Annotated in this window: 109 protein-coding genes, 6 tRNA genes and 1 pseudogene (2 of these 116 running past the window's edge); 44 read left to right on the top strand and 72 right to left on the bottom strand. The window is 36.2% G+C overall.

Annotated features, from left to right (window positions below):
- Both ZA07_RS14365 and mnmA read right to left on the bottom strand, forming a co-directional pair.
- Window positions 1-1,025, bottom strand: partial view of a S8 family serine peptidase gene (locus ZA07_RS14365; RefSeq protein WP_053972453.1) — the 5' portion only. 583 nt of this gene lie to the left of the window's left edge; only the first 1,025 of its 1,608 coding nucleotides appear in the window; the start codon lies at window positions 1,023-1,025; its stop codon lies beyond the left edge, outside the window.
- Window positions 1,026-1,042: 17 nt separating this feature from the next.
- On the bottom strand, window positions 1,043-2,236 hold the full coding sequence (gene mnmA / locus ZA07_RS14360) for a tRNA 2-thiouridine(34) synthase MnmA (RefSeq protein WP_053972452.1): 1,194 nt from the start codon (window positions 2,234-2,236) through the stop codon (window positions 1,043-1,045).
- A gap of 161 nt (window positions 2,237-2,397) precedes the next feature.
- On the opposite strand from mnmA, the gene ZA07_RS14355 reads away from it, so the two are divergent.
- Window positions 2,398-3,822: a fasciclin domain-containing protein gene (locus ZA07_RS14355; RefSeq protein ID WP_053972451.1), complete on the top strand. Its 1,425-nt coding sequence runs from the start codon at window positions 2,398-2,400 to the stop codon at window positions 3,820-3,822.
- Window positions 3,823-4,054: 232 nt separating this feature from the next.
- On the opposite strand, the gene ZA07_RS14350 is transcribed toward ZA07_RS14355, so the two are convergent.
- The 9 genes from ZA07_RS14350 to bshC form a co-directional block, all read right to left on the bottom strand.
- Window positions 4,055-4,762 (bottom strand): toxin-antitoxin system YwqK family antitoxin, encoded by a 708-nt coding sequence (locus ZA07_RS14350; protein ID WP_053972577.1) that lies wholly within the window; start codon window positions 4,760-4,762, stop codon window positions 4,055-4,057.
- A gap of 72 nt (window positions 4,763-4,834) precedes the next feature.
- Window positions 4,835-6,730, bottom strand: coding sequence for a membrane protein insertase YidC (yidC, locus tag ZA07_RS14345; RefSeq protein ID WP_053972450.1), 1,896 nt, complete (start codon window positions 6,728-6,730; stop codon window positions 4,835-4,837).
- 74 nt (window positions 6,731-6,804) lie between these two features.
- On the bottom strand, window positions 6,805-8,448 hold the full coding sequence (locus ZA07_RS14340) for a CTP synthase (RefSeq protein ID WP_053972449.1): 1,644 nt from the start codon (window positions 8,446-8,448) through the stop codon (window positions 6,805-6,807).
- A gap of 131 nt (window positions 8,449-8,579) precedes the next feature.
- Window positions 8,580-8,813 (bottom strand): DUF3820 family protein, encoded by a 234-nt coding sequence (locus ZA07_RS14335; RefSeq protein ID WP_053972448.1) that lies wholly within the window; start codon window positions 8,811-8,813, stop codon window positions 8,580-8,582.
- A complete protein-coding gene (locus ZA07_RS14330; protein ID WP_053972447.1) occupies window positions 8,810-9,352 on the bottom strand; it encodes a DUF922 domain-containing protein in 543 nt (180 codons plus the stop codon). Before ZA07_RS14330 ends, ZA07_RS14335 begins: the two co-directional genes overlap by 4 nt.
- Window positions 9,353-9,396: 44 nt before the next feature.
- Window positions 9,397-11,325 (bottom strand): LysM peptidoglycan-binding domain-containing protein, encoded by a 1,929-nt coding sequence (locus tag ZA07_RS14325; RefSeq protein ID WP_053972446.1) that lies wholly within the window; start codon window positions 11,323-11,325, stop codon window positions 9,397-9,399.
- 71 nt (window positions 11,326-11,396) lie between these two features.
- Window positions 11,397-12,929, bottom strand: coding sequence for a glutamine-hydrolyzing GMP synthase (gene guaA, locus ZA07_RS14320; RefSeq protein WP_053972445.1), 1,533 nt, complete (start codon window positions 12,927-12,929; stop codon window positions 11,397-11,399).
- A 47-nt stretch (window positions 12,930-12,976) separates the two neighbouring features.
- Window positions 12,977-14,347, bottom strand: a complete 1,371-nt coding sequence (locus ZA07_RS14315; RefSeq protein WP_053972444.1) for an aminotransferase class V-fold PLP-dependent enzyme — start codon at window positions 14,345-14,347, stop codon at window positions 12,977-12,979.
- Between the two features lie 2 nt (window positions 14,348-14,349).
- Window positions 14,350-15,954, bottom strand: a complete 1,605-nt coding sequence (gene bshC / locus ZA07_RS14310) for a bacillithiol biosynthesis cysteine-adding enzyme BshC (RefSeq protein ID WP_053972443.1) — start codon at window positions 15,952-15,954, stop codon at window positions 14,350-14,352.
- 212 nt (window positions 15,955-16,166) lie between these two features.
- Between bshC and ZA07_RS14305 the strand changes: the two genes are divergently transcribed.
- Window positions 16,167-17,462 carry a carboxypeptidase-like regulatory domain-containing protein gene (locus ZA07_RS14305; protein ID WP_053972442.1) on the top strand — a complete coding sequence of 432 codons (1,296 nt, stop codon included), beginning with the start codon at window positions 16,167-16,169 and terminating at the stop codon, window positions 17,460-17,462.
- A gap of 81 nt (window positions 17,463-17,543) precedes the next feature.
- Here ZA07_RS14305 and katG (ZA07_RS14300) read toward each other — a convergent pair whose 3' ends face one another.
- Complete coding sequence (katG, locus tag ZA07_RS14300) at window positions 17,544-19,769, bottom strand: catalase/peroxidase HPI (protein WP_053972576.1); 2,226 nt, start codon at window positions 19,767-19,769, stop codon at window positions 17,544-17,546.
- A gap of 318 nt (window positions 19,770-20,087) precedes the next feature.
- Between katG (ZA07_RS14300) and ZA07_RS14295 the strand changes: the two genes are divergently transcribed.
- From ZA07_RS14295 to ZA07_RS14265, 8 genes are all read left to right on the top strand, one after another.
- On the top strand, window positions 20,088-20,522 hold the full coding sequence (locus ZA07_RS14295) for a thioredoxin family protein (RefSeq protein ID WP_053972441.1): 435 nt from the start codon (window positions 20,088-20,090) through the stop codon (window positions 20,520-20,522).
- Window positions 20,519-21,496, top strand: coding sequence for an FAD:protein FMN transferase (locus ZA07_RS14290; protein ID WP_053972440.1), 978 nt, complete (start codon window positions 20,519-20,521; stop codon window positions 21,494-21,496). Before ZA07_RS14295 ends, ZA07_RS14290 begins: the two co-directional genes overlap by 4 nt.
- Window positions 21,497-21,501: 5 nt before the next feature.
- Window positions 21,502-21,711, top strand: coding sequence for a DUF4266 domain-containing protein (locus tag ZA07_RS14285; protein WP_053972439.1), 210 nt, complete (start codon window positions 21,502-21,504; stop codon window positions 21,709-21,711).
- A 17-nt stretch (window positions 21,712-21,728) separates the two neighbouring features.
- Entirely contained in the window at window positions 21,729-23,060 is a 1,332-nt protein-coding gene (locus ZA07_RS14280) for a DUF3570 domain-containing protein (RefSeq protein WP_053972438.1), read from the top strand.
- 58 nt (window positions 23,061-23,118) lie between these two features.
- Entirely contained in the window at window positions 23,119-23,274 is a 156-nt protein-coding gene (locus ZA07_RS16190) for a hypothetical protein (protein ID WP_166959558.1), read from the top strand.
- A gap of 24 nt (window positions 23,275-23,298) precedes the next feature.
- Window positions 23,299-24,231 (top strand): hypothetical protein, encoded by a 933-nt coding sequence (locus ZA07_RS14275; protein ID WP_157492161.1) that lies wholly within the window; start codon window positions 23,299-23,301, stop codon window positions 24,229-24,231.
- Between the two features lie 126 nt (window positions 24,232-24,357).
- Window positions 24,358-25,620, top strand: a complete 1,263-nt coding sequence (locus tag ZA07_RS14270; RefSeq protein ID WP_053972436.1) for a sodium:proton antiporter — start codon at window positions 24,358-24,360, stop codon at window positions 25,618-25,620.
- A 194-nt stretch (window positions 25,621-25,814) separates the two neighbouring features.
- Complete coding sequence (locus ZA07_RS14265) at window positions 25,815-26,468, top strand: hypothetical protein (RefSeq protein ID WP_157492160.1); 654 nt, start codon at window positions 25,815-25,817, stop codon at window positions 26,466-26,468.
- A 128-nt stretch (window positions 26,469-26,596) separates the two neighbouring features.
- Here the strand turns inward: ZA07_RS14265 and rimO are convergent, their stop codons facing one another.
- Window positions 26,597-27,901, bottom strand: a complete 1,305-nt coding sequence (rimO, locus tag ZA07_RS14260; protein WP_053972434.1) for a 30S ribosomal protein S12 methylthiotransferase RimO — start codon at window positions 27,899-27,901, stop codon at window positions 26,597-26,599.
- 78 nt (window positions 27,902-27,979) lie between these two features.
- Between rimO and ZA07_RS14255 the strand changes: the two genes are divergently transcribed.
- Entirely contained in the window at window positions 27,980-29,068 is a 1,089-nt protein-coding gene (locus ZA07_RS14255) for a serine hydrolase (RefSeq protein WP_053972433.1), read from the top strand.
- On the opposite strand, the gene ZA07_RS14250 is transcribed toward ZA07_RS14255, so the two are convergent.
- From ZA07_RS14250 to recR, 12 genes are all read right to left on the bottom strand, one after another.
- Window positions 29,069-29,500 (bottom strand): SRPBCC domain-containing protein, encoded by a 432-nt coding sequence (locus ZA07_RS14250; protein WP_053972432.1) that lies wholly within the window; start codon window positions 29,498-29,500, stop codon window positions 29,069-29,071.
- Between the two features lie 32 nt (window positions 29,501-29,532).
- Window positions 29,533-30,486, bottom strand: a complete 954-nt coding sequence (gene ftsY, locus ZA07_RS14245; protein ID WP_053972431.1) for a signal recognition particle-docking protein FtsY — start codon at window positions 30,484-30,486, stop codon at window positions 29,533-29,535.
- A 152-nt stretch (window positions 30,487-30,638) separates the two neighbouring features.
- Window positions 30,639-30,794, bottom strand: a complete 156-nt coding sequence (locus ZA07_RS15950) for a DUF4295 domain-containing protein (protein WP_082316619.1) — start codon at window positions 30,792-30,794, stop codon at window positions 30,639-30,641.
- A 46-nt stretch (window positions 30,795-30,840) separates the two neighbouring features.
- The gene (gene rpmG / locus ZA07_RS14240) at window positions 30,841-31,023 is read right to left on the bottom strand and encodes a 50S ribosomal protein L33 (RefSeq protein ID WP_053972430.1); all 183 of its coding nucleotides are present in this window, start codon (window positions 31,021-31,023) and stop codon (window positions 30,841-30,843) included.
- A 25-nt stretch (window positions 31,024-31,048) separates the two neighbouring features.
- Entirely contained in the window at window positions 31,049-31,285 is a 237-nt protein-coding gene (gene rpmB / locus ZA07_RS14235) for a 50S ribosomal protein L28 (RefSeq protein WP_053972429.1), read from the bottom strand.
- Between the two features lie 82 nt (window positions 31,286-31,367).
- Window positions 31,368-32,615 carry a competence/damage-inducible protein A gene (locus ZA07_RS14230; protein ID WP_053972428.1) on the bottom strand — a complete coding sequence of 416 codons (1,248 nt, stop codon included), beginning with the start codon at window positions 32,613-32,615 and terminating at the stop codon, window positions 31,368-31,370.
- Window positions 32,616-32,618: 3 nt separating this feature from the next.
- A complete protein-coding gene (locus ZA07_RS14225) occupies window positions 32,619-32,960 on the bottom strand; it encodes a hypothetical protein (RefSeq protein ID WP_053972427.1) in 342 nt (113 codons plus the stop codon).
- A gap of 2 nt (window positions 32,961-32,962) precedes the next feature.
- Window positions 32,963-33,574 carry a fumarylacetoacetate hydrolase family protein gene (locus ZA07_RS14220; RefSeq protein WP_053972426.1) on the bottom strand — a complete coding sequence of 204 codons (612 nt, stop codon included), beginning with the start codon at window positions 33,572-33,574 and terminating at the stop codon, window positions 32,963-32,965.
- 1 nt (window position 33,575) lies between these two features.
- On the bottom strand, window positions 33,576-34,352 hold the full coding sequence (locus ZA07_RS14215) for a 3'-5' exonuclease (RefSeq protein ID WP_053972425.1): 777 nt from the start codon (window positions 34,350-34,352) through the stop codon (window positions 33,576-33,578).
- 71 nt (window positions 34,353-34,423) lie between these two features.
- Complete coding sequence (locus tag ZA07_RS14210) at window positions 34,424-35,740, bottom strand: dihydrolipoamide acetyltransferase family protein (protein ID WP_053972424.1); 1,317 nt, start codon at window positions 35,738-35,740, stop codon at window positions 34,424-34,426.
- A gap of 76 nt (window positions 35,741-35,816) precedes the next feature.
- The gene (locus tag ZA07_RS14205) at window positions 35,817-36,926 is read right to left on the bottom strand and encodes a glycosyltransferase family 2 protein (RefSeq protein WP_053972423.1); all 1,110 of its coding nucleotides are present in this window, start codon (window positions 36,924-36,926) and stop codon (window positions 35,817-35,819) included.
- A 10-nt stretch (window positions 36,927-36,936) separates the two neighbouring features.
- On the bottom strand, window positions 36,937-37,554 hold the full coding sequence (gene recR, locus ZA07_RS14200; protein WP_053972422.1) for a recombination mediator RecR: 618 nt from the start codon (window positions 37,552-37,554) through the stop codon (window positions 36,937-36,939).
- A 74-nt stretch (window positions 37,555-37,628) separates the two neighbouring features.
- On the opposite strand from recR, the gene ZA07_RS14195 reads away from it, so the two are divergent.
- Window positions 37,629-39,077: a sodium:solute symporter gene (locus ZA07_RS14195; RefSeq protein ID WP_053972421.1), complete on the top strand. Its 1,449-nt coding sequence runs from the start codon at window positions 37,629-37,631 to the stop codon at window positions 39,075-39,077.
- Here ZA07_RS14195 and ZA07_RS14190 read toward each other — a convergent pair.
- On the bottom strand, window positions 39,048-39,410 hold the full coding sequence (locus ZA07_RS14190) for a CoA-binding protein (protein WP_053972420.1): 363 nt from the start codon (window positions 39,408-39,410) through the stop codon (window positions 39,048-39,050). The genes ZA07_RS14195 and ZA07_RS14190 overlap by 30 nt on opposite strands.
- A gap of 94 nt (window positions 39,411-39,504) precedes the next feature.
- On the opposite strand from ZA07_RS14190, the gene ZA07_RS14185 reads away from it, so the two are divergent.
- The gene (locus tag ZA07_RS14185) at window positions 39,505-41,967 is read left to right on the top strand and encodes a TonB-dependent receptor domain-containing protein (protein ID WP_053972419.1); all 2,463 of its coding nucleotides are present in this window, start codon (window positions 39,505-39,507) and stop codon (window positions 41,965-41,967) included.
- A gap of 332 nt (window positions 41,968-42,299) precedes the next feature.
- Here the strand turns inward: ZA07_RS14185 and ZA07_RS14180 are convergent, their stop codons facing one another.
- Complete coding sequence (locus ZA07_RS14180; RefSeq protein WP_053972418.1) at window positions 42,300-43,310, bottom strand: 3-oxoacyl-ACP synthase III family protein; 1,011 nt, start codon at window positions 43,308-43,310, stop codon at window positions 42,300-42,302.
- A 188-nt stretch (window positions 43,311-43,498) separates the two neighbouring features.
- Between ZA07_RS14180 and htpG the strand changes: the two genes are divergently transcribed.
- From htpG to ZA07_RS14165, 3 genes are all read left to right on the top strand, one after another.
- Entirely contained in the window at window positions 43,499-45,385 is a 1,887-nt protein-coding gene (htpG, locus tag ZA07_RS14175; protein ID WP_053972417.1) for a molecular chaperone HtpG, read from the top strand.
- A gap of 173 nt (window positions 45,386-45,558) precedes the next feature.
- Window positions 45,559-46,224, top strand: a complete 666-nt coding sequence (locus ZA07_RS14170) for a carboxypeptidase-like regulatory domain-containing protein (protein WP_053972416.1) — start codon at window positions 45,559-45,561, stop codon at window positions 46,222-46,224.
- 3 nt (window positions 46,225-46,227) lie between these two features.
- A complete protein-coding gene (locus tag ZA07_RS14165) occupies window positions 46,228-47,232 on the top strand; it encodes a transglutaminase domain-containing protein (protein WP_053972415.1) in 1,005 nt (334 codons plus the stop codon).
- 59 nt (window positions 47,233-47,291) lie between these two features.
- On the opposite strand, the gene ZA07_RS14160 is transcribed toward ZA07_RS14165, so the two are convergent.
- Window positions 47,292-47,936 (bottom strand): hypothetical protein, encoded by a 645-nt coding sequence (locus ZA07_RS14160; protein ID WP_053972414.1) that lies wholly within the window; start codon window positions 47,934-47,936, stop codon window positions 47,292-47,294.
- A gap of 239 nt (window positions 47,937-48,175) precedes the next feature.
- On the opposite strand from ZA07_RS14160, the gene ZA07_RS14155 reads away from it, so the two are divergent.
- The 7 genes and pseudogenes from ZA07_RS14155 (at window position 48,176) to ZA07_RS14125 (ending at window position 55,830) form a co-directional block, all read left to right on the top strand.
- Complete coding sequence (locus ZA07_RS14155) at window positions 48,176-48,547, top strand: hypothetical protein (protein ID WP_053972413.1); 372 nt, start codon at window positions 48,176-48,178, stop codon at window positions 48,545-48,547.
- Window positions 48,548-48,560: 13 nt separating this feature from the next.
- Entirely contained in the window at window positions 48,561-49,295 is a 735-nt protein-coding gene (locus ZA07_RS14150) for a LytTR family DNA-binding domain-containing protein (protein ID WP_157492159.1), read from the top strand.
- Between the two features lie 79 nt (window positions 49,296-49,374).
- Entirely contained in the window at window positions 49,375-51,537 is a 2,163-nt protein-coding gene (locus tag ZA07_RS14145) for an ATP-binding protein (RefSeq protein WP_053972411.1), read from the top strand.
- A gap of 67 nt (window positions 51,538-51,604) precedes the next feature.
- Window positions 51,605-52,510 (top strand): annotated as a pseudogene (locus ZA07_RS16315) (bestrophin family protein).
- 95 nt (window positions 52,511-52,605) lie between these two features.
- A complete protein-coding gene (locus ZA07_RS14135) occupies window positions 52,606-54,264 on the top strand; it encodes a serine hydrolase (protein ID WP_053972410.1) in 1,659 nt (552 codons plus the stop codon).
- A gap of 6 nt (window positions 54,265-54,270) precedes the next feature.
- Entirely contained in the window at window positions 54,271-54,747 is a 477-nt protein-coding gene (locus tag ZA07_RS14130) for a nucleoside deaminase (RefSeq protein WP_053972409.1), read from the top strand.
- Between the two features lie 42 nt (window positions 54,748-54,789).
- Window positions 54,790-55,830, top strand: coding sequence for a DUF481 domain-containing protein (locus ZA07_RS14125; protein ID WP_053972408.1), 1,041 nt, complete (start codon window positions 54,790-54,792; stop codon window positions 55,828-55,830).
- Window positions 55,831-55,910: 80 nt separating this feature from the next.
- Here the strand turns inward: ZA07_RS14125 and ZA07_RS14120 are convergent, their stop codons facing one another.
- Window positions 55,911-56,318, bottom strand: coding sequence for a hypothetical protein (locus tag ZA07_RS14120; protein ID WP_053972407.1), 408 nt, complete (start codon window positions 56,316-56,318; stop codon window positions 55,911-55,913).
- Entirely contained in the window at window positions 56,299-56,889 is a 591-nt protein-coding gene (locus ZA07_RS14115) for an RNA polymerase sigma factor (RefSeq protein ID WP_053972406.1), read from the bottom strand. The genes ZA07_RS14120 and ZA07_RS14115 overlap by 20 nt, the downstream gene beginning before the upstream one ends.
- Window positions 56,890-57,026: 137 nt before the next feature.
- Here ZA07_RS14115 and ZA07_RS14110 point away from each other — a divergent pair, with 137 nt between their 5' ends.
- Window positions 57,027-57,374: a DUF6249 domain-containing protein gene (locus ZA07_RS14110; RefSeq protein WP_053972405.1), complete on the top strand. Its 348-nt coding sequence runs from the start codon at window positions 57,027-57,029 to the stop codon at window positions 57,372-57,374.
- A 59-nt stretch (window positions 57,375-57,433) separates the two neighbouring features.
- Here the strand turns inward: ZA07_RS14110 and ZA07_RS14105 are convergent, their stop codons facing one another.
- A complete protein-coding gene (locus tag ZA07_RS14105; protein ID WP_053972404.1) occupies window positions 57,434-58,879 on the bottom strand; it encodes a hypothetical protein in 1,446 nt (481 codons plus the stop codon).
- 214 nt (window positions 58,880-59,093) lie between these two features.
- Here ZA07_RS14105 and ZA07_RS14100 point away from each other — a divergent pair, with 214 nt between their 5' ends.
- Both ZA07_RS14100 and ZA07_RS14095 read left to right on the top strand, forming a co-directional pair.
- Window positions 59,094-59,645, top strand: coding sequence for a hypothetical protein (locus ZA07_RS14100; RefSeq protein ID WP_053972403.1), 552 nt, complete (start codon window positions 59,094-59,096; stop codon window positions 59,643-59,645).
- 35 nt (window positions 59,646-59,680) lie between these two features.
- Entirely contained in the window at window positions 59,681-60,856 is a 1,176-nt protein-coding gene (locus tag ZA07_RS14095; RefSeq protein ID WP_053972402.1) for a porin, read from the top strand.
- A 62-nt stretch (window positions 60,857-60,918) separates the two neighbouring features.
- Here ZA07_RS14095 and ZA07_RS14090 read toward each other — a convergent pair whose 3' ends face one another.
- The 7 genes from ZA07_RS14090 to ZA07_RS14060 all read right to left on the bottom strand — a co-directional run bounded on the left by ZA07_RS14090 (window position 60,919) and on the right by ZA07_RS14060 (window position 70,714).
- The gene (locus ZA07_RS14090) at window positions 60,919-61,968 is read right to left on the bottom strand and encodes a DUF6515 family protein (RefSeq protein WP_053972401.1); all 1,050 of its coding nucleotides are present in this window, start codon (window positions 61,966-61,968) and stop codon (window positions 60,919-60,921) included.
- Between the two features lie 15 nt (window positions 61,969-61,983).
- Window positions 61,984-62,727, bottom strand: a complete 744-nt coding sequence (locus tag ZA07_RS14085) for a DUF2092 domain-containing protein (protein WP_053972400.1) — start codon at window positions 62,725-62,727, stop codon at window positions 61,984-61,986.
- Between the two features lie 239 nt (window positions 62,728-62,966).
- Window positions 62,967-63,722, bottom strand: a complete 756-nt coding sequence (locus ZA07_RS14080; RefSeq protein WP_053972399.1) for a DUF2490 domain-containing protein — start codon at window positions 63,720-63,722, stop codon at window positions 62,967-62,969.
- A 97-nt stretch (window positions 63,723-63,819) separates the two neighbouring features.
- A complete protein-coding gene (locus ZA07_RS14075) occupies window positions 63,820-65,400 on the bottom strand; it encodes an arylsulfatase (RefSeq protein ID WP_082316630.1) in 1,581 nt (526 codons plus the stop codon).
- Window positions 65,401-65,472: 72 nt separating this feature from the next.
- On the bottom strand, window positions 65,473-67,182 hold the full coding sequence (locus ZA07_RS14070) for an amidohydrolase (RefSeq protein WP_053972398.1): 1,710 nt from the start codon (window positions 67,180-67,182) through the stop codon (window positions 65,473-65,475).
- Window positions 67,183-67,367: 185 nt separating this feature from the next.
- Complete coding sequence (locus tag ZA07_RS14065) at window positions 67,368-68,924, bottom strand: arylsulfatase (protein WP_082316617.1); 1,557 nt, start codon at window positions 68,922-68,924, stop codon at window positions 67,368-67,370.
- 227 nt (window positions 68,925-69,151) lie between these two features.
- Window positions 69,152-70,714 (bottom strand): arylsulfatase, encoded by a 1,563-nt coding sequence (locus ZA07_RS14060; protein WP_157492158.1) that lies wholly within the window; start codon window positions 70,712-70,714, stop codon window positions 69,152-69,154.
- A 353-nt stretch (window positions 70,715-71,067) separates the two neighbouring features.
- Here ZA07_RS14060 and ZA07_RS14055 point away from each other — a divergent pair, with 353 nt between their 5' ends.
- The gene (locus ZA07_RS14055; RefSeq protein ID WP_053972397.1) at window positions 71,068-71,838 is read left to right on the top strand and encodes an outer membrane beta-barrel protein; all 771 of its coding nucleotides are present in this window, start codon (window positions 71,068-71,070) and stop codon (window positions 71,836-71,838) included.
- A gap of 11 nt (window positions 71,839-71,849) precedes the next feature.
- On the top strand, window positions 71,850-72,932 hold the full coding sequence (locus ZA07_RS14050; protein ID WP_053972572.1) for a PCMD domain-containing protein: 1,083 nt from the start codon (window positions 71,850-71,852) through the stop codon (window positions 72,930-72,932).
- A 7-nt stretch (window positions 72,933-72,939) separates the two neighbouring features.
- Here ZA07_RS14050 and ZA07_RS14045 read toward each other — a convergent pair whose 3' ends face one another.
- The 6 genes from ZA07_RS14045 to ZA07_RS14020 all read right to left on the bottom strand — a co-directional run bounded on the left by ZA07_RS14045 (window position 72,940) and on the right by ZA07_RS14020 (window position 79,978).
- On the bottom strand, window positions 72,940-74,010 hold the full coding sequence (locus ZA07_RS14045; protein WP_053972396.1) for a BamA/TamA family outer membrane protein: 1,071 nt from the start codon (window positions 74,008-74,010) through the stop codon (window positions 72,940-72,942).
- 163 nt (window positions 74,011-74,173) lie between these two features.
- On the bottom strand, window positions 74,174-74,599 hold the full coding sequence (locus tag ZA07_RS14040; RefSeq protein ID WP_053972395.1) for a hypothetical protein: 426 nt from the start codon (window positions 74,597-74,599) through the stop codon (window positions 74,174-74,176).
- 168 nt (window positions 74,600-74,767) lie between these two features.
- Window positions 74,768-77,059, bottom strand: coding sequence for a catalase/peroxidase HPI (gene katG, locus ZA07_RS14035; protein ID WP_053972394.1), 2,292 nt, complete (start codon window positions 77,057-77,059; stop codon window positions 74,768-74,770).
- Window positions 77,060-77,213: 154 nt separating this feature from the next.
- Window positions 77,214-78,263: an HAD family phosphatase gene (locus tag ZA07_RS14030; protein ID WP_053972393.1), complete on the bottom strand. Its 1,050-nt coding sequence runs from the start codon at window positions 78,261-78,263 to the stop codon at window positions 77,214-77,216.
- A 183-nt stretch (window positions 78,264-78,446) separates the two neighbouring features.
- Window positions 78,447-79,094 carry a hypothetical protein gene (locus ZA07_RS14025; protein ID WP_053972392.1) on the bottom strand — a complete coding sequence of 216 codons (648 nt, stop codon included), beginning with the start codon at window positions 79,092-79,094 and terminating at the stop codon, window positions 78,447-78,449.
- A gap of 59 nt (window positions 79,095-79,153) precedes the next feature.
- Entirely contained in the window at window positions 79,154-79,978 is an 825-nt protein-coding gene (locus tag ZA07_RS14020) for a transporter (RefSeq protein ID WP_157492157.1), read from the bottom strand.
- A gap of 270 nt (window positions 79,979-80,248) precedes the next feature.
- On the opposite strand from ZA07_RS14020, the gene ZA07_RS14015 reads away from it, so the two are divergent.
- Both ZA07_RS14015 and ZA07_RS14010 read left to right on the top strand, forming a co-directional pair.
- A complete protein-coding gene (locus tag ZA07_RS14015) occupies window positions 80,249-81,229 on the top strand; it encodes a carboxypeptidase-like regulatory domain-containing protein (protein WP_053972391.1) in 981 nt (326 codons plus the stop codon).
- The gene (locus tag ZA07_RS14010; RefSeq protein WP_053972390.1) at window positions 81,222-81,578 is read left to right on the top strand and encodes a MauE/DoxX family redox-associated membrane protein; all 357 of its coding nucleotides are present in this window, start codon (window positions 81,222-81,224) and stop codon (window positions 81,576-81,578) included. The genes ZA07_RS14015 and ZA07_RS14010 overlap by 8 nt, the downstream gene beginning before the upstream one ends.
- On the opposite strand, the gene ZA07_RS14005 is transcribed toward ZA07_RS14010, so the two are convergent.
- Window positions 81,579-82,247: a uracil-DNA glycosylase family protein gene (locus ZA07_RS14005; protein ID WP_053972389.1), complete on the bottom strand. Its 669-nt coding sequence runs from the start codon at window positions 82,245-82,247 to the stop codon at window positions 81,579-81,581.
- Between the two features lie 55 nt (window positions 82,248-82,302).
- On the opposite strand from ZA07_RS14005, the gene ZA07_RS15945 reads away from it, so the two are divergent.
- Window positions 82,303-82,431, top strand: coding sequence for a 30S ribosomal protein THX (locus ZA07_RS15945; RefSeq protein ID WP_082316616.1), 129 nt, complete (start codon window positions 82,303-82,305; stop codon window positions 82,429-82,431).
- A 26-nt stretch (window positions 82,432-82,457) separates the two neighbouring features.
- Here ZA07_RS15945 and yaaA read toward each other — a convergent pair whose 3' ends face one another.
- The 3 genes from yaaA to ZA07_RS13990 form a co-directional block, all read right to left on the bottom strand.
- The gene (gene yaaA, locus ZA07_RS14000) at window positions 82,458-83,216 is read right to left on the bottom strand and encodes a peroxide stress protein YaaA (protein ID WP_053972388.1); all 759 of its coding nucleotides are present in this window, start codon (window positions 83,214-83,216) and stop codon (window positions 82,458-82,460) included.
- Window positions 83,217-83,306: 90 nt separating this feature from the next.
- Complete coding sequence (locus ZA07_RS13995) at window positions 83,307-84,347, bottom strand: RluA family pseudouridine synthase (RefSeq protein ID WP_053972387.1); 1,041 nt, start codon at window positions 84,345-84,347, stop codon at window positions 83,307-83,309.
- Between the two features lie 3 nt (window positions 84,348-84,350).
- On the bottom strand, window positions 84,351-84,908 hold the full coding sequence (locus tag ZA07_RS13990) for a PASTA domain-containing protein (protein ID WP_053972386.1): 558 nt from the start codon (window positions 84,906-84,908) through the stop codon (window positions 84,351-84,353).
- 105 nt (window positions 84,909-85,013) lie between these two features.
- Here ZA07_RS13990 and ZA07_RS13985 point away from each other — a divergent pair, with 105 nt between their 5' ends.
- Window positions 85,014-85,988: a D-alanine--D-alanine ligase gene (locus ZA07_RS13985; RefSeq protein WP_053972385.1), complete on the top strand. Its 975-nt coding sequence runs from the start codon at window positions 85,014-85,016 to the stop codon at window positions 85,986-85,988.
- A gap of 67 nt (window positions 85,989-86,055) precedes the next feature.
- A complete protein-coding gene (coaD, locus tag ZA07_RS13980; protein ID WP_053972384.1) occupies window positions 86,056-86,514 on the top strand; it encodes a pantetheine-phosphate adenylyltransferase in 459 nt (152 codons plus the stop codon).
- Between the two features lie 5 nt (window positions 86,515-86,519).
- Here coaD and ZA07_RS13975 read toward each other — a convergent pair whose 3' ends face one another.
- Entirely contained in the window at window positions 86,520-88,142 is a 1,623-nt protein-coding gene (locus ZA07_RS13975; RefSeq protein ID WP_053972383.1) for a SulP family inorganic anion transporter, read from the bottom strand.
- 176 nt (window positions 88,143-88,318) lie between these two features.
- Between ZA07_RS13975 and ZA07_RS13970 the strand changes: the two genes are divergently transcribed.
- Window positions 88,319-90,055, top strand: a complete 1,737-nt coding sequence (locus tag ZA07_RS13970; RefSeq protein WP_053972382.1) for a M14 family metallopeptidase — start codon at window positions 88,319-88,321, stop codon at window positions 90,053-90,055.
- Here the strand turns inward: ZA07_RS13970 and ZA07_RS13965 are convergent.
- Window positions 90,048-90,722, bottom strand: a complete 675-nt coding sequence (locus tag ZA07_RS13965) for a M15 family metallopeptidase (RefSeq protein ID WP_053972381.1) — start codon at window positions 90,720-90,722, stop codon at window positions 90,048-90,050. The genes ZA07_RS13970 and ZA07_RS13965 overlap by 8 nt on opposite strands.
- 24 nt (window positions 90,723-90,746) lie before the next feature.
- On the opposite strand from ZA07_RS13965, the gene ZA07_RS13960 reads away from it, so the two are divergent.
- The 8 genes from ZA07_RS13960 to ZA07_RS13935 all read left to right on the top strand — a co-directional run bounded on the left by ZA07_RS13960 (window position 90,747) and on the right by ZA07_RS13935 (window position 96,658).
- On the top strand, window positions 90,747-91,346 hold the full coding sequence (locus ZA07_RS13960) for an alpha-ketoglutarate-dependent dioxygenase AlkB (RefSeq protein ID WP_053972380.1): 600 nt from the start codon (window positions 90,747-90,749) through the stop codon (window positions 91,344-91,346).
- 363 nt (window positions 91,347-91,709) lie between these two features.
- Entirely contained in the window at window positions 91,710-92,648 is a 939-nt protein-coding gene (locus tag ZA07_RS13955) for an alpha/beta hydrolase (RefSeq protein ID WP_053972379.1), read from the top strand.
- Window positions 92,649-92,877: 229 nt separating this feature from the next.
- Complete coding sequence (locus ZA07_RS13950; RefSeq protein ID WP_053972378.1) at window positions 92,878-93,738, top strand: SPFH domain-containing protein; 861 nt, start codon at window positions 92,878-92,880, stop codon at window positions 93,736-93,738.
- Window positions 93,739-93,740: 2 nt separating this feature from the next.
- Window positions 93,741-93,899, top strand: coding sequence for a DUF4177 domain-containing protein (locus tag ZA07_RS15940; RefSeq protein ID WP_082316615.1), 159 nt, complete (start codon window positions 93,741-93,743; stop codon window positions 93,897-93,899).
- A 7-nt stretch (window positions 93,900-93,906) separates the two neighbouring features.
- Window positions 93,907-94,410: a hypothetical protein gene (locus ZA07_RS13945; protein WP_053972377.1), complete on the top strand. Its 504-nt coding sequence runs from the start codon at window positions 93,907-93,909 to the stop codon at window positions 94,408-94,410.
- 10 nt (window positions 94,411-94,420) lie between these two features.
- The gene (locus tag ZA07_RS15935) at window positions 94,421-94,591 is read left to right on the top strand and encodes an Arc family DNA-binding protein (RefSeq protein WP_082316614.1); all 171 of its coding nucleotides are present in this window, start codon (window positions 94,421-94,423) and stop codon (window positions 94,589-94,591) included.
- Between the two features lie 54 nt (window positions 94,592-94,645).
- Window positions 94,646-95,911, top strand: coding sequence for a DUF819 domain-containing protein (locus ZA07_RS13940; protein WP_053972376.1), 1,266 nt, complete (start codon window positions 94,646-94,648; stop codon window positions 95,909-95,911).
- 54 nt (window positions 95,912-95,965) lie between these two features.
- Window positions 95,966-96,658, top strand: coding sequence for a DUF4369 domain-containing protein (locus ZA07_RS13935; protein WP_053972375.1), 693 nt, complete (start codon window positions 95,966-95,968; stop codon window positions 96,656-96,658).
- Window positions 96,659-96,691: 33 nt separating this feature from the next.
- Here ZA07_RS13935 and ZA07_RS13930 read toward each other — a convergent pair.
- From ZA07_RS13930 to idi, 5 genes are all read right to left on the bottom strand, one after another.
- Window positions 96,692-96,765 (bottom strand) — tRNA-Thr (locus tag ZA07_RS13930).
- Between the two features lie 57 nt (window positions 96,766-96,822).
- Window positions 96,823-97,092 (bottom strand): hypothetical protein, encoded by a 270-nt coding sequence (locus tag ZA07_RS13925; RefSeq protein WP_053972374.1) that lies wholly within the window; start codon window positions 97,090-97,092, stop codon window positions 96,823-96,825.
- Between the two features lie 28 nt (window positions 97,093-97,120).
- Window positions 97,121-98,092, bottom strand: coding sequence for a type I phosphomannose isomerase catalytic subunit (locus ZA07_RS13920; protein ID WP_053972373.1), 972 nt, complete (start codon window positions 98,090-98,092; stop codon window positions 97,121-97,123).
- 4 nt (window positions 98,093-98,096) lie between these two features.
- Window positions 98,097-98,507 (bottom strand): 6-carboxytetrahydropterin synthase, encoded by a 411-nt coding sequence (locus ZA07_RS13915; protein WP_053972372.1) that lies wholly within the window; start codon window positions 98,505-98,507, stop codon window positions 98,097-98,099.
- On the bottom strand, window positions 98,504-99,031 hold the full coding sequence (gene idi / locus ZA07_RS13910; protein ID WP_053972371.1) for an isopentenyl-diphosphate Delta-isomerase: 528 nt from the start codon (window positions 99,029-99,031) through the stop codon (window positions 98,504-98,506). Before idi ends, ZA07_RS13915 begins: the two co-directional genes overlap by 4 nt.
- A gap of 124 nt (window positions 99,032-99,155) precedes the next feature.
- Between idi and ZA07_RS13905 the strand changes: the two genes are divergently transcribed.
- On the top strand, window positions 99,156-100,745 hold the full coding sequence (locus ZA07_RS13905; RefSeq protein ID WP_053972370.1) for a peptide chain release factor 3: 1,590 nt from the start codon (window positions 99,156-99,158) through the stop codon (window positions 100,743-100,745).
- Window positions 100,746-100,897: 152 nt separating this feature from the next.
- Entirely contained in the window at window positions 100,898-101,131 is a 234-nt protein-coding gene (locus ZA07_RS13900) for a (4Fe-4S)-binding protein (RefSeq protein WP_053972369.1), read from the top strand.
- 55 nt (window positions 101,132-101,186) lie between these two features.
- On the opposite strand, the gene ZA07_RS13895 is transcribed toward ZA07_RS13900, so the two are convergent.
- From ZA07_RS13895 to ZA07_RS13815, 17 genes are all read right to left on the bottom strand, one after another.
- Window positions 101,187-101,504, bottom strand: coding sequence for a DUF3467 domain-containing protein (locus ZA07_RS13895; RefSeq protein WP_053972368.1), 318 nt, complete (start codon window positions 101,502-101,504; stop codon window positions 101,187-101,189).
- A gap of 52 nt (window positions 101,505-101,556) precedes the next feature.
- The gene (gene rpoC, locus ZA07_RS13890; protein ID WP_053972367.1) at window positions 101,557-105,858 is read right to left on the bottom strand and encodes a DNA-directed RNA polymerase subunit beta'; all 4,302 of its coding nucleotides are present in this window, start codon (window positions 105,856-105,858) and stop codon (window positions 101,557-101,559) included.
- A gap of 69 nt (window positions 105,859-105,927) precedes the next feature.
- Window positions 105,928-109,740, bottom strand: coding sequence for a DNA-directed RNA polymerase subunit beta (gene rpoB / locus ZA07_RS13885; protein WP_053972366.1), 3,813 nt, complete (start codon window positions 109,738-109,740; stop codon window positions 105,928-105,930).
- A gap of 127 nt (window positions 109,741-109,867) precedes the next feature.
- Complete coding sequence (rplL, locus tag ZA07_RS13880; RefSeq protein ID WP_053972365.1) at window positions 109,868-110,245, bottom strand: 50S ribosomal protein L7/L12; 378 nt, start codon at window positions 110,243-110,245, stop codon at window positions 109,868-109,870.
- A gap of 63 nt (window positions 110,246-110,308) precedes the next feature.
- The gene (rplJ, locus tag ZA07_RS13875; protein ID WP_053972364.1) at window positions 110,309-110,830 is read right to left on the bottom strand and encodes a 50S ribosomal protein L10; all 522 of its coding nucleotides are present in this window, start codon (window positions 110,828-110,830) and stop codon (window positions 110,309-110,311) included.
- A gap of 19 nt (window positions 110,831-110,849) precedes the next feature.
- Window positions 110,850-111,539 (bottom strand): 50S ribosomal protein L1, encoded by a 690-nt coding sequence (rplA, locus tag ZA07_RS13870; protein ID WP_053972363.1) that lies wholly within the window; start codon window positions 111,537-111,539, stop codon window positions 110,850-110,852.
- A 16-nt stretch (window positions 111,540-111,555) separates the two neighbouring features.
- Entirely contained in the window at window positions 111,556-111,996 is a 441-nt protein-coding gene (gene rplK, locus ZA07_RS13865; RefSeq protein ID WP_053972362.1) for a 50S ribosomal protein L11, read from the bottom strand.
- A gap of 80 nt (window positions 111,997-112,076) precedes the next feature.
- Window positions 112,077-112,631: a transcription termination/antitermination protein NusG gene (nusG, locus tag ZA07_RS13860; protein ID WP_053972361.1), complete on the bottom strand. Its 555-nt coding sequence runs from the start codon at window positions 112,629-112,631 to the stop codon at window positions 112,077-112,079.
- A 9-nt stretch (window positions 112,632-112,640) separates the two neighbouring features.
- Complete coding sequence (gene secE / locus ZA07_RS13855) at window positions 112,641-112,838, bottom strand: preprotein translocase subunit SecE (RefSeq protein WP_053972570.1); 198 nt, start codon at window positions 112,836-112,838, stop codon at window positions 112,641-112,643.
- A 15-nt stretch (window positions 112,839-112,853) separates the two neighbouring features.
- A tRNA-Trp gene (locus ZA07_RS13850) sits at window positions 112,854-112,926 on the bottom strand.
- A 61-nt stretch (window positions 112,927-112,987) separates the two neighbouring features.
- Window positions 112,988-114,175: an elongation factor Tu gene (gene tuf / locus ZA07_RS13845; protein ID WP_053972360.1), complete on the bottom strand. Its 1,188-nt coding sequence runs from the start codon at window positions 114,173-114,175 to the stop codon at window positions 112,988-112,990.
- A gap of 65 nt (window positions 114,176-114,240) precedes the next feature.
- Window positions 114,241-114,312, bottom strand: a tRNA-Thr gene (locus ZA07_RS13840).
- Between the two features lie 10 nt (window positions 114,313-114,322).
- Window positions 114,323-114,395 (bottom strand) — tRNA-Gly (locus tag ZA07_RS13835).
- Between the two features lie 123 nt (window positions 114,396-114,518).
- Window positions 114,519-114,601 (bottom strand) — tRNA-Tyr (locus ZA07_RS13830).
- A gap of 36 nt (window positions 114,602-114,637) precedes the next feature.
- Window positions 114,638-114,711 (bottom strand) — tRNA-Thr (locus tag ZA07_RS13825).
- Between the two features lie 100 nt (window positions 114,712-114,811).
- Window positions 114,812-115,114 (bottom strand): ribosome hibernation-promoting factor, HPF/YfiA family, encoded by a 303-nt coding sequence (hpf, locus tag ZA07_RS13820; RefSeq protein WP_053972359.1) that lies wholly within the window; start codon window positions 115,112-115,114, stop codon window positions 114,812-114,814.
- Window positions 115,115-115,152: 38 nt separating this feature from the next.
- Window positions 115,153-115,343: the 3' portion of a tyrosine-type recombinase/integrase gene (locus ZA07_RS13815; protein WP_053972358.1), read on the bottom strand. The gene runs 700 nt beyond the window's last position; 191 of the gene's 891 nt are visible here — the last part of the coding sequence; the start codon falls outside the window, past its right edge — the gene reads right to left on this strand; it ends in the stop codon at window positions 115,153-115,155.

The following is a 115,343-nucleotide window of genomic DNA, read 5'->3' as shown; positions in this document are numbered from 1 at the left end:
CCAATTGAAAACACAAATTCAGAATCTGCGGGTGCATTAACTCCATTTTCACCAGCGTTACCCGCCGAATTCACAATAAGAAGTCCTTTTTCATACCCTATGTTGGCCCCTTGTGTAATAAAAGCTGTCTCGCCATCCATCTCTTCAGAGCTATAATTATAGGCTGCATTATCATAATAATCTTTATACCCCAAAGAGGAATTTACTAAATCAACTCCTAAACTGTCGGCGCGTTCCAAAGCTTCTACCCACAAACTTTCTTCTACTGGGTTTTCATTTGGGGCATTCTCAGTTCGAAATAAATAATACTCAGCATCAGGTGCTGTCCCTACAAATTGATCTTCAACATAACCTGCCATATCGCTTAAAACCAAAGTACCATGTGAACTGGAGGTATTGGCATAAACATCTTCATTTCTATCATAAAAATCATACCCTCCTAAAATGCCATTATTGGTTCTTAACCGATCAAAACCATCCATGGTATCAACGTTGGGAAAGCCTGCATCTATAACGGCGATAACCATTCCCGCTCCCGTGAAATCCATTTCATGAAGCACATCTCCATTAAACATCTCAATTTGATTTCCTGAATTGCCATAAACAAAATCAACCATCACTTCCTCAGTTTCAAATTTGTTAGATATTTCACCTGGGCGTGCATTCAAACTACCATCGGCATAAACGATTTCATCTACAATTTCTAAACTCAGAAGTTCTGATATGGCCTCAAACTCTCCTCTTACATGAACACAGTTCATCCATTTGGATTTGGCTAAAACCGTAATACCTTCTTGATTTTTGATTTCGGATATGTAAGATTCAGTGACTGGAACATCACGGGTATCAATAAGTACGCCATGAGCAGCCTTTCTATCGATAGCTCTTTGAGTTAAAATGCTAATAGGATTTGCTAAAGACTCAGTAACATTTTCTTTATCCACAAAATAAACCCAAGCATCTTGTTGGGCAAAATTAGATATACTGAAAATACAAAAAATGAATAGTGTAATTTTTCTCATCATAAGCGTTTAAATTCAATTTAGGATATCACTCCAGATCCAATCAACTCATCACCAAGATACCATGCGGCAAACTGTCCCTCTGTTATAGCCGATTGTGGCTCAACGAACTCTATATATAATCCTGAATCCACTTGATATAATTTGGCTTCCTGAAGTTTTTGTCGATATCTTATCCTAGCCATAACTTCCATGGTACCATCAATAGGTAGCTTTAAATCTTCCCGTACCCAATGCACTTCATCATTTTTAATAAAAAGTGCTCTTTTAAACAGGCCAGGATGCGATTTCCCTTGCCCAGTAAAAATGATATTCTCTTTGACATCGGTATCGATAACGAAAAGTGGTTCAGTTGTACCACCAACGGCTAATCCTTTTCTTTGGCCTTTAGTAAAAAAGTGAGCCCCTTGATGTTTGCCAACAACCTTGCCATCGGTTAAAGCAAAATGATGCTTTCTAGATAAATAAGCCAACTTTTCTTCTTCTGAATTGAAATCTACAGACTCCTGAAGAAACTTCTCATCATTCTCAGGAATTTCAACAATAACGCCTTCTTTTGGTTTTAACTGTTGTTGGAGAAAATCGGGCAATCTAACCTTTCCTATGAAACATAACCCTTGAGAGTCCTTTTTATCTGCTGTAATGAGATCTAAACGTGATGCTATTTCCCTAACCTCTGGTTTTGTTAATTCTCCTATAGGGAATAAAGAACGTGATAGTTGCTCTTGACTTAATTGACAAAGAAAATAGGATTGATCTTTATTAGAGTCTACTCCTGCCAATAGTTGATAGATTTCTTTTCCATCTTGTACCAAAGTTCCTTTTCTACAATAGTGACCAGTTGCAACGTAGTCTGCTCCAAGTTCTAAGGCAATCTTCAAGAACACATCAAACTTAATTTCTCTATTACAAAGAACGTCCGGATTTGGCGTTCTTCCTTGTTCATACTCATTGAACATATAATCAACAATCCGTTCCTTATACTGTTCACTTAAATCCACAGTTTGAAATGGGATCCCCAATTTATCAGCCACCAACATGGCATCATTACTATCATCTAACCATGGGCATTCATTTGAAATAGTTACAGATTCATCATGCCAATTCTTCATAAATAAGCCGATAACCTCGTAACCCTGCTCTTTTAACAAGTATGCCGCTACACTGGAGTCAACACCTCCAGACAATCCAACTATGACTCTTTTTCCTTCCATATTTAAGTGCAAAGATACATTTTTTAAACATCAAATTTGGATTCCTTTAGAAATCCAAAATTCAAAACTGTTTAAGTTTTTTTACAATTTATTAAACATTTAACATCTTTTTGTTTAATCTTTTATTAGTTTTGTTAAACAACAATTTAAAATCACTGATTATGAAAACATTAAAACTATTAGCAATCTTATTTATTGCTCCTTTTCTCATAACTAATTGTAGTGACGATGATGACATGACTCCAATTAATACTCCTACTCCAACGGCAACCACTATTGTTGATTTAGCTATAGATACACCCGAACTAAGCTCTCTTGTGGCAGCTTTGCAACAAGCTGATGGAGATTTGACCACCGTATTGAGTGGTGATGGACCCTTTACTGTCCTTGCACCAACTAATGCAGCCTTTGCAACCTTTTTGAGTGCGAACGGTTTTGCTTCCTTAGACGAGGTTCCTACTGATATCCTTTCAAAAATATTATTGAATCACGTTATTTCTGGAAATGTTATGTCCACCGATTTAGTAGCCTTGGGTGAAGGATACACTTCCACCAGTACCAATGGTGCTGGAGGAATGCCCATGAGTCTTTATTTTAATACAAGCAATGGTGTTATGTTCAATGGTATATCTTCAGTAGAACAAGCGGATATAGAAGCTTCAAACGGTACCATTCATATTGTGGATGCTGTGATAGGCTTACCAAATTTAGTAGACCATGCCTTGGCCAATCCTAACTTTACTAATTTGGTAGGAGCCTTATCAGCTGCAGATGGAGATCTTGTGGATGTCGTTGGCAACAATGGTCCGTTTACCATACTCGCTCCAGGTAACAATGCCTTCGGTACATTTTTAACTAATAACGGTTTTGCTTCATTAGATGAAGTACCTACGGACATTTTGGCACAAGTATTACTAAACCATGTCTTATCCGGAAGTATATCATCTTCCAATTTAGTAGAAGCAGGGGCAGGTTACACTTCTACAAGTGCTACCGCAGCACCAGATGGAAATGCCTTAAGCCTTTACTTTAATACAAGCGATGGTGTTAGTTTTAACGGTGTTTCTAACGTTGCTACACCTGATATTGTGGCGACCAATGGTATTATCCATGCTGTTGATGGCGTTATAGGATTACCAACTGTTGTTGATTTTGCTTTGGCAGATCCAAACTTTACCACTTTAGTAAGCGCTTTAACTCGCGATGATTTGACTTTTGATTATGTAGGAGCTTTATCTACACCTAATGGAACTGCACCCGCACCTTTCACAGTATTCGCCCCTACAAATGATGCATTCGCTTCTTTATTAGACGAACTGGGAATCTCAGGCTTAAATGATATTTCTGAACCAGTTTTAAAAGCAACTTTAGATCACCATGCCGTAGCTCAAGCCAATGTATTATCCTCAGATTTAATGGATGGAATGACTATATCTACCTTAGGTGGAAATATCACCGCACAATTAGAAGGTGGTGCTGCCTTGGTGGATGCCAACGGAAGAATTTGCCATATAATAGCTGTGGATGTACAAGCTTCTAATGGTGTAATACATGTTATAGATAAGGTTGTTTTACCACCTTTATAAAAAATAACAGAATAAAAAACGCTGTTAATTAGATCGTTATATTATTTTCGATTAAAAGCCTGATTAAAAATTTGGGTGTGATGTAACAATTACATATCTTCGGAATCGTTATTTTTAGGTAACTTCCCACAAATAGATTGATTAATAGCTTATTCAAAAATGTGATAATTGATACCTAAAAAAGAAAAGCTCCTTTTTCAAGGAGCTTTTTCTTTTAATAAATTTAATATACCTACTTTTTCTTATATGGATTTTTACTAACTCTAGTGAAGTCTTTTTCCTCCTTCAATTCACCATTTTCGTAATATTTCCATATACCATCCTTTCTGTCATTTTTATATCTTCCCTCTTGCACTAACTTCCCAGAGCCATCATAAAACTTTGCCTCTCCATGCAATAATCCATCTTTGTAATGGTAGATCTTAGTCACCACCCCTTGATCTGAATACCATGTAGCCTTCCCGTCTACGTTTCCATTTTTAAACATGCGTTTTTCAGCAATGTTTCCATTGGTGAAATAAACAATGCTCTCTCCTTCTAATACACCTCGTTCATTATAATTCTCTCGGTTCATGACGGCATTTTTATCCTTATGATAATAAATCCATTCACCTGTATGAAGCTTTCCTTTCATTTTGCCCTCACTTATCTTTTTACCTTTCGATGAGTAAAAAGTCACCTTAGCCTTACCATCTGGCAAAAATTCACGAGTAGCGGCCAACACAGCCTTTCCATTGATGTTTTTATAATATTTAAAGGTTCCTACTTCTTTACCATGGTTAAATTCACCTTCATACCTTAGCACATCAGAGTCTTCAAACTTTTTCTTCCAAACTCCATGTCGTTGCCCTTTATCATCCATTTGGTTTATATCTTGGGCATTCAAAACCATCGTTCCCGTGAAGAAACATATTAATACCACAACAATTATTGATTTCATTCCTGTCATATTGTTCTCTTTTATATCCTTAAATAACAAAAAAGCTGCCAATTTATTTGACAGCTCCTTTAATTATTTTTTGCGATTCTGATTTCGTTGCTGTTGTTCCGCCTGTTCCATCATTTCCTTCATCTTCCTCTGGAACTTGCTTTCCTTTTTAGGCTGAGCCTTTTTAACTTGAATTTGTGCATGAATTTTATCTTCATCCAAAATGTAGTTTTTGATGACTATCATAATTCCAATACTAATCAAATTGGATATAAAGTAATACAAACTCAATCCCGAAGCATAGTTATTAAAGAACACCAACATTAATAAAGGAGAGAAATAAATCATCACCTTCATCATTTTCTGCATATCAGGCATCCCCTCTTGCTGTGGTTGTGACATGGCAGTCTGTTGGCCTGTTGTCATTTTCATGTAGAAGAAAATTGCAATAGCCGCCAAAATAGGGAACAAACTTACGTGCTCTCCGTAAAAAGGTATCTTAACAGGCAATTGAGCTACCACATCATAAGAAGATAAATCTTCTGCCCATAAGAAACTTTTCTGTCTCAAATCAAATGCAGATGGGAAAAACTGAAACAGTGCATAAAAAACCGGGAGCTGTATCAGAGCTGGCAAACATCCACTTAACGGACTGGCACCAACCTGAGTTTGTAAAGCCATAGTTTCTTGTTGGATCTTCATCTTATTATCCTTGTGCTTTTCTCTAATTTGATCCAATTCTGGTTTGATCACCTTTAATTTAGCTTGAGACAAGAACTGTTTGTACTGAACGAAAGACATCAAAAGTTTGATCAAAATGGTCATGACAATGATAGCTCCCCCATAAGGCAAAATAGTAATCAAGAAGTTAAATAGAGGGATAAATAAGTATCTATTGATCCAACCAAAAATTCCCCAACCTAGTGGAATGGAATCTTCTAGGTCATAATCATAATTCTTTAGAACCTTGTGATCTGTAGGTCCAAAGTACAATTTCAAATTTTCATTCAATTCTCCGGCATTTAAAGCCATAGGTATTTTAGAACCGAATGTTTTGGTAAATAGTGTATCAACATCCTCATCTTCCACCATATTTTCTGAAGTCAATTTTACAGACTTAAATGGTTTTTCAGAAATTAAAATGGAACTAAAGAAGTGCTGTCTATAAGATAACCAAGTTAAATCTTCTACACTTTCATCATCAGATCCTGTAGGTGATAATTTACTAATTTTACCATCATCATGTTGATAGGTTAATCTCGTATATCGATTTTCATAACTGATACTCTTATCATTTCTGAAACCTTTAAGACTCCAATCCAAATTTACTTCTTGGGAGCCATTGATTACTTGGCTAAGACCTTGCGATTGGATTGAAAAATCCATCATATAGTCATTGGGTTTCAGAACATATCGGTACTCCAAATACTTAGTTGCAGAAACCTTCAATTTCATTGAAACCACTGTATTCTCTCCATTTTTGGTTACAGATGGTTCAAAATATAAATCCTTAGTGTTTAAAATTCTGCTATCAGTCGTTCCAAAATTAACATTAAAGGTACTATTATTCTCTTTGATCAAGTAGATAGGAATGGAATCATAATCTACAAAAGGCTTTAAGCGGACTTCCTTTAAAAACCCACCCTTATTGCTAAATTTCAAATCCAATAACTCGGTTTCTACCTGCGTAAATTCATCCTTAGCTGATGGTAAAGTAGCTGAGTAGGCAAATGCTCCCAGTTTATTTTGTAATTCCAAAAACTTTAGTGAATCTTGTGCACTAGCGGCCGAGAAATCTTCTGAAGTTGCAACTTTAGGCTCTTGTTCCTGTTGCTTTTTTTGTTGTTCTACCTGTTCTTGCTTTTGTTTAGCCTCCAACTCCTCTTGGGTTGGTGTTTGCATGTAGAACATGTACAATAAAATTCCGAAAATAAGTACAAACCCTATTATCGAATTAATGTCTAATTTCTTTTCTTCCATTTAAGTATAATTAGTCCTATTCTCCTTGAAGAGAATTAATAACATCATTGTGCAACTCAAAAAGTTGTCCAATTTTATTTTTGTGCCATACTGACACTTTTATTTTTCTTATGCTTGAATGCAGCTTTAACGAAAGCTACAAATAAAGGGTGTGGGTTGGCCACCGTACTTTTATATTCTGGGTGGTACTGAACACCTACAAACCATGGGTGTTCTGGTACCTCAACGATCTCAACCAATCCAGTATCTGGATTCAATCCCGTAGCAATCATACCTGCTTCTTCGATACGTTGCTTGTAATCGTTATTAAATTCATAACGGTGTCTGTGACGCTCTTGAATCAGGTCTTTCTTATAAATTTGTTTAGCTAAAGACCCATCTTTAATTTCGCAATCCCAAGCTCCTAACCTCATGGTACCACCCTTATCGGTGATATGCTTTTGTTCTTCCATGATATCTATGACCGGGTCTGGGGTATCTGCTCTCATTTCGGTAGAACTGGCCTCAGACAATCCCAAAACATTTCTAGAATATTCAATAACAGCCATTTGCATTCCTAAACAAATTCCAAAGAAAGGAATGTTATTTTCACGAACATATCTTACGGCATCAATTTTACCTTCAATACCTCGTTCTCCAAATCCGGGAGCTACCAACACACCATTCAAATGAGAAAGTTTGATTTTTACATTATCCTCATTTAAATATTCTGAGTGAATAGGCTCCACGTTAACCTTTACTTCATTGGCAGCACCTGCATGAATAAAGGCCTCTAATATAGATTTATAAGAATCTTGAAGTTCTACATATTTACCAATAAGACCAATGGTAATTTCGGTAATTGGATTTTTATGTCTTTGAAGAAATTTATTCCATTGCGTTAAGTCTGGATCAGAAGCCTCCAATCCAAGTTTTTTTAAAACTACCTTATCCAAACCTTGTTTCAACATTAAGTTTGGTACATCATAAATGGTAGACGCATCGATAGATTGAATTACAGCTTCTTCCCTTACATTACAGAATAAAGCCAATTTGGTGCGAAGCTCGATTGGTAAATCGTGTTCGGTTCTACAAACCAAAACATCTGCCTGAACCCCACTTTCCATAAGGGTTTTCACACTATGTTGGGTAGGTTTAGTTTTTAATTCTCCTGCAGCAGATAAAAATGGTACTAAAGTCAAGTGAATCACAATACCATTGTTTTCTCCCAAATCCCATTTTAACTGACGAACTGCTTCAATGTAAGGCAATGATTCAATATCCCCTACAGTTCCACCAATCTCTGTGATAACGATATCCCACTCTCCAGATTTACCCAGTAATTGAATGCGTTCCTTGATTTCGTCAGTGATATGAGGAATGACCTGAACAGTTTTCCCTAAGAATTCACCTCTTCGTTCTTTCTCAATAACACTTTGGTAGATTCTACCTGTAGTCACATTGTTAGCCTGACTGGTAGGTACATTTAAAAAACGCTCATAATGACCTAAATCCAAATCAGTTTCGGCTCCATCATCGGTTACATAACACTCCCCATGCTCATAAGGATTCAAGGTACCTGGATCAACATTAATATAGGGATCCAACTTTTGAATGGTTGTTCTATATCCTTGGGCTTGAAGTAATTTGGCTAGAGAGGCAGCTATGATTCCTTTTCCTAACGAGGAAGTCACACCACCGGTTACAAAGATGTACTTGGTATTCGTATTTGTTGTCATGTTGCGCTTTTAAACGCAGGCAAATTTACAAAATTAAAACCGTTAATAAAGGAATGTAGCAGTAGAAAAATAAGATTTATTAACACTGGTCATTTTGAAACCATCCAATTAAATATCAATCGCTTAGAAACTTACTTGGGATAATTCTCACGAATGTTTCTCACCAAAATTTCCAAGCCGTTTACTTTAAGTTCGTAAACCGTTTGAAGCATCTCCCCTAACTGACCTTTTGGGAATCCTTTATTATGATACCAAACCACATAGTACTCGGGTAAATCTATTAGGTATCTATCCTTATATTTACCAAAGGGCATTTTTGTATGAGCCAACTTAATTAAAAACTCTTTGCTTGGTCCTAAATTCATTTATACGATTCCAATTGTTTTAATTGGGTTGAAATATAAGCTTGCCATTTTAATTGATTGGCTAAATCTCGAGAAAAATTGGTTTCACGATCATAGTCTTCTTGCATTTTTGCCCAATCCCTATTAATCTGTACATGCAATCTATCTATGTCCTGAACTAGTTGCCGTGAAATTTCAACAGCATCCAATTCCTTTCTAAAACGGCGGGCATGTAATTCCGTAATATCAAAATGCAACTGTTCATGATTCAATATAACCGAGGTAGTATCAGCTAGCTTTACCCAAGATTTTTCAGGATAAAAAAAGGCATTCACCTTGGGTTCAAATCCTATTATGTTATCATCTGATGTTTTTAGAGCGTATTCAAACACAATACCTGATGCGGTAAGTGCCACTGCCTTGGTATTGTTATTGGGTTTCCCCTTAAAATCGTCCCATTGCAACTTTTGAGCTCCACTCCATTTTATGGAAGGATCTGAACTTTTATCTGATATGAAAAAGGGAGACAAGCAAAGCAATATCCAAAAAACTAGTTTCATAGATAAACCATTTACTAGTTAAAACGAATAATCAACAAACTTTATTACTTGACTACAACAATCTTAAGATTATCATATTTCACTAAATAAGACGTATCATTATAGTACCCCCCAAACAATTTTTTCTTGTATGCGAATTTATTTTCCACATACTCTGTCATAGGAGCATCTATAACCGACTGATATAGATCTGGCGAAGTCACCAATCTTAAAACAACATCCATAGTTAAATCAAAACCTCTTGTCGCCACCTTGTTAGGGGTAATGTCAAAACGCTTTTCATAAGCCTTAACAAATGGATTTTGGTCATCTTCATTATATGATTTGGCAATGGATGGAAAATGGAATTGCAAATTAGACAAATGGTAATTTGAAACCTCATCATCCCTAAAAGCATCATTCATATTAGTGGTTGCAAGAATAATGGATTTATCTTCCAAATTAGTCATGGAATTCAATTTACTGGTCACGTTTGAAATAAACCCTGGATTATCCGACTCAAGGAAAACCAAGTTGACACCCTCCTTTAATCTACTCAATATATCATCATCCAAAACATAGAAAGCATCCTTACCTTCCTTATCTTTTCTTGAAAATACTTGAGAAGCATACATAAACTGACGCTTCAACTCATCTGCTGCCTTTGTATGTTTTTGGTCTGAAATTATAATGGTATTCTGAATGAGACTATCTGCTTTAAAATAGTCTAATACGGTATTGTATAACAAATCTTCGGATGGTCTTGATTGGAATACATTATCAAACAACTGAACATTTTTTGTTACCGGCGAAATAACCGGAACGTTAAATGCTTTTAATTCAGATGCTACCCTTTCAATATTTGAAGGCATCAATGGACCAATGACAGCATCAACATTTTCAAAAGAATGATCTCTTAAAATCTCATTGATGGTGCTAATTTGGTTTTTGGTATCATAGGTGTCCACTTTTAAATTAACACCTAATTTTTGAAGCGAATCAAACGCTACGACAACCCCCGAATAAAAGTCTAACGACATATTTAAAAAAGGATCAGTATGCATCTGCTCCTTGGTATCCTGAATAGAATCCATTTCAAGTTTATTCAACTTAAATGGCAGCATCACAGCAATATGCTTTAACTCTCTTGATAATGGTTTTTCATCCAAACTAACCTCAGGTGTATCAATAGCAACACCATTCGCTTCCAACGTTGGATCGTAAGGCACCTTTAAAATCATACCTTCTTTCAATCCATCTATTTTCAAATCTGGATTTAAGGCTTCTAATTGACTTTGATCCAATCCCAATTTAATTTTTAACCTATAAAAACCTTCTTTTGGATTTACCTTATAATAAGAGTATTGATTGTCTATTGGTTTTTCAATTTCTGCAGAGATATTTGGCACATTAATCACTTGCCCCACATCCAAAGTATCTGCTATACCAGGATTAAGTTCATCTAACTCTTGAACAGAAATACCATATTTATATGCGATTCGCCATTTACCTTCTTTAGGAAGAACGGTGTATTTTTTTGTTTTTGAATTATCTACGATATCAACAACTTCCTCCACCGTTTTATAGACTGGGATTTTTATTTTATCACCTTTTTTCAGGTTACTGGCATATAAATCTGGATTGTGTTTTTTAATTTCTGAAACCTCAACCTGATATTCCTTAGAAAGACTAAACAAAGTCTCTTTTTTCTTGACCCGGTGCTCTTTAAAACCAATCAATTCCTTGGTTATTTTTGGTTCTGCTTTAACCTCTGCTCCTGATTTTGGGACAATAAGAACGGTGTTTGGCTTCAACTCTTTTTTGGCATCTGGATTCAGTGCATAAAGCGTTGAAGTTGAAACATTGTAGGTCTTTGCAATACTTTGAATAGTCTCTCCATGCTTGACTTTATGGGTTCCGTAGTTTTGAGCCTGTACAGACGTCAAAATCCCCAGTCCAAGCATGAAAATAGTTACTAAAAATATTTTTTTCATGAATGAGGTTTTACACTTCTTGATAAAGTTAATGGAATATCCGGTAATTCAAAATTTAATGAATATACGTTCTATTCCCACTCTATGGTTGCCGGTGGTTTAGAACTAATATCATATACTACTCTATTCACACCTTTAACTTTATTAATGATTTCATTTGAAGTCTTTTGCAAAAACTCATAGGGTAAGTTAACCCAATCGGCTGTCATTCCATCTGTACTTTCTACAGCTCTTAAGGCCACACACTTCTCATATGTTCTTTCATCTCCCATTACACCCACACTATTTACAGGAAGTAACATGGCTCCAGCTTGCCACACAGAATCATAAAGACCCCATGATTTCAAATTACTAATAAAAATGGCATCTACCTCTTGAAGGATTCTCACTTTTTCTGCTGTGATATCTCCCAATATTCTGATTCCTAAACCTGGGCCTGGAAATGGATGTCTTCCCAATAAATTTGGACTCATTCCCATAGAAGCACCAACTCGTCTTACTTCATCTTTAAACAACAGTTTAAGAGGTTCTACAACCTTCAATTTCATGAAATCTGGCAATCCCCCAACATTGTGGTGACTTTTTATGGTAGCACTTGGACCTCCAGTGGCCGAAACACTCTCGATTACATCTGGATAAATAGTTCCTTGAGCCAACCATTTTACATCACTTATAGCATGAGCTTCATCATCAAAAACTTCAATGAACACGCGACCAATAATTTTTCTTTTACCTTCTGGGTCACTTTCACCTTTAAGAGCATCCAAAAAACGTGCCGAAGCATCAACGCCTTTTACATTTAACCCCATTCCTTTGTATTGTTCCAAAACATCTTGGAACTCATTCTTCCTTAGCAACCCGTTATTAACGAAGATACAGTATAGGTTTTCACCTATGGCCTTATTCAATAACATAGCAGCCACAGAAGAATCTACACCTCCAGACAAACCAAGGACCACTTTATCGTTTCCTAATTTCTCCTTCAGCTCTTCTACTGTTTCTTCTACAAAGGATTGTGGTGTCCAGTCTTGATTTACACCAGCTATTTGAACTAAAAAGTTTTCTAAGATTCTTTTACCATCCATGGAGTGATAAACCTCTGGATGAAATTGAATGGCATACGTTGTTTCTCCTTCAATTTTATATGCAGCATTTTCCACATCGTGAGTACTGGCAAGAAGAACGCCATTAGTTGGTAAATGTTTAATAGTATCACTATGGCTCATCCATACCTGACTTCCTTCTGATACACCTTCAAAAAATTCATCTTCTTTAATGAATGACAAGTTTGCTCTACCGTACTCCCGTGTATTTGAAGGAGCTACTTCTCCACCAGAAAAGTGTGCTAAATATTGTGCTCCGTAACAAACTCCCAATAAAGGTTTTTTTGCTCGAATGTTTGAAAGATCTGGGTGTGGAACTTCTTCTGACCTTACTGATGAAGGACTTCCTGAAAGGATTACAGCTTTATAACCATCAATATCTTCTGGAACTTTATTGAACGGGTGGATTTCACAATAAATGTTGAGTTCTCTAACTCTTCGGGCAATCAACTGCGTGTATTGGGACCCGAAATCTAAAATAAGTACCTTGTTGTGTTGCATGCGCAAAATTAAAATTTATAGCTGAAATAGCCAGCTACTTTTTAAAATTATATCATAGACTCCAATATCAACTGGATATCTTGTTCGGTTGTATCAGGATTAATAAAACAAAAACGGGAAACAGTTTCAAATCCACTTTTTGATTTCCACTTGGTTGGTGTCACCAATGCAAACCCAGATTTATGGTTTTTATAGGTCCATTCTCTATAATCTTGAGGCTCCCAGTCTTTTCTTCTGAATAAAACACAGGACAAGCTAGGTTCCCTAACCAGCTCTACATGATCCATTTCTTCAATCATTTTCCCGGCTATTTGAGCTAGCTCCAATCCACGTTCAATAGCTTCTTTGTAAGTATTTGTTCCATGCATTGCTAAAGAAAACCACAAAGGCAATCCTCTCACACGGCGTGTCAACTGAATTTGATATTCTGTAGGATTAAAACCAATAGCGCCTTCATCATTAAATATTTCCAAATAGGATCCTTCTTGATGATGCGCTAATTTAGCTAGTTCTGGTTGCTTGTAAATGACAGCTCCACAATCATAAGGAGAAAACATCCATTTATGAGGGTCAATAGTAATACTATCAGATTTCTCAATTCCTTTAAACAAATGTCTTACGGAATCAGCCGCCAGTGCTCCACCTCCGTAGGCAGCATCAACATGAAACCATAAATTTTCACGTTCACAGACATCTGCGATTTCATCAAGTTCATCAATAATTCCTGCATTGGTTGTTCCGCCTGTTGCTACTACGGCAAACAACCTTCTCCTTTCAGCCTCCGAAAGTGAATCAATCATTTCAGTTAATTCCTTACCTGAAAGCTTTTCTTCAGAATCAACCAACATAATATCAACATCTGCAACCTTGGCCATAGCTTTAATAGATGAATGCGCTCCTATAGAGGTAATGATCAATCCTTTTTCGCCTTTAAATTCTTCCTTCTGCCTCCAACTTTCTCTTGCTGTTACTATTGCCGATAAATTAGCAGCTGTACCACCACTGGTAAAAACCCCAAAGGCACCTTCAGGCAAACCTGTTAAAGAAACTATCCACCTCATGGCTTCATTTTCACAATAAATACCACCAGCTCCTTCCATCCAATAGGCTCCATGAATACAAGAGGCCGAAGTCACCAAATCAAACATAACCGCTGCTCTCGAGGGCGATGCTGGAACGAAGGCTAAATGCCTAGGATGATCGACAGGTACATTTGCTTTGGATAAATGTTCTTTCCATAGATTAAAGGCATTTTCTCCCCCAATCCCTTTTTCGGTAATGGTTTCACCCACTAAAGATTTTAGTTCCTTTTCTGATTTTGGATGACCTATGGGTTGGTCGGCGACGGTAATTCTATCAATAGCGTATTTCATGACGTCTAAGGTCATGGCAACCAAATTAAAATCTATTTTGTGCATGCTTAATCTAAGTTTAGTATTAAAAACTCACCTGACAGAGGTTGCAAATTTAACACTAACTGTTGGATTAATTGGTCTCCATACTCCAAATAAAACTCTGAAAAATTGGCTTGACGTTCTTGAAGACTTTGGCTAGGAAAAAGTTCATTTTGCAGGTTAGAAGCCCTGTCCAAAACATCGTGCCATTTTCTTTTCTGGGCTTTTAAAAGTCTTTTCTCCAAATGCTCCAGACCTTTTATTTGTTTTCTTTCCTGTGCTCCTACCGCTCCAATAAACGAAGGGTCTGTTTGCTGAGCTACTTTATAAAGCTCTTCAAATTGATTTTGAAGAAACTGCTTTTGCTCAGAAAAGTCGATGTCAACCTCGGAAAGCTGCTTGGTTAATTTTGTTTTTAATTCAGACTGTTTTAAAAATAAATCCTGAATCTTGAGATTAAGTTTATCCAACTTAAGGCGCTGCTTTTTATTGGTGATTAAAACAGAGTTCCGAAGTAAAAGAACAGGAAATACCACTTGATTTTTATCAAAATTAGACTTTAACTGAAACCAATAAGCTAATTCACCACCACCTCCAATATAACATAAATTAGGAAGGATTACTTCTTGGTACAATGGTCGTAAAATAACATTAGGACTAAATCTTTCAGGGTAGTTTTCCAGTTCATTTAATATTCCATCCTTATCCCACGACATATTGGTTTCCAAAACGGAATAGGTACCCTCCTGCTCTACAATACGTTCGCGTATTCCTCCATGAATATAGAATAAATTGATTTCACGTGGATTTACCTGAATCTTATAATTTTTGGGTAATTGATAGATGGATTCATTTGTTTTTGAAACTTCTTGAAAAGAGGACTGCTCCAATAGCTCCTTTTTCATGTAAGGAACAAACAAGTTTTTTAACTCATGACTATTGGCATCGATAATCACCAAACCGTATTCAGAGAACAACTCATTAGCCAAATACCTAGTAGCATCTGCCAAATTGCTGCTTTCCAAATAGGTATTTTGAAAAAGCTTTTTTAAATACGTTGCATTTTTACTAGCGTTCAATTGATTTGAGAATACCTCAAAAACTTGGTCTAAACCATCCAAACGCAATTCACCCACCACGCCACTAGATGCTCTATCCCACTTTATTTTTTTACCATCAAAATTGAAGTAATTGATTTCTTCAAAATCATGATCTTCTGAAGCCATCCAATAAATGGGAACAAAATTATAATTTGGGTAGGTCTCTCTTAATTCTTTACACAGATTAATCGTTGAAATGATTTTATATAAAAAATATAAGGGTCCTGTGAATAAATTTAATTGATGCCCTGTTGTAATTGTAAAAGTATTTTCATTTCCTAAGGCAGTTATATTTTGCTGGGTCTGTTCTGATATGTTCAAACCCTTATATTGCCTATTTAATGATTCAAGTAAAATCCGTCTGCTTTCAATTGGGTAGTTTAATTGCTTCTCTTCAATTTGTTTTGAAAAATTCTCTTTACTTGGGAAATGATTGTAAAAGTGTTTTAATTCTTCCTTTTGGTCTAGATAATCGTTTATTAAATCAGAAAAATAATTGCTCTCTTTAAAGGAAATACAGTCGGTTGGCATATATTAATTCAAAATTTCTGTAAATATACGGCTATTCCAATTTGAGAATTCTAAAAAATAAGTTAAGAGAATACCTTTATCCATTTGACAGGATTGCGTCTTTATATTATTGAATTGCAAACGAAAACCTAAAAACATTATCAAATTCAGAAAAATTCCGTATCTTATCAAAAGAAAATTAGGTAGACAAAACTAATAATCTATGAAGTCTCATGAAAACTTTACGCGTAACTTCACATTTCCCCAAGTCGTTGCTCCTTCTAGCTGCCTTTTTACTTTCGGCATGTTATTTTAATGTTTCTGCTTTTTCAACTGAAAACACAACCTCAATTCAACAAAATTATGACGAATACAAAGGAAGTGTTTATGATGCCAAAACTAAAGATCCGCTCACTTTTGCAGATATCACTTTGAAAGGAACCAATATAAGCACCATCACCAATACTGAAGGTGAGTTTATGTTAAAAGTTCCAAAAGATCAAAACAATGGTATCATTGAAATTTCATTCTTGGGCTATACCAAGAAAGAATTAAGCTTAACTGAATTTAAAAACAATTCTAAAATCTATTTAGAACCTTCCGTTTCAGAACTAAGTGAAGTGGTCATCAACAGACCAGAAACAGCATTAGCTCTGGTTGAGGCTACTTTGAAAAAGAAAGGTGAAAACTACATCAACCAACAAAATATTATGACTGGTTTTTATAGGGAAACCATTAAAAAACGTCGCAAAAACGCCTCCCTCTCTGAGGCCGTTGTAGAAATATACAAACAACCCTACAATTCCAATAAAAAGGACAAAGTAAAAGTCATTAAATCAAGAAAAGATGTAGACTACTCTAGGTTAGACACCTTAGCTCTTAAACTTCAAGGTGGTCCTTTTAGCACCCTGTATGTTGATATGATTAAATACAATGAGTTTATTTTTGATTTTGACACGATGAAATACTATGATTTCAGTTTTGATAATTCTACTCAAATCAATAATCAAAATGTTTTCGTGGTAAACTTCAAGCAAAAACCTGAGGTCGATTCTCCTCTTTATTATGGTAAGCTCTTTATAGACACTGAAAATTATGCCTTAGTAAGTGCCGTCTATAATTTAAATGTGGAAGATGAGAAAGAAGCGAGTAAGCTCTTTGTCAAGAAAAAACCAGCAAGGGTTGACGTTTATCCTAAGGAAGCCGCCTATCGTGTAGACTACAGAACACATAATGGAAAGTGGCATTACAGATATAGTAATGTGCAACTCATGTTTGTGGTCGATTGGAAAGGAAAATTATTTAATAGTAGGTATTCGCTTAATAGTGAAATGGCTATTACCGATTGGAAAGAAGATGCTTCTAAAAGATTGTCATCTGGCGAAAGCTTTAAACCTAGCATGATTTTAATGGAAGAAGCCTCTGGATTTTCTGATCCCGAGTTTTGGGGAGAGTACAATATTATCGAACCTGAAAAGTCTATAGAATCAGCCATTGAAAAAATCAGTAAAAAAATGGCTAAAAACTAATTTCAATACTTACCAAAAACTGAAAAGAGGCCGTCAAAATTCATGACAGCCTCTTTTTTATTTTATTAAACTAGTTTTCAATTAATACCTTCCTAAGTCAGTGACTTTCGCCCATGCTTCTACAAAATCATTTACAAATTTGTCTTTGGCATCTGCACTGGCATAAACTTCGGTCAATGCCCGCAATTCAGAATTAGATCCAAAAATTAAATCAGCTCTGGTTCCAGTCCATTTCTTTTCTCCTGTGGCTCTATCTTTTCCTTCAAACAACTCATTTTCCTCAGAAATAGCGCTCCATTTGGTACCCATATCCAAGATATTCACAAAATAGTCATTGGTTAAAGTTCCTGGACTATTTGTTAATACACCATGGCTGGATCCGTCATAATTAATATTAATGACCTTTAATCCTCCCATCAAAGCAGTAAGCTCAGGAGCTGTTAAAGTTAGAAGTTGCGCTTTATCAATCAACAATTCCTCTGAACTAACAGGAAACTTGGTCCCTCTGTAACTTCTAAATCCATCTGCAAATGGCTCTAGATAATCAAAAGCCTCAACATCAGTCTGTTCTTGAGATGCATCCATTCTACCCGGGGTAAATGGCACTGACACATTTTTACCTGCATTCTTAGCAGCTTTTTCCACCCCTGCATTACCAGCAAGAATAATCAAATCGGCCAGTGACACCTTTTTATTACCAACTTGGGAATCGTTAAAATCTTTTTGAATACCTTCTAAAACACCCAACACTTTGGATAATTGTGCCGGATTATTTACTGTCCAATCTTTCTGAGGTTCCAGTCGAACTCTAGCGCCATTAGACCCGCCACGTTTATCTGACCCTCTAAATGTTGAAGCAGAAGCCCATGCAGTACCAACCAATTCCGAAACGGACAAACCGCTTTCTAAAATTTTTGATTTAAGTGATTCTGCATCATCACTAGTGATCAAATCGTGATTAACTTCAGGCACAGGATCTTGCCAAATTAATTCTTCTTGCGGCACTTCTGGACCTAAATATCGCTCTACAGGGCCCATATCTCTATGAGTTAATTTATACCATGCTCTAGCAAAGGCATCGGCAAACTCATCTGGGTTTTCATAGAATCTTCTTGATATTTTTTCATATTCTGGGTCAAACCTTAAGGACAAATCTGTAGTCAACATGGTTGGACGGTGTTTTTTATTTGAATCAAAAGCATCTGGGATACTTTCCTCTGTACTTTTAGCTACCCATTGTTTAGCACCGGCTGGACTTTTGGTCAGCTCCCATTCATTTTCAAATAAATTCTTAAAGAAAAAATTACTCCATTGTGTAGGCGTTTGTGTCCAGGTCACTTCTGGTCCGCCGGTAATAGCATCTTTTCCACTTCCTGTTTGAAAGCTACTTTTCCATCCAAATCCCATTTCTTCTATAGCAGCGGCTTCTGGTTCAGCTCCCACATATTTACTTGGATCAGCCATTCCATGTGTTTTCCCAAAGGAATGTCCGCCTGCAATTAAAGCAACGGTTTCTTCATCATTCATGGCCATTCTTTTAAATGTTTCCCTAATATCAACTGCTGCTGAAAGCGGATCACCATTTCCATTGGGTCCTTCAGGATCTACATAAATCAATCCCATAACCACAGCTGCTAACGGGTCTTCCAAATCTCTCTCACCAGAATAACGTTTATCACCTAGCCACTCCTTTTCAGAACCCCAATACACATCTTCTTCTGGCTCCCACACATCTTCACGACCGCCACCAAAACCAAAGGTTTTGAAGCCCATGCTCTCTAACGCCACATTTCCAGCTAAAATCATTAGATCTGCCCAAGAAATCTTATTACCATACTTTTGTTTGATTGGCCACAACAATCTTCGTGCTTTATCTAGATTAGCATTGTCTGGCCAACTGTTCAGAGGTGCATAACGTTGCTGTCCAGCTCCTGCTCCACCTCTACCATCACCTATTCTATAGGTTCCGGCACTATGCCAAGCCATTCTAATAAAAAGTCCTCCGTAATGTCCAAAATCTGCTGGCCACCAATCTTGTGAATCGGTCATCAAATCATTCAAATCTTTCTTTAATGCATCATAATCCAAACTTTCAAAAGCTTCTTTATAATTATAATCTTTATCCATTGGATTGGACAGTTCAGAAAACTGACGTAGAATATTTACTCGCAATTGGTTAGGCCACCAATCTCGGTTTCGAGTTCCTCCACCAGCCGCTTTTTGAGGCGCTGCCCCAGAAAAAGGACATTTGGCACTTGACTCATTAACTTCCCAGGCATTTCCTTGATCATGCCCATTTGAATGCATATGATTTCCCATATTTAATATGTTTTAGTTTATGTTTCTTAAAATTACAATAATCAAATCTTATGAAATCTAATTTTCAATCAATAAAATTTATATCGATATAAACCTCATAAAACACCTTTAATTTACGGAATTTCAAAGAGGTATAAAAGACCTAAACGTTAATAAGGTATTAATTAAATACCGTTCTAAATAAACCTACATATTCTACATCTACTACTTATTTTTATCTGATATGATTATAAATTACCAACAAACCTATTTTTAATGTAATACATGTTACACAAGTTACGTTTGTTATTTATTAATTTCATCCTCATGAAACACATATGGATTGGTTGCTTTTTCTTTTTAGCAACCCAAATGACAATCGGTCAAAACTGGATGACCAATTTTACGCAAGCAAAGAGTTTAGCAGCTAAAGAACATAAACCAATTGTTCTTGTATTTCAAGGATCAGATTGGTGTGCTCCTTGTATCAAATTAGATAAAGAAATTTGGAGTACCGAAGAATTTAAATCGTATTCCAAAGATCATTTTGTCATGCTCAAGGCAGACTTTCCACGGAAAAAAAAGAATACCCTTTCTTCAGAATTGCAAAAACAAAATGGTGAATTGGCTGAAAGGTACAATCCCAATGGATTTTTCCCTTATGTTTTAGTATTGGATGAAAAAGGGCTGGTCAAAGGAAGTACGGGCTACCAAAAAACAACACCCAAAGAATTTATAAAAATCTTAGAATCATATCATTGAGAAAACTTATTCTCATCGGGTTCGTAATTTTATTGGCTACCTCCCTGCAAGCCCAGACACCTTTCAAAAGGGTTTTGAAATTGATGGGAAGCCGCTTTGAAATTACTGTAGTGGCCAACTCTCAAAACGAGGCAGACCAATATATAGATCTGGCTGTTGATGAAATGAGTCGGATTGAAAAGCTTATCTCCTCATGGGATCCAACATCCCAAACATCCAAAATCAATGCCATGGCGGGGATAGAACCTGTTCAAGTGGACAAAGAGTTATTTGATTTAATCAAACGGGCTATTGGAATATCAAAAATTACTGATGGCGCCTTTGATATCACCTATGCTTCCATGGATAAAATCTGGAAGTTTGATGGTAGCATGACCGAGATGCCTTCCCCGGAAGCCATTAAAAATTCGGTTTCAAAAGTGGGTTATCAGCATATCGTTTTGAATGAAAAGGAGCTTTCGGTTTACCTGGATCAAGAGGGGATGAAAATTGGCTTTGGCGCTATTGGAAAAGGCTATGCCGCAGATGTAGCCAAAAATTTATTAATGAGTAAAGGCGTTGTTTCTGGAATCATCAATGCCTCTGGCGATATGAATACTTGGGGAAAACAACCCAATGGAGAGCCATGGCAAGTGGCTATCACCAATCCTATGGACAAAGATAAAGCGTTTGGACTATTGCCAATCGAACATGGAGCTGTCGTAACTTCTGGGAATTATGAAAAATATGTCACCTTCAATGGTATCAGATATACCCATATTATTGACCCCAGAACTGGTTACCCCGCCACAGGTATTATAAGTGCTACCGTATTTGCACCCAAAGCCGAACTGGCTGATGCCTTAGCAACTTCCATTTTTGTTATGGGAAAAGAAGTTGGATTAAATCGAATCAATCAATTACCACAAATTGAATGTATTATCGTGGACGAAAACGGCCATGTTTTTACCTCAAAGAACATTAAAATTAATTAGTAGCTATGAAAAAATTAGGTCTTGCTATTGTTATTCTTTCAACTGTCACTTCTTGCATGACCGTTAAGGAATATGAAAAAATCAACATCAACGATCCAGATATGGCCCTTTCGGACAAACCTGCAGATCGTAACGTGACCACCTTCCACTCCTACAGAGAAGCCGCTTCTGGAGCCAACGGAGGAAAAACAGGAGGCGGTTGCGGATGTAATTAACCTTAATTTAAAAAAAGATGACAATTAAATCTCTCATATTTACCTCTGTAATCAGTCTGGGATTTGGAAGAGTTGTACAAGCACAAAACTCGCCCGTTTCAGATTCTACAAGAGTTTACAAAAAAAGAGTTCTTGAAAGTACTGAAGTGGATATCTTAAGCAGTTACTACAGTCAAGACGGAGACAATGCCGCCGTTTCAGGAGGTATCGGAACCGAAGAACTTACCGATGCAACGGGAACCATCATTGTGTCGATTCCACTTAATGATGATGATGTACTGACTATTGATGCCGGAATTTCAGCATATACTTCTGCTTCGTCAAGTAATATCAATCCATTTGACAGTAACGATCCGGCAGATCCTTTCACAGCAAGTTCTGGAGCTTCCTCAGGCGATATTTGGGTTAACGGGAATATTGGTTACAGTCATTCTTCAGATGATAGAAATACCATTTATTCAGGAAAAGTATCGGTAGCCTCAGAATTTGATTATTTCTCTTTGGGATTTGGTGGAAGCATCACCAAATTATTTAACGAGAAAAATACCGAACTGAGTTTACATGCTAGTGTCTATCTAGATACTTGGAAAATCCTATACCCTTATGAATTAAGGCCATTTGCTGATAACGGACCAGGTTTGAATGATGAATTTTATCAGGGTCGCATCATTACAGGTAATCCAGATTATGCCCCCTCTTTACATGAAATAGATAGCGAGGGACGAAACTCCTATTCTGGTGGATTGAACTTTTCACAGATATTGTCAAAAAATATGCAGGGGTCCATCGCTTTGGATGTGGTAAAACAACAAGGCCAATTAGGAACGCCTTTCCAAAGGGTTTACTTTGCCGATGTAGCCAATTCCTATATTGAGAATTTTCAATTGGCAGATGACATCGAACAATTACCGGATTCGCGATTCAAAATAGCCATTGGTGGCCGTTTGCACTACTACATCAATGAATTCCTGGTGCTGCGAACCTATTACCGCTATTATTCTGATGATTGGGGAATCAATTCACATACCGCCAGTTTGGAAGTGCCAGTTAAGATATCAGATAAATTTACGCTTTACCCTTCATATCGCTATTACAATCAAACCGCCGCTGATTATTTTGCACCATACGAAACCCATTTATCCACTCAACACTATTATACTTCAGATTATGACCTTTCAAAATATTCGGCCAACCAATACGGTTTTGGAGTCTCATACACCGATATTTTCACCAAGGCCCATATTTGGAAGTTTGGTTTAAAAAGCGTCGACTTAAAATACTATCATTACGACAGAAACACATCCTTTAATTCTAACATCATTACGGTGGGTATAAAGTTTGTTCAGTAGATATTCAAATTAGGTTGTATGGGTGTAATTTCTTATTATTATGAGAAATTAACATCACATGAAAAACAAATACATGGGGCTAGGTGTCGCTCTAGGAGTTGGATTAGGCACCCTTATTGGCTCTCTCTTTGATCAAACAAGTGTTGGACTAGCCATTGGAATTGCCATAGGCATTTCATTTGGTTTGATGATGGATAGGAGAAAGAAGAAATAAAGTCTAGCATTACAGTAAATGCCTATGCAATTTAAAATAATTTTCATTTTTCTTTTAATATCAACAAATCTTTGCGCTCATAAGGATAAAGTTATTGCCAAAAACTATGGCAATATCAAAATTTATATTAAAACTGGTTTTAACTATTCTGAAATAGATAAAATTCAAATAATAGGTCAATTGTCTGAAAAATTAGCTTCGAGGTTGCAATATCAGGACACCTTACTTATTGAATACATTCATGATTACATTGATAATTTCAAGGATAATTTATATTTATTGGAACCCAATAATTCTAACTATAAACTGGCATATGGCCTTAATTTAGAGGATCCTATTCCTTCTAATCACCAAGGACTTTCTGTTAGGATTTATGCAGATAGTGTTGACATAGTCAAAATTTTACATCTAGTGGAATACAGTATTCTTAATCACCAGAACCTTAGCAAACAAATCATAAAAACAACTATGGGGTATAATGTTTATGAGGATGAAGTTCTTCTAGAACCACTGGTTGTAATAGCCACAAACGAAAAATTAATTGAGGAAATCTTTAATGCTGAAAGCTCAAAAAGTATTAAAGATATTATCTCAGAAAGAATTCCTATTATCTTAAGAAAGCATTATGGAATGGAAATATATTGGAGTAACAATACTTTCTTTTTTGAGTATAAAAATTATGAGAAGCGGACACCAGTTTATGAAATTAAGGATTACTACTATCATTTATTTCCCAATCAAAACTTTGCTTTATTATTTATAGATGAACAGTCCTTTTATTACCTAGACGACTCCAACAATTCCCCAAAAAAGCTAATGACCTGTACTGTGGGAAGCAACGCTCCTATAAGAACAATGAATTTTGGGGACAAGGTATTATTACAGCACTGGAGAGATCTAAGTAGAATTAATATGCTACTCACCAAAAAAAATAAAGTCATTACTAAATTTGAGTAACCCTACTACAACTTTATTTCTCAATTAGATTTCGATTTTTTACCAGCTATTGAAAAACCTTTTTCTAAAAATATTTACTATCCCAAAAAATTATCCCTTATTTTTAGAGAGTAACTTATCACTTTTATGAATATCTATATCATCGCGGCCATTCTGGTTTCCCTGTCAGCCGTATTCGGTTATATCAATACCCGATTTATTAAATTACCCAATACCATTGGTCTCATGCTTGTGACCATCATCTTTACCTTTTTTGCCTTTTTGGTAGGCTATTTTGATGATACCATACTAGATGCAGAAACAAATTTTGTGAAACAAATTGATTTTGAAACCGTTCTAATGGACGTCATGTTGAGCTTTCTGTTGTTTGCAGGAGCTTTACATACCAATTTCGAACAACTAAAAGTACAACGCTGGCCGATATTATTATTCTCTACGTTAGGCGTTGTTACTTCCACATTTTTGATAGGTGGTTTGACCTATGGCTTACTGGCATTATTGGATTTTAATATCTCATTTATATACTGCTTACTTTTTGGCGCCCTAATTTCCCCCACCGATCCTATTGCTGTTTTGGGTATATTAAAACAAGCAGGTGCTCCAAAAAAATTGGAAACCAAAATCGTAGGTGAATCGCTGTTCAATGATGGTGTGGGTGTTGTTGTATTTCTAACCATTTTCAAAATTGCTTCTGGAGGAACCGATATTGAAGTTAGCGAAGTGTTGCTCCTATTTGTTGAAGAAGTGTTTGGTGGTATTTTATTAGGAGGTGTTTTAGGTTTTATAAGCTACCGACTCATGAAGTCTATTGATAATTATGATATAGAAGTGATTATAACATTGGCTGCAGTGATGTTGGGTACGGTTATCGCACAACAATTGCATGTATCTGCCCCTTTGGCTATGGTCACAGCTGGCTTAATTGTAGGGAATGACACTGTTAGAAAACATACCATGTCTGAAATCACCGAAACCTATGTGGATAAGTTTTGGGAGCTTATAGACGTTCTTTTAAACAATATCTTATTCGTATTAATTGGATTGGAAATCTTAATTCTATCTGTTGAAAAAAACTACGTTCTTGCGGGCGTATTAATGATTCCGATAGTGTTGGCTTCAAGATTTCTATCTCTATTGATTCCGGTAAATGCTTTAAAGAAAAAACTTGATTTTGTTCCTAACACCAATTTGGTGATGACGTGGGGCGGATTACGGGGAGGGATATCCATCGCCTTGGCTTTGTCGCTTTCTCAAGATATGCACCGTGATTTGTTTTTAGTGATTACCTATGCCGTGGTGGTATTTTCAATCGTGGTACAAGGCTTGAGTGTAGGAACCTTGATTAAAAAATTAGGAATTAATGTGGAGCCTACTGAGGGTGGACATTAAAAAAATTCAGAACTAGTAAACGAATTGTAAAAAAACTAAAAAAGTTTAAAACTTAGATACTTGAATCAATAATCAACATTGAATGAATCATAATCAGTTTTACTAACAAAAGATTTATATTTACACTTCAAAATTCCATTTTAATATAATCACAATTGTGTTGTGATTTCTATAAACAACTGATAACCGTCCCAATGAAATTAAAAACCTATCTATTAAGCATCTTATTATTTTCATTTTTAATCAATAATATGTCTGGTCAAACTGAGCAAACAAATTTTGATTATGGAGAAATCGATAATAATACTTATAAGAATTCATTTTTCAACTTTACGATTAATATACCAACTGATTGGGCCATTCAAAATAAGGAACAAATTGAAGCCATGAAAAGGCATGGAGAAGCTTTAATGGCTGGTGACAATTCACAAATGAAAGCTATCCTGAAGGCCTCCGAAATTAATTCTGCCATCCTTTTAGGGGCATTCAAATATGAGCTTGGATCAGCAGTAGAGTACAATCCAGGAATAAGTATCGTGGTAGAAAATATAAAAAATTTCCCGGGGATAAAAAGTGGAAATGAATATTTATATCAGGCTCGAAGAATCATGAAAAACTCTCAAATTAAGTATGACCATATTGATGAGGAATTTGAAAAAATTGAAATTGATGGTCTAGAATTTTACCGTATGAATGCCGAAATGAACTATATGGAACTAAACATTAAGCAAATATACTATTCAACTACTTTAAACGGATTTGGGTTTTCAATCATTGTGTCTTTTGTTAAGGAATCTAATAAGGAAGAATTGATGAATATTTTAAATACAATAAAATTTAGAGATTAAATAAAAGAAGATAGTCCAATCCTTAGGTGAATTTGATAATTTCATTATTTATTTCAAAATATTGCTAACCATATGTTATAATAAACCCATCTGAATTGATGGGTTTCATATTATATCTTAAAACAAATTTAAACAACTACTTCCCCGTACAAATCAAAATCAGCGGCATCCGTAATTTTCACCTTGGTAAATTCTCCTGTTTTCAAATAAGTTGTTGAAGCATCGATTAACACTTCGTTATCGACATCTGGTGAATCAAATTCGGTTCTTCCCACAAAATAATTCCCCTCTTTTCTGTCTATTACCACCTTAAATTCTTTACCAATTTTTTCCTGATTCAGTTCCCAAGAAATTTGTGATTGAATCTCCATAATCTCATTGGCGCGATCTTGCTTGACTTCTTCTGGCACATCATTTTCTAAATTAAAAGCATGTGTGTTTTCCTCATGAGAATAGGTAAAACAACCCAAACGCTCAAAACGCATGTCTTGAACCCATTGTTTCAATTCTTGAAAATCCTCCTCAGTTTCCCCCGGGTATCCAACAATTAAAGTCGTTCTTATGGTCATTCCTGGAACTGCCTTTCTAAATTCTTGAAGCAGTTTGGTAGTCTTCTCTTTGGTGGTACCACGTCTCATACTTTTTAAGATGTGATCAGAAATATGTTGTAAAGGAATATCAATATAATTACACACTTTCTCCTCACGGTTCATGACTTCCAATACATCCATTGGAAATCCAGTAGGGAAGGCATAATGCAAGCGAATCCATTCAATTCCTTCCACTTTTACCAAAGCTTCCAATAACTCAGCTAAATTGCGCTTTTTATAAAGATCCAGGCCATAATAGGTTAAATCCTGTGCAATCAGTATCAACTCCTTAACGCCACTTGCTGCCAATTTTTCTGCTTCAATGACCAATTCTTCAATAGGTGTGCTTTTGTGCTTTCCTCTCATAAGCGGAATCGCACAGAAACTACACGGACGGTCACAACCCTCGGCAATTTTTAAATAGGCATAGTTCTTTGGAGTGGTTGTCAAGCGCTCCCCAATCAACTCATGCTTATAATCTGCTCCAAGTGCCTTTAATAATTGAGGAAGTTCTGTGGTACCAAAATATTGGTCCACATTTGGAATTTCCTTTTGTAAGTCTGGCTTATAGCGTTCACTTAAACAACCGGTTACAAAAACCTTATCCACCTCACCAGCTTCCTTTTTCTGCATAAACTCCAAAATGGTGTTGACGCTCTCTTCCTTGGCATTATTAATAAAACCACAGGTATTTATAACGACGACATTTCCCTCTTCTTCATGAACAACTTCCTTCCCACTTGCCTTTAATTGTCCCATCAAAACCTCACTGTCGTAAACATTTTTACTACAGCCTAAGGTTACCACATTGATTTTATTCTTTTTAAGTGATTTGGTTCTCATAATAAATTTTAAGGATGCAAAGATACAACCTTAATTAAACCTTTTATATTTTTATACATCTAAATGTAAAACATTGTTATGAAGCGCCTTATCTACCTATCTTTATTTTTATTACTGTATGTATTTGGTTGTCAATCGTCTGACGACGCGCCCAATACAGACCCAGAAAACAATCTTCCCGAAACTCAAGATATTTATTTCCCTCCTTTGAATTCTGAAGAATGGGAATCTACAACTCCAACTTCATTGGGATATAATGACAGTCAAATTCAACCCTTGTTGGATTTTTTAGAAGAAAAAAACACCAAAAGCTTTATAATGCTCCACCATGGTAAAATTGTGTTGGAAGCTTACATGAATGGTCACCAAGCAGGAACACCTTGGTATTGGGCAAGTGCCGGTAAAACACTATCTGCAACGGTTGCCGGCATCGCACAAGATCAAGGCTTTTTAAATATTGAAACACCTGTTTCCAATTACTTGGGAACTGGTTGGACTAGTGCCCCTTTGGAAAAAGAAAATTTAATAATCAACAAGCACCTACTTACCATGACCTCGGGTCTAGATGACAGTTTGGGTGATGACGTCTCTTCGGAAAACTTGCAATACCTTGCAGACGCCGGTAGCCGATGGGCCTACCACAATGTTTATGTAAAAATTCAGGATGTGGTTGCAGCTGCCACAAACCAAAATTGGGACACCTATTTTGAAAATCAATTGAAAAATAAAATAGGGATGTCGGGAAGTTGGATTGATCTAGACAATTTAAATGTCTATTTCAGTAACACAAGAAGTATGGCTAGGTTTGGACTAATGATTTATTCCAATGGTAAATGGGAAGATGAACAAATCGTTTCTGAATCCTATTTACAACAAGCGACCAACACCTCACAAGACATTAATCTAGCTTACGGGTATTTATGGTGGTTAAACGGTAAGTCTAGTTTTCATCTGCCTCAATCGCAATTAGAATTTCCAGGAGAGCTTATTCCTAATGCACCAGCCGATATGTATGCTGGTTTAGGAAAAAATGACCAAAAGATTTATGTTGTTCCCAGTAAACAATTGGTCATTATAAGAATGGGAGAATCTGCCGATGACAGTAATTTTGCCCTATCTAATTTTGACAATGACTTATGGGAAAAGATAAATGCGGTGATTCAGTAGTTAGTTTCTATTTTCAAAAGGAATTATGGTGCCTTTTTCAAGGTAGTCTTTAAGTCCGTTGAGTAACATGCCCCAACAAAACGAAGAGAATTTTAGGTGATCATTCATCTCGGGCCAATTGACATGACTAAACCTGACATAGGTTCCTTGGTCGTGTTCTTGTAAATCAAATCCAAAAGTAGTAGGATCCCAATCCTTGTCACTCTTGGTCATTTTTATATGGAAAGAATTATTTGGTTCACAAACCACTACTTCACCATACCAATCATACGCATCAGTAAAATTCAAATTGTAGGTTGTCCCCAGTTTTGGTTCACCAGAACTTTTTAGTGGCCACCAATTGTCCAAATGTTGTGGTTGTGACACAGCGTCAAACACGCCTTTTTGGGGAGCTTTAATAATGAAGTTATGATATATGGAATGAGATGACATAAGCAACTATTCCTTTAAAGATACAAAATTCTTTACTTGAAAAATGAATCTACAAATTCATACTTATTGAAAACTTGAAGATCTTCAATTCCTTCACCCACGCCTATATACTTCACTGGGATTTTAAATTGATCAGAAATTCCTATCACCACACCGCCTTTAGCAGTTCCATCCAATTTGGTGACAGCTAATGAGGTAACCTCTGTAGCAGCGGTGAATTGTTTGGCCTGTTCAAAGGCATTTTGACCTGTAGAACCATCCAAAACAAGTAGAACATCATGAGGTGCATCACCCACCACTTTTTGCATCACACGCTTCACTTTGGTAAGCTCGTTCATCAAATTCACTTTATTGTGCAAACGACCTGCCGTATCTATAATAACGACATCAGCATTTTGGTTAACCGCGCTTTGTAAGGTATCAAAAGCAACAGATGCCGGATCACTTCCCATAGCTTGCTTTACAATAGGTACATCTACCCTATCTGCCCATACCTGAAGTTGATCAATAGCGGCTGCCCTAAACGTATCGGCAGCACCCAAGACCACCTTCAATCCTTTCTTCTTAAATTGGTAAGCCAATTTACCAATGGTTGTGGTTTTTCCAACACCATTGACACCTACCACCATCATAACATAAAGTTTCTTATTTTCAGGAACAACAAATTCGGTAGCATCTCCATAGTTGGTTTCACTCAACAAGGCCGCAATTTCTTCTCTAAGGATTTGATTAAGCTCATCGGTACCAAGATATTTATCTCTAGATACACGTTCTTCAATACGTTCAATGACCTTAAGCGTCGTATTTACACCCACGTCACTTGTTACCAATACTTCTTCAAGATTATCCAAAACATCATCATCTACTTTGGACTTTCCAGCTACAGCTTTGCTTAATTTATTTAAAAATGAAGTTTTGGACTTTTCAAGTCCCTTATCTAAAGTTTCCTTTTTTTCTGAAGAAAATATTTTTTTAAAAAAACTCATGGTCTGTTGATTATTGACAATAAGCAAGTCAAAATGCTTGCCTAATTTTCAAAAGTGAAAATTTGTCATTAGTTGAAGAGCAAATATAAAACAAAAGCAGCTTTCAAAATATTGAAAGCTGCTTGTATATCTTAAAAAACTTACTGCTTGGTTTAGTTTTGTTTGCTTAACCAATCGTTAACTTCTTCAGGAGTCATAATTGATTCTACAAATGTATATGCCCCACTCTTAGGAGATTTAACCATTTTGATAGCTTTAGTTAATCTCTTAGATCCTGTTTGTAATGATGCTACTGATTTCTTTGCCATGATTCAAATGTTCTTTGAAATTTTTACAAAATGTAAAAAATCCTAATTATTTAATTTCTTTATGAATTGTCATACGCTTAAGAATTGGATTAAATTTCTTAATCTCCATTCTATCTGGCGTATTCTTTTTGTTCTTAGTAGTAATGTAACGAGAAGTACCTGGCATTCCAGACTCTTTATGCTCTGTACACTCTAATATAACCTGTATTCTATTCCCTTTCTTTGCCATTGTAGGTGTTTTTTCGCGTTATCTATTATTTTAAATATCCTTTAGCTTTCGCTTGTTTGATAGCGGCAGAAATACCAATTCTGTTGATCGTTTTCAAAGCGGCTGTAGAAACCTTTAAGGTTACCCACTTATCTTCTTCAGGAATATAAAAACGTTTTTTGATCAAATTTGCATCAAATTTACGTTTTGTTTTATTCATCGCGTGAGAAACATTGTTCCCAACCATTGCTTTCTTACCAGTAAGTTCACAAACTCTAGACATCTTTTTCTGACTTTAAATTGTTCTTATTTCAAAACAGGGTGCAAATTTAGTAAAACTTATCTATATCAACAAACTAATATTATTACTTTTTTAAAATTTCTTTATGTAATAATTCCAAAGCTTTATTTGCAGCCTTATTTATGACCCGTTCCCGATGGCTCCCAAAATGAAATTCATGCGTCAAAACCCCTTGTTTAGTGGCAATAGCAATAAATACCGTCCCCACTTCTGCTTCTGAGTCTCCTTTATCTGGACCTGCATTACCCGTTGTTGCTATAGCGTAATCCGTATTAAAAAGTAGTCGAGCTCTTTCTGCCATGGCTTGAGCTACCTCGGCACTCACTACCGAATATTTTTCAATCAATTCTTCCGAAAGACCCAAAACCTTCACCTTGGTTTCAGTTGCATAAGTCACCACACTTCCCTTAAAATAGTGGGAAGCTCCCGGATGTGATGTAAACATTTCAGCAATTTTTCCACCTGTACAGCTTTCGGCAGTTGCAATGGTTTGATGGTTTGCCTCTAAAGCCCCACCTATTAGTTCCTCAATACTTCCATCGTTCTCAAATCCTACAAACACATCTTCTATTTGAGGCATCAACAAATCGATTTGTTGCTTGATCTCATTTTGGATTACGGCTTTATCCATTCCCTTTGCGGAAAGACGTAATCGAACCCTTCCCAAATTTGGCAAATAGGCCAACTTGACAAACTTAGGTAATTGGTCTTCCCATGTTTCAATTCGTTCTGCTAAAGCACTCTCCCCTATACCGTGGGTTAGAACTGTTTGATGTTCTATATATGGAAACTTAAATTTCTTACGGAGTCTTGGCAATACCTCATCAGTCATTAAAGCCTTCATCTCAAATGGCACTCCAGGCATGGAAACAAATACTTTCCCATTCCTTACCAACCACATACCGGGAGCACTCCCGTTTACATTCATTAAAGCGGTTGCTTTTGAAGGCACCAGAGCTTGATCAATATTAACCTGAATCAGCGGTTTTTTTATATAGGTATCCCAGATGCGACGAATGTTTTCAAGAACAGCTTCATCCCTAATTAAGGTATCATCAAAATACTCGGCAATGGTTTTTTTGGTAATATCATCTTTGGTGGGCCCCAGTCCACCAGTAATCAAAATAATATCGGCGTTCTCCTCAGCTTCAGCTAAAGCCTTTAGAATATGTTCCCGATCATCTTGAACGGAGGTGATTTGATATACCGAAACCCCTATTTGATTAAGGGCTTTACTAATAAACGCGGAATTGGTATCAACGATTTGGCCGATTAAAATCTCATCGCCAATGGTAATAATTTCTGCTTGCATGGGTTACAATCCAAAATCGGACTTGATTTCCTCAACAGCTTGGTCAACGGCAGTCAAAACAATGTCCAACTCATCAGATATATCCAAACCGGTTTTTTCAAACTTTCCCCAATCCTGAACTTCAATCAAGTTTGACAAAACACCCAATTCAAACAAATCTACGGTTGGTTTCATTTTATGGGCAGCCTGATAAGCCGTATAATAATCTTTTTCTGCTACTGCTTTTTTCAATCGTTCAGCATCTTCTGGAACTTCCTCCAAAAAAGCTGCAGCCAATGCAGCAACAAAATCCTCATCGCCATCAGCCATTTCCCTTACTCTATATAATTTATAATGCGCTTCCATAGTTATTTTACAGTTACGGTAAACATAGGTTGATTACCAATGTAACCTATTAATTCATCATTCGCTTCTACTTTACTCACACCGGCAGGTGTTCCTGTAAAGATAATATCTCCAATTTTTAAAGTGAAATATTTGGACACATATTCTATTATCTCATCAATTTTCCAGAGCATAAGACTCGTATTTCCCTCCTGTACCTTGTTTCCATTTTTGGTTAATGAAAACGAGACATCATTCAAGTTTTCAAATTTCTCTTTTGGCAACCAGTCTCCAATAACGGCAGCGCCATCAAATCCCTTAGCCTTTTCCCACGGCAATCCTTTGGATTTTAATTGTGCCTGCAAATCTCTAGCCGTAAAATCAATTCCCAAACCTATTTGGTCATAATATTTATGAGCAAATTTTTTATCGATATGTTTTCCTACTTTACTGATTTTTACAAGAATTTCAACTTCATGATGTACGTCATCAGAAAAATCAGGAATAAAAAATGGGTGTTTAGCTGGTAAAATAGACGTGTCTGGTTTCATAAAGATGACCGGATCTGTTGGTCTTTCATTTGCCAACTCTGCAATATGATCGGTGTAATTTCTACCAATACAAATGAGCTTCATTCTAACTCAATTTATTATTAAAGTTTCTCAATTTAATAGCTGTCAGCACTTTTTTGGTATACAAGGGAAAATCGGCATTTAACAACCAACCAAAATAGCCTGGTTCTTCTGTAAGTACGTCCTCGACTCTTTTACCCTTATGTTTACCAAAGGAAAAGCACTCCTCTCCTTTTTTATTAAAGGCAATAAAACCAGCAAAATCGGCATATTGCTTTCTGGAGCTAAACTCGGCCAAAAACTTCATGTCATTTTCCAAGGCTTCATAACGCTCTACTTGAGCCTTTAAAACCTCATAAGTTGCTTTGGTATCTGCCTCGGCACTGTGGGCATCCTCTAAGTTTTTATCACAATAGAATTTATAGGCTGCACTAAGTGTACGTTGTTCCATTTTATGAAAAATAGCCTGAACATCCACGGCCAATCTGTTTTTCATATCAAAATCTACTTCAGCCCTAAGCATCTCTTCGGCCAACAATGGAATATCAAACCTATTGGAATTAAATCCTCCCAAATCGGCATCTTTAATCATTTGACTCACCTCCTTGGCAATTTCTTTAAAGGTAGGCTTATCTGCTACATCAGCATCTGAAATGCCATGTACTTTAGTTGTTTCTGCAGGAATGGGAATCGTTGGATTGACCAACTGTGTATAAATATCCTCCTTGCCGTTTGGATGGACTTTTAGAATGGAAATCTCAACAATTCGGTCTTTTGAAATATTGATTCCTGTTGTTTCTAAATCAAAAAAGCAAATAGGTTTGTTTAATTTAAGAGACATGCTACAATTTTTGGTAAAGATAAATAAATAAAAAGGCCTTAATCAACATTAAGGCCCTATATATTCTAAATTTAAATCTCTCGATTAGGATCCCAAGCTTCCAAATAATTTTTTACTGCTTGAACAAATTGTCCTCCCAGTGCTCCATTTACCACTCGGTGATCATAAGAGTGTGATAAGAACATGCGGTATCTAATACCAATAAAATCACCTTCTGGTGTTTCTACCACAGCTGGCACTTTTCTAATGGCACCCAAGGCTAAAATACCTACCTGCGGCTGGTTGATAATGGGTGTTCCCATGACACTTCCAAAGGTTCCTACATTTGTAACTGTGTAAGTTCCCCCTTGAATCTCGTCTGGCTTTAATTGATTCAATCGAGATCTATTAGCCAGGTCATTGACTTTTTTAGTCATTCCTACCAAGTTCAATTGGTCAGCATCCTTGATCACTGGAACAATTAAGTTGCCATCTGGTAAAGCTGCCGCCATCCCTAGGTTGATATGTTTCTTTTTAATTATTTTATCATCTTGAACAGAAATGTTCATCATTGGGAAATCTCTAAGAGCCTTTGCAATAGCTTCCATGAAGATTGGTGTAAACGTCAAGTTTTCACCTTCACGCTTAGCAAAACTGTCTTTAACCTTTTTACGCCAGTTCCAAATTTTGGTTACGTCGGCTTCAATAAAACTTTGAACATGGGCAGAGGTTTGCACCGACTGAACCATATGATGTGAAATGAGTTTCCCCATTCTTGTCATTTCAATTACTTCATCATCTCCTGAAGGAATTGGAGCTGGTTTAGGAGCTTCCTTAATAGGTTCTGATTTTTGAGAAGCAGAAACAGCTTGCTGTTTTACTGGCGTCGCATCAGTTCTATTTTCCAAATAACCTAAAATATCATTTTTGGTAACGCGACCGTCTTTTCCTGTTCCAGGTAAGGCATCCAGTTCCTCTTGAGAAATATTTTCTTTTTGAGCTATATTTTTCACCAAAGGTGAGTAAAAACGATCTCCAGATGAAATTACTGGTGCTGCCGTATCTTTTGCCACCTCAACGGTTTGATTAATTTCAGCCACAACATCAGCATCAACACTTTCCTCGGCTTCAACTTGGGTCTCCTCCTTTTTAGGTGCACTTGCTTCCCCATCGGTTTCAATAATGGCGATAGTCTGCCCTACTTGGACAACCTCATCGGCTTCAAATAATTTTTCCACCAAAACTCCATCCACCTCACTAGGGACTTCACTATCTACTTTATCAGTTGCAATTTCCAATACTGCCTCATCGGCTTCAATGGTATCACCAACTTCTTTTAACCAAGATGTGATGGTTGCTTCTGCAACACTTTCACCCATTTTAGGGAGCTTTAATTCGAATTTTGCCATATCCTCAATAAAATGATGTTTTTTTATTTTTCGACTGCAAAATTACTGAAAAAATATCCAATTCACTGAAATTTTGCTAATCATTATTTTTTAAATAGATTAATTCACCTCGATTTTTTGAGCTATTACTACCTACTAAGTAATGTGATTTTTGCATTAAAAACTTAAAGGTAAGACTTTTACTTTCCCGCCACTCCAAAAGAAATCCTATAATTTCCTTAAATGTCAAAAAGTCGGTATCAAACACTACTTCATCCTCTTCCTGCAAATTTCCTATATCTTCCAACAACTTGACCGGTTTATTCAATTTCTGCCTTAAATCTGAAGGAATTTTATCAGAAAACAGCACATAACGCTCCACTTGTTTCCTTTCCTCTTTGGGTTCTCGCCTCATTAAAAAGGCCAATTTTATGCCCAACCAAACAACGGCGTTAAACAACGGGTTCTTTTTAAAATGCTTTTGATAAAAAATCTGCATTGCTCCATAGAACCTTTTGGCATAATGTAAATTCTTTAAAGTACTTTCTCCCTTAAAATGAATGACGGTAGTATCACCAAAATAATAGTTTTGATACCCTTTCTTTATCGCTTTATAAGAAATATCCACATCCTCTCCATACATAAAATAATCTTCATCAAATCCGCCTATATCTTGATACACCTCACGCTTTAAAAACATAAATGCCCCCACCAAAATAGGAACCACTCCTTGCTGGGTTTCCTCCAATTGATTGGCGTAATAGGCATTGGATTTTCCAATCATCTTTTTCAAAGCAACATAAGGTTTTGGAATATTTCTTTTGCTTTCTGGCAGAAATTTACCTTTCCCATCTATTAATCTGCAGCCTACAATACCGAGATTTTCTTTAGAATCAGAAAAGGATAATAACTTCTCAAAAGTATCTTCTGCAACAACCGTATCTGGGTTAAGAATACAGATAAACTCTCCCTGAGCCTGCGCTACTCCAATGTTATTCCCTTTTGAAAACCCTACATTTTCTTTATTTTCAATAAGCTTTACATTAGGAAATAGTTTTTTAACCATCTCGCAACTCTCATCTGAAGACCGATTGTCCACCACAATAATTTCGGCATCCAAATGTCTAATAGCTGACTCAACACTTTTTAGACATAATTCTAAAAAATAGCGAACATTATAGTTTAATATGACAACTGAAAGTTTCAAAAATGTGGTGTTACGATTTTATAGACACCTCAAAAGGAATACGGTTTATGATACTTCTTCCCAAAGTAATTTCATCTGTGTATTCCAATTCATTCCCAACTGAAATTCCTCTAGCTATTGTAGTTGTTTGAACTTCGTAGTCCTGAATTTGCTTGTAGATGTAGAAATTTGTGGTATCGCCTTCCATAGTAGATCCTAAAGCAAAAATAAGCTCTTTCACCTCACCCTGCTTTACCTTATCTACCAAAGGTTGAATATTAAGATCATTGGGGCCAATACCATCCATAGGAGAAATTTTACCTCCCAATACGTGATAAAGCCCTTTAAAGGAGCTGGTATTTTCAATGGCCATGACGTCTCGTATATCTTCCACCACACAAATAATCTCTGGATTTCTGCGGGGATTGGAACATATATCGCACAATTCCGTATCACTGATGTTATTGCAACTTTTACATAGTTTAATTTGCTGTCTCAGCGACTTTAGGGCATCTGCCAATTGTATTGTTTGCCCCTCTGGCTGTCTCAATAAATGCAAGACCAACCTAAGTGCTGTTCGCTTCCCTATGCCCGGTAATTGTGACATTTCGTCAACAGCTTTAGCCAACAATTTTGATGAAAATTCCATAAGTGCGAAGTTACAACTTTACATTAAAGAAATACTTATACATTTGTAATTTGTAACCAGGAATTCTTAGCTTCATGTCGCCCATTGTTATTGCCAGTCTTATATTAGGTTATTTTATTGTTTTAATCGCCATTTCCTATTTTACAGGAAAAGAAGACACCAACGAAGCCTTTTTTAAAGCCAACAAATCAGCCCCTTGGTATTTGGTTGCTTTTGGTATGATTGGAGCTTCCCTTTCTGGAGTCACCTTTATTTCGGTCCCTGGTGCCGTAGAAGACAAACAATTTGGTTACATGCAAGTAGTTTTTGGCTATTTGTTTGGTTACATAGCCATAGCTTATGTACTCCTACCCATTTATTACAAACTCAATCTGACTTCCATTTACACCTATTTAAGGGACCGTTTTGGAAACGTTTCTTATAAAACAGGTGCCATTGCTTTTTTGGTTTCTAGGATTGTAGGAGCTGCTTTCAGGCTCTTTTTGGTAGCCAATGTCATGCAACTATTGATTTTTGATCAGTTCAACATTCCTTTTGTGGTAACCGTATTGATTACCATAGGTCTTATTTGGCTTTATACTTTTAGAGGAGGAATAAAGACCATTATTTTCACCGATACCCTACAGACCTTATTCATGCTGGTCTCAGTTATTGTTACTATCATTTTTGTGGCTAGTAAAATGAACCTAAATGGCATTGGAGATATTTACCAAACGGTGGTTGCTAGCCCTATGAGCAAAATGTTTTTCTTTGATGACATTAACGATTCCCAATATTTTGTAAAAAGCTTTTTATCTGGAATGTTTATCACCATTACCATGACTGGTTTGGATCAGGACATGATGCAGAAAAATTTGACCTGTAAAAATCTAAAAGAAGCACAAAAGAACATGATATCATTTAGTGTGATCTTGATTTTTGTGAACCTTCTTTTTTTAACCTTGGGACTATTATTGACCCAATATGCCAGACAAAATGGCTTTGATGTCAACAAAGATGATTTATTTCCTACCATTGCCATGTTACCAGATATCGGACTGGCCATTTCCGCCTTTTTTATTCTTGGTTTGATTGCCTCGGCATACTCCAGTGCCGACTCTGCTTTAACTTCCTTGACAACCTCCTTTTGTATTGATATTATAGAATTGGATAAAAAACCGCAATCCAAACAAAAAGATATCAGAAAGATTGTTCATGTTTGCATGAGCCTTGTTTTAGTACTGGTCATTCTTATTTACGACCTCATTTTTAAAGATGTATCTGTTATCTGGGAACTTTTTAAAGCCGCTGGTTATACCTATGGGCCACTATTAGGGCTATTCGCTTTTGGTATTTTCACCAAGCAACAAATTAAAGATCACTGGGTATGGATCATAGGCATAGTAGCCCCGATTCTTTCCTATTTTATCAACCAATATTCCACCGTCATGTTTAATGGTTACCAAATAGGGTTTGAAATTTTGATCATCAACGGGTTGTTGATGTTTTTGGGCTTAGTACTGATTCGTAGAAAGCAGCACTAAAGTACAAGACGCCTCAAAAGGAATCTTTGCCTCTCTTAATATTTGATATAGCTCTGGATTTTCGGTTCCTGGATTGAAAATAACCCGCTTCGGATTTAAGGAAACGATATAATCATAGTATGCCGTTTGATTTTTAGGACCAAGATATAATGTTATTGTATGGACATCTTCATAAGGAACTAGCTCTGTTTCGATAGATATCCCAGACACTTGTCCTTCTCTTTTACCAAAAGCGACCACATCATATCCTCTATCTATTAGTCGTTCCAATGCATAATTGGAATATCTGTTAGGTTTTGTCGATGCCCCCATCACTAAAGTTTTTTTGCTCATATGTTAAAGTGTTGTTAAGGATTTTTAAAGATAGTAACATCCGTCCACAACAGACGTCTATACTTTAATCAATCAAAAAATCGATCATCAAAGAATGAAATCATTTATTTTATTTCTTGGCTTGTTCATGTGTTTTACATTTACCTATAGCCAAACTTCAGTAAACTTATTGGATAAACAAGGACTAATTACCGGAAAAGTATTAGACTCCAAACTCCAACAACCCCTTCCCTATGTAACCATTGTAGTAAAAAACAAATCAGGTATAACCATAACCGGAGGCATCACCGATGACAATGGCGACTTTAAAATCACATCCGTTCCTGATGGCGATTTGGTAGTAAGTGTGCAGTATATAGGATATAAAACCGTTTCAAGGAACATTACCATTGATAAAAACAATAAAAACATTGAGTTAGGTAATATTCTCCTAGAGGAAGAAGCAACGAGTCTCAATGAAGTGACTATCGTGGCCGAAACTTCTACAATCGAACAAAAAGTAGACAGAAAAGTGATCAATGTGGGAAAAGATTTAACTACTTCTGGGGTATCGGCTTCTGATATCATGAACAACATCCCATCGGTGAGTGTGGATCAACAAACTGGAAACATTAGTTTAAGAGGGAATGAGAATGTAAGGGTAATGGTAGATGGAAAGCTTTCTAATGTACCCGTGGCCCAACTTTTGAAACAAATCCCTTCCACATCCATTAAAAGCATTGAATTGATCACGAACCCTTCAGCTAAATACAATCCAGAGGGAATGAGCGGGATCATCAATATCATCCTTCATAAAAACACCAAACTTGGATTTAATGGAAATTTGAATTTTGGATTGACCAAAGAAATCAATGCGCGATTCAACAGTTCCATCGATATGAATTACCGAAATGGGAAATTTAATTTATATGGTAATTACGGAAACAATATTGGAAGCAACACCAATTACGGGACTATTTATAGAGCATTTAACGAGTCAGAACAGAATGTAAACTTCCTTAACAATAATAAATCCCATTTATATAAAGTTGGTTTGGATTTTTACATGAACGATAAAAACACGCTTTCGTTTTTTACCAATCAAAACCTTTATGACGGGAAAGGAAATGGAGTTACAACTATCTTTTATGACAATGCCCCTACAGAAATCCAAGATTCCAATGATGAAACAGATAATAATACCTCACAATATAACCTAGCCTACAAAAGGGAATTTAAAAAGGAAGGTGAGCAACTGGACATCGAAGTTGACTACAATGTTTTTGATCAAAACCAAACGGCCAACTTTGATTTCACCAATATTCCAACTACGGATTATACGGATCATGTGGATACCAATAGAGACCAAACAACTATTAACGTTGATTATGTCAATCCATTAAATGACAACACCAAATTGGAATTGGGAGGTGAAGTGCGTTTGTTTAATAGTGACATTTATTATGACTCCTCTGGGTTTACTTTTAATTCTGAAGGCAATATAGCCCCAACTCCAAGTACCGATTTTGATTATGGCAGAAATATCTATTCGGCCTATGCTACCTTTGGAAGGAACTACGAAAAATGGACCTATCAAGTTGGTGCTCGTTTTGAAAGTGTCACGGTTGATGCCGAGGCATTACGCTATACAGAATCAGGCACAGAAGTAATCCCTTTTGAAAATGATTACATCCAAGTGTATCCTTCCGCCTTTTTAACTTATAATCCTAGCGATAAAAATACTTATCAGTTAAGCTTTAGTAGACGTGTAGATAGACCTGGCTTACAACAAGTCAATCCCATCAGAGAATGGAGCACGCCTTTAATTTCCTCTTATGGGAATACAGAATTACAACCACAGTTTACGAACTCCATAGAAAGTAACTACACCCGAAAGCTTAAAAATGGTTCTTTGACCGCAGGTGTTTTTTACAGAATTATAGAAGACGAAATCAACCGTGCGGTTTTTATTGACCGATTAGATTTGGAAAAAGTCATCCTGTCTTATGATAACTTTAGCAACACCTCGGCTTATGGTCTAGAACTATCCAGTAATTACAGACCAACCAAATGGTGGAGCTTTAATGCCAGTTTTGATTTGTACTCCAGAAAACAAAAAGGAGTAACCGAAATCCTTTCAACAACGTTAGATAATGCAACCATTGATGATATTTCTACCCAAACAGTTACTGCAGACAATGTGGTATGGAATTTTAGAGTTTTCAATAATTTTAAAGTCACCAAACAACTTGCCTTATCGTTGTTTGCCATGTATCGTGGACGTGAAGAAGGCATTCAGCTTAATAGAAAACCCATGTATTTTGTTAATAGTGGGTTAAGGTATTCGTTTTTACAAGATCAACGTGCTACCTTTAGCTTTAATTACAATGACATATTCAACACCATGCAGTTTAGGTTTGACGGGGACACGCCCTATCCATCTACTGGTGAGTTCAACTGGGAAAGCAATACCTGGAATGTCAGTTTAGCCTATAGATTTGGTGGTGGAAAATATAGAGCCTTAAGCAGAAAGCAACGTGACAATAACGTTAAATCTGGTGAAGGTGGATTTATGTAAGATATTTAATAGCCAATACATAATAGTTGATGGTTAGTGTTAATGTCAGGCTATTAAATAAGAAAACCCAAAGTGTCACTGCTTTGGGTTTTCGATTTGTATAAGGTTTGTTAAAACCTAGTTAAATGTGTTAATATTTGAAATAATTTCAAGGTTTTACCGTCTATATAAATGAGTGATAAGTTTTAAGTAATTAAGGATTTATAGAACATTCTAATAAAACAGTTTCGTTTTATAAATTTAGTGTTAGTTAAGTTGGTTAATAGTGAAAAACCCGAGGTAATTTTAAAATGCCCCGGGTTTTTCTTTTTATTTTAATCCTATTTTGAAATTTACCATTTTATAATGGCACTTCCCCAAGTGAAACCACTTCCAAAGGCTGCCAACACAACCGTATCTCCTTCCTTAATCTTCCCTTTTTCCCATGCCTCTGTCAAGGCAATTGGAATGGAAGCCGCAGTGGTATTTCCATATTTTTGAATGTTGTTGTAAACCTGGTCGTCAGACAATTTAAACTTCTTTTGAATGAATTGTGCAATTCTCAAATTGGCTTGATGCGGAATCAACATGTCAATATCCTGAGGCGTCAATTCATTTTTATTCAATCCTTCCATGATCACTTCACTAAAGCGAACCACTGCATTTTTAAAAACAAACTGTCCATTCATATACGGATAGTAGCTTTCATCCTGCTCACTGTTATCAGCCAATATATCGGTCACCCATCTTTTCCCCATTCCAGGAGCGATAAGACTTAATTCTTCAGCATGTTCCCCTTCAGAATGCAAGTGGGTGGATAATATTCCTTTTGTTGTATCCTCCGTTCTCGATAAAACGGCTGCTCCAGCCCCATCTCCAAATATCACCGAAACGCCTCGTCCCCTTGTGGTTTTATCCAAACCATGAGAATGAAGTTCGCTACCAATAACCAAAACATGTTTATACATACCTGTTTTAATAAATTGGTCTGCCACAGATAATCCATAAACAAATCCAGAACATTGATTTCTCACATCAAGTGCTCCTACCGTTTTGATACCCAATTCCTTTTGAACAGTAACACCTGGACCTGGAAAGTAGTAATCAGGGCTTAAGGTCGCAAAGACAATAAAATCAATTTCATTTTTATCTATTCCGGCGCGTTCAATCGCAATTTTAGCTGCTTTAACGCCCATAGAAGAAGTTGTTTCCCCAGAACCGGGTTTCACCCAACGACGTTCTTGAATTCCAGTTCTTTCTTGAATCCATTCATCACTGGTATCCATCAATTGGGTCAAATCATCATTACTGACTACGTGGTCTGGCACATAATAACCTAACCCACTAATTTTTGAATTGTACATAAAATTTAGAACATATTTGCTTGTGCAATTTAATTAATTCACCCCTATTTTATCAATAAAACAAAAGCTATCGTTATGCATGCATAACATATACAAAATGTCACTTTGTCATCTTTTTTCGGTTGGTATTTTTTTTGACTACCACTTTTCGAAAATTATTAAAAAACAGAAATTAAATTTTAGATACTATGGCAAAAGGAAATATTAATGTTTCGGTTGAAAATATCTTTCCATTAATTAAGAAATTCCTGTACAGTGATCACGAAATCTTTTTGCGTGAGCTAATCAGTAACGCAACAGATGCGACTTTAAAACTAAAGCATCTTACAGGTATAGGAGAAGCCAAGGTTGAATATGGCAATCCTCTTATTGAGATAAAATTAGATAAAGATCAAAAAACGCTTCACATCATTGACCAAGGTATTGGTATGACGGCTGAAGAGGTAGAAAAATATATAAATGAGGTAGCTTTTTCGGGTGCCGAAGAGTTTTTAAATAAGTATAAAGACTCTGCCAAAGATAGTGGCATAATTGGGCACTTCGGATTAGGTTTTTACTCAGCATTTATGGTGGCCAATAAAGTTGAAATCATTACTAAATCTTATTTAGAAAATGAGGAAGCTGTACACTGGACTTGTGATGGGTCTCCAGAATTTACCCTTGAACCACATAATAAAACCGAAAGAGGTACTGAGATCATTCTTCACATCAATGATGAAGACAAGGAATTTTTAGAAGATTCAAGAATTAGGGAGTTGTTGGTGAAATACAACAAGTTTATGCCTATTCCAATTAAGTTTGGAACAAAAACGGAAACCCTACCAAAACCAGAGGATGCTAAAGAAGATGATCCAGCTCCAACCCAAGAGGTTGATGATATCATCAACAACCCAACTCCGGCTTGGACCAAACAGCCAACCGATTTAGAAAATGAAGACTATAAAAACTTCTATCGTGAGCTTTACCCAATGCAATTTGAGGAGCCATTGTTCCACATTCATTTGAACGTAGATTATCCTTTCAATTTAACGGGAATCCTTTATTTCCCTAAAATGACCAATGACCTAAACGTTCAAAAGGATCGCATTCAATTGTACCAAAACCAAGTGTTTGTTACCGATAATGTAGAAGGAATTGTTCCTGAATTTTTAACCATGTTGCGAGGGGTTATTGACTCTCCAGACATCCCTTTGAATGTTTCGCGTTCTTATTTACAAGCTGATGGCGCGGTTAAGAAAATTTCTTCTTACATCACCAGAAAAGTAGCCGATAAATTAAAATCTCTTTTCAACAACAATCGTGAAGATTTTGAAAAGAAATGGAATGACATCAAAATTGTTATTGAATACGGAATGCTTTCAGAAGAAAAATTCTTTGAAAAAGCTGAAGCATTTGCTCTTTATCCAACAGTTGATGGCAAATATTATACATATGAAGAATTGTATAACGCCATTAAAGCAAAACAAACTGACAAGGACGATAAATTAGTCATCCTTTATGCCTCTGATAAAGATGCCCAACACAGTTATATTGAAGCAGCTCAAGCCAAAGGCTATGAAGTATTGTTCCTTGACTCACCTATTGTTTCTCACTTAATGCAGAAATTGGAAGGATCTAAGGAAAATATCACTTTTACCCGTGTGGATGCAGATCACGTTGACAATTTGATCAAAAAGGATGAAAATAAAATCTCTAAATTAACAGAAGACCAACAAAAGGAATTGGATGAGTTATTAAAAGAGGTGATTCCTGCGGAGAAGTTTACCGTGAAATTAGAGAACATGGATAGCGATGCTGCACCATTTATGATTACCCAACCAGAATTTATGCGTCGAATGAAAGAAATGCAAATGACTGGTGGTGGTATGTTTGGAATGGGTAACATGCCAGATATGTACAACCTAATTGTCAACACAAATTCAGAATTAGTTGGAGAAATCATTAGCACCAAAACCCGTAAGAAACAAGAACGTTTAATCAACCAAAGTTTGGATTTAGCGCGCTTGTCCCAAGGTTTACTTAAGGGTGAAGAATTGACTAACTTCATTAAAAGAAGTTATGAAATGATCAAGTAAATGGTCTTTACATAAATGAAAAATAAAAGCCACTTCCCAACGAAGTGGCTTTTTTATTGGCGACAGCCTCATTAAATAGCCCCCTTAACTCAACCAAAGGGAGCTTTTGCTAAGTATGGATTTTATCATGGGTAATTCTTGAATAGGTTTGAGAAACTTTAAATTTCTAAATCATGAAAAATCAATTTAACTTAAACATCAAAACACCTTGCCAAGAGAATTTCAATTCATTTAGCAAAACCCCTAACGGTGGATTTTGTCAATCCTGCAAGCATGAAGTAGTCGATTTCACGACTATGGACCATAAAGAAATCTCTCTTTACTTCAGTTCAAAAGAGAATAATAATACCTGTGGTAGATTTAAGCAATCACAATTAGCCGCTTTTGCAACTCCGATAAGCAAGACTAAGATTAATTTCTTTAAAGGCATTGGATTGGCTTGTATTTCCTTTTTCTCTCTACACAATTTACAAGCCCAAGATGTAATCAAACAAACAGACTCCATTAATAATAGGGATAACATACAAAACCAGGTTGTAAATAACCCTATAACAGTTTCAGGTGTGGTTATGGAAAATTCAATACCATTACCTGGCGTAACCATTCTTTTACAAGGAACGAATATTGGAACAACCTCAAATTTTGATGGGTATTTTGAGTTTCCTAAAAAATTAAAAAAAGGCGATGTGCTTTTGTTTAGCTTTATAGGTATGGAATCCCAAAAAGTGGTTATAGAGGATGAATCTTCACCTCAATTAGAACTAAAAGTCAACATGAATTCCGATTCCTATATCTTAATGGGAAAAGTTGCTGTAAAAGAAGTTTATAAATCCAAGTAAACCATGAAGTATTCCTTTTTGATAGGCTTGTTCTTCATTTGGAAGTTAAGCTTTGGGCAAATTTCAGATTTCAATACGGTAGATTTTGCAAAGGCCGATTACATGGCCAAATTAAATCACGGCAGGAGCATTGACAATTTACCCTTACTTGCTCAGCGCTTAACTTCCAATCTCACCACTGATGTTGAAAAATTCAGAGCTATTTATACGTGGGTTTGTTATAATATTCAAGGGGATGCTTCTCAGGATTCTAAGGTTAGTAGGAAACGGAAAAAATTTAAAAATGATAGTATTTCCTATTTAGACTGGAATGACTCCTTCAAAAAAAAGGCGTTTAAACAGCTTCTCAAAAATAAAAAAACCATGTGCACGGGTTATGCTTATTTAATAAAGGAGTTATGCTTTTTAGCGAATATTGAATGTCAGATTATTAATGGATATGCACGAACAGCCGAGGCCAATATTGAAGAACTTGATATCGCAAATCATTCTTGGAATGCAGTGAAACTAAATAATAAGTGGTATTTATGTGACGCTACTTGGTCCAGTGGATATTTTATAAGGGATGTATTCATTAAAGATTTTAATGAAGGTTACTTTTTAGCAGATCCTGTGCTTTTTTCTCTAAGCCATCGTCCGTTGGACAAAAAATGGTTGATTAACGATGATCTGGCTCAAAATCCATTTGTTCCAGCCCCTATCGTTTATGGAGAAACCTTTAAAAACCAAGTAGTCCCAGTTTATCCAAGGGAATTCCAAATTGCAACCAAGAAGGGTCAGGAAGTTATTTTTAGTTTACATCCTCTAAATCCGAAATTTGAAGATTCCATCTCCTTAGTACATTTTGTGGGTGTGGAACAACGGCCCTTTTCTATATATGATATAAAAAATGAAGGCGAACAGATTTCTTTTAAATATGCTTTTAAACATAAAGGGACTTATGATGTCCATTTAAAAGTTGGCGATGACATTGTGGCTACCCATACAGTAAAGGTTGGTGACAAATAAAAAAAGCTCTCAAGAGAAATCCTGAGAGCTCATTTAGTTGGTTAATTAGGAGTTTATTTTTAATTTACAGACAAGCTACCATTGTTCAAGCTAATAACTTTTGAATCTGTTGGATCAGTACATCCAACCCAAGTATAGGTTTCATCATAGATGGGTACCGCATTATTCACATTGCAATGACCATTTGCAGATTCAGCTGATGCATTTACGCCAGTTGGCAAATACAAAATATATCCGGGGAATAGCTCAAGTTCCTCATATTCACTTATCAAGTTATAATTGAACGTTCCTTGCGGTCCATCAACACAAGTGCTCGTATGAGTAGACATAAATGTTGCGATACTTAGAATAGCACCTGAAGGATCAGTTGTATGAATTGAAAACTTGGCTTTGCCATTAGGCATTTGTTGTATTGTCCCCAATCCTCCAATAAAAATTAATTCCTCTTCGGTAATAGCGAAATATGTCAAACTATAACCATCAGAAAGCAAACCTAGACCATTTCCTTCTCCTTTTTTTTGGAGTTGTCTATCCGCAATGATTTCCTTGAATTCTTGACTTTCAGAAAGTCGATTTGTAAGTTCAACCATATAGTTGCTTTTCCCCAAATTAAGGTCTTGCTCAATACTATCATTCACTCCCTCATCAGAGCACGAAAAAGTAATAACCGATAGCACAAATAAAAGTAAAATTGAATTTTTCATAATAGTTAGATTTTAGATTAATAGCACATTATTTTGAAACGATTAATTAGGCGGAAATCATTTCTACGAGCAATATTAAAACCTAATCTATTGATTTTTAAATTGTTTTTATCCTATAGAAACATTCTTATCAAACGGTTGATCAAACGGTAGTTTTTGTATAAAAAACCGTTTGATTAAATATTTAATAACTTATAAATAAATGCATTAACTTTAAGAATCTCCTTTATAGAATTATTATGACCAGTCATAGCCACCATACCAAATACATCAACCTTGAACATGTTTATGGCATATCAAGAGGTGACAAGGACAAAATTCTCAAATACCTCAACCAGTTCAACGAATTGATTCCAGAAAGACTAGACTTACTTAATCGGGCTTTGCTTTTAAAGAATCGAGAGCAGGTTAGGCAAATCATTCACAAAATGAGTCCACAGCTACAGTTTTTTGGTATTCAATCAATTAGTCATCATATTCATAAATTAGAGCTCGATTTTAAAACCATGCCTTTCTCAGAGCTTACTGCGATGGTTAACGATATAATTCTTAATTTAGAACAAGCTATTAAAGAGGTGCACAGCACCATTATCGATCTTGAAACTAACTAACAAAATATCCGCATTGCGGTGCGTCATTGTTGATGACGATCCCTTTATTCAAGAATTATTAAAGGATAAACTGCTCAATTACTTTCCAGAAATTTCTTTGGAAGGTGTTGCTTCCAATGGCCATGAAGGCATTCAGCTTATTAAAAAACTAAATCCCGATTTGGTTTTTTTGGATGTGGAAATGACTGATATGACCGGGTTTGAAATGCTCGCAATGTTTGATGAGCTCCCTTTTAAAATCATCTTCATTACTTCCTATAAACATTATGCCATTAAGGCCATACGATCCAATGCTTTGGACTATTTATTAAAACCTTTTGACCTGGAAGAATTAAAAAATGCCATTTCCAGATTCAAAAAAAATCATTTGGATCAAACCCAGAACTTAAAAAATACTATAAGTACCCTTAAGACTAAATCAAACAAAGATGACTTACTAACATTAAAAACACAACAAGGAGACTTATTCATACCGCTCGATGATATTATTCATATTGAAGGAGAGCGTAATTACAGTCTAATCCATTTGGTCAATCAGAAAAAGGAATTGGTATCCAAAACACTTTCAAACCTTGAAGACCTTTTAAAGGGTAAAGGTTTTTTTAGGTGTCATAAATCTTTTATCATCAATAAATCTCACATTCTGGAAGAATCCAACCATAACTATGTGGTTCTTTCAAACCATAAAGAAATACCTATTTCAAGACGTAGGAAGGATACCTTTTCAAATTGGAATCGAAATTTATAACCATTAACCTTAAGGTAAATCATTTTCTGAGTTGAAAAAAATAGTCCTCATAGCAATTTTACTTGGCCACCTCAGCTTTATGGCCCAAGAACCTAGAGTAACATTTGAACTGGACAGTCTCAAATTATTATTAGATAAAGCAACTTCAAATGAGGATATCGAAAATGAAATCTTGATAAGGGAGAAACTATTTCGCCTAGAATTAGAGAAAATTGCCAACTACGGTCAAGCACTTAGCGATGGTCTATCTCTTGAACCACTTGTAAATAAAAATATTCATATTGCAAGCATCCTTAATATAGCACCATCTGTTTATGGTGGTATTGCCTGGTTACACCATTCCAATGCGGATTATGAGAAGAGCAATGACTACTATCTAAAAGCCATTGATTATGCCAAAAAGGCAAATCAAAATAAGAACGTTTTCAAATTTAGAAGCAGTATCGGTTTTAATGAATACCTATTGGGCAGAAAAGATGAAGCCCAGGAAATTATGCAAGAACTATACATTGAAGCCGAAAAATTAAAGGATACGGAAATGCTATCTGATAGCCATTACGGTTTTTATACCATCCTTATCGAAGAAAACCCTACCGAAGCATTAAAACATGCCAAATTAAGTCTTAACACTACAAATTCAAGAAACCTAAGTCACAGAAACATCAACATTGGCACCTGTTTCTTAAACATGCAGGAAGCTGACAGCGCTCTTTACTATACCAAAATAGGAGAAAAGATTGCCATTGAAAACAAACTGATCCAACAACAGGCGAATGCCTTTAGTCAGTTAAAGGACATTTACGGCATACTCGGAGATTATAAAAATGCCATTTATTATTTTGAATTGTATGATCAATTGGACAGACAAATAAATTCCTATAAAAATTCCCTAGAACTTCTGGTTTCCCAAAGAAACCAAATGCAACTTCGTGAGGCACTCAATGAGGAAAAATTAACCAATCAGAAAAGAATTAAATGGATAGGGTTTATGGTTGCCTTTATTTTAGGTATGTTGCTCATTTATCTATTTAATAGACTGCAATTTATTCAGAAACAGAAAAAATTAATCGAGGTTCAAAAAACGAGGGCCGAACAATCAGAAAAATACAAAGAGCAATTTTTGGCCAACATGAGCCATGAAATAAGAACGCCTATGCATGCCATTTCGGGCATCACGAACAACTTAATCAGAAATAAACATCCCGAATATCAACAGCCCTATTTGGAGGCTATGAAAACAAGTTCAGACAATCTTTTGGTACTATTGGATGATATATTGGACTTATCAAAAATAGAATCAGGCAAACTAAAAATTGAAGAAAAATGGTTTTCTCCAAAAGGCGTTGTTCAGAGTACAGTGCAATCCCTGCAATATAGAGCAGAGGAAAAAGGATTATGTATGGAAACCCACTTCTCCCAAAACTTTCCAGATCAAATTTTGGGAGATGCAGCAAGACTTAGTCAAGTGTTGATCAACCTTATCAGCAACGCCATAAAATTTAGTGATAAGGGAACCATATCTATCTCTGTGGAGTCTAAAAACACACCAAGTAGTCTGATATTCAAAATTTCTGACCAAGGAATAGGAATCCCAACCTCTCAAATTGATAAAATATTTGAAACTTTTGAACAAGGAGCCAAATCGAAATCACAAATTTACAAGGGTACTGGACTGGGCTTGAGTATATCCAAAAGACTCATTGAACTACAAGGTGGCAGGATTTGGGTTAACAGTAAAGAAAATAGAGGTAGTGATTTTTATTTTGAATTGCCGGCAAAAACCCAAAATTATATTACCAATACTGAAAATGATCTTCAAGGAATTTCTTTAGACCAACTAGGAAAAAGCCTTACAGGCCTAACTGTGCTTTTAGTTGAGGATGACGAATTCAATATTATGGTTGTTCAAGATGATTTGAATTACTACATCCCTGATGTAAATATGACACTTGCAAAAAACGGAAAAGAAGCCATAGATCTTTATAAAAAACAGGCTTTTGATATCATACTAATGGACATGCACATGCCGATAATGGATGGTTGTGAAGCAACCGAGATGATAAGAAAACTAGAAATCGAAGCTTCTCAATCACAAATTCCCATTATTGCCATGACTGCCAACAGCATTACTTCAGAAATACAAAAGTGTTTGGCCTCAGGTATGACCGACTACATTTCAAAGCCCTACAAGATTGAGATATTATTATCAAAAATTGCCAAATATCAGGATTCATCCAATTGATGTTTGTTTCCTTAAGGTATTGCTATAAAATTAATTACCTTTAGAATACTTATTTAAAATCATAGATATGCTTATTTCTAAAAGGGTGCGAATTACCCGAGTTATTGAAGGAACTTGGAAGCATTTCGTTATAAACATCATTATCTGTATAGTCACCTATTTTTCTTATCACTTTATTATTCAACATCATATACAGATACCTTTGCTATTACCTTCCATTCTAGGGACAGCGCTTTCTTTCTTTATTGGGTTTAAAAACAGTCAGGCTTATGATAGATGGTGGGAAGCCCGAAAAATTTGGGGCGAATTGGTCAATGACTCGAGAAGTTGGAGCAGGCAAATTTTGAGCTATTTAAACTCCGAAGATGACCAGTTGGGTGACGATTTAAAACAGAGAGCTATTTACAATCATTTGGGATTTTTATATGCCCTGAAGAAAAATCTAAGAGCATCTGATGATTTTGACTACAGAAAATTTCTGGAGCCCGAAGACTTAACATAGGTGGAAACCTATTCAAACATTCCCAATGGCATACTGGGTTTACAAACTAATTTACTGAACGATTTCTACCAAAGAGGCCTTATTGACGGATTTAAATTTATGGAGTTGAATCGAGCCAACACGCGTTTTTGTGATCAAATGGGTAAATCAGAAAGGATTGCCAATACGGTATTTCCTCCCAGCTATAACTATTACACCAAAATGTTTATTTGGATTTTTATTATTTGCGTGACCCTAGTATCATCAGACTACATAAGCTATTGGTCGATTTTTGCAGGCATCCTAATTGGATATGTCTTTCTTACAACCTATAAAATTGGGGTGTCCTTATTAAATCCATTTGAAGACATTGCTTCAGGAATTCCTTTAGACCAAATTACTCGAACCATAGAAATTAATTTGCTTGAAGCTTTGGGGCAAGAAAACATTCCTGAACCCGTCCAACCCATTGACGGAGAATATATCATGTGAAAAACTTTCCAACCCCACTCCTATTCCGCTATTATTAAAATACTTACATCCAAATTTATTTTATTTTTTATATTTTTAAGTTAAAGCTATTAACAATGAAAAAACCAAAAATCCCTCAACCATTTCTACTGCTCCTTTTTCTGTCAACAATTTTAAATGCCAGTCTTTTCGCCCAATCCATTGAAGATGACATAAGCGCCTTAGCTAGTAAAGAATATCCCGAAGGAGGACCAGGGGTATCAATTTTAGTAGCCAAAAATGGGAAACCCATTTATAAAGAAGCATTTGGAATGGCCAGTATCGAATTGAACGTTGCTATGAAACCTGACAATGTATTTGAAATTGGCTCTATTACCAAACAGTTTACTGCAATTGCTGTTCTTATGTTAAAAGAACAAGGAAAGCTGAAGCTTGAAGATGACATTACAAAGTTCCTTCCAGATTACCCAACACATGGAAAGTCAATCACGATTCACCATCTTCTTAATCATACCTCGGGCATCAAAAGCTATACAGATATGCCCAGTTTTATTCAAGAAGCACGAACCGACTTCACCCCGCAGGAATTGATCGACACCTTTAAAAACGAACCCATGGATTTTGAGCCGGGAGAAAAGTTTAGATATAATAATTCTGGATATATCCTTTTAGGCTATATCATTGAAAAAGCAAGCGGTGAAACCTATGAAGATTTTATTGACAACCATATTTTTAAACCATTGGGCATGTCTAGTTCCTATTATGGCTCTAACTTAGAAATAATAATGAAAAGGGCCTCTGGATACCAACAAGTGGAACAAGGGTTTGCTAACTCAAATTATATTAGCATGACCATTCCATATGCAGCCGGTTCTTTGATGTCTACCACCACAGATTTATTGAAATGGCAAAATGCCCTCAATTCTTACAAACTGATTACCAATGCCTCCTATGAATTGGCCATTCATGGTTCTACCCTTAACAATGGTGAGCATATTGATTATGGGTATGGCTTAAGTGAAATGACTATTCAAGGTTCCCAAGCCATTTCACATGGAGGGGGAATTTTTGGTTATACAACCATGGGAATTTACTTTCCAAAAGAAGACATATTTGTTTCTGCTTTAAGTAATTGTTCCTGCAAAAATGTAACTGGTTTAGCCAATAAAATTGCAGCCATCGCGATTGGAAAACCGCTTCCTAATGTTAAAGACGCTATTACTTTAAATGAGACCCAATTAAATAAATGGTTAGGTGCTTATCAATTTGAAAATGATATTGTAAGACATATCACTTTAGACGAAGGCAAACTATACAGTCAAAGAGAAGGAAGCACCAAGCTTCCTATTTTTCCATTATCAGAGAATCAATATCTATTTGAAGATGTTATTTATACGTATGATTTTTTTGAGGAAGACGGTGTCAAAAAGGTTACATTCAAATCACCATCCAATACCCAAATAGGCATCTTTACAAACAAACTTCCTCCTGCGGAAAGAAAAACTATCACCTTGACCGAAAAAGAAATAGAGCCCTATGTTGGTAAATATGAATTGATGCCTGGATTCATACTTACCTTTACCAAAAATGGAAACAAACTTTTCACCCAAGCTACAGGACAGCCGCAATTTGAAGTTTTCCCTGAAAGTAAAGACACCTTTTTTCTAAAAGTAGTTGAAGCGAAAATCATATTTAAAAAAGACACTCAAGGTAAAATTACCAGTCTTGATTTACACCAAAATGGCGTCATTCAGAATGCCAAAAAAATTGAATAAAGCCTGATGACCATTCAAGACAAAGAATTTATGCAAAGAGCTATTGACTTAGCTAAAGAGGGCATGGATAAAAATGCAGGAGGCCCATTTGGTTGTGTGATTGTGAAAAATGGAAACATCATAGCCGAGGCACATAACTGTGTTACATCCTCCAATGACCCTACGGCCCATGCAGAAGTAACAGCCATAAGGAATGCATGTCAACATTTAAACGATTTTCAACTTGAAGATTGTGTTATTTATACCTCATGTGAACCCTGCCCCATGTGTTTAGGTGCCATTTATTGGGCACGTCCCAAAAAAGTTTTTTACGCATGCAATAAAGATGATGCTCGTGAAATTGGCTTTGATGACCATTTTATTTATGAGGAAATAGATAAAAAGACAACTGAAAGATTGATACCATTTCAACAGATCTTACAAGAAAAGGGAATAAAAATCTTTGAAAATTGGAAGGAAAAAATTGACAAAACTCCCTATTAATTTTTTATCTTTAGTACTCGCAATTACCTGATCATCAATATTATGAAAAGACATCTAATTCAATCTCCGTTTCTTTACTTTCTATTATTTATGCTTTGTAATTTTCAATTAATGGGACAAAATGATACCATTGTTCTTAAAAACAAAGACAAATTAGTTGGAGAAATAAAACAAATGGAAAAGGGCGTCCTGACTGTCGAAACCGATTATAGTGAAGATGATTTTACCATTACATGGGTTGAGGTTGGAGAAATTCTTAGTTCGCAATCTTATTTAATTACCCTTTCTGATGGTAGAAGAATTAGTGGCACCATTCATACAATAGATGATCATTTTGGTAAAGTTTTAATTAAAGGAGACGGTGAGGAATTTGAAGCCGACATTTCAGATATTGTATTTCTTAAAGCTGTGAAAAGTAGTTTTAAATCCAGATTAACCGCATCTCTTTCGGTAGGTTTTAACTACACTAAAAGTAATAATCTATCACAATTCACTGTTAGAAGTACCATAAGTTACACTACCTTCAGATGGTTACTTACAGGAAGCTACAACTCGGTAAGAAGCAATCAAGACAATGTGAGCGAAACACATCGTACAGACGCCAATGTTACCTACAAGTATTTCATGAATAAAAATAGGTATTATGAATTAACCTCTGCTTGGTTATCCAATGATGAACAGTTGTTAAAATTACGTACCACTATCAGAAGTGGTTTGGGACAATATTTTATAAGAAATAATAAACTTTATTTAGGTGCTGGTGTAGGTTTAGCTTGGAACAACGAACAGTTTATTCCAGAAGCCAATCAAAGTGTTCAAAATTCAATGGAAGCCTATGGTGCAGTGGTTTTCAATATGTTTGATGTTAAAGATTTTAGTTTGAATACCAGTTTGGCAGTCTATCCTAGCTTAACGGAAGGTAGTCGTATAAGATGTGATTACACATTAGACCTCAAATATGATCTCCCTCTTGACTTTTTTATAAAATTGGGTCTGACTTATAACTATGATAGCAAACCTGTTGCTGGAGCTTCTACAAGTGATTATATTTTTCAAACGACTTTCGGCTGGGAATTCAACTAAACTATGTTGAAAAAAAAACAGGTGTTTCTTTCATCTTTTATTCACACAACTTGAAAAGAGGTGTGCTTTTGAGTTCTTTATTAAAAACCAAGTCGTTTGTTATAAAAATGTTTCATCCAACTTACTTGAACCAACAACATCAAACCTAGAACCAATAAGGCGTACATGACTACTTGAGGCCAGTTTGTAGAAAAAGAAATTGCTGGAAGATTAAAGAATTGATCAAAGTCTATTTGACTAAACCATGAACTATTAACCATGGTTGTTTTAGAAACCAAATATCCCATAAACGCCAAAAACAAACCACCTATTACAAACCAAACAGGCTTTGAAATTAAAGGTTTGTACTGAATTAACTCTTTCCCCCTCTTATTAGGAAGATTATCCATAACATGTGATAAAAAATCATGAGAGGGACTGTCCAACTCTGTTGATGACATGATTCTTTTAACAAATGCATCCAATTCTTTATTTTCTCGCTCTTCCATAACTTTCAATAATTTCTGGTTCCAGTTGGCTCTTTAGAATTGACGCCAGCTTTTTCCTAATTCGAAATAACTTAACCTTGACATGATTTGATTCGAGTGAAACAATCTTTGAAATTTCGTCCATACTCAAATCTTCAAAATAATATAATGTAATCAAAAACGCATCCTCACTAGGCAACTGTTCTAAACAAAATTGTATTTTCTGCTTTTGTTCCTGTTCCACCAACTGATTAAAGGCATTTTCCATTACTTCCACCTGTATAGGTCTGTCTCCATCCATAGATACATCTAAATAATGTCTTTTGTTCTTTTTCAATCTATCTAAACAAGCATGATAAGCTATCCTATAAATCCAAGTTGATAATTTAGAGTCTCCTTTAAAATTTGACAAAGACTTATATACTTTAATGAACGTATCTTGAGACACCTCTTCAGCTTCTTCACGATGTTTCATCATTCTTAAAGCTAAAGTAAAAACCAAATCCTTATAGCGATCTACCAGTATAGCAAATTGCTTACTGTCACCGGCATTAATTTGATTGATGATTATTTCGTCGCTGGTTGGTGTCATGTTTTCTTTGGACGACACCACTACTCAAACGGTTACAAATGAAATAAAAATATTTTTTGAAAAAACTGTAACCACAAGAAAAGTTATATCGTCATAGGCTATAAACAATTAAAATTAATAAATTAAAAACAAACAGTATGGGATCAGAATTTATCATCATGCCTCTTTTAATAGCGGCCATTTTTGGAGTATTTTACCTTTTTTATTCTACCAGAAATAAAGAGCGTATGGCTCTTATAGAAAAAGGAGCCGATGCTAGTATATTTATCCAAGGAAAGAAACGAACAGCTCCCATTTGGAAGGTTGTTATTCTAAATTTAGCCCTACTACTTATGGGTATTGGTATAGGTATTTTTCTAGCGTCCTTATTAGACACTTATTCATCATTAGCTTCTGATGCCATTTACCCAGCTACCATTTTTACTATGGCAGGAGTAGGTCTCTTCATTGGCTTTCATATGACTAAAAAATTAGATCAGGAATAAATTAAGTTATCTAAACTCCTAATAGGCAACCATCTTTTATCAAAGATGGTTTTTTTTATTTAGAACTTTTTGAAAAAATAAGTATAACCTAGTAATAAACCAATAGAGCTGTATTTAGCCTCGGTAATGGTGGTGGCTCCTTTAAGAAGACTTCCTTCCGTAGGATTATTTAAATTTCCTTTTTGTTCATAATCATCCTTAGTACCCGTACTAAAAAGTAAACCAAGGCTCAAGCTACTATTCTCTCTTTTAAAAATAGCCCCAGCAGTAAAATGTATTAAGTCCCAAGAGCTTACTGTTGTTTTAATACCACCGTTATCTGCTCCTGTCTTATCCTTATCGTAATATGACATATCATTACGAACACTGGCCAATAAGGATAAATGATCCTTTAACCGATATTCATAACCCAAGGCCACATTAACAACAGAACGCGCTCCACCCCTCACACTCAAAAATTGATCACTACTCAACTCAGGAGCTAAATCTGCTGGACGAACAAATGTCCTAGCTACAACATCCATGATTTCATAAGAATCCAATCCCGAATAATAATTAACCGATAACCCCAAAAATGATTTTCCTTGATCGTAATTAACACCTACCCCTATTTGAAGTGGCGATTTAAACTTCGTTTTTAATTCTGCCTGCCTATCTGTGGCCACTCCGCTTTGCCTATCAACACCATTAAATTTAACATTCCTAGCTGCAATATTGGAAGCCACTGTTCCCTGACCTCCAATATTTAGGGAAGGCGTAGTAAATGTTGCTCCAAAGCTCCAAGATTCCATTTTATAAATAGCTCCTAATTTTAAAGCCACCCTTATGTTATAATAATCCACATTTTGGGAAAGATTCCCACCCACGAGAGATTCTTCTACATCATTTAAGAAAATATAGGCCGAATAGTTTCTATTATAGGTTTGAGAACGCACCGTAAACAAAGCGCTTGCTCCCACAGAAAAATTTTCACTGATGACCCTACCTGCTCCAAAGGCAAATAAAACTTCACTTAACTTGGAAGTTAAGCTACTCTCACCTACTAACTCTTCCAGTCCCGGACTCTCAGCTTCTTCTATAACATCATAATCCCCATCAACACGAGCTATCCCTTTAAAACTAAAATCTGTAGGAGCCATAAAACCATATCCTAATTTCCATTTAGGATCCTTCAATTTTATCATTCCGCCTGCCAATAATGGTACTGTTCCTAAATTGCTGCTTTTAAAATCAGCTCTATCTCCAAGGGCATTAAAGATTTTTATATTCTCAATACGATATGCATTTGCATTTACTGACAAGGAAGTATTTTCTAACAAGCCCAATCCTCCTGGATTATAAAACACCATGGAGTTGTCATCAATCCCCCCTAAAATGGCTCCTGAAAGTAAAGCTGTTCTCGTTCCAAATTGTTGAGAAGCATAATGGGTGTCTTGAGCATAAAGTTTAGAAAAAAAAGCAAAGGAAATAGAAATAATGACCCAGCAACGAAATGAAATTTTCATAAATAAGAATTTAAGGTTTGATCTTCCAACTTCATTATTTTATTAGACAACCTCAATCTTACAAACACCGTGGAAGAAAATAAAAATAACACAAGTAACTTTAATGTTTCGTAAATATCATGTAACTTACTACTAAAAATAAACAATTAAATATCAATTCTTTATAAAAATATAATTTAATTCCATGTCCTTTTAACAGATACTCTATCATCCTATGAAAAAATCACTTTATTCTAGTTTTTTAATACTGTTTTTTACTGTTTGTGGTTTCGCTCAAGAGGGCGAAATGGAGTTAGAAAATGAATCCTTTGAAAGACATCAAATAGGTTTGTTGATTTCTCATGTCCATACTCCAAACACTTATAGTGGCGATAAAAAACAATGGCGAGCCCTCCCTGGTTTTTCTCTTTATTACAACTTTTGGCTCAATAAACATTGGGCCATAGGTCTGCATACCGACTTCATCAATGAAACCTTTCAAGTTGAGAAATATTTAAGCTCAGAGGAAGAGTCACTATTAGAAAGAGAACGACCTATAGCACCGGCTTTAATGGGCGTCTATAAACCGGGAGAGCATTTTGCTTTTTTATTGGGTGCTGGAGGCGAATTTGCCAAAGGGGACAATTTATTTTTAATAAGGGCCGAGGTTGCATACACATTAGAAATCCATAATGGACTGGAGTTTGAAGTGACTTTTGGAGATGATTTCAGAATTGATGCTTACAACACCCTTACACTGGGTGTAGGTTTATCTAAATCGTTCTAATAAAATGGATCATCACGTGGAATAAAACCTTAATTATGAGCCTAAACACCTTAACCATAGGACTTTTAATTATAGCTTCATTTTTTTGTCTTGCTAGCAATGCCCAAGAGCAACCTAAAGATTCTGTGCTTCTCGATTTTCACCCCTACGGAAGCTTTAGAGCCCATATGGCATACTACGACGATGAGTTGGAACTTCAAGAAAATGTCTCTAGAATTGGTTTTCAAATTGGCGTCACAAATAAAAAAGGGCTTCGTTTTTTTGTTGGTGCTGAATTAGCGATGAATTTATTTAAGGGTCCTGTTCAGTTTAATACTGATGGAAATACCAATAGTGGTTTTTTGGCTATTCAAAATTCCCAAAACCGTCAGGTATTTTCCACTAGACTGGGTTACGTGGGCATTGATTTTAAAAAATATGGAACAATCCAGATGGGAAAGCAATGGAGTGTATATTACGACATTACTCAATTTACCGATAAATTTAATGTGTTTGGTGGACAAGGAAGCGCCACTTATGTAGGCAATTCAGATGGGGGTGGTTCAGGAACAGGAAGAGCTAACCAATCCGTTACCTATCGATTGCATTGGCGCAACTGGTTTTTGGGTCTTCAAGGGCAATTTGACAGTACCTCTAACAACTATTTAGTAGATGGATATGGAATAAGTTTGCAATACGAGCTATTAGATGGATTAAAAATAGGTTCTGCCATTAATAAAAAACACCTTTCACGAAGTATTAGAGAAAATACCCTAGGACTCGATGGCAACCCTCTTTATTGGAGTCTAGGGGCTTCCTTTGAGAATTCCCATTGGGATCTTGGATTTGTTTATGCCTATCAAGAAAATGGTGATTATGCAGATACTGTAATTGAAAATGAATTGATTATTGGCATTTATGATGCTATTGGTCTGGAACTTTTCACCAAATTTAAACAACCGCGCTATTCATTAATAGCCGGTTTTAATACGTATCAACCCAAAATTTCAAATGTTAAATTTCAATCAGACTTAAAACATAATTATATCATTCTGGGAGGGGAATACAAACCTTTTCGGTTTGGATTTATTTACTTAGAATATCGAATTTCTAATGCCACAGATGAATTTGGAGTTAGTGATTTTAATGTGTTAACTGCTGGATTAAGATTGGATTTAGAAACCAAGGGTTCCAAATTCTTAAAATTCCCAAAACTCTCACAAGAGCCATAAAAAAGTAATGCCCACAGTATCAAATACTGAAGGCATTACATAAAACAAAACATAAATGAAATTTATTTTTCTTCTTTGACTTCTACGATTTCATACATATTCTTGCCATCCACCTGAATAGGTTGATAATAAGTTTCTCCAAACTGCACATATGTTTGTTCTCCAATTTTAACTTCTTCTCCACCTTCAGGCAAATGAGGAACAATAGTTCCGGCGGTTGCAGGAACAACAATATACCCTTGATCATTTTCTTCGTAAAAAGCGCCTCCATAATAGTAATTATTTGTAGTCTCATTTACCGTTACCTTTTCCTTTTCTTCAGGCAATGAAGGTACTTGCGCTCCTACAGGCGGCTGCACAGCGACAAACCCATCTTCTGTTTTAAGATAGTAGGTTCCATTATCATAGTGGTACTCAGCTTTTTCATCTTCCTCATTTTCATGGATAATACTTACTATGATTGCCGTAGTTGCCAAAGAGGTAACAAAATACCCCCAAGGATGGTAATAAGGTCCCCAATAGAAAGGCACATAAGGATGATAAAAATAAGGTCTATGACAATAATACCCAAAGCCACCAAAGATGTAAGGCGGTCTCACATAACGAACGGAGCTACTTCTTACTCTGGTATTTCGCACGTTGTAATGCCGGCTGTTATTGATATTGATGTTTACATCACCTCTATTTCTACTTCGATCCATGTTTACCTTATTTCTATCTTTGGTTTTAATATTTGAGGTTGGACGATTTCTAGTAGTTGCATTCCCCCGGTTAACCGTTTTCTCTCGTGTCTTAATTTTGGAATTAGCCCTATTATTATTGCTCGTTCTTGAAGGGGTTCTATTCTGAGTAGCTCTGTTGTTTGACGGTTTTGTAAAATTTCTAGAACTAGTTCTTTGGTGTCCGCCATTAATGGAACCTCCCCTATTGGTAGGTCTTGCCGCGGGTCGTTGCATACTTCTACTTGGAGAATGGGACATGGTTCTAGCCCCTCCTCTTGAAGCTCCATGTCGCATTCTTTGAGCCTCCATATTTAAAGGCAGAATGAAAACTAGTAGGGTAGCAAACAATAATACTTTATAATTGAATGTGAATTTTAATTTAGATACCATTTGAAAGAGTTTAAATTAGGATTTAGCTAGGATACTGATCAACTTCGCATTGGGAGGCGGTGTGAAAGAAAAAATCGATTCCGGAATATCAGGATTTAAAATCCATTTTTCAAACGTAGCTTCATATTGCAAGGAATGGTCGTTTTTATAAACAATCAATAATTTTTTAGGTAGCATTTGACTATCATTGGTTACCCACAATTGGACTTGCATTTCTGAATTAGCTGCTGTTATATAAAAGCAAGGTGTATCATCTACTTGGCGCTTACCTATATATCTCACTGTATCATATCCTTCTATGATATCATCCGTAAAGTTTGGATAGAAAAAATCGGCAGCTGGAAATTTAAAATCATAGGCAACGTGCATACTGTCGATCATGGTTAAAATGGTATCTGGGGCTTCCAACGTCACATAATTATTCTCGTTATATGAATAATAGGACAAATAATCTCCGTCATACCAATAACCATATTCCCCTTTATCTCCTTGAACAATGGCCGTAAATTTATTCGGTCCCACCATTGAAACCTCACTATGCGCAAAATAGGTGGATAGTTCTCCATGAGCATTTAATTCATCTACTGATGTTTCCATTGAGAATTGAACAGCTTGCAGATCTCCTATGACATCTGCCATTTTATCCAAAATGTAAATAGCAGTGGAATCTTTCTGTTTTTCGTTTTGTGCTAAAAGAAAACTGGGACAAAGGCAAACTCCCAGAATAAAGAGTTTGACCTTAAAATTACAATACTTCATAAATGGGTTAGTTTAAAGTTTAAGATAATACGTCGTGGTGCACTAATTCTTTAAAAGGGATATTAAAATTAGGCAAATAATCATTTGAAAACAAACAAATTAAGTTAACATCTAGCAATAATTTCTGATTTATAAATAGTCTTTAAAAACTCAGAAATACCATTTGAATATTTTAAGTCTTACCTAAACCAATTCTGACATCAATTAGAATGTTTGAAGAAAGAAGGCAAACAAGCATCTTAAAAAGTTCTCAAGATCCTGAAACGAACCACCAAATCATTAGTTCTAATCAATTTATTATCGTCTGCTCCCTGTTTTGTATAATGGTAGGCCAAACTGAATAGGAATTTAAAATCTGGATTAACTTGATACCCGATACCAGGGGAAATTCTAAACACATCATTAAACTGGGACACTTTTACTAAATTAAAGAAAGCCTCTATGGAAACGGGAAGGTAGAACCCACGGCCCTGTTGAAAAAGCAACCCCTTAAGATCAATGGTTCCGGTTACTTGGTACCGCAATCTCAAGCCAAAAAACTTATGGCTTTCATTGTTTGTAAACAAAAAGCGTTCTTCTGCTCTTAGCAGCTGTCCCAAATTGAAACGTGGACTGATATTAAATCCTAGACTATAACCTTGAAATGGTCTGATTTCAAAACTATTTGGCTGGTAATCGCTCATAAAGAAAAAAGTCCCCACCCCATACTGAAGCCCCTCACTATGTTTAAAGCCTTTAAATAAAATACTGTCTTTACTGGTGCGTTTGGATGCCCGAAAAATCAATCTATGCCAGCTTTTGGGTTCAACTGTTCGATAGCTCACTTCTCCAACTAATTTACTTTGCTCACTTAAATGCCAAGATGGCTCCAAGTCAAACCATAATTGCCTAGTAAAATCATGATCCTCTATGGGGTCATCATTTTCTACTTGAGTCCAACCATTTGAGTATACAAGAAAGAGAACCGAAAAAATAAGGATCGTATATTTTTTCAAGACCAGATCTTTGTTTAGAATTGTTAATAATTGCTGCTTACAAAATAAAAAAGTCTAAGTTTAGAACTTAGACTTTTCTATTACTTGAATATTAAGGTTACTGATGTCCCTTTTTAACAACGGCATCCATCACACTAGACATATCAAAACTTTTACCCCCTTGTACTGGTGGGTAATCCAAAAGTGTTTTAATATGTTTATTCATTTGCTCTCCCATTGGGGCCATTAACCAAGATACCTTTTGCATAAGATGCCCATAAGCATCTTCAGAGTCATAGCTTTCAAAAGGATCCATTCTTAAATTAAATATTAATGGTGCCGTTCTGGCCTCAGCTGTTCCATAATAAGTTTCCTTATATATAAAGTGGAATTTCCATGGTCCCATTCTTACGGCATTTAGCTTACTCTCATAATAATAATAAAACATATCTCTTTCCGATCTATTGGTTTCCCCCTTCCAATACGGCAGATTGTTAACGCCATCAATGTATTGTTTCTTTTGCTTCATCAACAAATCGGCCGCATCTGGCACACCTGCAGCAGCAGCTAAAGAAGTGAACATATCCATATGTGCCTGAATTCCATTTTTGACTTGTCCGGGCTCAATAACTCCTGGCCATTTTACCATACTTGGTACTCTTACACCTCCTTCAGTAGTCCCCATTTTTTCTCCCCTAAAAGGAGTAGTTCCTCCGTGAGGCCAAGAATTGTGTTCAGGACCATTATCTGTTGAATACCAAATAATGGTATTTTCATCAAGACCATTGGCTTTTAAAAATTCCAACACCAATCCCACATCATGATCATGTTGCATCATCCCGCTACCATAATAATCAGCTTCTGAAGTATATTTCTCTGCGGCGTATCGCCACTCCTCATTTAAGCGCGTATACAAGTGCATTCTTGAAGTATTTAACCAAACAAAGAAGGGTTTACCATCCGCTTTAGCGCGTTTCATAAAATCTTCGGCAACAGGAATAACCTCACCTGCATCAAAATTTTTCATGCGCTCTTGAGTAAGAGGCCCCGTGTCTTCAATTCGTTGCTTCCCAACAACGCCAAATCTGGGATCATCGGTATTATCCATTTTATTGGTAGCCCACGAGTGAATAACACCTCGCGTTCCAAATTTCTTTTCGTAACTTTCTAAATCTCCAGAATACTCTTTAGCAAAATTTTGATAATCACGTTGCTCAGACTCCTCTTGAGTATTTAAATGATATAAATTACCATAGAACTCATCAAAACCATGTGCAGTAGGCAAATGTTCATTACGGTCTCCTAAGTGATTTTTACCAAAATGTCCTGTAGCATATCCCTCTGCCTTCAACACCTCAGCCAAACATGGAGATGCAGCTTGCAAGCCTAAGGCATCCCCTGGTTGCCCCACTGTGGTCATCCCACTTCTTATGGGATACTGCCCAGTAATAAAGGCTGCCCTTCCCGCTGTACAACTGGGTTGCGCATAGTGATCGGTAAATTTAATTCCATCATTCCCAATTTTATCAATGTTGGGTGTTGTATACCCCATAGTCCCCATTCCATAGGCACTTACATTTTGCCAGCCAATGTCATCCCCCCAAATCACCAAGATATTGGGTTTTTGCTGGCTCCATCCCAATAGTGGCAATAAAAACACTATTGGGATAATAATCCGTTTACGTAAAAAAGTACTCATAAATTTAACTTTAGAATTAATAACTTGATTTATTAGCTTTGAGTTTATGATAATGATCATTATCAAAAAACATTATTTTAATTCAAATACTACTTCACCCTCTTTAATCGTTTTAAACACTTTTATGTCTTTAATTTTCATAGGGTCAATTTTTAATGGATTTTTATCTAAAATTACAAGGTCAGCCATTTTGCCCGGTGCAAGGGTACCTTTTCGATCTTCTTCAAAATGTTGGTAGGCTCCCCAAATGGTAATGGCCTTTAACGCCTCATAGGGCGTCAATTTTTCAGTCTCTCCAATTACTTTACTGCTTCTAGAAACCCTGTTTACAGTAGTCCAAAGAATCATCATTAAATTAGGCAGTGCCACCGGAGCATCTGTATGGCTCGTCACGACTCCACATTTTTCCAAGGCAGTTTTGATAGGGCTGATTTTATCACCTAGCTCTTCTCCAATTATTTGTTTATGCCAATCTCCCCAATAATAGGTATGCATTGGGAAAAGCGATGGTATGATATCATATTTCGCCAAGCTGTCAATTTGATCATACCTAAGATACTGACCATGAATTAAAACATTTCTCCTTTCCGTATTTCCATATTTTTCAGCAGCTTTTGATATGGCGTTTATCATTTGATCAATGGCGGCATCTCCATTGGCATGAGTTAATAACTGCCAATTATTTGCAAAGCATGTATCAACTATTTTCTGAACCTTTGCCTCATCTGGAAGTGCTGGGTACCCTTTATAATTCTTATCTGCCCCAGGAGGAGGCATTAAATAAGGTTGCGTTCTCCAAGCTGTCCTTCCTTGTGGTGATCCATCCAAGGTAAGTTTATATCCAGCGATACGATAGTGATTTTTATAGGTTTTACTGAACCATTCGGTAGCCATGAGTTCTGGCCTGGAGTAATCAATATAAGCAGGTACATCAATTTTAAGTTTGCCACTTTGTGCAAAACTTGTTAAAGCTTCATGGCTCGAGGTAGTTCTACCTTCCTGAGCTGTTGTATAACCATAACTAAAAGCCAACTTTTGAGCGGCATCCGTAAATTTATCAATCTTATCAGGCTCGGTTGGAGAAAGTATCTTCAACATATGAGGAATTGCAGCTAGCTCATCTAAGGTGCCGTCTGGTTCCATTGTACCATTGACCCTTCTTATTTGGCCCCCTTCTGGATCTTTTATTTCAGATGTTATACCTAGTACCTCGAGACCCTTACTGTTCACAGTCATGAAATGACCAGAAATATGGGTTGCCATAACTGGAATATCGATTGAAACTTTATTAAGGTCGTTTTTATTGGGGTGCCTTCCTAGGATGGCATCATCATAACCAATACCAACAATCCAGCCCCCAAATAAAGACGTATCATTATTTTCGGACCAATCTATAAGCTCAGCAACCAAATTATCAACCGTTTCTACTTTTCCATCGGGTTCAGCTAGTAAATTAGCAGCCAATGCTTGGGATCCTAACGCTGAAAAATGAATGTGCCCATCAACAAAGCCAGGAACCATGGTTTTACCTTCCAGATCAACTTGTTTGGCATTTTCATAATTGGTTAAAGCCAAATCTTTTGCTCCCACAAAAATAATCTTACCATCCTCTTCCACTAGAGCTTCGGCATAGTCAGGAGCATCTCCTTCCATGGTAATGATATCCCCATTGAAATACATGGTTTGGTTTGAAGAAATAGCTTCTGGTTCCTTCTCCTTTTTTTGATTACACGAAAACAGCGTTAAAAGGGCAATGAAAATAAGACCTGATTTTCTTATCATGGTTCATGGATTATTAATTCTTACTCGATATGCGAGATTTAAATCCTCTGCAATCCAGATATAAAATCTCGGATGCAGTTACCTTCTGTATTTCAGGGACAAAAGGAACTGGAATATTTTGGCTTTTCTAGTTCCTTTTTGTTTTCTTTTAAATTATTTAGTTTTATCTAGTCAATATAAATTTCCTATTGTTTACCTTCTCCTAGTTGTTTTACAAGTTCAGAGAAATCTAACGTGGCTGCTTTTTGTACAGGCGGATATTCTTGAAGTGATTTAATATGTTCACCAAGAATTTCTTGAACAGGTTCATTTAAGAATTGTTTCTTTTGTACGATATCTGAACGATCTGTTAGGTTATCAAAACTTTCATAAGGATCGAAATGGATGTTATACATAATAGGAAACTTTTGTTTTTCATATGGCGCGTAATAGTTTTCGCTTGTTTCAAAGTGTAGCTTCCATTGATTAATTCTAATAGCTCTTATCGTAGATTCGTGATAATATATAAAGTTATTACGATTACTATTTTCACTTTTACCTAACCAATAATCCAGGTTATTAACCCCATCGATATATTGTTTTTTCTCTTTCATCATTTTATCGGCTACATCAGGAACACCTGCCGCGGCTGCTATAGTTGTAAAAATATCCATATGCGATTGAATGCCACTAAGTGTTTTACCAGCAGGAATATGATCTTTCCACATAACCATCATAGGAACGCGAACGCCGCCTTCATATGTGGTCATCTTTTCACCTCTAAATGGTGTGGTCCCACCATGTAAACGAGCACTGTGTTCTGGTCCATTATCAGTAGAATAGACAACAATGGTGTTTTCTAAAGCACCCATTTTTTCTAGTTTATCCAGCATTTCACCTATCATCATATCATGTTCCATCATACCACTACCATAAAAGTCGTGTTCTGTAGTATAAGGCTGTGCTAAATAGCGGTTTTCTGGTTTTAAATGGGTATACATGTGCATTCTACTTGGATTAAACCAAACAAAGTAAGGTTTACCATCTTTTTGAGCTCTTTTAATAAAATCGATGGACGCTGCCATAAACTCTTCATCTACGGTTTCCATGCGTTCTTTTGAAAGTTGCCCAGTGTCTTCAATCTTTTGTTTACCGACCTTACCAAAACGTGGATCTACAGTAGTATCGTCGCCATCAGTAGCCCAGGTATGTAATACCCCACGAGTCCCATATTTTTTAAAAAACTCTGGATCTTGCGGATAGTCCTTTTGCTGATATTCTTCTTGTGTATTTAGATGATATAGGTTTCCAAAGAATTCATCAAACCCATGAACCGTTGGCAAATGGGAATTAAGATCACCTAAATGGTTTTTCCCAAATTGTCCAGTGGCATAGCCTTGTTCTTTAAGTACTTCGGCAAGGGTTGGAGACTCCTTTTTAAGTCCAAGTGGGCCACCTGGTCTACCTACGGTAGTCATACCACTTCTTATAGGGTATTGCCCAGTTATTAGTGCAGCGCGTCCTGCCGTACAGCTTGGCTGTGCATAATGCTCGGTAAACTTAACCCCTTCCTCAGCGATGCGGTCTATGTTAGGCGTTGTGTATCCCATAACGCCATTGCCATACGCACTTACGTTACTCCAACCCACATCATCTGGAAAAATGATTAAAATGTTGGGTTTCTTGTCTTGAGAAAACGATAAAATGGAAAATAAAAGAAGATTGAGTATAACTAATCTTTTAATAGCAACTTGTTTTTTCATAAGAGTTACGTTTATATAAGTTTATAATTAAAATGAACTCGTTTGATTGCTATTAACTTAAAAGGAGCATGAAGTTAATAAAAATCAACCAAATACCACCTTAAAAATAGAAACAAAAATGATTTTAACAGTCAATTATTGTAAGTAAATTCCACAAAATATTTTATATAGAATTAATAAAAAAAGAGCCATAAATTATGGCTCTTTATATTAAATGAGATGAATTTTTATCGACCCCCCATAGTTGATTTTAGTTTTTCTTCGATGGAACTCAAATTAAAAGAACCAGGTGTTTGACTAGGAGGATACTCTTTCATAGTCATTAAAAATTGAGCTGCCAATTGTTGAATAGGCACTAAAACATAAGCGCGATCTAATAACCAATCATAATACACATTGGCATTATGTTGGGCTTTTTCAAACGGATCTCTTCTTAAATTTTCAATCACAGGAACACGTAATTCTGTAAAGGGCTCCATCCATACTCCAAACTGCACGCCTCTATTTTCAAGAAACACCACCTTCCAATCATCATATCGTGCTGCTACAATTTGACCATCATCATTAACATACCAAAATTCATGTCGGGGGGATTCTTCGGTTTTTCCAGATAAATAATCATTCATGTCATATCCATCAATGTAGTTTTTATAGCTGCGTCCATTTAAAGTGACTCCAGCTTTGATTTTCTCTTTAATTCCAGGTGCTCCTGCAGCAGCAGCAAAGGTTGGCAACCAGTCTTCATGGGCTACAATACCATTTAGAGTAACATCCTTTTGCCAATGCCCTGGCCATTTTACAAAAGCAGGTACGCGATAGGCTCCCTCCCAGTTAGAGTTTTTCTCACCTCTAAAAGGCGTTGTTCCAGCATCTGGCCATGTGTTGTAGTGTGGTCCATTATCAGTGGAATACATTACGATAGTATTATCAGTAATTCCTAATTCGTCTAATAAAGTCAAAAATTTACCCACATGCATATCGTGTTCAATCATTCCGTCAGTGTATTCGTCATGACCTTTGTGTCTGCGCTCTTCTTTCACGTGGGTTCTAAAGTGCATTCTTGTTCCATTCCACCAAACAAAAAAGGGCTTACCTGCCTTCACTTGCTTTTTGATAAATTCTATCGCTGCATCTGATGTTTCATCATCTATGGTTTCCATTCTCTTTTTGGTTAATGGGCCCGTATCTTCTATGCGTTGACCTCCCTTACCATCTGCCCAGGTATGAAGTACACCTCTAGGCCCAAACTTTTCTCTAAAAGTTTGGCCATCCTTCATGACCATATCTCCAGGATAATCATAATTCTCTGGTTCTTCCTCTGCATTTAGATGGTAAAGATTCCCCAAGAATTCATCAAAACCATGATTAGTAGGTAAATGCGTATCTAAATCGCCTTGATGGTTTTTACCAAATTGCCCTGTAGCATATCCTTGACTTTTTAAAACAGTCGCCATAGTCACATCTGTTTCTTGCCAGCCCTGTTCGGCTCCAGGTAAACCAACTTTGGTCATTCCGGTTCTCACGGGTACATTACCACCTATAAAAGCCGCACGACCAGCAGTACAAGATTGTTGTGCATAGTAATCTGTAAATGCGACACCTTCTTTAGCTATTTTGTCAATATTTGGCGTTTTGTAACCCATCATACCACGATTATTGTGGCTGATGTTCCAAGTACCGATATCGTCTCCCCAAAGCACCAAAATATTTGGCTTTTTTTGGGCAATCGATAAACAAGGAATAAGCATTAAAGTCAAAACAAGTGTTTTGAAGTAATTTAATTTTCTCATAATAGATTGTTTAAAATTAAAGATGTTTGATAGCTTAAAAATTAAATGGCTTAACCAATACAATTCCTAAGTTACTGAAAAAAAGAACACTACAATAGAAACTATTTAAAATTACTGTTAAGAAACTACTTATATTCTCACCATAAATAGCAGAAAGTTTGAAACTCCAGAGTATAACTAGGAATTTTAAAGAATCAAGCCTAATAAAATTCCCATTTTTACTTTTTAAATCTTATGACATTTATTATTTAACTCACTATTTACCATATGATTTAAACTAGAAATCTCATGAAATTTATGTATCTTTTCAATAGAATAATTTCAAGAATTAATCATTAAGATATTACAGTTTCATGAAAGCAAAGGGTTTATTCATTTATTTATTCATCTTTCTTTTGCCTCTCATGGTTTTAGCTCAAGACAAAGAGCAAAAGAAGGATAGTACCTATACCCCTTACGATTTAATTTCCACCTATTATAATTCCAAATTCAAACCCTTTAAGAAGCGTAACGTTTATGTAGGTTTTGCCATGTCTCTTGAAGACAGAAAATTGGAAAACACAGACCTTCTTTTGCGTCAGGTAATTGATGGTAACCAAAATAAATATGACCTTAATTTAAAGGGCGGATATTTTATTGGGAATTATGCCATGTTGGGGGTAAACCTGAATTACAATCAAGATAAATTTAGTGGATTAGTCCTAAAAGACAGTGACACCATTTATTCTAATACGATCTCTCGAGGATTTGCCATCACGCCATTTTTGAGAACAGCAGTTCCATTAACAGCCAATGAGCGTTTAAGCTTTTTTACAGAAATTGGGATTACCTACGGTAGAAGCACGAGCCTTACCAGGGATATTTCAAACATGGATGAAATCAATAAGACGTACACTACCAATAATAGGTTTCGTTTAGGTTTGAGTCCAGGAGTCACCTTTTTTGCGATGGAAAACTTTGCTCTTGAAATTGGATTGAATGTCCTTGGATATGAGATAAATACACGAGAACGAACCGTCAATAACACGGAAGCATCTAAAAGAACCACTCAAAATGTTGATTTTGAAATCAATATTTTATCCCTTCAACTAGGTCTTGCCTATTATTTTGGAGCTGGAAAATAACAATGGGAATCATGAAAAAGATCATCTTTATTTTTTTAATTACGTTAGCTAGCTCATTCTTGAATTCATGTGTTGAAGAAGATTATTTTGGAGCATCTTCCTACGGCAATATCAAAGAGATTTTGGTTAGCAACCAAGCTGGAAATGCCATTATATTAACCGACAGTCTTCTGGTTAAGGTAGAAATTCCAGGCGGTGTGGATTTAACGCAAATTACTCTTGAAACATTAGAAATATCATCTTTTGCTTATGCCGATAAATCTGTAGGCGATGTTTTGAATCTTCAGGAAAATCAAATTATAATGGTTACTGCAGAGGATGGTTCTGTCCATCCTTGGACCATTGAAGCTATTGTCGCTTCAGAAACGCCCCAATTAAGCAATGGAGATTTAAATCTATGGTATCTCACTTCATCAAATTATTATGAACCTGGCTCTGATGCCAACACAACCATATGGGGTACTGGAAACCAAGGCACTCAAATTCTAGGTGATTTAGCAACTTTCCCAGAAGATCTGGGCAACGGTAATTTGGCGGCCAAATTAATCACCTTAGACTTAGGACCATTGGCAGGAACCTTTGGAACCCCCATTGCAGCTGGGTCTCTTTTTACAGGTTATTTCAATCCGGATAATATAGAAATAAGTGATCCTGAAGCGGCTATTGAATTCGGAACCCCTTTTGCTGCTAGACCCACCAAACTTCGGTTCAAATACCAATACACACCTGGGCCGGAAAACGAAGATCAAGATGGCAATCCTTTAAATTATGGAGATGCCTGCGACATTTATGCCCTTTTGGAAATAAGGCAATCTGGAAATATTCAAAGGTTGGCAACTGCCTGGTTTAGAAGTGATGCAGAACAGGGAAGTCTTACTACACAAGAGGTGGACTTTATTTATGGCGAATTAGATAACAGTTACCCAGACTATATGTTCCCGGAGAATGGCATTTTTGTAAGTGATGATCTGGCTCAATTTGGGCTTTCTACCCATATAACCTTTGTGGCTTCATCAAGCTTTGATGGCGCTCATTTTGCTGGAGCGGTTGATAGTGTTTTAATAATAGATGACATTGAATTGGTATACGAGTAAATTTGAACTAAAAAGCTTCTCCAATTCTAAAATAAATACCCCAGTCGTCTTTACCCAACGCAGCATCCAAACCGATGTTAAACTTGGTTTGTTTAAAGGCCTGATATCTATAACCTATTCCTCCGCCTGGAAGAAACTCTCCATTGAAATCCTCATTGTCGGAGTCAAATAAGGTTGCAACCCCCACAAATCCAACAAAGCCTATTCGATTTATGTTGTAACGGTACTCGCCTTGAAGTGCCATAACGATATTGCCTCGGTACTTTCCTTCCGAATATCCTCTTATATCCTTCCCTCCCACTACTGTTTGTTGCTCAAAAGGCACACTGCCCAGGCCAAAGTCCCCTGAAAATCGAGCTGCCAAAACATCTTTTTCATGTCTCATTGGGAAATAGGTGTTATAAGCTGTTTTAATTCGATTGGTTACCTCATCATTTCCAAACCAAGTAGGGTATGTAATCCATTTGGCATTCACCTTTACACCTGAATGTGGGTAATACACATTATCTCTCGTATCATATAATAAGTTGAAATCTAAACCGTGAGTAATGGTAGTAGTTGCCTCCAAGATTTGGTCTTCATAGTCTGTATCATATTTAGCATAGTTATAGCTAAGTCCCCCATAAAAACCCTTAATAATCTTCTTTTGGACACCAACACTTAACATGGTGGCATTTGTTGTATAATTATAAAAACCAGCATTTTCAAAACCATCCATAAAAAATTGGGAGTTAACATCTCCGTTAAAAAGATAAAAAGTCCCTCTCCAATTGTCTTCTTTAAAATAAAATCTATTAAAGAGACCCACTACATATGACTTATTAGTCGTATAAACTGCTGAAACACCAGATAAGGATTTAGGAGAAATTGTATCATTTTCTTGAAGACGATACATGACCATAGGAATGACTCCAATCATGAAATCTAAATTTCTATTGTAGCTTATAAAGGGCATAACTGTGAAATCGGCCTTTTTATCCTTTTCCTTATTATTCATAAGGCTGTCATTCTCCTTTTGCTGACCTAAAATAGGCATAGACACAAAAAGAAGGGAAAAGATGAATAGTGCTTTTTTCATTAATAATGAATTGTTTGGTTATTAGTAATGAAATAATTCTAAATCTGAGCTTATGTTTAAACTTAAGTAATCAAGATGAAAAATCTATTTAAATAAAAAAGGCCCAGAATCCATCAAGGACTAAAGGCCTCTTCCTATTTTTCAATTGTATTCTGATTTAAAATTATTTATTGAAGCCCATTTTTCTGTAAACAGAGTGCACAAAGGTTTCGACGCTTTCCAAATGTATCTGGTACTGTTCTTCACTTAATAGGCCCTTGGCCTCTATATTTAATTTTTTTATTTCATCATCGAACTTCTCTTTCATTTCTGGAAGGCTTAAGTTTTGATCTAAATCGTTCAACCTACTTACTTTGTAATAATGATAGCCTATTATGGAATTATAATCATCTCGCAAATCATCGTTCATATTCATTTTCTCCACTTGATCGTTGAACCAAACTTGCCTATTCCAACGCTCTTCTTGAGTTATTAAGGTATCAACCTTATATTCCTCTCGAGCCAATTGTTTAGCCGATTTTTTTTGAGAAAAACCATTTTGAGCAATCAACACAAAGAAAAGCAGTAAAAAGAATTTGAAGATTTTCATTATTTAAAAGACTTAAGATTAGACAACCCTAATTTAATAAATATGATTTTAACAATTGAAACTTTTTACATTTAAAATTTTGTAAATTAAACAATTACATAAAACACAAAACAAAAAAAACGTGAATATAAAATCACGTTTTTTTATCAAAATTCCCAAAGAAATAATTTAATCCAAAGAAGATTCCGGGTATTTTAAATCAAATCGATCCAGTTTCATGACTTTATCCCAAGCATTAACAAAATCTTTTATAAATTGTTCCTTAGAACCTTGGCTCCCATAAACTTCTGCCAAGGCCCTTAATTCTGAATTCGACCCGAAAATCAAGTCTACTCTGGTTCCTCTGAAAATTTCTTTTCCATCACCCCTATTTTTTCCAATAAAAAGCTCCTTGGAATCATCAGCGGCCTCCCATTCAATATCCATATTCAATAAATTGACAAAGAAATCATTATTTAGAACATTAATATCTTCAGTAAAAATTCCCGTTTTGGAAGCATTGTAATTAATCCCTAATGAACGCATACCTCCCACAAGAACAGTCATTTCTGGAGCTGTCAAGGTTAACAATTGTGCTTTATCAATTAATAGTTCCTCGGTAGGTATAGTATACTGAGTCTTTAAATAATTTCTGAATCCATCTGCCATTGGCTCTAATAAATTAAATGAGGCTACATCTGTTTGTTCAGCCAAAGCATCCATACGCCCTGGAACAAAGGGAATAGTCACATCTATGCCACTATTAGCTGCAGCTCTTTCTACAGCTGCGTCCCCAGCCAAGACAATAAGGTCTGCCATTGAAATTTGTGTAGGAATATGGTTTGCATTGAACTCTTTTTGGATTTCTTCTAAAACTCCCAATACTTTAGCGAGTTGCTTAGGCTGGTTTACTTCCCAATTTTTTTGTGGAGCTAATCTAATTCTGGCTCCATTAGCACCTCCTCTTCTATCAGATCCTCGATAAGTGGATGCAGAAGCCCATGCTGTACTAACCAATTCCTGAATGCTTAACTCAGAATCCAACAAGTCCTTCTTAAGTTCTGTGATTTGTTTAGAATTAATCAAAGGATGATTTACGGAAGGAATAGGATCTTGCCATATCAAATCTTCTGTTGGAGCTTCTGGACCCAAATAAGTAGTTTTAGGCCCCATATCCCTGTGGGTCAATTTAAACCAAGCTCTTGCAAAGGCCTCATTGAACAACTCAGGATTTTCATAAAATCTTCTTGAAATTTTTTCAAATCCAGGGTCGAATCTCAAAGATAAGTCAGTTGTAAACATGGTTGGCTTATGTTGTTTTTCGGAATCATAAGCATCTGGAACCATCATTTTAGGTTCTCCTTTTGCTACCCATTGATGACCTCCAGCGGGACTTTTTGTCAATTCCCATTCATTTTCAAATAAACTAAAGAAAAACATATGGCTCCATTTGGTTGGAGTGGCTGTCCAAGTAACTTCTAGACCTGAAGTAATAGCATCTGCACCTTTCCCTGATTTATAATTACTTTTCCATCCGAATCCTTGAGCCTCAATATCAGATCCCTCCGGGTCTGCTCCTACATGTGATGCCTTTCCAGCGCCATGGGCTTTTCCTAAGGTATGGCCACCTGCAATAAGAGCAACTGTTTCTTCATCATTCATTCCCATACGACCAAAAGTCGCACGAATATCCTCCGCCGCCAATAATGGATCAGGATTTCCATTCGGACCTTCAGGATTTACATAAATCAATCCCATTTGAACCGCTGCCAAAGGGTTTTCTAATTCACGTTCACTGGAATAACGCGTTTCATCACTTAGCCATTTTTTTTCAGCGCCCCAATACACATCTAATTCTGGTTCCCATGTATCTTCTCTACCTCCAGCAAAGCCGTATGTTTTAAAGCCCATATCTTCAAGTGCCACATTGCCCGTCAAGACCATTAAATCTGCCCAAGAAATTTGATTCCCATATTTTTGCTTGATTGGCCATATCAATCGCCTAGCCTTATCTAAATTAGCATTATCGGGCCAGCTGTTTAAAGGAGCAAATCGTTGTTGTCCAGAACGTGACCCTCCTCTGCCATCTCCAGTCCTATAAGTTCCAGCACTGTGCCAAGCCATTCTGATAAATAACCCTCCATAATGACCAAAATCTGCCGGCCACCATTCTTGAGAGTCGGTAAGCACCAATCTAATATCCTCCTTTAATGCTTGATAATCTATTTGGTTGAAGGCTTTTGCGTAATCAAAATCCTCCGCCATAGGATTACTTAAATTGGAATGTTGCCTCAACAAACCTAAGTTAAGTTGATTAGGCCACCAATCACTGTTACTTGTGGCTTTCATTTGGGACCTGCTTTTTTTGGTAGCCCCTGATAAAGTATCTACCTGCCCATCAGATTCTTTCTTGGATTGACAGGATAACAATGCTATAAAGGTTACGGTAAGTAGCGTAACTAACAATTTTAATTTCCTCATCGGTTAATTATTTATATTGAATATGTTTTTGGCAATATTAATTGCATAAGGGCACACTCAAACTATAAATAATATTGATTGTTATAATAAAACGATAGTAAAAATCAATTACTAAATATATTATACTTGAAAGTTCACTTTTCTATTGTTCCATTTATTTTTCAAATGGATAGATTATCGACCAGTCTTTGGCCATATCAACAATAGTCCACCCCTTATCAACGGCTTCATCCCAACCTTTGTCAAAACCACCTATATGGGAACCTCTGTCATAAGACCATTCCCTAACAGAATCGGTATGATGAATATACAATTCGAAGTTTTTATAATCGGAAGACGCTGTCCATTGTAACATTTGAAGATCTCCGTCAGAGTTTCCAGCAGCAAAAACAGGTTTTTTCCCAATAAAATGCTGTATTCCAACTGGTTTGCCCTCTTTATCATCTATGAAATCTAATTCTGGTAAACGCACCAAACGAGGGCCTTCATCGGTCATTTCAAATTGCGTTTTTATAACACTTCCTACTATTTGATCTTCTGGAATGCCATAAGCGTCAACGGCCCAAGCCCTCATAAAGTCTATGCCACCACCCGAAACAATATAGGTCTTAAAATCATGCTTTCTCAAGAATTCTAAAAGTTCCAACATGGGTTGAAAAATCATTTGATTGTAGGGTTGCTCTGTTTTGGGATGTTTTGCTGTAGCCATCCAGTTGACAACTTCTTCTTCAAAATCATCTGTGCTCATACCAGCATGGGTTGTCATTATCAAAGTCACAATAGCCTTCATGCCTTGTTTTGATAGAGAAGTCATATCTCCATCAATAACAGCTTGGTATGGTTGCTTCCCTTCCCACTCCGGATGGTCTTTGGCCATTTTTTTTACCTGATCTATAGCAAACAATAGTTGAAAATAAGCGGGTTGCTCACTCCATAAGGTACCATCATTGTCAAAAACCGCAACTCGATCTTTTATTGGAATAAATTCAGCTCCTCCTTCTTTAGTAACCGCATTCACATAATCTATAATGGCTTGTTTATTTTTCGTATCGTTCCAAGAGGGTAAGACATCCGTTATTTGTTCTTGTTGACCAACTGTTTCCTCTTGAATCGATTTTGGTTCCTCATTTGGTGATTTACAGGAGCTCAAAAAGAATAGGACAGCGATTGCTGAGAATATTGGCTTTAAAAATGATTTTTTCATGATTTAAGAGGATTTAAGTTTACAGTATTAAGCATATAGGATTAAAAAATAGCTCATCTAAGGTAACAAAAATCACATCAACCTCAAACACAAAAACAACTGTAAATCAAAGTTTTAAAATAAAAAAAACCACTAACGCAAATGTTAGTGGTCTTCTGAGTTCTAATTTTTATAAGAAAATCTCTATTCTGATTTTAATACACCATCTTCAATCATCTGATGTATGATAGCTTCCGAATAACTTTTGATGAAATCTTCCATATCTGCCGGATCATAGGTCTTTGACTGTGCAGACCAAAGCAACTCTTCAGTTTCTACATCATAAAGATTGGTTTCCAAATAAAAAGTTTTGGTTGTATCATAATATCCTGGCGTATATGTAATGGGAAAGGAATAATTATAATAGCCATAAAAGCTGTTATAATAGCCATACATATAAGGTGAATAACCAGACACATACATTTCATTTCCAGGATGGTATCTTGTTGTGGTTTCCTTGTCTTGTAGGTTGACCGTAAAAATAGTCTTTGCACCAGTAGCCTTAATTTCCCTTAAAAGATATTCTTTGGAAGGCATATCCTCTTTGGTGAATTTTTGTATAAAGATGTCCTTACTCTTGGTTGCTTTAATACCTCGTTGACCAGCTTGAAAGGCAATTTCTTCTTCCATAACATTTTTGGCCTGAGTATTATTGGTCATTGCCAAAATAAACACAGAACCTTTAGTCCTAGTGGCCAATTTATCTTTATTGGTCCAAGCACCTACAATTTTTGTTGATGACCCGCAGGAAACCAGTAACACACTAATACATAAAATAAGTAATTTTTTCATTGAATGATTTTATAGATTGATTATTGATTAACATTTATTATTAGGATAGCTAATGAAAGTTATTGCTTTTTAGGATAAAGCAATACTAGTCCAAACCGAACACCAAAATCAGCAGCATTACCATTGCCATAATGAATTCTTGGTCCCAATAAAAGCTGTGCCATTTGGCTTCCCATAGTGATTACTTTAGATCCAACAATATTAATAGAACCAGAAGTAGATTTATAATCCCAATTTTGGGTCAATTCTGTATTAAGTGCCAAGGCATAACCTCCCGCAAAGTTTTTAGCAAGAAACGGTTGTAAAAATGTAGCATTGACATCTTGTCGATTACTATCTCCAGCCACAGACCAAATATGGTTTACCAAAGCACCGGCAGTTAAAGTACCTAACTGCTTCAAGACAACTGCCGTGGGTCCCACCCCAAATTTTTTAGTTCCTAAATAATCATCGGTTGCTGTAGGCACCAACAACACGGGTCCAGCACCCCAAATTAATCCTCCTGATGTCGGCTCCTTAGGCGAAAAGAACGCACTTACTACGGCATCACTTAACCCTGTTTGATTTCCGCTGTTACCATAGATGTCGGTTTGAGAAACAACGGGCAAAATAACTCTACCTATTAAATTCCAATTTTCGCTAATACTTATAGGAATGACTGGTTGGATGTTTAAGGTAAATTTGGTTCCGTTTTCTGGGTCATAACCGAAATCCAAATTCCCTTGAAACGGAACACTTATCAAACTAGCAACAGGGTTTTGAAGTTGCTTAGCTAGGGCATCTGCAGAGCTTGTCTCGTCTTGGGCATAAATAGAATATCCAAATAGTAGTGCTGTGGCAAGCAAGCATTTTGAAAATAAAGACTTCATATAATAATTTTTCATAAAAAACTTGTTTCCAAATTATCCCCCAATGGGCCTCATATAATTTCGAATTTAGAACCTAATACTTTAAACTCCGTAAGGCTTCTAAACGTTTCTCTTTGAGCGTCAATCAAATGTACTATTTATTTGACAGATGTTAACTTTTTGGATTCATTTTTTGAAACACACTTTGAAATTTTAAATCTCCCAAATGTGTTTTTTAAAACTTACACTATAAAAGAATCGACATCAGATTTGACTTTGACCATATTTTATTAATATCTTTTGACTATGAAAAAATGCATCCTTTTAATAGTCCTTTTAAGCTTTGGATTGAACTTTGCACAAACCAAAATAATTGACAAAAAAACCAATGACCCTGTTTCATTTGCAACCATATCATTTGGTGATGGATTTGGAGTCTTTGCCAATGATCAAGGTAGCTTTACTTTTACAAAAAAACTTTATCCCGATATTGACACTTTATACATTTCTGCTTTAGGTTATAAGGACCTTAATATTCCTGCTGAACCACTCCCAGAGACCATCTTTATGGAGGAAGAAATAGATCACCTAGACGAAGTGGTAATTTATGCTAATTTAGAAGATCGCAAATACAAAGTAGAAAAACTAAAACCCTATTTAGATGATGACTATTACAGTTGCTGGCTTCCAACTTTGGAATCAGAAATTGCCGTGTTTTTCAAGAATGAGGGGTCCGAATTAAAGCAATTAACTTCTGTACAGTTTCCCATTGCCTTGGAATCTGAAGATTGGAACAAACGGAAACGGTCCAATGCTGATAAAAAAGAATTTTCGACCTTATTTAAAGCCCAATTTTATAAAAACGAAGGTGGTTATCCAGGAGACCCATTGACTTACCAACAAGTCACTTTTAGAGTTACCGAGGAAGATGGCGACCAATATGACTTGGATGTCACATCTAACCAAATCTTTATTCCAGAAAACGGTTTGTTTATTTCCATTCAGGTGATGGGTTATACTGATGAACAGGGAAATCTACTTCCTAACAAGCAATATAAAGAAATCAAATCAAGAAGCGGTATGGTTAAAATACCTACCAACTTTAGACCTTTGTTACCTTTTACAGATGAAATTCGGGAAACAAGAACCTTTATAAAAAGGGTGTTTCAATATACCAATGAATGGTCACCATTCCAAAAAGGAAGCTTTCAAGGATCTACCCTTTTAAAGGCAGGTAAAAACAATTACGGCATGGGAATAAGTTACAGGAAGTATAAAGATGAATAGCAACCCTTGGCATCTGTACCTCATGGGAGGTCTCTACATCCTAGCAGGGTTGATGCATTTTATCAAACCCAAGATGTATATGAGGATTATTCCTCTTTATTTGCCTAACCACAAACTTCTGGTCTATTTGAGTGGTATCATGGAAATCCTCCTAGGCATTACTGTTTGTATCAAGACCACAAGACCTTTTGCTGTTTTAGGAATCATTTGCATGCTACTAGTATTTTTAACGGTTCATTTCTATATGTTGAATGATGAAAAAATCAGTGCGAAAATCCCAAAATGGATTTTAATCTTAAGAATACCTTTACAGTTTGTTTTAATGTATTGGGCTTTTTCTTACTTCTAACTAAAAGAACTCTCGGTATTGCATCACCCTAAAATCAAAGGTTGTAAAACTCGGGTTTCGCTGTTTTATTTGTTTGTATAAAGGCATACTACCAACAGCCCTATTAGCACTACCGGAAGGCGCCGTCAACGAAACTGTTCTTATAGTGCGAGTCATATTTTTTTTATCCTTAATATCAAAAATATGAATTCTAGGAACCTCTTGATTTATTGGTGTAAGATTCAATCCATTCAATTTTAAATGTTTTCTGAAAAAATATTCCGGGCCATTTTTACTGTTGCCTCCCGTAAACAATAAGGTATCTATATTAGGATGAACTTTAATATGTCCCAGAAGATTTCTTAACACCACATCTTGCATGCCTATGTCGGAGGCATCTACTTTTTCTCGAAGCGCACTTTCAACCATATCACAAATACCAATGCCTTGTGATTTCAAAAAATCTTTACGCTGATCAATGGCATATTTGGTGTTTTCATAGACAAGGTTTAAGTCAAACAATTGGTCTAAAATTCGCCACAATTGCCCATCCCTACTTCCATAACAAAAGTCCACGTCGTCTGGTTTTAGATTGCCCGTTGTGAATCTGGGAGGCGGCAGAGTACCTACTATTAATTTTGTAGCCTGCTTTGGAATGAATGGTTTATATGGATGCTTATGAATGAACATGTTTGTCCTTTTGTCCTATTTTTTGTAAATTAAGTTGCTAAATCTACTGATAAAAATGGGCAAAGGAGACAAAAAAACCAAACGCGGTAAAATTAATAGAGGTTCACACGGGGTAAGGAGACCCCGAATCAAAAAGAAACCAAAACCTGAAGATAAGATAAACGTTAACAAAAAAGCACAGTAAGAATCCTACGTACTTATCTCTCTAAATTATCTAGTGAAAACCAATTCAGTTTTAGAAGATAGTTCTTCGCTGAAACCATAGCCTTCATAATTAAATCCTTTAAGGTCTTCAACGGTTTGAGCATTTGTTTCAATAATATATCTTGCCATCAACCCACGGGCTAGTTTCGCAAAAATAGCTATGTTTTTATACTCACCTCCTTTAAATTCTTTAAAGGTTGCTGTAATCACAGGTACTTTTAACGCTTTAGAATCAATAGCTTTGTAATACTCATTACTTGCCAAATTCAGGAACAATTCGTCATCTTCTAATTCCTCATTAAGCGCTTGGGTTACTTTCTTCTTCCAAAACTCATAAAGGTTTTTATTCTTCCCAACGGGCATTTTGGTTCCCATTTCCAAACGATATGGTTGAATTAAATCCAAAGGCTTAAGGACCCCATACAAACCTGATAAAATTCTCACTGTATTTTGTACCCTATCCAATTTATCTAAAGAAATCTCATAAGCATCCAATCCACGATACACATCACCATTGAAAGCATATACAGCCGGTCTTGAATTTTCTAGTGTAAACGGCAATTCCCATTCTTGATTTCTCTCATAATTCAATTGCCCTAAACTATCGGATATATGCATCAATTTTGAAAGACTTTTGGCCGACTTCTTTTTTAATAATTTATTCAGTCTATCCGCCTCTTTTAAAAAACAGGCTTCGGTGTGTTTGTCTGTAGGCAATTGACTTTCGTAATCTAAAGATTTAGCGGGTGATAATACCAGTTTCATAAATTGATTTATTTACTCCAAAAATACAAATGGAAAGGCTATTCAGCAACCACATTCTTAAGAGTTTTACAATAAAGGAATAAGGAAAAATTATAATAGTTCCTGATGTTTTGCATAATTGCGCCATTTCTCTATACACAGCTGCATATCTTCAGGCAACTCTGTATCAAAACGTAATGTTTCTCCAGTTTTTGGATGAACAAAACCTAGTGTTTTTGCATGAAGCGCTTGTCTAGGCAAAGTCTTAAAACAATTTTCTACAAATTGCTTATATTTTGTGAAAGTGGTCCCTTTTAAAATAAGATGTCCCCCATAACGTTCGTCACTAAACAAAGTATGTCCTATATGTTTCATATGCACACGGATTTGATGGGTTCTTCCGGTTTCCAACTTACAGGAAACCAACGTTACATATCCTAATCGCTCCAATACCTTGAAATGGGTAATAGCTGGTTTTCCTTTATCAGCTTCATCTCCTTCAAAAACTGTATTTTGTAATCTATTCTTTGGGTGACGCCCAATATGGCCTTCTATGGTTCCTTCATCTTCCTCCACATTTCCCCAGACCAAGGCTACATATTCCCGTTCACTGGTTTTATCAAAAAACTGTTTGGAAAGATGCGTCATGGACTCTTCAGTTTTGGCAATGACCAATAAACCACTCGTATCCTTATCAATTCTATGAACCAAGCCTGGTCTATTACTAGAATTATTGGGCAAATTTTCAAAATGATATATCAAGGCATTGATTAAGGTTCCGGAGTAATTACCATGGCCTGGATGCACAACCAATCCAGCTGGTTTATTAATGACCAATACCTCATCATCCTCATAGACAATATCCAACGGTATATCTTCGGGCGTCAATAAATATTCATAAGGTGGATGTTCAAACATCACCCTGATTTTATCAAAAGGTTTGACTTTGTAATTTTGTTTTACAGGAATATCGTTGACATAGATATTTCCACTTTTTGCGGCCGCTTGAATTTTATTTCTGGTTGCATTCTCAATAAAATTCATAAGGTATTTATCTATGCGTAAAGGTTGTTGCCCTTTCTCTGCAGTAAAAGCATAGTGTTCATAGAGCTCATCATCCTGCTCATCGATATCATTGATTACCTCAGCCATAACCTATTCTGGTCTATTTCCGTTTCCTAATACTAAATCTATTTTGGATTTTTTGGGCAGCATTTCACCAGCCTCCAAAGGTTTTCCATCATAAATCACTCCTAAAACCACATCTTTCGCAATGTTGTCTTTATACGTTAATTCGCCCAATTCAAAACCCAAAGCCTCCAAGGTTGGTTTGGCCTGTCTTAAGGTTCTCTCCCTTAACTCTGGAACCATAACTTTTCTGTAACCGGATGGATTCAAGGTTAAATAGATTTTTCGGTCCTCCTTAACTTGTTTCCCAGCTGGCGGATCTTGTTCTATAACCGAATACTTTGGATAATCGGGATTAAAATTTGAAGAATCCAATACTTCCATTTGCAAGTGGTTATCATCCAAAGCTATTTTAGCAACTTCTATGGATTTCCCCGTTAAATCTGGAACAGTCTCAAATTCACCATGATTGGTGGTACTATTCAACCATCTCAACAACAAAAAGCTGATAACAAAAATGGCTACTACAGCCAAGACAATTTGTTTTAAAAAAGCTTTACTTCTCAGGAAATTAATCAGACTCATTTATAATTTTTTACCCAACAAATATATAAAAACCGAACTGTTTTTACTTTTGATTTATTAGTGATATTTTAGCTTAACGATATTTTACCATCGTTTCTTATCTACATGAAAAAAAACATAGCCATCATAATGGGAGGATATTCGAGTGAATATGAAATATCCTTAAAAAGCGGTAACGTAGTATACGAAACCTTAAACTCCAATAAATATACCCCTTATAGAATTCACATTTTCAAAAACAAATGGGTTTATGTGAATGACAATGACATTGAATTTCCAGTTGATAAAAATGATTTTTCAATTATCCATGATGGAGAAAAAATCACTTTTGACTGTGTTTTCAATGCTATACATGGTAGCCCTGGTGAAGATGGTTTTATGCAAGCCTACTTTAATTTATTAGGAATTCCCCAAACCAGCTGTGGGATGTATCAAGCAGCCTTAACATTTAATAAAAGAGACTGTCTTAGTGTTTTAAAACCATATGGCATCGCAACAGCAGAATCCTTCTATTTGAATTTTGGGGATGATATTGATGAAGAAGCTATAATCAAAAAAGTTGGGTTACCTTGTTTTGTAAAAGCTAATAAAGCCGGAAGCAGTTTTGGAGTCACCAAAGTTTATGAAAAGGAAAAATTGAAAGACGCTATTAATATTGCTTTTAAGGAAGATGATGAAATCATTATTGAATCATTTTTGGATGGGACCGAAGTTTCAGTGGGAGTCATCTCCTACCAGGGAGAAATCAAAGTATTGCCGATTACTGAAATTGTAAGCGACAATGATTTTTTTGATTACCAAGCTAAATACTTGGGACAATCTCAAGAAATCACCCCAGCCAGAATAAGTGATGAGTGGACCTACAAGGTTTCGGAAAAAGCCAAAAAGATTTATCAAGTTTTAAAAATGACTGGCTTTTCAAGAAGTGAATTTATTTTTAAGGATGGAGAGCCGCATTTGTTGGAAGTCAATACCGTTCCTGGCCTAACAAAAGAGAGTATTTTACCTCAACAAGCCAAAGCAGCTGGAATATCCTTGTCTGAACTCTTTGAAAATGCCATTGAAGAAGCTTTGAAATAAAATCTGTAATTTTATAACCTCGAAGGTTTATAACTATCAATCAAAATCTGCTACAAAATATTAATCGATGAAACGAGCTATATTTCCTGGATCTTTTGACCCAATCACATTAGGCCATTATGATATTATTCAAAGAGGCGTCAAGCTGTTTGATGAAATTATTGTTGCCATTGGAATAAACTCCGACAAGAAATATATGTTTTCACTGGAAGAGCGAAAAAAGTTTATTGAAGACGCCTTTAAAGATGAATCCAAGGTGAAAGTGGTAACCTATACTGGTCTTACCATTGATTTTTGTAATGAAATAGAAGTTCCCTTTATCTTGCGAGGTCTGAGAAATCCAGCTGATTTTGAGTTTGAAAAGGCCATTGCACACACCAACAGACATCTTTCTGGAGGTATTGAGACTGTTTTCCTTTTAACGGCAGCCAAGACCTCCTACATCAGCTCCAGCATTGTTAGGGATGTTATCAAAAACAATGGGAACTACACCCAATTGGTTCCCGATAGCGTAGTCATTAAATAAACCTTTTAGAAATCGTATTCAGATAGTGATTTGGTAAACTTTTCAGGATTGGCAGCCAAATGATATCTGGGGTCATCAATATCTTCTACTACCACTTCCCTAAATTTAGGACTGGATTTATAAAGCAATTCTTTACAATCTTCACTTAAGTGTTTCAACTTGATTGACTTTCCTGCTTCTTCATATTTGTTAACCAAATTGTAAACTGCTTCCAAGGCAGAATGGTCACTAATTCTAGATTCCACAAAATCAATTTCTACCTTTTCTGGATCATTTTTAACGTCAAACTTTTCATTAAATGCCTTAATAGATCCAAAGAAAAGTGGTCCCCAAATTTCATAAATTTTAGTACCATCGGCACGCATTCTTTTTCTAGCTCTAATGCGTTTGGCGTTTTCCCAAGCAAAAACCAAGGCACTGACTATCACTCCTGAAAACACCGCTATGGCCAAATCAAAAATCACAGTTAACCCAGAAACAAGAATTAAAACAAAAAGATCACTTCGAGGAATTTTATTGAAAATTCTAAAACTACTCCATGCAAAGGTCCCTATGACTACCATGAACATTACACCTACTAAAGCTGCAATAGGCACTTGCTCAATAAGCGAAGAACCAAAAAGAATAAACATGAGTAATCCTATAGCGGCCACAATTCCTGATAATCGTGTTCTTCCACCTCCCTTGATATTGATAATTGATTGTCCAATCATGGCACAGCCACCCATTCCGCCAAATAAGCCAGTTACAATATTTGCCCCTCCTTGAGCTAAACATTCCCTATTGGCATTTCCTCTGGTTTCGGTTAATTCATCAATAAGATTTAAAGTCATTAAAGATTCTATTAACCCAACCGCTGCTAAAATCAGTGCATATGGCGCAATGAATTTTAAGGTTTGTAAATTAAGAGGTACTTTATTAAAAATATCCCATTGGAAAGAAGGAAGTCCACCTTCGAGACCACTACCTCCACCTTCACGAATAAAACTTCCTACGGTAGCAACATCCAAACCGCCAAAAATAACAATGGCCGATACCACTAATATAGCTATTAGGGCCTCTGGAAGTTTTTTGGTCAATTTAGGCAACCCAAACATAATTCCCATGGTAAGAACTACCAGACCAATCATTACCCATAATTCTTTTCCATGCATCCAAACTGCCGTTCCATTTTCTATGGATGTAAACATCCCAAGTTGGGCAATAAAAATAACGATGGCCAAACCATTGACAAATCCCATCATTACGGGGTGTGGAATCAGTCTTACAAATTTTCCAAGTTTAAAAACACCAGCCAACATTTGAATGATCCCCATTAAAATAACTGTTGCAAACAGGTAATATAATCCTAAGTTCTCCCCTTCTGCCCCCATCGCATTTCCTTCGGCAACCAGATGAACCATCACTACAGCCAGTGCCCCAGTGGCACCACTTATCATTCCAGGACGGCCTCCAAAAATGGATGTGATCAAACCAATCATAAAGGCTGCATATAAACCAACTAAAGGATCAACGCCGGCTACAAAAGCAAAAGCAACCGCTTCTGGCACTAAAGCCAGAGCTACCGTAATTCCACTTAAAATATCATTTTTGGCATTTGCCGCTCTCTTTCTGATGAATTCCGTCATGATAAGTTGGTTTAAGCTGCAAAAATAAGGTTAATATCCAAGTTTACAAGTTTTAGAAGCAAACATAGTAGTCTGCCCCTCTATTCTAGAATGCCTTTAATGAAGATTCAAAATTGCCTATCTGAAATAAAATTTACAATTTTAGTCCCTAATTATTTTCTTCAAAAAGGAATTCCATGAAAAAAAGATTTTTTTACATCATTATAGGAATCTTATGCCTTTGGTTTAAGTATGGTTTTTGCCAAGAAAATTTCGTTACACAATTTGAAAAATCCAATGGATTGGAAACAGCAGCCTACTATGACGTCATTGCCTATTACCAGAACTTGGCAGCGGCCTATCCAACAATTACTGTGGACAGTATGGGCATTACCGATTCAGGGGAGCGACTTCACCTAGTCACCTTTGATCCTGAAAGGAATTTTGATTTTGATTCAAACAGAAAAAACAAGGGTATCCTCTTAATCAATAATGGTATTCACCCAGGAGAACCAGATGGTATTGATGCTACCATGATGCTTTTTAGAGATTACGCCAGTGGCCAGCTTAAAGCTCCTAAAAATACGATTATAGCAACCATTCCTATTTATAATATTGGCGGTAGCTTGAATAGAAATTCAGGAACCAGAGCCAATCAAAATGGACCTAAGGAATATGGTTTTAGAGGCAATAGCCGAAATTATGACCTGAATAGGGATTTTATAAAATGTGATACCGAGAATGCTAAATCCTTTGCAGAAATATACCACTTGGTAAATCCAGATGTGTTTATAGACAATCACGTGAGTAACGGTGCCGATTATCAATATGTTCTCACACATTTATTTACACAACACAATAAAATGGGAGGCCCCATGGGTGCCTTTATCCATGAAACATTCAGACCTCAACTGGAGCAAGAACTTGCATCAAAATCATGGGACATAACGCCTTATGTCAATGTATTTAACGCAGTTCCCGAAAAAGGATTCAGTCAATTTATGGACTATCCACGCTATTCCACAGGCTATACAACTTTATGGGGCACACTGGGAATGATGCTTGAAACCCACATGCTCAAACCCTACAAGCAACGTGTTGAAGGCACCTACTTATTCATGCAGACCCTTGTGAACTTGACCGAGACACATGGAGAAAAAATTCGAGCTTTAAAGGAACTACAAGCGACTCATTATAAACCTAACCAAAGCTACCCTTTAGATTACAAAATCGATACTACCAGATTTTCGACACTTGAATTTAAAGGTTATGAAGGAGAAATTATTACCAGTGAAGTCACGGGTTTAAATCGTTTAAAATACCATCGCGACCAACCTTTTTCAAAAAAAGTCAATTATCAAAATTATTTTGTGCCTTCGGTTGAAGTGGATATCCCAAAGGCTTATGTCATTCCGCAAGGTTGGCATCATGTGATTGAGCTTTTAAAACTGAATCAAATAGAAATGACCCAGATTCAAAAGGATACCACCATTTCTGTAGAAAGTTATAGAATCCAATCTTTCGAAACACGAAATTCTCCTTATGAAGGTCATTACCTTCATTACAATACTCGAATTCTTTCGTCAAAAGTTGAAAAAACATTTAGAGCAGGAGATTATATCATCAATACACAGCAGAAAGGTATCAGATATTTGCTGGAAACTTTAGAGCCTCAAGCACCAGATTCCTTTTTCAATTGGAATTTCTTTGATACTATTCTGCAGCAAAAAGAAGGCTTCTCCCCCTATGTTTGGGAAGATAAGGCATTTGAAATGCTGAAGCAGAACCCCAATTTGAAACGGGAATTTGAAAACAAAAAGTATACCGATAGTAACTTTGCAAAAAATTGGTATGCCCAATTGGAATGGTTATTTCAAAGAAGCGATAATTACGAGCCTGCCCACTTGAATTACCCGATTTATCGTATTAATTAATAGAAAAGTTAAAATAAGTATCGGGGAATGGTTCATTTCTCAAAGTGAAATGCCACCATTCCTTGGAATAGCTTCTAAATCCATGTTTCTGCATGACCCTTTGTAGACGTAAACGGTTCTCCTTTTGTTTTGCCGAAATATTTTGATAAGATACCCAAGATTGAACACCAAAAAAATCATACGGACTTCCCATGTCAAGGGGTTCTGAAGTCTCTGCATCAATAATGGTCAAATCTACAGTGCTCCCTCTACTATGTCCCGATTTGGAAGCTATGTAACCTTCTTTAAAAAGGTTATGCTTCTTGACATCTGGATAGAATTCCTCTTTATTTATAGTATCATTTAATTCCCTTGCCCAATGCACAAAGTGATTAACTGCCTGTTGTGGTCTATAACCATCATACACTTTTAGACATAAATTTTCATTTTCTAAATCTTCTTGAACCATTTTTAAAGCCTCTGCCGTCTCCAAGGTGAGAATCAATCTATTGGCATGATATCCGGCAATGGTATCGCCTACAAAATTATGTATGGAATAATAACGTAATTCAACTTCTAAATCAGGGATGATTTCATCAACATAAACAAAGCCTTCCGGAATTGGTTCCTTTTGGGTGGAAAAAAAACCGAAAATCACAAAGATTAAAACACTTATTGTATATTTCATAGAAAGCTAATTTAAATAAAATGTATGACTCTTTTTCCTAAGGATTTACAGACATTCCAATTACCAGATGCTGAGCTAATATATAACCCTTGTTTCTATGATAACACCTCAGCTCTTCAAATTTTCAATTCACTAAAAGAAGAGATTCTTTGGCAGCAAGACGAGATCACACTTTTTGGTAAAACTCATAAACAACCTAGGTTAACATCGTTATATGCCACCAATAGCATTCCTTACTCCTATTCAAATATTACTATGAGGCCTCATAAAATGACTCAACTTTTGTTAAAGCTTTTAAAGGATGTAGAATCGGCAACCAATGAAAAATTCACCAGCATCCTTTTAAACTTTTACAGACATGGTAAGGATAGTAATGGATGGCATGCCGATAATGAGAAAGAATTGGGCTCTTCACCTACGATTGCATCCTTAAGTTTTGGAGAAACAAGAAAATTTCAATTTAAGCACAGAAATTTAAAAACAGAAAAACATCAATTGGATTTAACTTCGGGGAGCTTATTAATCATGAAACCACCCATGCAACAATTTTGGTTGCATCAAATTCCAAAAACGCAAAAAGAAGTAGGAGAAAGAATTAATTTGACCTTTAGGAAAATTGAATAAAAAAACCGAGGCCCCTCAACCTCGGTTTAGTTTTATTTGCATCTTTTATAATGTAGTTAGATTTAGGGTCTCTAGTATCAACAACATAATGCAAATATTAATTAATTAATCCATTGAACTAAAAAGTATGTCTTTTAGTACATTTCAAAAGTATTATTTAATTTGATTTTAAACGTTTAAATACATCTTTTTTCGATGAAATACATATTTTTTTAACATATGTAGGTGAAATAACGCTTTTAATCGACGAATTACACAAAAAATAGAATGATAATTTATCATAAAATTCCATGGTAAATAAATTATTTGGTAGGATATTTACGTTATAGAAGTAGTTGCTAAATCTATCCTTATTATTGTTTTATGTATATTAAATATTTTGTCATTGTCCTTTTCTTTTTGTCCGCCACTATAAAGGCACAGGAAAATGTGGATCTAGAGGAAGAAAACATTGCTATCAATGCCATGATTGACGGTAGTTTGTTATCTCCAAAAGAAACCACCCAGACTCTGGCAATCATTATTGCTGATTCTGGCCCTACCGATAGAGATGGCAATCAAAATTTCCAAAAGAACAACTCCTTAAAAAAATTGGCTATAGGCTTGGCCCAAAATGATATCGCCACTTTTAGATATGATAAGAGAACCGTTAAACAAATAAGAAGAGGCAATCTAGATTCTGATATTGTATTTAATGATTTTGTTACAGATGCAAAAGCTATAGTGGATTACTTTAAAATTGAACGTCCCTTTGATAAAATTTTCATAATAGGTCACGGACAGGGAAGTTTGGTAGGAATGCTATCGAGCGAACAGCATGTAGATGGTTTTATCTCACTCGCTGGATCGGGAAAATCTTTTGATGACGTTCTTATTAAGGAAATTGAAAAAACAGCTCCCATGTATAAGGCAGATTCAGAAAGAGTCATTGCCCTTTTAAAGGAAGGAAAAACAACAAGCGAATACCCGCAACAGCTTTCTTCTATATTCAATGAAAGTATTCAGCCTTTTATGAGCAGTTGGTTTCAATACAAACCTATAGAAGTTTTGTCTCAACTGTCTATACCTGTTTTGATTGTTAATGGCTCCAAAGATTTACAAGTCCCCATTGAAGAAGCAGAATCTTTGCACAAAGCATCAAAAAATTCAAAATTGGTGATTATTGACAATATGAACCATGTTTTGTTTACCATAGAAGGTGATGATTTGGAAAATTCCAAATCTTATGCAGAAACCTTTAGAAAAGTAAACCCCGAATTGCTTACTACCCTGACAAAGTTTATAAAAAACCCTTCCAAGTAAATCGAAAAAAGCACCCCGAAAGGTGCTTTTTTACTTAACTAACCAACCAAAAAATATGAAAAAGTACTACACGCTTTTCAAGTAACCACACTGTCCAAGCACAATGTGTAGTAACATCTTATATAAGGCAATTCCCGTGCCAAAGTTACCAAGTACAAGATTTTAAGAAATTATTAGCACCTATTAATTAATTTTAATATATTTATGATATCATTTTAATATCATAATCATGAAAGAAGAAAAAACTATTGTTCCTGCCAACGGTTATCTCATGTTGTTTGTTTTCCTTATTCTATTTTTTGGAGGTATTGCAAGCACCATTATTACTCAAAATCCGTTATTTCTTTTAATCATTGTACTTTCCTTACTCGTAGCTCCAGGTTTTATTATGGTACAGCCTAACGGTTCCAGGGTATTGTTGCTATTTGGAAAATATGTAGGTAGTGTGAAACAAAATGGATTTTATTGGGTTAATCCGTTATATACTAAAAAGAAGATTTCTTTACGAGCTAGCAATTTTGATAGTGAACGATTAAAGGTAAATGACAAATTGGGAAATCCAGTTATGATAAGTACCATTTTGGTATGGAGAGTTCAAGACACCTACAAAGCAGCTTTTGATGTAGATAATTATGAGAACTTCGTAAAAGTTCAGACAGATGCCGCCGTGAGAAAACTGGCAAGTATGTATCCCTATGATAATTTTGCTGATGACGGCCATGAAGAAGACATTACCCTTCGGTCAAGCGTTAACGAGGTGAGTGAAGCTCTTGAAAAAGAAGTAGACGAACGCCTTTCAATAGCAGGCATAGAAGTTTTGGAGGCCAGAATTGGCTACCTTGCATATGCTCAGGAAATAGCCAACGCCATGTTGAAACGCCAACAAGCAACAGCCATTGTAGCAGCCAGACATAAAATTGTTGAAGGCGCCGTAAGCATGGTAGAAATGGCTTTAAACGAACTTGGAAAGAAAGAAATAGTAGAACTTGATGACGAGCGTAAAGCTGCTATGGTGAGTAACCTCATGGTGATACTTTGTGGAGATAAAGATGCCTCTCCCATAGTAAATGCAGGCACATTAAACCATTAGAAATGAAAGAATATAAAGTAGTTAATACAAAGGCTGGAGTGATAAAGCGTAATGAAAAGCTGGAAACACTCCTAAATCAATACTCTCGAGAAGGTTGGGAATTAAAATTTATGCATCAAACTTTTTCAGTGGCCATCTTTGAACGCGATAAAAACAGATAGTAGAAACATGATTAAAGAATTTAACGAAACCCAACGCGTAGGGAATTGGATTTACATACTATTAGGCACCGATTTACTTGTCGTTTCACTTATTCTTTACAATGATGTCAAAAAAGGTAATATGAGTATGAATGAATTTATGTTTAGCCTAGGAATGATTTTATTGCTAAATGTTTTCATTGCTCTTTTTATAAGATTTTCCGCTTTGTACACCAAAGTGGATGCCCAGGGAGTTTCTTATAAGTATCCCCCTTTTTGTAGAAACTGGAAGTTAATTCCTTTTGAAAATATCAATGATTTTCAAATTCAAAATTATTCCAGCATGAATCATGGCTACGGTGTAGGTAAGTGGAATTTTTTTTCTAAAACGGATAGTATCACTTCCATTGGCACAGATAAAGCAATCAAAATAAAATATAATTCAAAAAAACCCATTTTAATAGGAACTCAGAAAGCTTCAGAATTTTACAATGCCATAAGAAAATTCAAGTCGAAAGAGTACGAAATATAAAACCAGTACTATGAGCAAAAAGAAAGCCTTTGCGTTACGAATCAACGAAGACATGCTGAAAGCCATAGAAAAATGGGCTTCGGATGAATTTCGAAGTACCAATGGTCAAATAGAATGGATGCTCATGCAAAGTCTGAAAGAAGCCAAAAGAGAACCCAAAAAAGATAAAAACGACCGGTAGGTCGTTTTTTGTTTTATAAAGTATTCGGTAATTTGCCACTTTAACTTTTTATTTATGATAAAGGAAACTGTTTTTACCAATGATGCCATCGTTTTTGGTTTATTAATGCTGGCCTTAGGCTTTGTATTTTATACTGAATCTAGAAAAACAGGTTTTTGGCCTAAGTTCTACAAATACATTCCAGGACTCTTAATGTGCTATTTTATTCCGGCCATCTTTAGTTCTTTAAATTTAATTTCTGATGAGATTTCCAAAACCTATTTTATCGCCAGTAGATATCTTCTACCCGCATCTCTGGTTTTACTCACTCTAAGCATCGATTTAAAAGCGGTCTTTAATTTGGGTTGGAAAGCACTAGTTATGTTCTTTACTGGCACTATAGGAATTATCATTGGTGGACCTATCGCCATTTTAATCATTTCCATATTTTCTCCCGAAACGGTTGGTGGTGCCGGATTTGATGCCGTTTGGAGGGGATTGGCTACTTTGGCTGGAAGTTGGATAGGTGGTGGAGCCAACCAAGCAGCCATGTTGGAAATATATGAATTCAACCAAGAACTTTATGGCGGTATGGTCTTAGTTGACATTGTAGTGGCCAATATTTGGATGGCAGTTATCCTATTGGGAATCGGGAAACGAAAAAAAATCGACTCTTGGTTACAAGCTGATAATACAGCAATAGACGAACTTCAAACCAAAGTTCAAAACTTTAGTGAAAAAATAAAAAGAGTACCCACGGTAACCGATTACATGCTCATATTAATGTGTGCCTTTGTGGCGGTAGGATTAGCGCATTTTGGCTCAGAAAAAATCTCCACTTTTTTAAGCAGTCATTTCGAAATTATTAGTGACCCTAAAAGCGCTTTATCATCCTTTGGAAGCGGGTTCTTTTGGCTTATTTCTATTGCTACTTTGATTGGTATCCTCCTTTCTTTCACAAAGGCCAAAAATCTAGAAGGCGCCGGAGCCAGTAAAATTGGAAGTGTTTTTATTTACATATTGGTGGCCACCATAGGAATGAAAATGGATCTCACCAAATTGTTTGAAAACCCTGGACTTATTTTAATTGGACTGGTTTGGATGCTAATTCATGTTATTCTTTTGATTGTAGTAGCTAAAATGATAAAAGCACCTTATTTTTTCTTGGCCGTTGGTAGTCAAGCCAATGTTGGTGGTGCAGCCTCGGCCCCAGTGGTTGCAGCTGCTTTTCATCCCTCATTGGCGACAGTTGGTGCTCTTTTGGCCGTCTTTGGTTATGTGGTGGGAACCTATGGCGCTATTGCTTGTGCCGAATTAATGAAAATAGCCTCGGGAGGTTAGTAAAAAACCAATAATTATAAGATATTTGCTTCCATTAAAATTTGAATTAACTCAATGAAACATCTAGCAGCCCTTATCTGTTTATTAGCCATTCTCTCTTGTAGTAAAGAACGTGATCTTACTGTAAAAGGACATATTGAAGGACTAAAAAAAGGAACCATTTATTTAGAAAAACAACAAGATTCTACCATTGTAACTGTGGACTCTGTTGCCTTGAATGGCTCCTCAGATTTTATACTTTATAGTGATATAGAAACTCCAGAAGCTTTCTATCTAAGCTTAGATAAGAACAACCAAAGCAAACCGGATGAAAAAATTGTCTTTTTTGCAGACAAGGGGACTACCGAGATAAACTCTACCCTAAAAAACTTTATGGTAGATGCCAAAATTAATGGGTCTGAACAACAAAAACTTTATGAAGATTACCTAAAGGTTATTACAAGATACAAGGATAAAAATCTGGAATTGATCAAGGAAGAATTTGAAGCCAAAAAAGCTGGAGATAGTGCCTTGATTGAAAAAAATATTCAAGATTGGGAGAAGTTACTAAAAAGCAAGTATTTATTTACCGTAAACTTTGCAATCAATAATAAAGACAGTGAAGTAGCTCCTTATATTACCTTAACCGAGATTTACGATGCCCAAACCAAATGGCTAGATACCATTTACCAATCACTCACTCCAAAAGTGCAGGCCTCTAAATACGGGAAGATGCTTGAAAAGCATATAGCAGACAATAAAGAATAAAAAAATTCCACCTAATAGGTGGAATTTTTTTTGAGCCTCCAGAGGGACTCGAACCCACGACCTGCTGATTACAAATCAGCTGCTCTAGCCAACTGAGCTATGGAGGCAAAACGGCTGCAAATATCAATCATGGATTTGACATCTGCAAACATTTTTTTTAAATCTTAGCTCAGTTTATTTACTTTTTCTATCAGTTCTTTTCCTTTGCTTTCCAATTCTTGGTTAATAGATTTAAAGTGTGCTTTTTTATCTTCAACACTTCTATCACTAACCTTTGCCATTAATGAATCAAAAGTTTCAATTGCTTCATCAATAATTGCCTCACTTTTTTTAGTGTCTTTTTCTGGATTGGAATATTCCCAAACGTAAACAGCTTCAATAATATCACCTAAAACATAATTGATGTCTTTCTTAAGGTCTCTTTTACTTGCCATAATTTATAATTTTAATGTATCTGCAAAATTATACATAAACTTCCAATAGCTTTGCATTCTTAGCCAATATTTTAAAATGCTCTACAGCTGCTGGAAGAAGTACGGTTTCTCCTTGCTTAATGGTTTCTTTGTAATCTTGGGTTTGAATTTCTGCTTCCCCTTCCACACACATATAAATCAAAAAGGAATCCTTACTGTTATGCTTAATTAAGGTATCTGTCAAATGGATGAAGTTGGTTTTAAAATAGGGACATTCTACCATCTCATTTGTTTGGTTAACCGTCTTCTCATATGATATTTTGAAATTATCAGGCATATCATAGTTAATGGCATCTATAGCCAAATCATTATGAAGCTCCCTGGAATTTCCATGGTCATCTAGGCGATCCCAATCATAAACCCTATAGGTAATATCAGATGTTTGTTGGATCTCAGCTACCATAACTCCCGCACCTATAGCATGTATTCTACCTACTTCAATAAAAAAGGTATCACCTGCTTTCACTTTCTCAGTATTCAGAATAGCCGGTAAGGTTTTATTTTCCAGATTTTCCAAGTAAACTCCTGGAGTCACCTTCTGATTAAATCCCACAATCAAATTGGCATTTTCATCGGCCTGTACCACATACCACATTTCGGTCTTTCCAAAAGAATTATGGCGCTCCTTTGCCAATTGGTCATTTGGGTGCAATTGAATTGACAAATCTTCCTTAGCATCAATAAACTTGATTAGCAAAGGAAACTGTTCATTAAAGATTTTATAATTCTGAAGTCCGATAAGCCCTCCTCTATATTTAGTGAGTAATTCCTTCAATGTTGTTCCTTGTAAAGGTCCATTGGATACCACAGAGGTATCCCCTTTTACATCACTTATTTCCCAGCTCTCTCCTACTTTTTCCAATTTGCTGGATTTTCCAAAATACGTTTTAAGCTTGGTACCTCCCCAAATTCGTTCCTTAAGTATAGGTTCAAATTTAATGGGGTATAATAATTCATTCATATAATTAACTACCTGTATAGGTTACAAAATTTCTTGGGGTTTCATAAAGGGTAACTTCCAAATCTACTTGTTCTCGTAATTTGGGACGTAATTTTTTATAAATAACGACAGCTATATTCTCGGCGGTTGGGTTTAAATCTTTAAATTCTTCAACTTCTAGATTGAGATTCTTATGATCAAAAGCCTCCTCTATTTCTTCTCTAATCAATTCCTTAAGAAACTTCATATCTATTACAAATCCAGTCTCAGGATTGATTCGCCCAGTGACACTTACAATTAACTCGTAATTATGACCATGGAAATGGGGATTACTGCATTTACCAAACACCTCAAAGTTTTTTTCATCACTCCAATCCTTTCTGAATAATCTATGAGCTGCATTAAAATGTGCTTTTCTACTAACCGTTAATCTCATGCTTTTGAAATATTGATATGTTCGTAAAATTTATCAAAGATTATTTTAAACCACGCTGTATATTTTTCGGGATGTGAAGCTATGTCAGCATGAACTTCTTCCAACGACATCCATTTCCAATCCATAACTTCATCTGGGTTGAGTTGTGGAGCTTCATTATAGTGCCCTATTAGAATGTGGTCAAATTCGTGTTCTGTCAATCCATTGTCAAAAGGTGCCTTATAAATAAAGGATATTGTATCCTCTAAATCACACGAAAATCCCATTTCCTCCATCAACCTCCTTTTTCCTGCTTCTATATTGCTTTCCCCTTCTCTTTGATGGCTACAACAGGTATTGGTCCATAAAAACGGGGAATGGTATTTATGGGCAGCCCTTTGCTGCAACATAAGTTCATTTCTATCATTAAAAACAAATACTGAAAAAGCTCTGTGAAGCAAACCCTTTTCATGTGCTTCCATTTTTTCCATCAACCCAATGGGTTCATCCTTTTCGTTAACTAAAATAACTTTCTCCTCTTTCATAGTGTAAAAATACCAATCCTGATTTAAAAATTTAATCAAACTTATATTAAAATTAAATCATAGACATACTCACTATCGATATGACATTAATAATAGTATCTTTGCAACCCATTTGAGTGAAAATATGAGTTTTATAAAAGAAATCAACAGAAGACGAACCTTTGGAATTATTTCGCATCCAGATGCAGGTAAAACAACCTTAACGGAGAAGCTACTTTTATTTGGAGGTGCTATTCAAGAAGCAGGTGCTGTAAAAAGCAACAAAATAAAGAAAGGAGCAACTAGTGACTTTATGGAAATTGAACGTCAACGTGGAATTTCCGTTGCAACCTCTGTTCTAGCTTTTGAATATGATGGTTTTAAAATTAACATTTTGGACACTCCCGGGCACAAGGATTTTGCCGAAGACACCTTTAGAACCTTAACGGCTGTAGATAGTGTAATTGTAGTAATTGATGTGGCTAAAGGGGTTGAGGAACAAACTGAAAAGTTGGTTGAAGTTTGTAGGATGAGAAACATTCCTATGATTGTTTTCATCAATAAATTAGACCGAGAAGGAAAGGATGCCTTTGACCTATTGGATGAAATCGAACAAAAATTAGGGCTTCACGTAGTGCCATTAAGTTTTCCTATAGGTATGGGATATGAATTTAAAGGTATCTATAATATCTGGGAGAAAAATATCAATCTATTTACAGGTGATAGTAGAAAGGATATAGAGGAAACTATAGAAATCAATGATCTTAGTGCTCCCGAATTAGATAAATTAGTAGGCGAAAAAGCAGCCAATACTTTAAGGGAAGAGGTTGAGTTGGTTGAAGGCATCTACCCTACCTTTGATAAAGAGGCTTACTTAAATGGAGAACAGCAACCAGTATTTTTTGGCTCTGCTCTTAATAATTTCGGGGTGCGTGAACTTTTAGATTGCTTTGTGGAGATCGCACCGAAACCCAGACCTAAACAAAGTGAAGAACGCTTGGTACAACCTGATGAAACAAGTTTTTCCGGATTTGTATTTAAAATCCATGCCAACATGGATCCCAATCACAGAGACCGATTGGCCTTTATAAAAATTGTTTCTGGAGAATTTAAGCGCAATACACCTTACCTACACGTACGCCATGGTAAAAAATTAAAATTCTCAAGTCCGAATGCTTTTTTTGCTGAGAAAAAAGAAATTGTAGATATCTCCTTTCCAGGAGATATAGTGGGACTTCACGATACAGGAAACTTTAAAATTGGAGATACCTTGACGGAAGGAGAAGAAATCCATTACAAAGGAATTCCTAGTTTCTCTCCAGAGCACTTTAGATACATCAATAACGCTGATCCGCTAAAATCAAAACAGCTAAATAAAGGTATTGATCAATTAATGGATGAAGGTGTTGCCCAGTTATTTACATTGGAACTCAACGGCCGTAAAGTCATTGGAACCGTAGGAGCACTTCAATATGAAGTCATACAATATCGATTGGAGCATGAATATGGGGCTAAATGTACTTATGAAAGTGTTGCGGTACACAAAGCATGCTGGGTAGATCCTGATGATCCAAAAAATGAAGAATACAAAGAATTCTTAAGAGTAAAACAACGCTATTTGGCTAAAGATAAAAGAGGCCAACTCGTATTTTTGGCAGACTCGATGTTTTCATTACAAATGACACAACAAAAATATCCTAGTATTAAATTTCATTTGACATCAGAATTTAATTAATAATTTAAATAACGATATCAATTCCGTAAGAATTATTATACGAAATTGAGAATATTTAAAAATAATGGTGCTGATTGTCGATTATTTTATGAAAATATTAAAAACAATCTGTAAATTCATACTTGATTATAAACCCCAAAAATAATCTACTTATGGAAACACATGCCAATGTGTACAGTAATGAAGACATTACTGTAACCTACGAACCTAGGTTGTGTATTCATGCCGAAAGATGTGCTAAAGAGCTTTCGGATGTTTTTAGAACATCAGTTATTCCATGGGTTAAACTCGATGGTGCTGAGTCTGAAAGAATTATCAACCAAATCAAGAAATGCCCTTCAAAAGCTTTGAAGTATTGTAGAAATACAAAGAAACGAGCAAGCTAGCTAACTTTTAAAAAACAAAAAACCCTTTGAATATTCAAAGGGTTTTTAATTTTAATTAGGCTTCACCTGTTGGCCCAAAATTCAATGGAATCGGTGGTTGCTCATAATCTTTGATTTCACCATGATTATTTTCAAATCTTTGCACATTATCGGCTAAGGCTTTCAACAAACGTTTGGCATGTTGTGGTGTCAAAATAATACGAGATTTCACCTTACTCTTAGGTGTTCCTGGCATAATACTTATAAAATCCACTACAAATTCTGAAACCGAATGATTGATTATAGCCAGATTGGAATAAGTTCCTTCTGCTACTTTTTCATCCAATTCAATATTGATTTGTCCTGGCTTTTTATTTTTTTGATCTTCTGCCATAATACTTTGATATGAATTAAAAAAAGAATCCCGCTTAACGCGGGAATTCTTTTTAGTTATAATTTACTTCTTGTTTGGCTTGCATCATTTCTTCAAACTCTTCTTTAGAACCAACTATTATATTGTCATAGGTTCTCATACCAGTACCAGCTGGAATTCTGTGACCTACAATAACATTTTCTTTTAGTCCTTCAAGATAGTCCACTTTACCATTTACAGCTGCTTCGTTAAGAACTTTAGTAGTTTCCTGGAAGGAAGCTGCAGAGATAAATGACTTCGTTTGTAGTGACGCTCTTGTAATACCTTGTAATATCGGAGAAGCTGTAGCTGGTCTAGCGTCTCTAGCTACAACCAGATTCTTATCTTCTCTACGTAAAATAGAATTCTCATCTCTCAATTCTCTTGGAGTAAGAATTTGACCCGGCTTCAAGTTATCAGAATCACCAGCATCTTCAACAACCTTCATTCCGAAAATCTTGTCATTTTCGTTAATGAAATCAGATTTATGAGCTAATTGATCTTCTAAGAACGTGGTATCACCAGAATCAATGATTTGTACCTTACGCATCATTTGTCTTACAATAACCTCAAAGTGCTTATCATTAATCTTCACCCCTTGTAAACGGTATACTTCTTGAACTTCGTTCACTAAGTACTGTTGTACAGCAGATGGTCCTTTGATATTTAAGATATCATCTGGAGTAATTGATCCATCAGACAATGGCATACCAGCTTTCACAAAGTCATTCTCTTGTACCAAGATTTGATTTGATAGTTTAACTAAGTACTTCTTAATTTCTCCTAATTTGGACTCAACGATAATTTCACGGTTACCTCTCTTGATTTTTCCGAAGGAAACAACACCATCAATTTCACTTACCACTGCTGGGTTAGAAGGATTACGTGCTTCAAACAATTCTGTTACACGTGGTAAACCTCCCGTAATATCCCCTGCCTTAGCAGATTTACGAGGTATCTTAACCAAGATTTTACCTACTTTAATCTTCTCACCATCATTAATCATCAAGTGAGCGCCAACCGGTAGGTTGTAAGATCTAATAGTTTCTCCCTTAGAATCTTCGATATGAAGTGTAGGGATTAACTTTTTATTTCTAGATTCAGAAATTACTTTTTCTTGAAATCCTGTTTGCTCATCGATTTCAACTTGATATGTTACACCTTGTTCGATGTTTTCATATTTCACCTTACCAGCAAACTCAGAGATAATTACCCCGTTATATGGATCCCATTGACATACTACATCACCTTTCTTAAGATCTTGACCATCTTTAATAAAGATGCTAGAACCATAAGGAATGTTGTTTGTACTTAATACAATTCCTGTTTTCTTATCAACAAGTTTAAGTTCCGATGTTCTAGAGATAACGATATCTACTTCATTACCTTCATTATCTTCTCCCTTAACAGTTTTAAGGTCATCGATTTCAGCAACACCATCAAACTTAACGATCAATTTATTTTCTTCTGAAATGTTACCTGCAATACCTCCCACGTGGAACGTACGAAGTGTTAACTGAGTACCAGGCTCACCAATGGACTGTGCTGCAACAACACCAACAGCCTCACCTCTTTGAACCATCTTACCAGTAGCTAAATTGCTACCATAACATTTAGAACAGATACCTTGTTGTGCCTCACATGTTAATGGAGAACGTGCTTCAATAGACTCTAATGGAGAGTTTTCAATAGCCTTGGCAATTTTCTCATCAATTAGGTCACCTGAAGAAACCAATAACTCATCAGTTAACGGATCGTATACATCATTCAATGAAATACGTCCAATTAATCTGTCAGATAATGACTCAACAATCTCATCATTTTTCTTAAGTGCAGAAACCTCTACTCCTCTTAACGTACCACAATCCTCAGTGTTGATAATAACATCTTGAGACACATCCACCAAACGACGGGTTAAGTAACCAGCATCTGCCGTTTTAAGAGCCGTATCCGCAAGACCTTTACGAGCACCGTGCGTAGAAATAAAGTATTCAAGAATTGAAAGACCTTCCTTAAAGTTAGAAAGAATTGGGTTTTCAATAATTTCACCACCACCAGCAGTTGATTTTTTAGGCTTAGCCATCAAACCACGCATACCAGTTAACTGACGAATCTGTTCTTTAGATCCCCTTGCACCAGAGTCAAGCATCATATATACCGAGTTGAATCCTTGTTGATCTTCTCTAATACGTTTCATTGACAATTCAGTCAATTCAGCATTGGTAGAGGTCCAAATATCAATCACCTGGTTATAACGCTCATTATTGGTAATCAATCCCATGTTATAGTTCATCATGATACCGTCAACTTGTGTATTGGCACGGTCAATCATGCTTTGCTTCTCAGCAGGGATGATAATATCACCTAAACTAAATGATAATCCACCTTGGAAAGCGAAACGATATCCTAATTCTTTGATTTCATCCAAGAAATCAGCTGTTTCAGGAACACTAGTAACTTTCAAGATTCTACCGATGATATTTCTTAAAGATTTTTTAGTTAAAACCTCATTGATATATCCGGCAGAATGTGGAACAGTTTGATTAAACAATACACGTCCTACGGTAGTTTCTATAATTTGAAGTGCAATTTTTCCTTCTTCATTGAAATCAAAGGTTCTTACTTTAATTGCAGCATTCAAGTTAACACGCTTCTCATTATAAGCAATGACTACTTCTTCAGGAGAATAGAATGTCAATCCTTCTCCGTTGATTTTAACTTCATCAGTAGAACGACGCTCTTTGGTCATATAATAAAGACCAAGTACCATATCCTGAGAAGGAACCGCTACAGGAGATCCGTTTGCTGGATTCAAGATATTGTGAGAAGCCAACATTAATAATTGAGCTTCCAAAATAGCTTCTGGTCCTAATGGTAAGTGAACTGCCATTTGATCCCCATCAAAGTCGGCGTTAAAAGCCGTAGTTACCAATGGGTGCAACTGGATTGCCTTACCTTCAATTAATTTAGGCTGAAACGCTTGAATACCTAAGCGGTGTAATGTAGGAGCACGGTTTAGTAATACTGGATGTCCTTTAATGACATTATCCAAAATATCCCAAACCACAGGCTCTCTTCTATCTATAATTTTCTTAGCAGACTTAACCGTTTTTACAATACCTCTTTCAATCAATTTACGGATTACAAAAGGTTTGTAAAGTTCAGCCGCCATATCTTTTGGTAAACCACACTCATACAATTTCAATTCTGGTCCTACAACAATTACAGAACGAGCAGAATAGTCAACACGCTTACCTAATAAGTTTTGACGGAAACGTCCTTGCTTACCTTTAAGCGAGTCTGATAAAGATTTAAGTGGTCTATTTGAATCTGTTTTAACAGCAGAAGACTTACGAGTGTTATCAAATAATGAATCTACAGACTCTTGTAACATACGCTTCTCATTACGCAAAATCACTTCTGGAGCCTTGATTTCTACCAAACGCTTCAAACGATTGTTACGGATGATTACACGACGGTATAAGTCATTTAAATCTGAAGTTGCGAAACGACCACCATCTAATGGCACTAACGGACGTAATTCTGGTGGAATAACTGGAATCACCTTCATAATCATCCATTCTGGACGGTTTTCCCTGTTTTCGTTAGATTCACGTAACGCTTCAACAACTTGCAAACGCTTTAAAGCTTCTGTTTTACGTTGCTTAGAAGTTTCATTATTAGCCTTATGTCTTAACTCATATGATAAGCCATCAAGGTCAATTCTTTCTAACAATTCAATCAAACATTCAGCACCCATTTTGGCGATGAACTTGTTTGGATCTGTATCTTCTAAGTATTGATTTTCTTGTGGAATCGATTCTAAAATATTTAGATATTCTTCCTCCGTTAAGAAATCCATTTTTTGTAAAGGTTCTCCTTCTGCATTTTTAGCAATACCAGGTTGGATAACTACATATCTTTCGTAGTAAATAATCATATCCAACTTTTTGGAAGGCAATCCTAATAAATAACCAATTTTGTTTGGTAAAGAACGAAAATACCAAATATGTGCTACAGGAACAACTAGGTTAATATGTCCAACGCGATCACGACGAACCTTCTTCTCAGTCACTTCAACACCACATCTGTCGCAAATAATTCCTTTATATCTGATACGCTTATATTTTCCACAAGCACATTCGTAATCCTTAACAGGACCAAAAATACGCTCACAGAACAAACCATCACGCTCTGGTTTGTGAGTTCGATAATTAATAGTTTCTGGCTTTAGAACTTCACCTCTAGATTCTGCTAAAATAGATTCAGGAGAAGCCAAACCAATAGAGATTTTATTAAATCTCTGTACTGTATTCTTATCTTGTTTTCTTGCCATAATATATGGTACTATCGAATTAATTGTAAACTAATATTCACCACCAAAAAATTGGTGGTGAACGATATATTATTCCTCTAATCTAATGTCTAGTCCAAGACCTTTCAATTCATGCATCAATACGTTGAAAGACTCTGGTAATCCAGGTTCTGGCATAGGCTCACCTTTAACAATACTTTCGTATGTTTTAGCTCTTCCTATAACGTCATCAGATTTAACGGTCAAGATTTCTCTTAGAGTACTTGAAGCACCATAAGCTTCAAGAGCCCAAACCTCCATCTCACCAAAACGCTGACCTCCAAATTGTGCTTTACCACCTAAAGGCTGTTGCGTAATCAATGAGTATGGACCAATAGAACGGGCGTGCATCTTATCATCAACCATGTGACCTAATTTCAACATGTAGATAACACCAACAGTTGCAGGTTGGTCAAAACGATCACCTGTTCCACCGTCATATAAGTAAGTATGTCCAAATCTTGGGATTCCAGCTTCATCAGTAAACTCATTGATCTGGTCTAGAGTAGCACCATCAAAAATAGGAGTAGCAAATTTCTTCCCTAACTTTTGACCAGCCCATCCAAGAACCGTTTCATAAATCTGACCAATGTTCATACGAGATGGTACCCCTAGTGGGTTTAACACGATATCAACTGGTGTTCCATCTTCAAGGAATGGCATATCTTCTTCTCTTACGATACGGGCAACAATACCTTTGTTACCGTGACGACCTGCCATCTTATCCCCTACTTTCAGTTTACGTTTTTTAGCAATATAAACTTTAGCTAGTTTGATGATCCCTGCTGGCAATTCATCTCCTACAGAAATGGTAAACTTCTCACGTCTTAAAGAACCTTGTAAGTCGTTTTCCTTGATTTTGTAGTTGTGAATTAAATCAGCAACCAATTTGTTCGTATAATCATCAGTAGTCCAAGAACCTGAAGTTAAATGCGTGTAATCATCAACAGCATGTAACATTTTCAAGGTATATTTCTTACCTTTTGGCAATACTTCTTCCCCTAGATCATTAAAGATACCTTGAGCAGTTTTTCCATTCACAATAGCGAATAATTTATCTACCAAGTTATCCTTTAACTCATCAAATTTACTAGTGTAAGCTGCTTCAAGTTGCGCGATATCCTCCTTATCTTTTGCACGTTTGCGCTTATCTTTGATAGCACGAGCAAATAATTTTTTATCGATAACAACACCATTCAATGAAGGAGATGCTTTTAAAGAGGCATCTTTAACATCACCAGCCTTATCACCGAAGATAGCTCTCAATAATTTTTCTTCTGGAGTTGGGTCAGATTCTCCTTTAGGTGTAATCTTACCTATCAAAATATCTCCAGGTTTTACTTCAGCACCTACTCTAATCATACCGTTTTCATCAAGGTCCTTAGTAGCCTCTTCTGAAACGTTAGGAATATCATTTGTCAATTCTTCATTACCTAATTTGGTATCACGAACTTCCAATGAGTATTCATCAATATGAATAGAAGTAAAGATGTCTTCTCTTACTACTTTTTCAGAAATCACAATCGCATCCTCAAAGTTATACCCTTTCCAAGGCATGAAGGCTACTTTCATGTTTCTACCTAGCGCTAATTCTCCAGTTTGAGTTGCATAACCTTCACAAAGTACTTGTCCTTTAGAAACTTTATCACCTTTTCTAACAATTGGCTTCAAGTTAATAGAAGTACCTTGGTTGGTTTTTCTGAATTTAACTAACGGATAGGTTTTGGTTTCAGCATCAAAACTAACTTTGGCTTCATCCTCAGTTCTATCGTAACGAATAGTAATTTCTCTAGCATCAACATATTCAACAACTCCTTCTCCTTCAGCATTAATCAATACTCTTGAATCTTTCGCTACTTGTCTTTCAAGACCAGTACCAACAATTGGAGAATCAGGACGTAACAATGGTACAGCCTGACGCATCATGTTAGATCCCATCAAAGCACGGTTCGCATCATCATGTTCCAAGAAAGGAATTAATGAAGCTGAAATAGAAGCTACTTGGTTTGGCGCAACGTCTGTGTAATGAACTTTATCTGGTTCAACAACAGGGAAGTCACCTTCCATTCTAGCAATAACCTTATCATTCAATACCTTTCCAGCGTCATCAACTTTTACGGTTGCCTGAGCAATCAATTTCTCTTCTTCCTCTTCGGCACTTAGATAGATTGGTTCTCCCTTAATATCAACAACACCATCTACAACAGGACGATAAGGCGTTTCAATGAATCCCATCGAGTTTACTTTTGCGTAAACTGAAAGAGAAGAAATCAAACCAATATTCGGTCCTTCTGGTGTTTCAATAGGACATAAACGTCCGTAGTGTGTATAGTGAACGTCACGAACCTCAAATCCAGCTCTTTCTCTAGATAAACCTCCAGGTCCTAAAGCTGATAGACGACGTTTGTGAGTGATCTCAGCCAATGGGTTCGTTTGATCCATGAACTGAGATAACTGGTTGGTACCAAAGAATGAGTTGATTACAGATGATAATGTCTTAGCATTGATCAAATCGATAGGAGTAAACACCTCATTATCACGAACGTTCATACGCTCACGAATGGTACGAGCCATACGAGCTAAACCAACACCAAACTGAGATGATAATTGCTCACCTACGGTACGTACACGACGGTTTGATAAGTGATCGATATCATCAATTTCAGCTTTTGAGTTGATTAACTCAATTAAATATTTAATAATGGTAATGATGTCTTCTTTGGTAAGCACTTGCTTATCCATTCCGATATCAAGACCTAATTTTTTATTCATTCTATAACGCCCTACTTCACCTAATGAATAACGTTGATCACTGAAGAATAATTTATCAATGATACCACGAGCCGTTTCCTCATCTGGCGGTTCTGCATTACGCAATTGACGGTAGATGTGCTCTACTGCCTCTTTCTCAGAGTTTGTAGGGTCTTTTTGCAAGGTGTTATGGATAATAGCATAATCACCTTGTTGTGCATTTTCCTTGTGCAATAAGATCGTTTTTACACTAGTCTCAAGGATTTCTTCTATATTATCCTTGTCCAATACGGTATCACGATCTAAAATGATTTCGTTTCTTTCAATAGAAACTACTTCTCCTGTATCCTCATCAACGAAATCCTCATGCCATGTATTAAGTACACGAGCAGCCAATTTACGGCCAATAACTTTTTTCAATCCTGCTTTTGAAACCTTAACTTCTTCAGCAAGGTCAAAAATTTCAAGAATGTCTTTATCTCTTTCAAATCCAATAGCTCTGAAAAGAGTGGTAACAGGTAACTTTTTCTTACGGTCAATGTAAGCATACATTACACTGTTGATATCTGTAGCGAATTCTATCCAAGAACCCTTGAATGGAATAACTCTAGCAGAATATAATTTGGTTCCATTTGCATGGAAAGATTGTCCAAAGAAAACTCCTGGTGAACGGTGCAATTGGGATACAACAACACGTTCAGCACCATTGATAACAAACGTACCGCTTGGAGTCATGTATGGTATGGTTCCTAAATATACATCCTGAACGATGGTTTCGAAGTCCTCATGTTCTGGGTCTGTACAATAAAGCTTAAGTCTAGCTTTTAAAGGAACACTATAGGTAAGTCCTCTTTCAATACATTCCTCGATGGTATATCTAGGAGGGTCAATAAAGTAATCTAAAAATTCTAAAACAAATTGATTACGTGTGTCAGTTATAGGGAAATTTTCCATGAAGGTGTTATAAAGACCTTCTTTCCCTCTCTCTTCTGATTTAGTTTCCAACTGGAAGAAATCCTGGAAGGATTGAATCTGAATGTCCAAGAAATCGGGGTACTCAGTTCTATTGATAATAGAAGAGAAGTTTGTTCTTTCAGCTTGTTTTGCTAACATCAATGGACGGAATTTTGATTAAAAAATAAAAAGGTGTGCGTACGGTGCATTTATATACGCAAAATGGTCTAGGCCTAAAAGTGTATAAACTTTAGGCCTAAACCTTTATAAGTTTGAGCGTTTAAGCTTATTTAAGCTCAACTTCTGCTCCAGCTTCTTCTAAAGAAGATTTTAAGCCTTCAGCTTCGTCTTTAGCAATACCCTCTTTGATTGGGCTAGGTGCGTTATCAACTAATTCTTTAGCTTCTTTTAATCCTAAACCAGTTAATTCTTTAACTAATTTAACTACTGCTAATTTAGAAGCACCCGCTGCTTTAAGAATAACATCAAATTCAGTTTTTTCTTCAGCAGCAGCATCTCCACCACCAGCGGCTGGACCAGCTACAGCTACAGCAGCAGCTGCAGGCTCGATACCATATTCTTCTTTTAAGATATCAGCTAACTCGTTTACTTCTTTTACTGTTAAGTTAACTAATTGTTCTGCGAAATCTTTTAAATCTGCCATTTTTTCTATCGTTTTAAAATGTAATTAATTTATTTGTTGTAAAAAGTGCGTACTTATCAAATATTATCCTTCTTTCTCGGATAACGTTTTCAAAATACCTGCTAATTTTCCTCCTCCAGATTGAAGCGCTGAAACAACGTTCTTCGCAGGAGATTGTAACAATGCAATGATGTCTGCTATAACTTCTTCTTTAGACTTGATATTAACTAAAGCGTCAAGTTGTTCATCACCAATGTAAATTGCTTCCTCAATAAACGCTCCTTTTAATAAAGGTTTGTCTGATTTTTTACGAAAGTTTTTGATTACTTTGGCTGGACCATTACCAGTTTCAGAATACATAACAGAAGTGTTTCCTTTCAAAATAGAAGGAAGGTCACCAAAGTCTTTTTCTGAAGCTTCCATTGCCTTGGATAACAAGGTATTTTTAACAACTGCAAGCTTGATGTTAGCTTTAAAGCAAGCACGACGTAAATTAGAAGTGCTATCTGCATCCAAACCAGAAATATCTGCTAAATAGATATTAGGGTTATCGGCTAACTGTGCAGTTAATTCTTCAATTACTTGTGATTTTTCTTCTCTTGTCATAATGAATTTATTTAACTACTTAACCGACTTTTGGATCTACAGCTACACTAGGACTCATAGTGCTAGACATGTGAATGCTTTTCACATAAGTTCCCTTTGCTGCAGTTGGTTTAAGTTTGATTAATGTATGTATTAATTCGTTTGCGTTTCCTGCAATCTTATCTGGGCTAAATGATGCCTTTCCGATAGATGCATGAACGATACCAGTTTTATCAACTTTGAAGTCAATTTTACCTGCCTTTACATCGCTTACTGCTTTAGCAACATCCATGGTTACTGTACCAGTCTTAGGGTTTGGCATTAAACCACGAGGTCCTAATATACGACCTAATGGACCTAATTTACCCATTACAGCTGGCATAGTGATGATAACGTCAACGTCTGTCCATCCACCTTTGATTTTATCAAGGTATTCGTCCAATCCAACGTAATCTGCTCCAGCTTCTTTAGCTTCCGCTTCTTTGTCTGGAGTTACCAATGCTAAAACTTTCACGTCTTTACCAGTACCATGTGGAAGGGTTACAACCCCTCTTACCATTTGATTTGCTTTTCTAGGATCTACTCCCAAACGTACAGCAATATCCACAGAGGCATCAAATTTGGTATTGGTAATTTCTTTTACTAATGCTGATGCTTCAGCAACAGAATAAAGTCTTCCTTTTTCTATTTTCGCTAAAGCCTCTTTTTGCTTTCTAGTTAATCTTCCCATTTAATAAATTTTTAGATTACTTAGGGGCTTCGCCTCCTTTTACAGATATTCCCATTGATCTGGCTGTACCGGCTACCATTCTCATAGCAGAATCGATAGTAAATGCATTTAAATCTTGCATTTTGTCTTCAGCAATGGTTCTTATCTGATCCCAAGAAACTTTAGCTACTTTTTTAATATGAGGTTCTCCTGAACCCTTCTTCACCTTGGCCGCTTCTAATAATTGTACAGCTGCCGGAGGGGTTTTAACAACAAAGTCAAAAGACTTGTCCTTATAAACCGAAATAACAACAGGCAATACTTTACCTGGTTTGTCTTGGGTTCTAGCATTAAATTGCTTACAGAACTCCATGATGTTAACTCCAGCGGCACCTAAAGCGGGTCCAACCGGTGGCGACGGATTCGCAGCACCTCCCCTAACTTGTAGTTTAACTACTTTACTTAACTCTTTTGCCATTTTTAAAATAAAATTTAAAAGCGATGCATTTCTTTAAGTTGGAAGCAAAAGAACTGCACCTATCTATAATGTAACAACTATTATACTTTTTCTACCTGCATATAACTTAATTCCAATGGTGTCTTTCTTCCAAAGATCTTCACCATTACCTCAAGCTTACGCTTTTCCTCGTTAATTTTCTCAATAGTACCATCAAATCCATTGAATGGCCCATCAATTACTTTTACAGTCTCACCAACTTTGTAAGGAATCATCACATTAGAATCTGCTTCTACTGATAATTCATCAACCTTACCTAACATTCTATTCACCTCAGACTGTCTTAACGGCACTGGATCACCTCCCTTGGTTTCACCTAAAAATCCGATAACATTGGTTACAGATTTGATGATATGAGGAATTTCACCAGTTAAATTGGCTTGAATCATTATGTAACCCGGAAAATAAACCTTCTCTTTGTTTATTTTCTTACCGTTACGTATCTGAACCACCTTTTCCGTAGGAACCAAAACCTGATCAACATAATCATCTAAACCTAATCGAGCTATTTCATTCTCGATATAGTTTTTAATCTTATTCTCTTGACCACTAACGGCTCTGACTACGTACCATTTTTTCTCGCTCACTTCAGACATAATCGTATATTAACCGTTAATCAATTTAAAGTAGTAACCCACAACTTTACCAAAAACAGTATCTACTCCCCAAGTTGCCAAGGCAAAAATTACAGAGAACACTGCTACTAGTACAGTTAAACTTTGTGCCTCAGGCCAAGCTGGCCAAGTCACGTGGTTTTTCAATTCTTCAAATGATTCTTTTATATAGTTTACAATTCCAGCCATTATAATATCTATTTGCACGGGTTGAGAGACTCGAACTCCCGACACCTGGTTTTGGAGACCAGTGCTCTACCAACTGAGCTAAACCCGTAAATACAAGTCAAGGCATTCCGATATTTCGGAATACCTTAACTCTATATTTATTAACTAAATTAGTCTAAAATTTCTGTTACCTGACCAGCTCCAACTGTTCTACCTCCTTCACGGATAGCAAAACGTAAACCTTGGTTTAATGCAATTGGTTGAATCAAGTCAACAGTAATAGTTAAGTTATCACCTGGCATTACCATTTCAACACCTTCTGGTAAAACAATGTTACCAGTTACGTCAGTTGTACGTACGTAGAACTGAGGACGGTAGTTGTTGTGGAATGGCGTGTGACGTCCACCTTCTTCTTTTTTAAGGATATAAACCTCTGCTTTAAATTTAGCGTGAGGAGTAATAGAACCTGGCTTACAGATAACCATACCACGACGGATATCAGTTTTCTCGATACCTCTTAATAAGATACCAACGTTATCACCAGCTTCACCTCTATCTAAGATTTTACGGAACATCTCAACCCCTGTGATAGTAGAAGTCAATTTTTCAGCTCCCATACCGATGATCTCAACTGGATCTCCAGTGTTAGCAACACCAGTCTCGATACGACCAGTAGCAACAGTACCACGACCAGTAATAGAGAATACATCTTCGATAGGCATCAAGAATGGCTTGTCAACTTCACGCATTGGCTCTTCGATCCAGTTATCAACTGCATCCATCAATTCCATTACAGTGTCAACCCATTTTTGCTCACCATTAAGAGCACCTAAAGCCGAACCAGAAATTACAGGTCCGTTATCTCCATCATACTCATAGAAGTTCAATAAATCTCTAACTTCCATTTCAACAAGCTCTAATAATTCTTCGTCATCAACCATGTCCACTTTGTTCAAGAAAACAACGATACGAGGAATACCTACCTGACGTCCTAATAGGATGTGCTCACGAGTTTGTGGCATAGGACCATCTGTAGCAGCTACCACTAAGATAGCACCATCCATTTGAGCCGCACCAGTTACCATGTTCTTTACGTAATCCGCGTGACCTGGACAGTCAACGTGAGCATAGTGACGGTTAGCTGTTTGATATTCTACGTGAGATGTATTAATAGTAATACCTCTTTCTTTTTCTTCTGGAGCGTTATCGATTGAATCGAAGCTTCTCAGTTCAGATAAACCAGCGTTAGCTAATACAGTAGTAATAGCAGCTGTCAAAGTTGTTTTACCGTGATCAACGTGTCCAATTGTACCAATATTTAAGTGGGGTTTGGAACGATCAAAAGTTTCCTTTGCCATTTTTAATAAATTTAATCTTAGTTATATAATAATATTAGTGTCCTTTTTCCTGTTAAAACAGATAGAGCCAATGACGGGATTTGAACCCGTGACCTCTTCCTTACCAAGGAAACGCTCTACCCCTGAGCTACACCGGCTTTAAAAAAGAGCGGGAGACCGGGTTCGAACCGGCGACATTCAGCTTGGAAGGCTGACGCTCTACCAACTGAGCTACTCCCGCCTGATTTTAGAATAAAAAACCTCAGTTTTTCATTCAGCTCGGGGTAAACCCGAATTCAGTTTTTTTTCAATCTGTGCTTTACAGGAAAACAAACGTTTCAAAAGCCAATTGAAATTTAAAATGTGGGGAGAGCAGGATTCGAACCTGCGAAGTTAAAAAACAACAGATTTACAGTCTGTCCTCGTTGGCCGCTTGAGTATCTCCCCATTACCTTATTTTCTATATTTTTTAAAGAACTTATGAGCCTCCAGAGGGACTCGAACCCACGACCTGCTGATTACAAATCAGCTGCTCTAGCCAACTGAGCTATGGAGGCTTTTCACTGCTTTTTTATCTAAAAAAAAGCCCGCTATTTCTAACGGACTGCAAATGTATATATTTATTTTCTTATTCAAAACATTTTTTGAAAAATTTTCTCATAAATGTGGTCTTAATTTTTCTTTTCTTCTTTTTAACTGTCTTTCTAAAGAGGCTACAGCCATATCTGCTCCCTCTTCAAAGGTCTTACATTGTTTTTTAACTACCAGACTATCACCGGGTACACTTATTTTTGCCTCAAATATTTTGTTGGCTTTGTCACTCGTGTTAGCGACCTTTAGAAAAACATCGGATTGAATCACCCGATCATAAAACAAATCTAACTTGTTCATACGCTTTTGGATAAAGTCTATCAATTTTCTGTCGGCAGAAAAGTTGACTGATTGCGTGTTTACTTTCATACTACATTGTTTTTAGTTAGACAAAAAGGCTATTTGATTTAATTTTGGTTTCTAGGGTGGGCATCTAGATAAACTTTTTTAAGTTCGGCAATACTATTATGGGTGTACACTTGAGTAGCTGCCAAACTAGAATGCCCTAATAATTCTTTTACTGAGTTCAAATCGGCACCCTGGTTCAATAAGTGCGTCGCAAACGAATGCCTCAAAATATGCGGACTCTTTTTCACCT

It is taken from the genome of Mangrovimonas sp. ST2L15, from assembly GCF_001280515.1.
Classification (GTDB): Bacteria; Bacteroidota; Bacteroidia; order Flavobacteriales; family Flavobacteriaceae; genus Mangrovimonas; species Mangrovimonas futianensis.
Note: the sequence above shows the minus strand (reverse complement) of the source record. Positions and strands in the feature narration are given on the sequence as shown.

What these genes read in the sequence shown, in the direction of transcription:
- mnmA (WP_053972452.1), bottom strand. Translation starts at nt 2,236, where the DNA reads ATGGAAGGAAAAAGAGTCATAGTTGGATTGTCTGGAGGTGTTGACTCC.
- ZA07_RS14355 (WP_053972451.1), top strand. Translation starts at nt 2,398, where the DNA reads ATGAAAACATTAAAACTATTAGCAATCTTATTTATTGCTCCTTTTCTC.
- ZA07_RS14350 (WP_053972577.1), bottom strand. Translation starts at nt 4,762, where the DNA reads ATGAAATCAATAATTGTTGTGGTATTAATATGTTTCTTCACGGGAACG.
- yidC (WP_053972450.1), bottom strand. Translation starts at nt 6,730, where the DNA reads ATGGAAGAAAAGAAATTAGACATTAATTCGATAATAGGGTTTGTACTT.
- ZA07_RS14340 (WP_053972449.1), bottom strand. Translation starts at nt 8,448, where the DNA reads ATGACAACAAATACGAATACCAAGTACATCTTTGTAACCGGTGGTGTG.
- ZA07_RS14335 (WP_053972448.1), bottom strand. Translation starts at nt 8,813, where the DNA reads ATGAATTTAGGACCAAGCAAAGAGTTTTTAATTAAGTTGGCTCATACA.
- ZA07_RS14330 (WP_053972447.1), bottom strand. Translation starts at nt 9,352, where the DNA reads ATGAAACTAGTTTTTTGGATATTGCTTTGCTTGTCTCCCTTTTTCATA.
- ZA07_RS14325 (WP_053972446.1), bottom strand. Translation starts at nt 11,325, where the DNA reads ATGAAAAAAATATTTTTAGTAACTATTTTCATGCTTGGACTGGGGATT.
- guaA (WP_053972445.1), bottom strand. Translation starts at nt 12,929, where the DNA reads ATGCAACACAACAAGGTACTTATTTTAGATTTCGGGTCCCAATACACG.
- ZA07_RS14315 (WP_053972444.1), bottom strand. Translation starts at nt 14,347, where the DNA reads ATGCACAAAATAGATTTTAATTTGGTTGCCATGACCTTAGACGTCATG.
- bshC (WP_053972443.1), bottom strand. Translation starts at nt 15,954, where the DNA reads ATGCCAACCGACTGTATTTCCTTTAAAGAGAGCAATTATTTTTCTGAT.
- ZA07_RS14305 (WP_053972442.1), top strand. Translation starts at nt 16,167, where the DNA reads ATGAAAACTTTACGCGTAACTTCACATTTCCCCAAGTCGTTGCTCCTT.
- katG (WP_053972576.1), bottom strand. Translation starts at nt 19,769, where the DNA reads ATGCATTCAAATGGGCATGATCAAGGAAATGCCTGGGAAGTTAATGAG.
- ZA07_RS14295 (WP_053972441.1), top strand. Translation starts at nt 20,088, where the DNA reads ATGAAACACATATGGATTGGTTGCTTTTTCTTTTTAGCAACCCAAATG.
- ZA07_RS14285 (WP_053972439.1), top strand. Translation starts at nt 21,502, where the DNA reads ATGAAAAAATTAGGTCTTGCTATTGTTATTCTTTCAACTGTCACTTCT.
- ZA07_RS14280 (WP_053972438.1), top strand. Translation starts at nt 21,729, where the DNA reads ATGACAATTAAATCTCTCATATTTACCTCTGTAATCAGTCTGGGATTT.
- ZA07_RS16190 (WP_166959558.1), top strand. Translation starts at nt 23,119, where the DNA reads ATGAAAAACAAATACATGGGGCTAGGTGTCGCTCTAGGAGTTGGATTA.
- ZA07_RS14275 (WP_157492161.1), top strand. Translation starts at nt 23,299, where the DNA reads ATGCAATTTAAAATAATTTTCATTTTTCTTTTAATATCAACAAATCTT.
- ZA07_RS14270 (WP_053972436.1), top strand. Translation starts at nt 24,358, where the DNA reads ATGAATATCTATATCATCGCGGCCATTCTGGTTTCCCTGTCAGCCGTA.
- ZA07_RS14265 (WP_157492160.1), top strand. Translation starts at nt 25,815, where the DNA reads ATGAAATTAAAAACCTATCTATTAAGCATCTTATTATTTTCATTTTTA.
- rimO (WP_053972434.1), bottom strand. Translation starts at nt 27,901, where the DNA reads ATGAGAACCAAATCACTTAAAAAGAATAAAATCAATGTGGTAACCTTA.
- ZA07_RS14255 (WP_053972433.1), top strand. Translation starts at nt 27,980, where the DNA reads ATGAAGCGCCTTATCTACCTATCTTTATTTTTATTACTGTATGTATTT.
- ZA07_RS14250 (WP_053972432.1), bottom strand. Translation starts at nt 29,500, where the DNA reads ATGTCATCTCATTCCATATATCATAACTTCATTATTAAAGCTCCCCAA.
- ftsY (WP_053972431.1), bottom strand. Translation starts at nt 30,486, where the DNA reads ATGAGTTTTTTTAAAAAAATATTTTCTTCAGAAAAAAAGGAAACTTTA.
- ZA07_RS15950 (WP_082316619.1), bottom strand. Translation starts at nt 30,794, where the DNA reads ATGGCAAAGAAATCAGTAGCATCATTACAAACAGGATCTAAGAGATTA.
- rpmG (WP_053972430.1), bottom strand. Translation starts at nt 31,023, where the DNA reads ATGGCAAAGAAAGGGAATAGAATACAGGTTATATTAGAGTGTACAGAG.
- rpmB (WP_053972429.1), bottom strand. Translation starts at nt 31,285, where the DNA reads ATGTCTAGAGTTTGTGAACTTACTGGTAAGAAAGCAATGGTTGGGAAC.
- ZA07_RS14230 (WP_053972428.1), bottom strand. Translation starts at nt 32,615, where the DNA reads ATGCAAGCAGAAATTATTACCATTGGCGATGAGATTTTAATCGGCCAA.
- ZA07_RS14225 (WP_053972427.1), bottom strand. Translation starts at nt 32,960, where the DNA reads ATGGAAGCGCATTATAAATTATATAGAGTAAGGGAAATGGCTGATGGC.
- ZA07_RS14220 (WP_053972426.1), bottom strand. Translation starts at nt 33,574, where the DNA reads ATGAAGCTCATTTGTATTGGTAGAAATTACACCGATCATATTGCAGAG.
- ZA07_RS14215 (WP_053972425.1), bottom strand. Translation starts at nt 34,352, where the DNA reads ATGTCTCTTAAATTAAACAAACCTATTTGCTTTTTTGATTTAGAAACA.
- ZA07_RS14210 (WP_053972424.1), bottom strand. Translation starts at nt 35,740, where the DNA reads ATGGCAAAATTCGAATTAAAGCTCCCTAAAATGGGTGAAAGTGTTGCA.
- recR (WP_053972422.1), bottom strand. Translation starts at nt 37,554, where the DNA reads ATGGAATTTTCATCAAAATTGTTGGCTAAAGCTGTTGACGAAATGTCA.
- ZA07_RS14195 (WP_053972421.1), top strand. Translation starts at nt 37,629, where the DNA reads ATGTCGCCCATTGTTATTGCCAGTCTTATATTAGGTTATTTTATTGTT.
- ZA07_RS14190 (WP_053972420.1), bottom strand. Translation starts at nt 39,410, where the DNA reads ATGAGCAAAAAAACTTTAGTGATGGGGGCATCGACAAAACCTAACAGA.
- ZA07_RS14185 (WP_053972419.1), top strand. Translation starts at nt 39,505, where the DNA reads ATGAAATCATTTATTTTATTTCTTGGCTTGTTCATGTGTTTTACATTT.
- ZA07_RS14180 (WP_053972418.1), bottom strand. Translation starts at nt 43,310, where the DNA reads ATGTACAATTCAAAAATTAGTGGGTTAGGTTATTATGTGCCAGACCAC.
- htpG (WP_053972417.1), top strand. Translation starts at nt 43,499, where the DNA reads ATGGCAAAAGGAAATATTAATGTTTCGGTTGAAAATATCTTTCCATTA.
- ZA07_RS14170 (WP_053972416.1), top strand. Translation starts at nt 45,559, where the DNA reads ATGAAAAATCAATTTAACTTAAACATCAAAACACCTTGCCAAGAGAAT.
- ZA07_RS14165 (WP_053972415.1), top strand. Translation starts at nt 46,228, where the DNA reads ATGAAGTATTCCTTTTTGATAGGCTTGTTCTTCATTTGGAAGTTAAGC.
- ZA07_RS14160 (WP_053972414.1), bottom strand. Translation starts at nt 47,936, where the DNA reads ATGAAAAATTCAATTTTACTTTTATTTGTGCTATCGGTTATTACTTTT.
- ZA07_RS14155 (WP_053972413.1), top strand. Translation starts at nt 48,176, where the DNA reads ATGACCAGTCATAGCCACCATACCAAATACATCAACCTTGAACATGTT.
- ZA07_RS14145 (WP_053972411.1), top strand. Translation starts at nt 49,375, where the DNA reads ATGGCCCAAGAACCTAGAGTAACATTTGAACTGGACAGTCTCAAATTA.
- ZA07_RS14135 (WP_053972410.1), top strand. Translation starts at nt 52,606, where the DNA reads ATGAAAAAACCAAAAATCCCTCAACCATTTCTACTGCTCCTTTTTCTG.
- ZA07_RS14130 (WP_053972409.1), top strand. Translation starts at nt 54,271, where the DNA reads ATGACCATTCAAGACAAAGAATTTATGCAAAGAGCTATTGACTTAGCT.
- ZA07_RS14125 (WP_053972408.1), top strand. Translation starts at nt 54,790, where the DNA reads ATGAAAAGACATCTAATTCAATCTCCGTTTCTTTACTTTCTATTATTT.
- ZA07_RS14120 (WP_053972407.1), bottom strand. Translation starts at nt 56,318, where the DNA reads ATGGAAGAGCGAGAAAATAAAGAATTGGATGCATTTGTTAAAAGAATC.
- ZA07_RS14115 (WP_053972406.1), bottom strand. Translation starts at nt 56,889, where the DNA reads ATGACACCAACCAGCGACGAAATAATCATCAATCAAATTAATGCCGGT.
- ZA07_RS14110 (WP_053972405.1), top strand. Translation starts at nt 57,027, where the DNA reads ATGGGATCAGAATTTATCATCATGCCTCTTTTAATAGCGGCCATTTTT.
- ZA07_RS14105 (WP_053972404.1), bottom strand. Translation starts at nt 58,879, where the DNA reads ATGAAAATTTCATTTCGTTGCTGGGTCATTATTTCTATTTCCTTTGCT.
- ZA07_RS14100 (WP_053972403.1), top strand. Translation starts at nt 59,094, where the DNA reads ATGAAAAAATCACTTTATTCTAGTTTTTTAATACTGTTTTTTACTGTT.
- ZA07_RS14095 (WP_053972402.1), top strand. Translation starts at nt 59,681, where the DNA reads ATGAGCCTAAACACCTTAACCATAGGACTTTTAATTATAGCTTCATTT.
- ZA07_RS14090 (WP_053972401.1), bottom strand. Translation starts at nt 61,968, where the DNA reads ATGGTATCTAAATTAAAATTCACATTCAATTATAAAGTATTATTGTTT.
- ZA07_RS14085 (WP_053972400.1), bottom strand. Translation starts at nt 62,727, where the DNA reads ATGAAGTATTGTAATTTTAAGGTCAAACTCTTTATTCTGGGAGTTTGC.
- ZA07_RS14075 (WP_082316630.1), bottom strand. Translation starts at nt 65,400, where the DNA reads ATGAGTACTTTTTTACGTAAACGGATTATTATCCCAATAGTGTTTTTA.
- ZA07_RS14070 (WP_053972398.1), bottom strand. Translation starts at nt 67,182, where the DNA reads ATGATAAGAAAATCAGGTCTTATTTTCATTGCCCTTTTAACGCTGTTT.
- ZA07_RS14065 (WP_082316617.1), bottom strand. Translation starts at nt 68,924, where the DNA reads ATGAAAAAACAAGTTGCTATTAAAAGATTAGTTATACTCAATCTTCTT.
- ZA07_RS14060 (WP_157492158.1), bottom strand. Translation starts at nt 70,714, where the DNA reads ATGAGAAAATTAAATTACTTCAAAACACTTGTTTTGACTTTAATGCTT.
- ZA07_RS14055 (WP_053972397.1), top strand. Translation starts at nt 71,068, where the DNA reads ATGAAAGCAAAGGGTTTATTCATTTATTTATTCATCTTTCTTTTGCCT.
- ZA07_RS14050 (WP_053972572.1), top strand. Translation starts at nt 71,850, where the DNA reads ATGAAAAAGATCATCTTTATTTTTTTAATTACGTTAGCTAGCTCATTC.
- ZA07_RS14045 (WP_053972396.1), bottom strand. Translation starts at nt 74,010, where the DNA reads ATGAAAAAAGCACTATTCATCTTTTCCCTTCTTTTTGTGTCTATGCCT.
- ZA07_RS14040 (WP_053972395.1), bottom strand. Translation starts at nt 74,599, where the DNA reads ATGAAAATCTTCAAATTCTTTTTACTGCTTTTCTTTGTGTTGATTGCT.
- katG (WP_053972394.1), bottom strand. Translation starts at nt 77,059, where the DNA reads ATGAGGAAATTAAAATTGTTAGTTACGCTACTTACCGTAACCTTTATA.
- ZA07_RS14030 (WP_053972393.1), bottom strand. Translation starts at nt 78,263, where the DNA reads ATGAAAAAATCATTTTTAAAGCCAATATTCTCAGCAATCGCTGTCCTA.
- ZA07_RS14025 (WP_053972392.1), bottom strand. Translation starts at nt 79,094, where the DNA reads ATGAAAAAATTACTTATTTTATGTATTAGTGTGTTACTGGTTTCCTGC.
- ZA07_RS14020 (WP_157492157.1), bottom strand. Translation starts at nt 79,978, where the DNA reads ATGAAAAATTATTATATGAAGTCTTTATTTTCAAAATGCTTGCTTGCC.
- ZA07_RS14015 (WP_053972391.1), top strand. Translation starts at nt 80,249, where the DNA reads ATGAAAAAATGCATCCTTTTAATAGTCCTTTTAAGCTTTGGATTGAAC.
- ZA07_RS14010 (WP_053972390.1), top strand. Translation starts at nt 81,222, where the DNA reads ATGAATAGCAACCCTTGGCATCTGTACCTCATGGGAGGTCTCTACATC.
- ZA07_RS14005 (WP_053972389.1), bottom strand. Translation starts at nt 82,247, where the DNA reads ATGTTCATTCATAAGCATCCATATAAACCATTCATTCCAAAGCAGGCT.
- ZA07_RS15945 (WP_082316616.1), top strand. Translation starts at nt 82,303, where the DNA reads ATGGGCAAAGGAGACAAAAAAACCAAACGCGGTAAAATTAATAGAGGT.
- yaaA (WP_053972388.1), bottom strand. Translation starts at nt 83,216, where the DNA reads ATGAAACTGGTATTATCACCCGCTAAATCTTTAGATTACGAAAGTCAA.
- ZA07_RS13995 (WP_053972387.1), bottom strand. Translation starts at nt 84,347, where the DNA reads ATGGCTGAGGTAATCAATGATATCGATGAGCAGGATGATGAGCTCTAT.
- ZA07_RS13990 (WP_053972386.1), bottom strand. Translation starts at nt 84,908, where the DNA reads ATGAGTCTGATTAATTTCCTGAGAAGTAAAGCTTTTTTAAAACAAATT.
- ZA07_RS13985 (WP_053972385.1), top strand. Translation starts at nt 85,014, where the DNA reads ATGAAAAAAAACATAGCCATCATAATGGGAGGATATTCGAGTGAATAT.
- coaD (WP_053972384.1), top strand. Translation starts at nt 86,056, where the DNA reads ATGAAACGAGCTATATTTCCTGGATCTTTTGACCCAATCACATTAGGC.
- ZA07_RS13975 (WP_053972383.1), bottom strand. Translation starts at nt 88,142, where the DNA reads ATGACGGAATTCATCAGAAAGAGAGCGGCAAATGCCAAAAATGATATT.
- ZA07_RS13970 (WP_053972382.1), top strand. Translation starts at nt 88,319, where the DNA reads ATGAAAAAAAGATTTTTTTACATCATTATAGGAATCTTATGCCTTTGG.
- ZA07_RS13965 (WP_053972381.1), bottom strand. Translation starts at nt 90,722, where the DNA reads ATGAAATATACAATAAGTGTTTTAATCTTTGTGATTTTCGGTTTTTTT.
- ZA07_RS13960 (WP_053972380.1), top strand. Translation starts at nt 90,747, where the DNA reads ATGACTCTTTTTCCTAAGGATTTACAGACATTCCAATTACCAGATGCT.
- ZA07_RS13955 (WP_053972379.1), top strand. Translation starts at nt 91,710, where the DNA reads ATGTATATTAAATATTTTGTCATTGTCCTTTTCTTTTTGTCCGCCACT.
- ZA07_RS13950 (WP_053972378.1), top strand. Translation starts at nt 92,878, where the DNA reads ATGAAAGAAGAAAAAACTATTGTTCCTGCCAACGGTTATCTCATGTTG.
- ZA07_RS15940 (WP_082316615.1), top strand. Translation starts at nt 93,741, where the DNA reads ATGAAAGAATATAAAGTAGTTAATACAAAGGCTGGAGTGATAAAGCGT.
- ZA07_RS13945 (WP_053972377.1), top strand. Translation starts at nt 93,907, where the DNA reads ATGATTAAAGAATTTAACGAAACCCAACGCGTAGGGAATTGGATTTAC.
- ZA07_RS15935 (WP_082316614.1), top strand. Translation starts at nt 94,421, where the DNA reads ATGAGCAAAAAGAAAGCCTTTGCGTTACGAATCAACGAAGACATGCTG.
- ZA07_RS13940 (WP_053972376.1), top strand. Translation starts at nt 94,646, where the DNA reads ATGATAAAGGAAACTGTTTTTACCAATGATGCCATCGTTTTTGGTTTA.
- ZA07_RS13935 (WP_053972375.1), top strand. Translation starts at nt 95,966, where the DNA reads ATGAAACATCTAGCAGCCCTTATCTGTTTATTAGCCATTCTCTCTTGT.
- ZA07_RS13925 (WP_053972374.1), bottom strand. Translation starts at nt 97,092, where the DNA reads ATGGCAAGTAAAAGAGACCTTAAGAAAGACATCAATTATGTTTTAGGT.
- ZA07_RS13920 (WP_053972373.1), bottom strand. Translation starts at nt 98,092, where the DNA reads ATGAATGAATTATTATACCCCATTAAATTTGAACCTATACTTAAGGAA.
- ZA07_RS13915 (WP_053972372.1), bottom strand. Translation starts at nt 98,507, where the DNA reads ATGAGATTAACGGTTAGTAGAAAAGCACATTTTAATGCAGCTCATAGA.
- idi (WP_053972371.1), bottom strand. Translation starts at nt 99,031, where the DNA reads ATGAAAGAGGAGAAAGTTATTTTAGTTAACGAAAAGGATGAACCCATT.
- ZA07_RS13905 (WP_053972370.1), top strand. Translation starts at nt 99,156, where the DNA reads ATGAGTTTTATAAAAGAAATCAACAGAAGACGAACCTTTGGAATTATT.
- ZA07_RS13900 (WP_053972369.1), top strand. Translation starts at nt 100,898, where the DNA reads ATGGAAACACATGCCAATGTGTACAGTAATGAAGACATTACTGTAACC.
- ZA07_RS13895 (WP_053972368.1), bottom strand. Translation starts at nt 101,504, where the DNA reads ATGGCAGAAGATCAAAAAAATAAAAAGCCAGGACAAATCAATATTGAA.
- rpoC (WP_053972367.1), bottom strand. Translation starts at nt 105,858, where the DNA reads ATGGCAAGAAAACAAGATAAGAATACAGTACAGAGATTTAATAAAATC.
- rpoB (WP_053972366.1), bottom strand. Translation starts at nt 109,740, where the DNA reads ATGTTAGCAAAACAAGCTGAAAGAACAAACTTCTCTTCTATTATCAAT.
- rplL (WP_053972365.1), bottom strand. Translation starts at nt 110,245, where the DNA reads ATGGCAGATTTAAAAGATTTCGCAGAACAATTAGTTAACTTAACAGTA.
- rplJ (WP_053972364.1), bottom strand. Translation starts at nt 110,830, where the DNA reads ATGACAAGAGAAGAAAAATCACAAGTAATTGAAGAATTAACTGCACAG.
- rplA (WP_053972363.1), bottom strand. Translation starts at nt 111,539, where the DNA reads ATGGGAAGATTAACTAGAAAGCAAAAAGAGGCTTTAGCGAAAATAGAA.
- rplK (WP_053972362.1), bottom strand. Translation starts at nt 111,996, where the DNA reads ATGGCAAAAGAGTTAAGTAAAGTAGTTAAACTACAAGTTAGGGGAGGT.
- nusG (WP_053972361.1), bottom strand. Translation starts at nt 112,631, where the DNA reads ATGTCTGAAGTGAGCGAGAAAAAATGGTACGTAGTCAGAGCCGTTAGT.
- secE (WP_053972570.1), bottom strand. Translation starts at nt 112,838, where the DNA reads ATGGCTGGAATTGTAAACTATATAAAAGAATCATTTGAAGAATTGAAA.
- tuf (WP_053972360.1), bottom strand. Translation starts at nt 114,175, where the DNA reads ATGGCAAAGGAAACTTTTGATCGTTCCAAACCCCACTTAAATATTGGT.
- hpf (WP_053972359.1), bottom strand. Translation starts at nt 115,114, where the DNA reads ATGAAAGTAAACACGCAATCAGTCAACTTTTCTGCCGACAGAAAATTG.